The organism is Martelella endophytica, assembly GCF_000960975.1.
GTDB lineage: Bacteria > Pseudomonadota > Alphaproteobacteria > Rhizobiales > Rhizobiaceae > Martelella > Martelella endophytica.
The window spans coordinates 657,501-769,296 of the sequence record NZ_CP010803.1; the positions used below are offsets into that span (position 1 = coordinate 657,501).

At 63.4% G+C, this 111,796-nt stretch carries 113 protein-coding genes (1 of these 113 running past the window's edge); 47 read left to right on the forward strand and 66 right to left on the reverse strand.

Translation table 11 applies throughout. The features are described from left to right. Positions 1–364: 364 nt before the first annotated feature. Positions 365–1,357: a P1 family peptidase gene (locus tag TM49_RS02985; protein WP_045679476.1), complete on the forward strand. Its 993-nt coding sequence runs from the start codon at positions 365–367 to the stop codon at positions 1,355–1,357. Positions 1,358–1,364: 7 nt separating this feature from the next. Here the strand turns inward: TM49_RS02985 and TM49_RS02990 are convergent, their stop codons facing one another. From TM49_RS02990 to TM49_RS03010, 5 genes are all read right to left on the reverse strand, one after another. Continuing rightward, positions 1,365–2,762 carry an efflux transporter outer membrane subunit gene (locus TM49_RS02990; protein ID WP_045679477.1) on the reverse strand — a complete coding sequence of 466 codons (1,398 nt, stop codon included), beginning with the start codon at positions 2,760–2,762 and terminating at the stop codon, positions 1,365–1,367. 97 nt (positions 2,763–2,859) lie between these two features. Next, on the reverse strand, positions 2,860–5,994 hold the full coding sequence (locus TM49_RS02995) for an efflux RND transporter permease subunit (RefSeq protein WP_045679478.1): 3,135 nt from the start codon (positions 5,992–5,994) through the stop codon (positions 2,860–2,862). Between the two features lie 47 nt (positions 5,995–6,041). Then, the gene (locus tag TM49_RS03000; protein ID WP_045679479.1) at positions 6,042–7,283 is read right to left on the reverse strand and encodes an efflux RND transporter periplasmic adaptor subunit; all 1,242 of its coding nucleotides are present in this window, start codon (positions 7,281–7,283) and stop codon (positions 6,042–6,044) included. A gap of 150 nt (positions 7,284–7,433) precedes the next feature. Continuing rightward, the gene (locus TM49_RS03005; protein WP_045679480.1) at positions 7,434–8,039 is read right to left on the reverse strand and encodes a TetR/AcrR family transcriptional regulator; all 606 of its coding nucleotides are present in this window, start codon (positions 8,037–8,039) and stop codon (positions 7,434–7,436) included. Next, positions 8,036–9,001: a phosphoribosylaminoimidazolesuccinocarboxamide synthase gene (locus TM49_RS03010; RefSeq protein WP_045679481.1), complete on the reverse strand. Its 966-nt coding sequence runs from the start codon at positions 8,999–9,001 to the stop codon at positions 8,036–8,038. The genes TM49_RS03005 and TM49_RS03010 overlap by 4 nt, the downstream gene beginning before the upstream one ends. Before the next feature lie 134 nt (positions 9,002–9,135). Here TM49_RS03010 and TM49_RS03015 point away from each other — a divergent pair, with 134 nt between their 5' ends. Genes TM49_RS03015 through brnA form a run of 3 tightly spaced genes read left to right on the forward strand, consistent with a single transcriptional unit; the run spans position 9,136 to position 10,311 of the window. After that, the gene (locus TM49_RS03015; protein ID WP_045679482.1) at positions 9,136–9,786 is read left to right on the forward strand and encodes a LysE family translocator; all 651 of its coding nucleotides are present in this window, start codon (positions 9,136–9,138) and stop codon (positions 9,784–9,786) included. A gap of 58 nt (positions 9,787–9,844) precedes the next feature. Further along, a complete protein-coding gene (locus TM49_RS03020) occupies positions 9,845–10,099 on the forward strand; it encodes a BrnT family toxin (RefSeq protein WP_244464782.1) in 255 nt (84 codons plus the stop codon). Further along, the gene (gene brnA / locus TM49_RS03025) at positions 10,096–10,311 is read left to right on the forward strand and encodes a type II toxin-antitoxin system BrnA family antitoxin (RefSeq protein ID WP_045679483.1); all 216 of its coding nucleotides are present in this window, start codon (positions 10,096–10,098) and stop codon (positions 10,309–10,311) included. Before TM49_RS03020 ends, brnA begins: the two co-directional genes overlap by 4 nt. A 27-nt stretch (positions 10,312–10,338) precedes the next feature. Here the strand turns inward: brnA and rlmN are convergent, their stop codons facing one another. The 4 genes from rlmN to TM49_RS03045 form a co-directional block, all read right to left on the reverse strand. Continuing rightward, entirely contained in the window at positions 10,339–11,562 is a 1,224-nt protein-coding gene (rlmN, locus tag TM49_RS03030) for a dual-specificity RNA methyltransferase RlmN (RefSeq protein ID WP_045684664.1), read from the reverse strand. Positions 11,563–11,778: 216 nt separating this feature from the next. Then, positions 11,779–12,282: an invasion associated locus B family protein gene (locus tag TM49_RS03035; protein WP_045679484.1), complete on the reverse strand. Its 504-nt coding sequence runs from the start codon at positions 12,280–12,282 to the stop codon at positions 11,779–11,781. A gap of 234 nt (positions 12,283–12,516) precedes the next feature. Further along, positions 12,517–12,897 (reverse strand): YkvA family protein, encoded by a 381-nt coding sequence (locus TM49_RS03040; protein WP_045684666.1) that lies wholly within the window; start codon positions 12,895–12,897, stop codon positions 12,517–12,519. Positions 12,898–12,951: 54 nt separating this feature from the next. Next, positions 12,952–13,257: a 4a-hydroxytetrahydrobiopterin dehydratase gene (locus tag TM49_RS03045; RefSeq protein WP_045679485.1), complete on the reverse strand. Its 306-nt coding sequence runs from the start codon at positions 13,255–13,257 to the stop codon at positions 12,952–12,954. A gap of 52 nt (positions 13,258–13,309) precedes the next feature. Here TM49_RS03045 and TM49_RS03050 point away from each other — a divergent pair, with 52 nt between their 5' ends. After that, positions 13,310–13,801: a low molecular weight protein-tyrosine-phosphatase gene (locus tag TM49_RS03050; RefSeq protein ID WP_045679486.1), complete on the forward strand. Its 492-nt coding sequence runs from the start codon at positions 13,310–13,312 to the stop codon at positions 13,799–13,801. Here TM49_RS03050 and thpR read toward each other — a convergent pair. Further along, positions 13,732–14,328 carry an RNA 2',3'-cyclic phosphodiesterase gene (gene thpR, locus TM49_RS03055; RefSeq protein ID WP_045679487.1) on the reverse strand — a complete coding sequence of 199 codons (597 nt, stop codon included), beginning with the start codon at positions 14,326–14,328 and terminating at the stop codon, positions 13,732–13,734. The two genes, TM49_RS03050 and thpR, sit on opposite strands and share 70 nt — an antisense overlap. Before the next feature lie 75 nt (positions 14,329–14,403). After that, positions 14,404–15,042, reverse strand: coding sequence for an arylesterase (locus TM49_RS03060; protein WP_045679488.1), 639 nt, complete (start codon positions 15,040–15,042; stop codon positions 14,404–14,406). Between the two features lie 112 nt (positions 15,043–15,154). Between TM49_RS03060 and TM49_RS03065 the strand changes: the two genes are divergently transcribed. After that, positions 15,155–15,841, forward strand: a complete 687-nt coding sequence (locus TM49_RS03065) for an ABC transporter ATP-binding protein (RefSeq protein ID WP_045679489.1) — start codon at positions 15,155–15,157, stop codon at positions 15,839–15,841. Further along, positions 15,838–18,384, forward strand: coding sequence for an ABC transporter permease (locus tag TM49_RS03070; protein WP_045679490.1), 2,547 nt, complete (start codon positions 15,838–15,840; stop codon positions 18,382–18,384). Before TM49_RS03065 ends, TM49_RS03070 begins: the two co-directional genes overlap by 4 nt. A gap of 10 nt (positions 18,385–18,394) precedes the next feature. Here the strand turns inward: TM49_RS03070 and TM49_RS03075 are convergent, their stop codons facing one another. Continuing rightward, a complete protein-coding gene (locus TM49_RS03075; protein WP_045679491.1) occupies positions 18,395–18,598 on the reverse strand; it encodes a hypothetical protein in 204 nt (67 codons plus the stop codon). 277 nt (positions 18,599–18,875) lie between these two features. On the opposite strand from TM49_RS03075, the gene TM49_RS03080 reads away from it, so the two are divergent. Together TM49_RS03080 and TM49_RS03085 are read left to right on the forward strand one after the other, a co-directional pair. Beyond that, complete coding sequence (locus TM49_RS03080) at positions 18,876–19,631, forward strand: Bax inhibitor-1/YccA family protein (RefSeq protein ID WP_045679492.1); 756 nt, start codon at positions 18,876–18,878, stop codon at positions 19,629–19,631. Positions 19,632–19,705: 74 nt separating this feature from the next. Further along, a complete protein-coding gene (locus tag TM49_RS03085; protein ID WP_045679493.1) occupies positions 19,706–20,245 on the forward strand; it encodes a GNAT family N-acetyltransferase in 540 nt (179 codons plus the stop codon). 9 nt (positions 20,246–20,254) lie between these two features. On the opposite strand, the gene TM49_RS03090 is transcribed toward TM49_RS03085, so the two are convergent. Next, positions 20,255–20,944, reverse strand: coding sequence for a tellurite resistance TerB family protein (locus tag TM49_RS03090; RefSeq protein ID WP_045684669.1), 690 nt, complete (start codon positions 20,942–20,944; stop codon positions 20,255–20,257). 160 nt (positions 20,945–21,104) lie between these two features. Further along, positions 21,105–22,226, reverse strand: coding sequence for a cytochrome c3 family protein (locus tag TM49_RS03095; RefSeq protein WP_244464783.1), 1,122 nt, complete (start codon positions 22,224–22,226; stop codon positions 21,105–21,107). A 185-nt stretch (positions 22,227–22,411) separates the two neighbouring features. On the opposite strand from TM49_RS03095, the gene TM49_RS03100 reads away from it, so the two are divergent. From TM49_RS03100 to TM49_RS03135, 9 genes are read left to right on the forward strand one after another with little or no spacing between them, the layout of a single operon-like run. Next, a complete protein-coding gene (locus TM49_RS03100; protein ID WP_052699688.1) occupies positions 22,412–23,674 on the forward strand; it encodes a Na(+)-translocating NADH-quinone reductase subunit A in 1,263 nt (420 codons plus the stop codon). Continuing rightward, positions 23,671–24,459, forward strand: a complete 789-nt coding sequence (locus TM49_RS03105; RefSeq protein WP_244464784.1) for an RnfABCDGE type electron transport complex subunit D — start codon at positions 23,671–23,673, stop codon at positions 24,457–24,459. The genes TM49_RS03100 and TM49_RS03105 overlap by 4 nt, the downstream gene beginning before the upstream one ends. Further along, complete coding sequence (locus TM49_RS03110) at positions 24,452–25,252, forward strand: FMN-binding protein (RefSeq protein ID WP_045679495.1); 801 nt, start codon at positions 24,452–24,454, stop codon at positions 25,250–25,252. Before TM49_RS03105 ends, TM49_RS03110 begins: the two co-directional genes overlap by 8 nt. A gap of 1 nt (position 25,253) precedes the next feature. Beyond that, a complete protein-coding gene (locus tag TM49_RS03115; protein ID WP_045679496.1) occupies positions 25,254–25,919 on the forward strand; it encodes an NADH:ubiquinone reductase (Na(+)-transporting) subunit D in 666 nt (221 codons plus the stop codon). Further along, on the forward strand, positions 25,916–26,527 hold the full coding sequence (gene nqrE / locus TM49_RS03120) for an NADH:ubiquinone reductase (Na(+)-transporting) subunit E (RefSeq protein WP_045679497.1): 612 nt from the start codon (positions 25,916–25,918) through the stop codon (positions 26,525–26,527). Before TM49_RS03115 ends, nqrE begins: the two co-directional genes overlap by 4 nt. Further along, positions 26,524–27,750, forward strand: coding sequence for an NADH:ubiquinone reductase (Na(+)-transporting) subunit F (gene nqrF, locus TM49_RS03125; protein ID WP_045679498.1), 1,227 nt, complete (start codon positions 26,524–26,526; stop codon positions 27,748–27,750). The genes nqrE and nqrF overlap by 4 nt, the downstream gene beginning before the upstream one ends. Positions 27,751–27,753: 3 nt before the next feature. Next, positions 27,754–28,749, forward strand: a complete 996-nt coding sequence (locus TM49_RS03130) for an FAD:protein FMN transferase (protein WP_045679499.1) — start codon at positions 27,754–27,756, stop codon at positions 28,747–28,749. Positions 28,750–28,768: 19 nt separating this feature from the next. Then, positions 28,769–28,936, forward strand: coding sequence for a (Na+)-NQR maturation NqrM (gene nqrM, locus TM49_RS22900; RefSeq protein WP_082074869.1), 168 nt, complete (start codon positions 28,769–28,771; stop codon positions 28,934–28,936). Continuing rightward, complete coding sequence (locus TM49_RS03135) at positions 28,933–29,325, forward strand: CBS domain-containing protein (RefSeq protein WP_045679500.1); 393 nt, start codon at positions 28,933–28,935, stop codon at positions 29,323–29,325. Before nqrM ends, TM49_RS03135 begins: the two co-directional genes overlap by 4 nt. A 19-nt stretch (positions 29,326–29,344) precedes the next feature. Here the strand turns inward: TM49_RS03135 and TM49_RS03140 are convergent, their stop codons facing one another. The 8 genes from TM49_RS03140 to hutC form a co-directional block, all read right to left on the reverse strand. Next, positions 29,345–30,283, reverse strand: coding sequence for an ABC transporter ATP-binding protein (locus tag TM49_RS03140; RefSeq protein WP_045679501.1), 939 nt, complete (start codon positions 30,281–30,283; stop codon positions 29,345–29,347). A 21-nt stretch (positions 30,284–30,304) separates the two neighbouring features. Further along, positions 30,305–30,940, reverse strand: coding sequence for an ABC transporter permease (locus TM49_RS03145; RefSeq protein WP_045679502.1), 636 nt, complete (start codon positions 30,938–30,940; stop codon positions 30,305–30,307). Continuing rightward, positions 30,937–31,569 (reverse strand): ABC transporter permease, encoded by a 633-nt coding sequence (locus tag TM49_RS03150; RefSeq protein ID WP_045679503.1) that lies wholly within the window; start codon positions 31,567–31,569, stop codon positions 30,937–30,939. The genes TM49_RS03145 and TM49_RS03150 overlap by 4 nt, the downstream gene beginning before the upstream one ends. 34 nt (positions 31,570–31,603) lie before the next feature. After that, the gene (locus tag TM49_RS03155) at positions 31,604–32,404 is read right to left on the reverse strand and encodes a phosphate/phosphite/phosphonate ABC transporter substrate-binding protein (RefSeq protein WP_052699690.1); all 801 of its coding nucleotides are present in this window, start codon (positions 32,402–32,404) and stop codon (positions 31,604–31,606) included. A gap of 9 nt (positions 32,405–32,413) precedes the next feature. After that, positions 32,414–33,418 (reverse strand): ornithine cyclodeaminase family protein, encoded by a 1,005-nt coding sequence (locus TM49_RS03160; RefSeq protein WP_045684674.1) that lies wholly within the window; start codon positions 33,416–33,418, stop codon positions 32,414–32,416. 70 nt (positions 33,419–33,488) lie between these two features. After that, the gene (locus TM49_RS03165) at positions 33,489–34,376 is read right to left on the reverse strand and encodes a glycine betaine ABC transporter substrate-binding protein (protein WP_045679504.1); all 888 of its coding nucleotides are present in this window, start codon (positions 34,374–34,376) and stop codon (positions 33,489–33,491) included. Positions 34,377–34,423: 47 nt separating this feature from the next. Next, positions 34,424–35,929, reverse strand: a complete 1,506-nt coding sequence (locus TM49_RS03170) for an HAL/PAL/TAL family ammonia-lyase (RefSeq protein WP_045679505.1) — start codon at positions 35,927–35,929, stop codon at positions 34,424–34,426. A gap of 132 nt (positions 35,930–36,061) precedes the next feature. Continuing rightward, positions 36,062–36,811 (reverse strand): histidine utilization repressor, encoded by a 750-nt coding sequence (gene hutC, locus TM49_RS03175; RefSeq protein WP_045679506.1) that lies wholly within the window; start codon positions 36,809–36,811, stop codon positions 36,062–36,064. Between the two features lie 110 nt (positions 36,812–36,921). Here hutC and TM49_RS03180 point away from each other — a divergent pair, with 110 nt between their 5' ends. The 3 genes from TM49_RS03180 (at position 36,922) to TM49_RS03190 (ending at position 39,921) form a co-directional block, all read left to right on the forward strand. After that, positions 36,922–37,881 carry a tripartite tricarboxylate transporter substrate binding protein gene (locus TM49_RS03180; RefSeq protein ID WP_045679507.1) on the forward strand — a complete coding sequence of 320 codons (960 nt, stop codon included), beginning with the start codon at positions 36,922–36,924 and terminating at the stop codon, positions 37,879–37,881. Positions 37,882–37,981: 100 nt separating this feature from the next. Next, on the forward strand, positions 37,982–38,416 hold the full coding sequence (locus tag TM49_RS03185; RefSeq protein WP_045679508.1) for a tripartite tricarboxylate transporter TctB family protein: 435 nt from the start codon (positions 37,982–37,984) through the stop codon (positions 38,414–38,416). Beyond that, positions 38,407–39,921 (forward strand): tripartite tricarboxylate transporter permease, encoded by a 1,515-nt coding sequence (locus TM49_RS03190; RefSeq protein ID WP_045679509.1) that lies wholly within the window; start codon positions 38,407–38,409, stop codon positions 39,919–39,921. Before TM49_RS03185 ends, TM49_RS03190 begins: the two co-directional genes overlap by 10 nt. Before the next feature lie 11 nt (positions 39,922–39,932). On the opposite strand, the gene TM49_RS03195 is transcribed toward TM49_RS03190, so the two are convergent. From TM49_RS03195 to TM49_RS03205, 3 genes are all read right to left on the reverse strand, one after another. Then, on the reverse strand, positions 39,933–41,036 hold the full coding sequence (locus TM49_RS03195; RefSeq protein ID WP_244464785.1) for a lytic murein transglycosylase: 1,104 nt from the start codon (positions 41,034–41,036) through the stop codon (positions 39,933–39,935). Positions 41,037–41,238: 202 nt separating this feature from the next. Continuing rightward, entirely contained in the window at positions 41,239–41,835 is a 597-nt protein-coding gene (locus TM49_RS03200; protein WP_244464786.1) for a zinc-binding dehydrogenase, read from the reverse strand. A 195-nt stretch (positions 41,836–42,030) separates the two neighbouring features. Next, the gene (locus tag TM49_RS03205) at positions 42,031–42,486 is read right to left on the reverse strand and encodes a (R)-mandelonitrile lyase (protein ID WP_045679511.1); all 456 of its coding nucleotides are present in this window, start codon (positions 42,484–42,486) and stop codon (positions 42,031–42,033) included. A 449-nt stretch (positions 42,487–42,935) separates the two neighbouring features. Here TM49_RS03205 and TM49_RS03210 point away from each other — a divergent pair, with 449 nt between their 5' ends. The 3 genes from TM49_RS03210 (at position 42,936) to TM49_RS03220 (ending at position 45,595) form a co-directional block, all read left to right on the forward strand. After that, the gene (locus TM49_RS03210; RefSeq protein WP_045684677.1) at positions 42,936–43,289 is read left to right on the forward strand and encodes a cyclophilin-like fold protein; all 354 of its coding nucleotides are present in this window, start codon (positions 42,936–42,938) and stop codon (positions 43,287–43,289) included. A 188-nt stretch (positions 43,290–43,477) separates the two neighbouring features. Continuing rightward, on the forward strand, positions 43,478–44,479 hold the full coding sequence (locus tag TM49_RS03215; RefSeq protein WP_045679512.1) for an NAD-dependent epimerase/dehydratase family protein: 1,002 nt from the start codon (positions 43,478–43,480) through the stop codon (positions 44,477–44,479). A gap of 252 nt (positions 44,480–44,731) precedes the next feature. Beyond that, positions 44,732–45,595: an aldo/keto reductase gene (locus TM49_RS03220; protein WP_045684679.1), complete on the forward strand. Its 864-nt coding sequence runs from the start codon at positions 44,732–44,734 to the stop codon at positions 45,593–45,595. A 308-nt stretch (positions 45,596–45,903) separates the two neighbouring features. Here the strand turns inward: TM49_RS03220 and TM49_RS03225 are convergent, their stop codons facing one another. From TM49_RS03225 to TM49_RS03250, 6 genes are all read right to left on the reverse strand, one after another. Then, complete coding sequence (locus TM49_RS03225; RefSeq protein WP_052699692.1) at positions 45,904–46,500, reverse strand: nucleotidyltransferase family protein; 597 nt, start codon at positions 46,498–46,500, stop codon at positions 45,904–45,906. Then, positions 46,484–47,422 carry an XdhC family protein gene (locus TM49_RS03230; RefSeq protein WP_052699693.1) on the reverse strand — a complete coding sequence of 313 codons (939 nt, stop codon included), beginning with the start codon at positions 47,420–47,422 and terminating at the stop codon, positions 46,484–46,486. Before TM49_RS03230 ends, TM49_RS03225 begins: the two co-directional genes overlap by 17 nt. Before the next feature lie 21 nt (positions 47,423–47,443). After that, a complete protein-coding gene (gene paoC, locus TM49_RS03235) occupies positions 47,444–49,636 on the reverse strand; it encodes an aldehyde oxidoreductase molybdenum-binding subunit PaoC (protein WP_045679513.1) in 2,193 nt (730 codons plus the stop codon). A gap of 3 nt (positions 49,637–49,639) precedes the next feature. Continuing rightward, entirely contained in the window at positions 49,640–50,590 is a 951-nt protein-coding gene (locus TM49_RS03240) for an FAD binding domain-containing protein (protein WP_045679514.1), read from the reverse strand. Then, entirely contained in the window at positions 50,587–51,234 is a 648-nt protein-coding gene (paoA, locus tag TM49_RS03245; RefSeq protein ID WP_045679515.1) for an aldehyde dehydrogenase iron-sulfur subunit PaoA, read from the reverse strand. Before paoA ends, TM49_RS03240 begins: the two co-directional genes overlap by 4 nt. 213 nt (positions 51,235–51,447) lie before the next feature. Then, entirely contained in the window at positions 51,448–52,224 is a 777-nt protein-coding gene (locus tag TM49_RS03250) for an IclR family transcriptional regulator (RefSeq protein ID WP_045679516.1), read from the reverse strand. Between the two features lie 111 nt (positions 52,225–52,335). Here TM49_RS03250 and TM49_RS03255 point away from each other — a divergent pair, with 111 nt between their 5' ends. The 6 genes from TM49_RS03255 to TM49_RS03280 all read left to right on the forward strand — a co-directional run bounded on the left by TM49_RS03255 (position 52,336) and on the right by TM49_RS03280 (position 58,425). After that, a complete protein-coding gene (locus tag TM49_RS03255; RefSeq protein WP_082074602.1) occupies positions 52,336–53,307 on the forward strand; it encodes a mannonate dehydratase in 972 nt (323 codons plus the stop codon). 5 nt (positions 53,308–53,312) lie between these two features. Next, positions 53,313–54,245 carry a carbohydrate ABC transporter permease gene (locus tag TM49_RS03260; RefSeq protein ID WP_144409460.1) on the forward strand — a complete coding sequence of 311 codons (933 nt, stop codon included), beginning with the start codon at positions 53,313–53,315 and terminating at the stop codon, positions 54,243–54,245. 12 nt (positions 54,246–54,257) lie between these two features. Further along, on the forward strand, positions 54,258–55,100 hold the full coding sequence (locus TM49_RS03265) for a carbohydrate ABC transporter permease (RefSeq protein ID WP_045679518.1): 843 nt from the start codon (positions 54,258–54,260) through the stop codon (positions 55,098–55,100). Between the two features lie 34 nt (positions 55,101–55,134). Next, complete coding sequence (locus TM49_RS03270; protein WP_045679519.1) at positions 55,135–56,409, forward strand: ABC transporter substrate-binding protein; 1,275 nt, start codon at positions 55,135–55,137, stop codon at positions 56,407–56,409. Positions 56,410–56,527: 118 nt separating this feature from the next. Then, positions 56,528–57,280: a ribonuclease activity regulator RraA gene (locus TM49_RS03275; protein ID WP_045679520.1), complete on the forward strand. Its 753-nt coding sequence runs from the start codon at positions 56,528–56,530 to the stop codon at positions 57,278–57,280. Positions 57,281–57,318: 38 nt separating this feature from the next. After that, a complete protein-coding gene (locus tag TM49_RS03280) occupies positions 57,319–58,425 on the forward strand; it encodes an ABC transporter ATP-binding protein (protein WP_045679521.1) in 1,107 nt (368 codons plus the stop codon). A gap of 147 nt (positions 58,426–58,572) precedes the next feature. Here the strand turns inward: TM49_RS03280 and TM49_RS03285 are convergent, their stop codons facing one another. The 11 genes from TM49_RS03285 to TM49_RS03335 all read right to left on the reverse strand — a co-directional run bounded on the left by TM49_RS03285 (position 58,573) and on the right by TM49_RS03335 (position 69,678). Continuing rightward, positions 58,573–59,475, reverse strand: a complete 903-nt coding sequence (locus tag TM49_RS03285; RefSeq protein ID WP_045679522.1) for a sugar phosphate isomerase/epimerase family protein — start codon at positions 59,473–59,475, stop codon at positions 58,573–58,575. 41 nt (positions 59,476–59,516) lie between these two features. Beyond that, positions 59,517–60,638: a Gfo/Idh/MocA family protein gene (locus TM49_RS03290; protein WP_045679523.1), complete on the reverse strand. Its 1,122-nt coding sequence runs from the start codon at positions 60,636–60,638 to the stop codon at positions 59,517–59,519. Between the two features lie 5 nt (positions 60,639–60,643). Further along, positions 60,644–61,144 carry an RbsD/FucU domain-containing protein gene (locus TM49_RS03295; protein WP_045679524.1) on the reverse strand — a complete coding sequence of 167 codons (501 nt, stop codon included), beginning with the start codon at positions 61,142–61,144 and terminating at the stop codon, positions 60,644–60,646. A 341-nt stretch (positions 61,145–61,485) separates the two neighbouring features. Further along, complete coding sequence (locus tag TM49_RS03300; protein ID WP_144409462.1) at positions 61,486–62,346, reverse strand: helix-turn-helix transcriptional regulator; 861 nt, start codon at positions 62,344–62,346, stop codon at positions 61,486–61,488. 110 nt (positions 62,347–62,456) lie between these two features. Next, on the reverse strand, positions 62,457–63,374 hold the full coding sequence (locus TM49_RS03305; RefSeq protein WP_045679525.1) for a ribokinase: 918 nt from the start codon (positions 63,372–63,374) through the stop codon (positions 62,457–62,459). An 82-nt stretch (positions 63,375–63,456) separates the two neighbouring features. After that, complete coding sequence (deoC, locus tag TM49_RS03310; protein WP_045679526.1) at positions 63,457–64,158, reverse strand: deoxyribose-phosphate aldolase; 702 nt, start codon at positions 64,156–64,158, stop codon at positions 63,457–63,459. A gap of 231 nt (positions 64,159–64,389) precedes the next feature. Further along, a complete protein-coding gene (locus tag TM49_RS03315; RefSeq protein ID WP_045679527.1) occupies positions 64,390–65,322 on the reverse strand; it encodes a dihydrodipicolinate synthase family protein in 933 nt (310 codons plus the stop codon). Between the two features lie 77 nt (positions 65,323–65,399). Beyond that, a complete protein-coding gene (gene fucO / locus TM49_RS03320) occupies positions 65,400–66,548 on the reverse strand; it encodes a lactaldehyde reductase (RefSeq protein WP_045679528.1) in 1,149 nt (382 codons plus the stop codon). Between the two features lie 21 nt (positions 66,549–66,569). Beyond that, positions 66,570–67,439: an amidohydrolase family protein gene (locus tag TM49_RS03325; RefSeq protein ID WP_052699696.1), complete on the reverse strand. Its 870-nt coding sequence runs from the start codon at positions 67,437–67,439 to the stop codon at positions 66,570–66,572. Positions 67,440–67,451: 12 nt separating this feature from the next. Next, positions 67,452–68,429, reverse strand: a complete 978-nt coding sequence (locus tag TM49_RS03330) for an aldo/keto reductase (RefSeq protein WP_082074603.1) — start codon at positions 68,427–68,429, stop codon at positions 67,452–67,454. A gap of 103 nt (positions 68,430–68,532) precedes the next feature. Then, positions 68,533–69,678 carry a mandelate racemase/muconate lactonizing enzyme family protein gene (locus TM49_RS03335; protein WP_045684692.1) on the reverse strand — a complete coding sequence of 382 codons (1,146 nt, stop codon included), beginning with the start codon at positions 69,676–69,678 and terminating at the stop codon, positions 68,533–68,535. Positions 69,679–70,008: 330 nt separating this feature from the next. Between TM49_RS03335 and TM49_RS03345 the strand changes: the two genes are divergently transcribed. The 3 genes from TM49_RS03345 (at position 70,009) to TM49_RS03355 (ending at position 72,785) form a co-directional block, all read left to right on the forward strand. Next, on the forward strand, positions 70,009–70,761 hold the full coding sequence (locus TM49_RS03345) for a FadR/GntR family transcriptional regulator (protein WP_201777023.1): 753 nt from the start codon (positions 70,009–70,011) through the stop codon (positions 70,759–70,761). 317 nt (positions 70,762–71,078) lie between these two features. After that, the gene (locus TM49_RS03350; protein WP_052699697.1) at positions 71,079–72,374 is read left to right on the forward strand and encodes an MFS transporter; all 1,296 of its coding nucleotides are present in this window, start codon (positions 71,079–71,081) and stop codon (positions 72,372–72,374) included. Positions 72,375–72,431: 57 nt separating this feature from the next. After that, a complete protein-coding gene (locus tag TM49_RS03355; protein WP_045679531.1) occupies positions 72,432–72,785 on the forward strand; it encodes an L-rhamnose mutarotase in 354 nt (117 codons plus the stop codon). Between the two features lie 46 nt (positions 72,786–72,831). Here the strand turns inward: TM49_RS03355 and TM49_RS03360 are convergent, their stop codons facing one another. The 10 genes from TM49_RS03360 to TM49_RS03405 all read right to left on the reverse strand — a co-directional run bounded on the left by TM49_RS03360 (position 72,832) and on the right by TM49_RS03405 (position 84,111). Continuing rightward, positions 72,832–74,073 carry a metal-dependent hydrolase family protein gene (locus TM49_RS03360; protein WP_045679532.1) on the reverse strand — a complete coding sequence of 414 codons (1,242 nt, stop codon included), beginning with the start codon at positions 74,071–74,073 and terminating at the stop codon, positions 72,832–72,834. Between the two features lie 9 nt (positions 74,074–74,082). Next, complete coding sequence (locus TM49_RS03365; RefSeq protein ID WP_045679533.1) at positions 74,083–75,057, reverse strand: ABC transporter ATP-binding protein; 975 nt, start codon at positions 75,055–75,057, stop codon at positions 74,083–74,085. Beyond that, positions 75,047–76,033: an ABC transporter ATP-binding protein gene (locus TM49_RS03370; protein ID WP_045679534.1), complete on the reverse strand. Its 987-nt coding sequence runs from the start codon at positions 76,031–76,033 to the stop codon at positions 75,047–75,049. The genes TM49_RS03365 and TM49_RS03370 overlap by 11 nt, the downstream gene beginning before the upstream one ends. A gap of 110 nt (positions 76,034–76,143) precedes the next feature. Next, complete coding sequence (locus tag TM49_RS03375; RefSeq protein ID WP_045679535.1) at positions 76,144–77,088, reverse strand: succinylglutamate desuccinylase/aspartoacylase family protein; 945 nt, start codon at positions 77,086–77,088, stop codon at positions 76,144–76,146. 25 nt (positions 77,089–77,113) lie between these two features. Then, a complete protein-coding gene (locus tag TM49_RS03380; RefSeq protein ID WP_052700014.1) occupies positions 77,114–77,959 on the reverse strand; it encodes an ABC transporter permease in 846 nt (281 codons plus the stop codon). Between the two features lie 5 nt (positions 77,960–77,964). Beyond that, on the reverse strand, positions 77,965–78,945 hold the full coding sequence (locus TM49_RS03385; protein WP_045679537.1) for an ABC transporter permease: 981 nt from the start codon (positions 78,943–78,945) through the stop codon (positions 77,965–77,967). A 28-nt stretch (positions 78,946–78,973) separates the two neighbouring features. Then, entirely contained in the window at positions 78,974–80,146 is a 1,173-nt protein-coding gene (locus TM49_RS03390; protein ID WP_045679538.1) for a M24 family metallopeptidase, read from the reverse strand. A 10-nt stretch (positions 80,147–80,156) separates the two neighbouring features. Further along, positions 80,157–81,332 carry a M24 family metallopeptidase gene (locus TM49_RS03395; protein ID WP_045679539.1) on the reverse strand — a complete coding sequence of 392 codons (1,176 nt, stop codon included), beginning with the start codon at positions 81,330–81,332 and terminating at the stop codon, positions 80,157–80,159. Between the two features lie 184 nt (positions 81,333–81,516). Then, complete coding sequence (locus TM49_RS03400) at positions 81,517–83,055, reverse strand: ABC transporter substrate-binding protein (RefSeq protein WP_045679540.1); 1,539 nt, start codon at positions 83,053–83,055, stop codon at positions 81,517–81,519. Between the two features lie 30 nt (positions 83,056–83,085). Beyond that, positions 83,086–84,111 (reverse strand): GntR family transcriptional regulator, encoded by a 1,026-nt coding sequence (locus tag TM49_RS03405; RefSeq protein WP_045679541.1) that lies wholly within the window; start codon positions 84,109–84,111, stop codon positions 83,086–83,088. A gap of 217 nt (positions 84,112–84,328) precedes the next feature. Here TM49_RS03405 and TM49_RS03410 point away from each other — a divergent pair, with 217 nt between their 5' ends. Continuing rightward, positions 84,329–85,294 (forward strand): aldo/keto reductase, encoded by a 966-nt coding sequence (locus tag TM49_RS03410; protein WP_045679542.1) that lies wholly within the window; start codon positions 84,329–84,331, stop codon positions 85,292–85,294. Between the two features lie 15 nt (positions 85,295–85,309). Then, positions 85,310–86,482 carry a hypothetical protein gene (locus tag TM49_RS03415; RefSeq protein ID WP_045679543.1) on the forward strand — a complete coding sequence of 391 codons (1,173 nt, stop codon included), beginning with the start codon at positions 85,310–85,312 and terminating at the stop codon, positions 86,480–86,482. Positions 86,483–86,539: 57 nt separating this feature from the next. On the opposite strand, the gene TM49_RS03420 is transcribed toward TM49_RS03415, so the two are convergent. From TM49_RS03420 to TM49_RS03460, 9 genes are all read right to left on the reverse strand, one after another. Further along, positions 86,540–87,610 carry an ABC transporter ATP-binding protein gene (locus tag TM49_RS03420; RefSeq protein ID WP_045679544.1) on the reverse strand — a complete coding sequence of 357 codons (1,071 nt, stop codon included), beginning with the start codon at positions 87,608–87,610 and terminating at the stop codon, positions 86,540–86,542. A 4-nt stretch (positions 87,611–87,614) separates the two neighbouring features. Continuing rightward, positions 87,615–88,835 (reverse strand): AGE family epimerase/isomerase, encoded by a 1,221-nt coding sequence (locus TM49_RS03425; RefSeq protein ID WP_045684694.1) that lies wholly within the window; start codon positions 88,833–88,835, stop codon positions 87,615–87,617. 2 nt (positions 88,836–88,837) lie between these two features. Beyond that, the gene (locus TM49_RS03430; RefSeq protein WP_179945013.1) at positions 88,838–89,719 is read right to left on the reverse strand and encodes a carbohydrate ABC transporter permease; all 882 of its coding nucleotides are present in this window, start codon (positions 89,717–89,719) and stop codon (positions 88,838–88,840) included. After that, positions 89,716–90,603 carry a carbohydrate ABC transporter permease gene (locus TM49_RS03435; RefSeq protein WP_045679545.1) on the reverse strand — a complete coding sequence of 296 codons (888 nt, stop codon included), beginning with the start codon at positions 90,601–90,603 and terminating at the stop codon, positions 89,716–89,718. Before TM49_RS03435 ends, TM49_RS03430 begins: the two co-directional genes overlap by 4 nt. 133 nt (positions 90,604–90,736) lie before the next feature. Next, the gene (locus TM49_RS03440; RefSeq protein WP_045684698.1) at positions 90,737–92,032 is read right to left on the reverse strand and encodes an ABC transporter substrate-binding protein; all 1,296 of its coding nucleotides are present in this window, start codon (positions 92,030–92,032) and stop codon (positions 90,737–90,739) included. 89 nt (positions 92,033–92,121) lie between these two features. Beyond that, positions 92,122–93,396 (reverse strand): neutral/alkaline non-lysosomal ceramidase N-terminal domain-containing protein, encoded by a 1,275-nt coding sequence (locus TM49_RS03445; RefSeq protein ID WP_045679546.1) that lies wholly within the window; start codon positions 93,394–93,396, stop codon positions 92,122–92,124. Next, the gene (locus tag TM49_RS03450; protein ID WP_045679547.1) at positions 93,393–94,538 is read right to left on the reverse strand and encodes an N-acetylglucosamine-6-phosphate deacetylase; all 1,146 of its coding nucleotides are present in this window, start codon (positions 94,536–94,538) and stop codon (positions 93,393–93,395) included. Before TM49_RS03450 ends, TM49_RS03445 begins: the two co-directional genes overlap by 4 nt. Further along, positions 94,535–95,314, reverse strand: a complete 780-nt coding sequence (locus tag TM49_RS03455) for a sugar isomerase domain-containing protein (RefSeq protein WP_082074604.1) — start codon at positions 95,312–95,314, stop codon at positions 94,535–94,537. The genes TM49_RS03450 and TM49_RS03455 overlap by 4 nt, the downstream gene beginning before the upstream one ends. Then, a complete protein-coding gene (locus TM49_RS03460) occupies positions 95,307–96,107 on the reverse strand; it encodes a 6-phosphogluconolactonase (RefSeq protein ID WP_342021317.1) in 801 nt (266 codons plus the stop codon). The genes TM49_RS03455 and TM49_RS03460 overlap by 8 nt, the downstream gene beginning before the upstream one ends. 181 nt (positions 96,108–96,288) lie before the next feature. Here TM49_RS03460 and TM49_RS03465 point away from each other — a divergent pair, with 181 nt between their 5' ends. Then, a complete protein-coding gene (locus tag TM49_RS03465; RefSeq protein ID WP_045679548.1) occupies positions 96,289–97,284 on the forward strand; it encodes a LacI family DNA-binding transcriptional regulator in 996 nt (331 codons plus the stop codon). 149 nt (positions 97,285–97,433) lie between these two features. On the opposite strand, the gene TM49_RS03470 is transcribed toward TM49_RS03465, so the two are convergent. The 4 genes from TM49_RS03470 to TM49_RS03485 all read right to left on the reverse strand — a co-directional run bounded on the left by TM49_RS03470 (position 97,434) and on the right by TM49_RS03485 (position 100,978). Further along, on the reverse strand, positions 97,434–98,678 hold the full coding sequence (locus TM49_RS03470; RefSeq protein ID WP_045679549.1) for a cysteine desulfurase-like protein: 1,245 nt from the start codon (positions 98,676–98,678) through the stop codon (positions 97,434–97,436). 25 nt (positions 98,679–98,703) lie between these two features. Beyond that, positions 98,704–99,447: an amino acid ABC transporter ATP-binding protein gene (locus TM49_RS03475; RefSeq protein ID WP_045679550.1), complete on the reverse strand. Its 744-nt coding sequence runs from the start codon at positions 99,445–99,447 to the stop codon at positions 98,704–98,706. After that, positions 99,447–100,118 (reverse strand): amino acid ABC transporter permease, encoded by a 672-nt coding sequence (locus TM49_RS03480; RefSeq protein ID WP_045679551.1) that lies wholly within the window; start codon positions 100,116–100,118, stop codon positions 99,447–99,449. The genes TM49_RS03475 and TM49_RS03480 overlap by 1 nt, the downstream gene beginning before the upstream one ends. Before the next feature lie 71 nt (positions 100,119–100,189). After that, positions 100,190–100,978: a transporter substrate-binding domain-containing protein gene (locus TM49_RS03485; protein ID WP_045679552.1), complete on the reverse strand. Its 789-nt coding sequence runs from the start codon at positions 100,976–100,978 to the stop codon at positions 100,190–100,192. A 159-nt stretch (positions 100,979–101,137) separates the two neighbouring features. Here TM49_RS03485 and TM49_RS03490 point away from each other — a divergent pair, with 159 nt between their 5' ends. From TM49_RS03490 to TM49_RS03500, 3 genes are read left to right on the forward strand one after another with little or no spacing between them, the layout of a single operon-like run. Next, positions 101,138–101,827, forward strand: coding sequence for a FadR/GntR family transcriptional regulator (locus TM49_RS03490; protein WP_045679553.1), 690 nt, complete (start codon positions 101,138–101,140; stop codon positions 101,825–101,827). A gap of 23 nt (positions 101,828–101,850) precedes the next feature. Then, complete coding sequence (locus tag TM49_RS03495) at positions 101,851–102,264, forward strand: DUF3830 family protein (protein ID WP_045679554.1); 414 nt, start codon at positions 101,851–101,853, stop codon at positions 102,262–102,264. Positions 102,265–102,294: 30 nt separating this feature from the next. Then, on the forward strand, positions 102,295–103,197 hold the full coding sequence (locus tag TM49_RS03500; protein ID WP_045679555.1) for a LysR family transcriptional regulator: 903 nt from the start codon (positions 102,295–102,297) through the stop codon (positions 103,195–103,197). A gap of 117 nt (positions 103,198–103,314) precedes the next feature. On the opposite strand, the gene TM49_RS03505 is transcribed toward TM49_RS03500, so the two are convergent. Next, positions 103,315–104,088, reverse strand: coding sequence for an HpcH/HpaI aldolase family protein (locus TM49_RS03505; protein WP_201777024.1), 774 nt, complete (start codon positions 104,086–104,088; stop codon positions 103,315–103,317). Positions 104,089–104,295: 207 nt separating this feature from the next. Between TM49_RS03505 and TM49_RS03510 the strand changes: the two genes are divergently transcribed. The 8 genes from TM49_RS03510 to TM49_RS03545 all read left to right on the forward strand — a co-directional run. Continuing rightward, positions 104,296–104,865: a TRAP transporter small permease gene (locus tag TM49_RS03510; RefSeq protein WP_052699699.1), complete on the forward strand. Its 570-nt coding sequence runs from the start codon at positions 104,296–104,298 to the stop codon at positions 104,863–104,865. Further along, on the forward strand, positions 104,862–106,142 hold the full coding sequence (locus TM49_RS03515; protein ID WP_045679556.1) for a TRAP transporter large permease: 1,281 nt from the start codon (positions 104,862–104,864) through the stop codon (positions 106,140–106,142). The genes TM49_RS03510 and TM49_RS03515 overlap by 4 nt, the downstream gene beginning before the upstream one ends. 53 nt (positions 106,143–106,195) lie before the next feature. Further along, the gene (locus tag TM49_RS03520; protein ID WP_045679557.1) at positions 106,196–107,167 is read left to right on the forward strand and encodes a TRAP transporter substrate-binding protein; all 972 of its coding nucleotides are present in this window, start codon (positions 106,196–106,198) and stop codon (positions 107,165–107,167) included. Between the two features lie 146 nt (positions 107,168–107,313). Further along, positions 107,314–108,729, forward strand: coding sequence for a dihydropyrimidinase (hydA, locus tag TM49_RS03525; RefSeq protein ID WP_045679558.1), 1,416 nt, complete (start codon positions 107,314–107,316; stop codon positions 108,727–108,729). Between the two features lie 122 nt (positions 108,730–108,851). Continuing rightward, positions 108,852–109,754 (forward strand): LysR family transcriptional regulator, encoded by a 903-nt coding sequence (locus tag TM49_RS03530; RefSeq protein ID WP_045679559.1) that lies wholly within the window; start codon positions 108,852–108,854, stop codon positions 109,752–109,754. Between the two features lie 15 nt (positions 109,755–109,769). Continuing rightward, entirely contained in the window at positions 109,770–110,666 is an 897-nt protein-coding gene (locus TM49_RS03535; protein ID WP_045679560.1) for a LysR family transcriptional regulator, read from the forward strand. Positions 110,667–110,795: 129 nt separating this feature from the next. After that, a complete protein-coding gene (locus TM49_RS03540; protein WP_045679561.1) occupies positions 110,796–111,557 on the forward strand; it encodes a carboxymuconolactone decarboxylase family protein in 762 nt (253 codons plus the stop codon). Positions 111,558–111,693: 136 nt separating this feature from the next. Then, positions 111,694–111,796, forward strand: partial view of an NADPH-dependent F420 reductase gene (locus tag TM49_RS03545; protein ID WP_045679562.1) — the beginning only. 557 nt of this gene lie beyond the right edge of the window; 103 of the gene's 660 nt are visible here — the first part of the coding sequence; it begins with the start codon at positions 111,694–111,696; the stop codon falls past the right edge of the window.

The window sequence follows — 111,796 nt, forward strand, 5'->3', positions numbered from 1 at the left end:
CTCGCCACGTTTCTCTTTCCTCAATATTCAATTGTCCAAATAACTGACGACTGGAACCAATCGTCAAAAACGCGCTTCCCGTGCCAAAACCTTTTGAGTTCAAACACGTCAATCAGCAAAGCTAATCGGCGGAAGTGAGGTCAACGTTGTTGGTCGCGAGAACGACCGTCGACCCCGTCGGTGATGCGCATATAGGGTGAAGCGCCCGGCAAAGTCAACACGCTATTTTCAAAAAACTGTAAAAAAGCGATCGGGCACCGCATTCATTCGGCTCCCCAGATCGTTTGCTGCTATCAAGGTTGAAGCCTGGGCGGCCTGCCCGTCGACCGCCCTCCCCCCGTTTCCGTCGGTCAGGAGAACGACCATGCTGAACCTCATCACCGACGTCGCCGGCCTTGCCGTCGGACATGCTCAGGACCTCGACCTTGCATCGGGCGTCACCGCCATCGTCTTCGATCGTCCGGCGACCGCTTCGGGTCTGTCGCTCGGCGGCGCACCGGGAAGCCGGGACCAGCTTCTCCTTGATCCGGCACGCACCGTCGAGACGGTCGACGCCTTCGTTCTGTCAGGTGGATCGGCCTTCGGGCTCGACGCGCCGGGGGGAGCACAATCGGCGCTTAGAGCCGCCGGGCGCGGCCTCGCCATCGGCCCGGCGCTGATTCCGATCGTCCCCGGCGCGATCCTGATGGACCTGCTCAATGGCGGAGACAAGGACTGGGGCCTGCATGCCCCCTACCGCGATCTTGGCTATGACGCCTGCCGCAACGCCGCACCCGGTCCGTTTGCGCTCGGCACCATCGGCGCCGGAACCGGCGCCACCACCGTCAACCTCAAGGGTGGTCTCGGCTCGGCGAGTGCGACGAGCGTTGCCGGCCATGTCGTCGGATCGCTCGCAGCCGTCAACGCGATGGGGAGCGTGACGATCGGCGACGGTCCGCATTTCTGGGCCGCGCCGCTCGAACGCGACGGCGAGTTCGGCGGCCTCGGAATGCCATCTCCGCTACCCGAGGATTGGGACCGGCTCCGGATCAAGGGCGGGCCGACGACCGCGACCACGATTGCCGTGGTCGCCACCGATGCGCGGCTCACCAAGCAGCAGGCCTACCGGCTGGCGGTGATGGCCCATGACGGTTTTGCCCGTGCCATCCATCCGGCGCACCTGCCCTATGACGGCGATACCGTGCTCTCGGCGGCAACCGGCGTGAAGGATGCGCCGGACGATTTCGCCTTTGCCGAACTCTGCCTGCTTGCGATGACAACCACGGCGCGCGCCATTGCCCGCGGTGTCCATAACGCGAAAGCGCTCCCGCAAAGGGGAGCGCTTCCAAGCTGGAAAGACCGGTTCGAAAAGGGCTGAACGGTCGTTACTGGGCCGAATAGCCGCCGCCAATGGCGACATTGAGGGCCACGAAATCGCTCGCGGTCTGCGCCTGGGCGTCGGCAAGCTGGGCCTCGGCGTCAGACACTGCGCGCTGCGCATCGAGCACGTCGAGCAGTGAGGTGGCACCATCCTTGTAGCTCGAGGTCGAAAGATCGAGCGCATCGCGGTAGGAATTGACGGTGGCGCGCAGCGCGGCGACCGTGCGGCCGTCGCGGGTGGCAACGGCGAGCGCATTCTCGACTTCCTGAACCGCATTCAGCACCGTCTGCTTCCAGACGAGATAGGCCTGACGGGCCTGCGATTCGGACGACGAGACATTCGCCCGCAGCGCTCCGCCGTCAAAGATCGGCAGGTTGATCGCCGGGCCGAACGACCAGGAGGTCGTCCCCACATTGGACGACGAGGTCGAAGCGACACTGGCCCGCAGCGTGCCGGAGAGCGTGATCGACGGATAGAGCTGTGCCTCGGCGACACCGATCGCCGCGGTTGCCGCCGCCAGATTACGCTCGGCCTCGCGGATATCGGGGCGGTTGCGGATCAGATCGGCCGGGATGCCGCTTGCAAGGCTCGCGTGGTAGACCGGGATCGGCTTCACCTTGTTCATCTGGTCGATCAGCGTGGCGGCCGGCAGCCCCATCAGCGTCGACAGCGAGTAGACCGACTGGCGATACGAGGCTTCAAGCGTCGGGATGCTGGAAAGCTGGGCGTTGACGAGGCCTTCGGACTGGACCACATCGAGCCTTGAAGCAGCGCCCGCATCGAGCTGGAACTGGGTCAGGCGCAGCGTCTCGCGGCGGCTCTGCAGGTTGGACTTCGCGATCGCCAGCCTTTCCTGATAGAGGCGTGCCTGGATATAGGCGTTGGTCAGGCTGGAAATCAGCGTCAGCCTTGCGACATCGGCGGAAGCGTAAGCGGCGTCGAGCTGGGCCATGGCGGCTTCGCCGGAACGGCGATAGAGGCCGAAGAGATCCAGGAACCAGGAGACCGGGATCGAGGCCGCAGCCGTGTTCGACGTCTTGCGTGCGTTCGCCGACGAGCGGTCGCCGCCCGCCCCAGCACCGGTATCCGACCCCGTGAGGTCGACCTGCGGAAAGGCGCCGGCCGTCGAGGTCACGACATTGGCCTCGGCCTGGGCGATCGTCTCGAGTGCCTGCAGCACCGACAGGTTCTGCGCCAGACCCTGGTCGACATAGCCGTTCAACTGGCTGTCGTTGAAGCTCTTCCACCACGAAACCTCGGTGACGTCACCAACGCTCTTGGTACCGCCCTCGCTGAATTTGTCGGGAAGCGCCATTTCGGGCGCCTGATAATCGGGCCCGACAACGCAGCCGGACAGGAGCAGCATCAGCAGGGGAACGGGTGTAACGCGGCGCAATAGCATGAGAAATATCCTGTCAACTCGGCGTGTCCGCTTTACGGACCGTGTTGTCTTCATCTAAGCGCCGAGGCGACCCCGGCGCAATATGGTTAACGTGGTTTTAAACCACCTGTTGCTCATCTGCCGCTTTGTCTTCCTTCTTGCCGATGCCCATCAGCCGGCATACGGCGACGAAGAAGGACGGCACGAAGAAGATGCCCAGCGTGGTCGCCGCCAGCATGCCGCCGAAGACGGCGATACCGATGGCATTCTGGGCAGCAGAACCCGCACCGGTCGCAAGCACCAGTGGCGTCACGCCCAGAATGAAGGCGAGCGACGTCATGATGATCGGGCGCAGACGCATGCGGGCGGCGTGAACGGCAGCTTCGAAGAGATCATCTCCCTTCTCAGCCTGTTCGCGGGCGAATTCCACGATCAGGATCGCGTTCTTCGCTGCAAGGCCCATTGTCGTCAGCAGCCCCACCTTGAAGTAGATGTCGTTGTCCTGACCATCGAAGTGCGCCGCCACGACCGCACCGAGAATACCGACCGGAACGGCAAGCAGCACGGCGAACGGAATGCTCCAGCTTTCGTAGAGCGCGGCAAGGCAGAGGAACACGAAAATGATCGAGATCGCATAGAGGTAGGTGACTTCGTTACCCGAAATGACCTGCTGCAGCGACATGTCGGTCCATGCGACGGTGAAGCCACCCGGCGTCGATTCGACCTCGCTCACCAGCTCGTTCATGGCCTCGCCTGAGGAATAGCCAGGCGCCGTGCCGCCGGTGATATCGACGGCGGTGTTGCCGTTATAGTGAGCAAGCGACGGCGCACCAGTGGTCCACTCGAGGTCCGTGAAAGCCGAGAACGGCACCATGTCACCTGCGGTGTTGCGGGCATACCAGCTGTAGATGTCCTGCGGCTGCATTCGGTACGGCGCATCGCCCTGTACGTAGACCTTCTTCACCTTGTCATTCAGGGTGAAGTTGTTGATCTGCGAACCCGCATAGATCGTCGCCAGCATACCCGTCGCATCAGCGATGCTCACGCCATAGGCGCCAGCCTTCTGCTCGTCGATATTGATGCGAAGCTGGGTTTCGGGCGGAAGTGTATCGGTACGAACCTGCGCTGCAATCCCGCCGCCATTCATCTGCTGGATGATGCGCTGCGTGGTCGCGAGCGTTGCCGCCTGGCCCTGGCCGCCACTGTCAACGACATAGCCTGTCCAGCCCGTCGAGGTACCCAGGCCCGGAATGGCCGGCGGTTCGACGACGAAGACCTGCGCGTCGCGGATGTTCATGTAGAAGTACTGGTTGGCGCGCTGGGCAACGGCGGCGGCAGAGAGCGCCTTGGTGGTTCGATCCTCGAACGGCTTCATCTGCACGAAGCTCATCGCGTAATTCTGGCCCTGCCCCGCAAAGGAGAAGCCCAGAACCGAGAAGGTCGAATCAACCGCATCCGATTCCTGAGTGCGGAAATAGCTGGAGACCTGCCGCGTCACGGCATCGGTACGCGCCTGTGTCGCGCCGCTCGGAAGCGTGATGATCGTGAACAGCGAGCCCTGGTCTTCATCCGGCAGGAACGACTCTGGAAGCTGAACGAAGTAGTGGTAGACGCCGAACAGCAGCACGGCGAAGACCGCGAAGACGATGAGCGGAACCTTCAGGAGGAAGGTCACCGCATTCGAATAGCCGTTGGTGACTTTTTCGAAGCCGCGGTTGAACATGCCCGAAAGACCACGATCCTTTTTCGTCGGATCGACCGGCTTCAAAAGCGTGGCGCAAAGCGCCGGCGTGAAGATCATCGCAACCAGCACGGAGAGCACCATCGCCGCAACGATGGAGACCGAGAACTGACGGTAGATGATGCCCGTGGAACCGCCGATGAAGGCCATCGGGATGAACACGGCCGTCAGCACCATGACGATACCGACGAGAGCGCCCTGGATTTCGCCCATGGACTTCTGCGTCGCCTCCTTCGGCGGCAGACCTTCCTCGTGCATGATGCGCTCGACGTTTTCCACCACCACGATCGCGTCGTCGACAAGGAGGCCGATTGCCAGCACCATCGCGAACATCGTCAGCGTGTTGATCGAGAAGCCGGCGAATGCGAGCACACCGAACGCGCCGAGCAGGACGACAGGCACAACAAGTGTTGCGATCAGCGTTGCCCGGAGGTTCTGCAGGAAGACCAGCAGAACGACGAAGACGAGCACGATGGCTTCAACCAGCGTATGCACCACCTGCTCGATCGACAGCTCGACGAATGGCGTGGTGTCGTACGGGTAGATGATATCGACGCCCTGCGGCAGCGACGGCTTGATCGAGTTCATGAAGTCGGTGACCAGACCGGAGGTCTCCACCGCATTCGCGCCATTGGCAAGCTCGACGGCGAAGCCCGCAGCCGGGAGGTCGTTGTAAAAGGTGTAGAACTGATAGTAGCGCTGGCCGAGTTCGACTCGACCGACGTCGGACAACGTCACCGTTGCTCCGTTTTCGGTCGATTTCAGAATGATGTTTTCGAACTGGTCGACATTTTGAAGCTGGGTCGCCGAAACGGCGGTGATCGCCAGTTCCTGCCCCTTGACCGCCGGCGCGTCACCGATATTACCGACCGCGACCTGCTGGTTCTGCGCCTGGATGGCGTTCGAAACGTCAGTGACGGAAAGGTTATACTGGTTGAGCTTGAATGGGTCGAGCCAGATACGCATGGCGTAGGGCGTATAGAAGCCCTGCACGCTGCCCACGCCATTCAGACGCGAAACGCTGTCCGAGATCGAGCTGTCGATGATGTTGCCGAGATCGGCGGCCGAATACTGACCGCTGCTGTCGGTCAGCGCCACGACCATCAGGAAGCTCGAGGAGGAGCGGTTGACGGTAATACCGAGGTTGCGGACGATGTCGGGAAGCTGAGGCTGAACCAGCTGCAGCTTGTTCTGCACCTCGACCTGCGCGATTTCGGGATCGATGCTGGGGCCGAAGATGACCGAGATCTGCGACAGACCGGGACTTGATGTCGAGGTGATGTAGAGCATGTCATCGAAGCCGGAAAGACCGTCCTCGATCACGTTTGTCACCGTCGTTTCAACCGTTCTGGCACTCGCGCCCGGGAAGCTCGCCTGCAGCGAGATCGTCGTCGGAGCGATCTGCGGATACTGCGAGATCGGAAGCTGCGTAATGCCAAGACCGCCGATCAGCATGATCACGATGGCAATCACCCAGGCGAAGATCGGTCGGTTGATGAAGAAATTAGCCATAAAATTTTCCTCGAGCGCTTGGGTCTAGAGCCTGAACACCTTTACGCTCAGCCATTTCCACCTGCAGCCGGCGCTGCAGACGCACCACCGGAGGAACCACCAGACGCGCCGCCGGAAGACTGCGGATCATCGACAACAACACCATCTTCGTTGATGGATGCAGGAACGGGGGTGACGGTTGTCACGCCGCCGATCAGCCGCTGGAAGCCATCCACGATCAGCTTGTCGCCATCCGAAATCTGATCGGTCACCAGCCAGGAATTGTTGGATACCAGCGCATTATTGAACACGCGCGTCTCGACCTTGTTGTCCGAGGTCACGAACTTGGCCGAAACCTTGCCGCCGGCTTCGATCTCGGCTGCCAGCTGCGGAATGAGGTAAGCGTCCTCGTTGGCAAGTGTCAGCGTTGCGCGAACGAACATGCCCGGAAGCAGCGTGTTGTCCGGGTTCTCGAACACGGCGCGAAGATTGACCGAGCCGGTCGACTGATCGACCGTGCGTGAGGACACATCGAGATTGCCGGTCACGTCGTAGGTCGAGCCGTCGTCGAGCATCACATTGACCTTGACGTTCTGAAGGGCTTCTTCGGTATTGAGGTTGGCATATTTGCCGGAGCCGGCCAGCACCTGGGCCGCTGATTCGTACATGTCGACGTAGATCGGATCGAGCTGGTTGAGGCTGACGAGAGGGTCGGTCGAGGACGGCGACGCGAGGTTACCGATCGAAATGTTCGACACACCCAGAACGCCATCGAACGGCGCCACCACTTCGGTGTGGTCCAGATTGATCTGCGCAGACTTCACCGCAGCCTCGCCGGACTTCACGTCCGCCAGAGCCTGTTCGTACTGTGTCTGGGCGTCGGTCAGCTGGATTTCCGTGGCGCCCTGATTGACGATCCGCTTGTAGCGCTCGTAGTTCGCCTGCACGCCCGGCACCGTGGCATTGGCCTTGTCGAGGGTGGCCTGAGCCTGCGCCAGCGCGGCTTCATAGGTGTCCGGCTCGATCTGGTAGAGAAGATCGCCTTCCTTCACCAACTGGCCGTCCTTGAACGCCTTCTTGGTGATGATGCCGGTGACCTGCGGGCGGATCTCGGCGGAACGATAGGCAACGGCCCGCGCCGGCAGCGTGGTCGTGATCGGCACGGACTGCTTCGTCATGGTGATGACGCCGACCTGCGGCGGCGGCGGAGCCTGACCGCCAGCCTGTTGTTTGTCGCCCTCCTTGCTGCAAGCGGCAAGCGCAATAGCGAGGGCTGAAAGAGCGGCGATCGAAAGCTTGCGCGAAAGCATGGGCACCTATCCAGAAAAGAATAAAGTCGAACTCGGCCACTTTCTTAACACAGTCCCGCGACCTCAGGAACCGAGTATGTGGCCGTCCAGAAAAACGGCACGCGAAGCGACCGCAGGACAAAACCAATCAGTGACGTATCCGAGAAACCGTCACTTTGCAACGCGATATTTTAACCCGCCGTCAATCAGTTCCAGGATCAGCTGAGTTTTGTCGGAAAGTGTTGCCGGATCGGCACAACCCATCATCTTCGGATGGAGCACGCTCGCCATCATATCGACGATCAAGGCTGCGTCGAGCGCGGCATCGCCCGCCCGATAAATCCCCATTTCCATGCCCTCGGCGATCAGCCCTGTCAGGGTTTCCTCGACGAGGCGTCGATAGATTCGCCCACCCTTGGCGGGATCTTCCAGCACCAGAGGGATCATCTCGAAGAGGTATTGGTTCTCCGCCTTGTCGCGCATGTGCTCGCGGGCGAGCCGAGAGAGAAACAGAATCAGCTTCTCGTCCGGCGGCGCGGACGAATCGTCGATGCTGCAGCGTTCCGCCAGCCTTCGACCATGACGATAGGCCGTCGCCCGGCCGAGGGTCAGCTTGCTCTTGAAATGCTTGAAGACATTGGCAGGCGACATGTCGAGCTCGGCGGCGATATCGGCGATCGACACAGCAGAGTAGCCGCGCGCGCGAAACAGCCGCTCAGCCGTCTCGAGGATGGCCTCGCGCGTTTCCTCCGCCGATCGCCGCTGCCTGCGCATCATGCCTTCCCCCAAGACGCCTCCGGATAGTAGCGCGCGAGATTGCCCCTCACCCGCGCCTTGACGCTTTCGCCGCTGTCATCGGCAACGAATGCCTCGCCGGTGATCATCTCGAAGGCCTGAGCGTAAACCCCGGAGGCTGCCATGATGACATCGACCGGAATCTCCGGGATCGGATCCTTGTAGGGATCGCAGCGCGCCCCTACCCACGAGCGGATGAAATCCTTGTCGAAGCTTTCCGGTCGCTCGCCCGCTTCAAAACGGGTGGGATAGCTTTCCGCCATCCAGTAGCGGCTCGAATCGGGCGTGTGGATTTCGTCGGCAAGCAGGATATTGCCGTCGGCATCGGTCCCGAATTCATATTTGGTATCGGCGAGGATCAGGCCCCGGCCGGCAGCAATCTCCTGCCCGCTCGCAAAAAGCTTCAGCGCCGTCTCCGAGATCGCGGTCCACTGCGCTTCGCTCAACAGCCCGCGGCCGACGATCTCGTCCGCCGTCAGCGGCTCGTCATGGCCACCGTCGAAGGCCTTGCTGGTGGGGGTGATGATTGCCTGCGGCAGCACCTGATTGTCACGCATGCCGTCGGCGAAATCGATGCCGTAGATCTTGCGCTCGCCGCGCTTGTAGCGGGTCAGGATCGAGGTGTCGGTTGTGCCGGCGAGATAGCCGCGCACGATGACCTCGACCGGCAGAATATCGAGCCGCTTGCCGACGACGACATTCGGGTCGGGATAGGCGACGACATGGTTTGCGGCGATATCGGCCGTGTTCTCGAACCAGAAGCGGGCGATCTGCGTCAGGATCGCGCCCTTGTTCGGGATCGAAGCCAGAACCCGGTCGAAGGCGCTGATCCGGTCGGTGGTGACGATGATCCTGCGGCCATCCGGCAGATCGTAGTTTTCCCGAACCTTGCCACGGTAGTAATTTGGCAGCTCAGGAAAAAAGGCTTCATCGAGAACGCGCAAGAAACAACCCTTTTCTGTTTCGGCCCTGCCCGGTTTATTGCGATATATTGCAAAGCCGCTTCGCCCTCATTACAGATTGTTAACCTCGACGGCAATGACAATGAAGGCCCGCCGTGCCTTCGCGCAGGTGGCCCATGACTTTCATCCCGTCCCTTCCCGTGCTCCTGGCCTTTTCCGCCGCGACGCTGCTTCTGGCGCTCACCCCCGGACCGGACATGACTCTGTCGATCAACAAGGCGCTCAGCGAAGGTCGCGCCGCCGGACTGATGGTGCTGGCCGGCACCAATCTCGGCATCTGCGTGCACACCATGCTGGTCGCCTTCGGCGTTTCGGCCCTGATCATCGCCTCGCCCACCGCCTTCTTCGTGCTGAAAAGCGGCGGCGCGGCCTACCTGCTCTGGATCGCGGTGATGGCGATCCGCAAGGGCAGCAATTTCGTGCTGGAGGCCGAAGCGAAACCCGAGCGGCAGCGCGGCGCGCTGAAGGCAGCGATGCTGAACGGCTTCTGGGTCAATCTGCTGAACCCCAAGGTCATCATCTTCTTCATGACCTTCCTGCCGCAGTTCGTTGCTCCCGGCGATCCGAACGTCACCGGCAAGCTGCTGTTCCTCGGCTTCACCTTCATCGCCGTCGCCATCCTGCCGACCATCGCCATCGTGCTTGCCGCCGACCGGCTTTCCGGCTGGCTTGCGACCCACCGCCGGGTGCTGCGCGGCATCGACTACCTGTTCGCCGGCGTGTTTTCGCTGTTTGCGGTGAAGATCCTGCTCACGCATGCGCGGTGAACAATACAAACGCCCCACACTTAGTTGAATTGGTATAGTTATTATACCATATTTAAGTATGGTGTTTGAATACGACCCAGCCAAGAGCGCCGCGAACCTCACGAAACACGGTATAGACTTCGCGGAGGCCCAGGCTCTTTGGAATGATCCGTGGATGATCGAAGCACCGGCCAAAACAGAAGACGAGCCCCGGTTTCTCTCCGTGGGCTTGATCGGCGACAAGCATTGGGCCGCCATCTGGACACCCACGGGGCGAGGCCGTGCGCCTGATTTCAGTGCGCCGCGCCCGCAAAGAGGAGATCCGCTACTATGAAGGCAAATGAGTTCGACAAGACATTCGACGCCGGCAAGGACGTAAGCGACGCCATCGACTGGTCTCAGGCGCGCCGCCGCAACGACCAGCCCAAGCGCGTAAACGTTGACTTCCCCACCTGGGTCGTCGAGGCGCTAGACAGGGAGGCCCGGCATCTCGGGGTAACCCGGCAATCGCTCATCAAGCTCTGGATCGCCGAGCGTCTCCAGTGAAAGAATGCCAACGCAGCCGGAGAAACATCAATCCCCGTGATTGGCGATCATCATCGCCTCATAGGCCAGGCGCTCGGTCTTGCGCATGCGCTCCGATTCCGACTTGAGCTGGCCGCAGGCGGCGAGGATGTCGCGGCCGCGCGGCGTGCGGATCGGCGAGGCATAGCCGGCCTGATTGATGAAGTCGGCGAAGCGCTCGATCGTCTCCCAGTCGGAACACTGGTAGTTCGAACCCGGCCACGGGTTGAACGGGATCAGGTTGATCTTTGCCGGTACGCCCTTCAGGAGCTTCACCAGATCGCGCGCATCCTCGAGGCTGTCGTTGACGCCCTTCAGCATCACATATTCGAAGGTGATGCGGCGTGCGTTGGAAAGCCCCGGATATTCGCGACAGGCCTTGATCAGTTCTTCCAGCGGATACTTCTTGTTGATCGGCACCAGGAGATCGCGCAGGTCGTCGCGCACCGCATGTAGCGAGATTGCCAGCATGCAGCCGATTTCATCGCCGGTGCGATAGATTTCCGGCACGACGCCGGAGGTCGAGAGCGTGATCCGGCGCTTCGACAGCGACAGGCCATCCTCGGCCGAGGCAATCAGCAGCGCCTTCTTCACGGCGTCGAAATTGTAGAGCGGCTCGCCCATGCCCATCATCACGATATTGGTGACCTTGCGGTCCGATTCCGGGATGAAGGCACCGTTCGGCGCATCGCGATTCGGGAAATCACCAAGCGCGTCGCGGGCGACGAGCAACTGGGCGAGAATTTCCTCAGGCCGCAAATTGCGCACCAGACGCTGCGTGCCGGTGTGACAGAAGGAACAGGTGAGCGTGCAGCCGACCTGGCTTGAGATGCAAAGCGTGCCGCGGTCTTCTTCCGGAATATAGACGGTCTCGATCTCGACCGGCTTGCCGGCGCCATGGGCGGGGAAGCGGATCAGCCATTTGCGGGTGCCGTCCGAGGAAATCTGCTCGGTGACGATTTCGGGCCGGGCAATATCGAAGGCCTCGGCCATTTTCAGGCGCAGATCCTTGGCGACATTGGTCATCTCGGCAAAATCCGAGACGCCGCGCACATAGAGCCAGTTCCAGATCTGGTTGACGCGCATGCGCAGCTGCTTGTCGGCGATCCCGATTTCGGAGAGCGCCGCAGCCATTTCCGGCTTGGAAAGGCCGATCAGCGGGCGCTTGCCGGCCACCGTCTGCGGACGAGGCTTGGCGCGCTGAGCTTCGATATCGATTTCGGCGACGGACATCGTCATCTCCGTAAAACGCAGATTGCGGACCGCCGCCGGCAGCAGCACCGGGAAACGAAAGATCCGCAACGTGGGAAGAGTGGCCGGACAGCCCCGTTCCTGACGAGGCATCCTTCATTGCGCGAGCCTATATCACGGATATCGCCCGCCGTCATCCCTTTCGCGATAACGCAAAAAGCCCGGCCGGAGCCGGGTTTCGAAACGAAGCTCGATCGATCAGCTGCAGGAGCTGATCTTGTTGAGCGCGGCCGTGATGCCGATCAGCGAATAGGTGTGCTTGGTGCGGGTGCCGCGGGCGGAGGTGGCGTCCACTTCCATCGAGCGGCCGGCCTTCAGCGCGTTCACCAGCGTCGGTTCCTGCGCGGCATTTTCGAGCCAGGCGCCCTTTCCCTTGAAATACATCGGGAAGCTCTTGCCGTCGACGATGACATCGACCGTCGTACCCGGCTTCAGGTCGAAGCCCATCATCGCCTGCGGTTCGAGCGAGACGTTCTGGCCCGGATACTTCGTCACGACGAAGAAGTTGTCGCCATGGTCGACATTGGCGGGGTCCTTCTTGGCCGGAACCGAGAGGACATAGCAGACCTTGCCGGAATCGGAATTATAGGAATAGGCGACCCACGCATCGAATTTCTGGATCGGGGTCGGCGTCTGCGCGGCAGCGAGCGAGGCGCCGCTGAACAGAAGTGCCAGTACGAGGACGATTCTTTTTGCAAACATATGGATCCTGCCGATTTTCTGTGCTTGCCGCCGGCCGGCGCCGCCTCGGGCAGCCGGTCCGTTACGATGCGATTTTGTCTTTGATACGCATTCTAGGTTACCAAAATCTCAACGAAGCGCCAATTCGACGACCTCCATCAGGACCTGATGCGCATGAGGTAAACTCTGCGCACAAAAATGCCTTCAATCACGGCGAGAATGCGGCAGCCGGCGCCGACGCGGCAGGAAAGGCGATCACAATTTGCCCAGACCGGTCAGCGCGCTGTCAGCGCGATCATAATGCTCGTCGCTGATGTTGCGGCGGATCATGGTCATTGCCGCCGTCAGCACCGCCAGATCGTCGGTGAAACCGACGAAGGCAAAGATATCCGGAATGAGATCGGCAGGCATCACGAAATAGGCAAGCGCGGAATAGAGCACCACCCTTGCGCCGAGCGGCGTACCCCTGTCGGTGGCGCAGTAATAGGCGGCGACCGCGTCACGGGCGAAGGGGATATGGCTCGCCGTCCGCTTCAGTTTTGCCCAGAATCCGTCGCGCACGATCTTCTCGTTTTCGGCGCGGATATCCTCATCGCCGGGTTCGAGAATGTCGCCATACTTGATGTCATCGGTCATGAAACGCTCCTTCACACGCATCATGGCCCTGATATAGGGCGGCGGACCTGCCGATCAAAGACCGAACCGCCGAGCCGCTTCGTCCATGATCCCGGCAAGCGCGATGTCGCGGGTGCTGACGCCGCCGGCATCATGCGTGGACAGCGAAACGCCGACGCGATTGTAGGAATTGGACCAGTCGGGATGATGATCGAGCCGTTCCGCAGCCAGAGCGCATTCGCTCATGAAGGCGAAGGCCTCGCGGAAATCGGCGAACTTGAAATCCCGGGCAATGGCGGTTTCGTCTTCCGTCACCACCCAGTTTTCGACGGCTTGCAGCGCTTCATTGAGCGCTTCATGTTCCAGACGCGCATCATTCATGGCATTGTCTCCTTCACTCCACCCCAGTTTCGACCGGAAATGCGTAAAACTCATGGCCCACCCGGAAAAATCGTCCGTTCTTTTTGTCTGCACCGGCAATATCTGCCGTTCACCCCTTGCCGAGGGCATCTTCCGCCACCTGGCCGAGACGGCCGGTGTTGCCGATGACTTCGTCATAGCCTCCGCCGGCACCGGCGGCTGGCACGAAGGCGAGGCGCCGGATCCGCGCTCGCGCGCCATCGCGGCGAAACACGGCATCGACATCTCGGCCCAGCGCGCGCGCAAGATCGTGGCTAGCGACTTTCAGCGCTTCGGCCTTGTTCTCGGCATGGACGGCGACAACATGGCCGTACTCAGACGCATGGCGGGCACCAACGCCGCCGCCACGGTCGCACTCTTTTCCGATTACACGCTATCGATCCGCAAGGATGTCCCGGACCCCTATTACGGCGGGGCCGACGGGTTCGACAACGTCTACCACATGCTCTTCACGGGCTGCCAATCATTGCTTTCAAAGCTCCAGGCGTCATCCATCGGATCGTAGAGCTCAAAGGCCTCCTCGACCTTGTAGGGGCCGCCGCCGACGGAATCACGCGACGACAGCAGCACGAACCGGGCCGCGGTGAACGGCAGCGTGTGGAAATTGCCGCGGGCGGAAAGATACTCGACGACATCCTGGACCCGCGAACCGCGCAGCCGCGCCAGCGTCACATGCGGCGAGAACTTGCGAGGATCGGCCTTCAGCCCGAGCCGCTGGCAGATGCGGTCGATTTCGCCCTGCAGCGCAAAAAGATCGGGTGACGGCGATACACCGGCCCAGATGGCATGCGGCTTCTTGCTGCCGAAGGCGCCGGTTCCGGTGAGGTTGAGCTGGAAGGAGGGACGCTCGATCCGGTCGAGCCAGTGGACCACTTCATCGGCGGTGCGAAAGTCGACATCGCCGATGAACCGCAGAGTGATGTGGTAATTCTCCACATCGATCCAGCGGGCCCCGGGCAGGCCGCCGCGCAGAAGCGAAAGACTCAACGCCTGTTCGCGCGGGATTTCGAGGGCGGTGAAAATTCTCGGCATGGCGAGCTCCCCGAATCTGCTACTGACAATTGTCAGCGAATCACTTAACCCGCTTAGGCGCAAGGCCTATTTTTCCTATCCCCCGATCATTTCCACGAAGCCCTCAACCGCGGGCAGTGTGTTTTCGACCATCACGTCGACACCCTCAGCGTTCGGATGCATGCCGTCGGAAAGCTGCAGATCGGGGTGCGTCGTGACCCCGTCGAGGAAGAACGGGTAGAGCGGAACGTCATATTTTTCGGCAAGTTTGCCATAGATGGCGTTAAAGTTCTCGCCGTAGTCGGCGCCCATGTTCGGCGGCGCCATCATCCCCATCAGCATCACCGGAATATCGCGCGCCTTCAGCTTTTCGATGATGGCGGTGAGATTGTCTTCGGTGTTTTGCGGCACGATACCGCGCAACGCGTCATTGGCGCCGAGCTCGAGAATAACGCCGTCCGTGCCGTCGGGCACCGACCAGTCAACCCGCGAAAGCCCGCCGCTTGTCGTATCCCCGGAGACACCGGCATTGGCAATCGTCAAGTCATGACCGGCCGCCTTCAGCGCCGTCTCCAGCTTCGCCGGATAGTCCTCTCCGGGGCCGAGCTCGTAGCCAGCAACCAGGCTGTCGCCGAGAACGACGAGCTGCACCGGTTCGGCAGCGCGGGCGAGCCCGGTAGCGGAAATAAGGGCGAGTGCGGCAAAAACTATTCGTGATGACGCTTTTAATCGCATGATGGGGCTCCTAAATCTTTTCCATTCACGGCTTTCGCCGGTCCACACGCATGACCAGCACGTATTGCCTATATGTGTTCAGCCAATCACGAATTTCAAAGCGGGAACGAATTTGTCGGAAAACCTGATTACGCTTCACGAGGCCCAGCTGACGCTCGGCAAGGGCTCGGCCGCCGTCCATGTGCTGAAGGGCATGTCGCTTGAGATCGGCCGCGGCGAGTCCGTCGGTATTCTCGGGCCTTCCGGTTCCGGCAAATCGACGCTCCTGATGGTGATTGCCGGGCTGGAGCGCCTCGACAGCGGCGAGATCACCATCGACGGCACCCCGCTTTCCGGCCTTTCCGAGGATGCGCTCGCCGCCTTCCGCGGCGAAAATGTCGGCATCGTGTTCCAGTCCTTCCACCTGATCGCCAACATGACGGCGCTCGAAAACGCCGCGATCCCGCTGGAGCTCGCCGGCCGCGCCGATGCCTTCGAGCGGGCCCGCGCCGCTCTTGAGAGCGTCGGTCTCGGCCACCGGCTGACCCATTATCCCGGCCAGCTTTCCGGCGGCGAACAGCAGCGCGTGGCGATTGCCCGTGCGCTTGCCCCTGAACCCGCTGTGCTGATCGCCGACGAGCCGACAGGTAATCTCGATGGCGACACCGGCAGCCAGATCGCCGATCTTCTGTTCGCCCGCCAGCGCGAAATGGGCACGACGCTGGTGCTCGTCACCCACGATCCGTCGCTTGCCGCGCGCTGCGACCGGGAAATCCACGTCCGCTCCGGCGAAATCGTCACGGATGCGCCGGCGCAATGAGAGCAAATCGACTGAACCCAGCGCTGGCCCTGAGATTTGCGCTGCGCGAAATGCGCGGCGGGCTCTCCGGCTTCTACATCTTCCTCGCCTGTATCATGCTCGGCGTCGCCGCGATCGCCGCCGTCAATTCTGTATCCTCGGCGGTCAACACCGCGATCGCAGAGCGCGGCCGCGAAATCCTGGCCGCCGACATCCGCTTCGAGCGCGACAACGAACCGCTGACCGGCGAGGAGCGCAGCTATCTCGATACGCTCGGCACGGTCTCGCAATCGGTCACGCTGCGCTCGATGACGCGGCTTGCCGACGGCTCGGACCAATCGCTCGCCGAAGTGAAGGCGGTCGATGGTCTCTATCCGCTCTATGGCGCCGTAGTCTCCGATCCGGCCATGCCGGTGGCCGATGCGCTCGGCGAGACCGATGGCCGCTTCGGCACGCTGGTGGCGCCGCTGCTTGCCGACCGGCTGCATCTTGCGCCCGGCGACAGCCTGCTGCTCGGCAATGCCGAACTCAGGGTTTCCGGCATTCTGACCGAAGAGCCGGATTCGCTGTCGGAAGGCTTTGCCTTCGCCCCGCGAATCCTGATCAGCGACGCGGCGCTTCAGGCATCCGGCCTGGTCCAGCTCGGCAGCCTCGTCGACTATGCCTATCGTATCCGGCTTGCCGGCCCAGACGCTGACCCGAACGCCGTGAAGACGGCGGCCGAGGAAAAATTCCCGGATGCCGGCTGGTCGGTGCGCACCAGCGACAGGGCGGCCCCCTCGCTTTCCGAAAACGTCGACCGTCTTTCCGAATTCCTGACCCTGGTCGGGCTCGCGACACTGATGACCGGCGGCGTCGGCATTGCCAACGCCGTCAGCGCCTTCCTCGAGAGCCGCCGCCGGGCGATCGCCGCCTTCAAGTGCATGGGCGCGCCTGCCAACATGGTCGTCGCGATCTATTTCTTCCAGATCATGCTGATGGCGCTGATCGGGATCGTCGCCGGCATGGTGCTTGGCGCGGTCATTCCGCTGATCGCGCTGCCGCTCCTCTCCTCGCTGCTCGAAATCGCAATTCCCGCCGCCGTCTTCCCCGGCGCCCTGCTGCTTTCGGCGCTGTTCGGTCTGCTGACGGCCATCGCCTTCGCCATCCTGCCACTCGCCGCAGCCCGCGACGTGCCGGCGACGGCGCTGCTGCGCGAGCATGGCTATGATGAGGGCGGCCGGCCAGCCTGGTCGTTCATCGCCGCTGCCGCCCTCACCTTCGCCATTCTCGGCGGCCTGGCGATTGTCACGGCGGAAGAGCGCTTTGTCGCATCGGTCTTCCTTGCCGCCGTCGCCGGGGCCTTTGTCGTGCTGCGCCTCGTGGCCGTCGCCATCAAGGCGATCGCCCGTCGGGCGCCGCATCCGCGCGCGCCATCGCTCCGGCTTGCCGTCGGCAACATCCACCGCCCCGGCGCGCTCACCGGCTCGGTGGTGCTGTCGCTCGGTCTCGGCCTGACGCTGCTGGTGGCGCTAGCCCTCATCGACGGCAATCTCAACCGCGAGCTCTCACGCTCGCTGCCGGAGCGCGCGCCCGATTTCTTCTTCGTCGACATCCAGAGCAACGAGGTCGACGGTTTCAGGGACCTGATCGAGACCGAGGCGCCGACCGGCGAACTGTCGCTGGTGCCGATGCTGCGCGGCCGGATCATGAGCCTCAACGGCACGCGGGCCAGCGAGTGGGACGCGCCGCCGGACGCCAAATGGGTGCTGCGCGGCGACCGCGGCATCACCTATGACGCGACGCTTCCGGAAAATTCGACGCTGGCCGAGGGCGCGTGGTGGCCCGAGGACTATAGCGGCGAGCCGCTGGTGTCCTTTGCCGCGGAGGAAGGCAAGGAGCTTGGACTGAAGCTTGGCGATACCGTCACCGTCAACGTGCTCGGCCGCGACATCACCGCGAAGATCGCCAGTTTCCGCAATGTCGAGTGGGGATCGCTGTCGATCAATTTCGTCATGGTGTTTTCGCCGAACACCTTTGCCGGTGCCCCGCATGGCTGGCTTGCGACGCTGACCAACCCGGATGGAAGCACCGCGAAGAACGCCGAAATTCTCGGCGCCGTCACCCGCACCTTCCCGACCGTCACCACGATCGAGGTGCGCGCCGCGCTCGAGGTCGCCGGCCAGCTTGTCGACCAGCTTGCGACCGCGATCCGCGCGGCGGCGGCCATCGCGCTTGTCGCCTCCGTTCTGGTGCTTTCGGGCGCACTTGCGGCCGGCAATCGCCGCCGCGGCCACGATGCCATCATCATGAAGACGCTCGGCGCGACACGGCCGGCGCTGATCCGCGCCTTCGTCTACGAATATCTGCTGCTGGGGCTTGCCACCGGCGTCTTCGCGCTGATCGCCGGCTCGGCAGCGGCGTGGTATGCGCTGACGGCGATCATGGAGTTGCCGTTCGCGCTGCTGCCCTCGGTGGCACTCGGCACCATTGCCGGCGCGGTGGTCGTCACGGTCGCCATCGGCCTTTTCGGCACGTGGCACCTGCTCGGCCAGAAGCCCGCGCTTTACTTGCGCGAGCTCTGAATGCCGGGGCTTACTTGTCGCGCCGCAGCGCATCCATCAGTTCGGCGTTGCGGCGGTCGGCGTGAAAGTTCTGCACGGCGAACAGCGCCCACAGCGCCGCAATCGGCCAACCGATCAGGGTGATCTGCAGGATCAGGCAGATGATGCCGGAGATCGGCTTGCCGATGGTGAAGAAGGAAAGCCAGGGCAGAACGACGGCAATGAAATAGCGCATAGGGGTCCTCTTTCAGGGGCGGGCGGATTTGACGCAGCCGCCGGTTCACACGGATAAATGGTGAGCCGCTCCGGTCATTTGCAGTCCCGTTGCGGCATTTCTAACCAAATTGTGAGGATTTCCCTTCGCTTTTCAAACTTATAAGCCTTGTATCGCGGTGGCGTTCCCATCATATTATCCACAGGCTTGCTGGAGCCCCCCAGCGGCGCCTGGGCGTTCGCCGGATGGTGACGTGCCCGACACCGTGAACAACGAGGGGCTTTTTTAGAGGAACTCAATGGCTGATCTTCGTAACTATCAGAACCGCGCGCAGGCGGGAGCGCACGCGAGTGCTGAAATCGATCAGGGTCTGCGCGCCTACATGCTGCGCGTCTACAATCTCATGGCCCTCGGCCTCGTGATCACCGGCGTTGCCGCCTACGGTATCTTTACGGCTTCGGTCACCGGCGATGCCGGCGGCCAGGTCCAGCTCACCCAGTTCGGCCAGGTCATGTATGCCTCGCCGCTGAAGTGGCTGGTGATGTTCGCACCGCTGATCGCCTTCTTCGTGCTGGCGTTCCGCGTCAACAAGATGAGCGTCGGCGCTGCGCAGATGGCCTTCTGGGTCTATGCGGCGCTCACCGGCATTTCGCTGTCGACGATCTTCCTCGTCTATACGGGCGAGAGCGTCGTCCAGACCTTCTTCATCACCGCCGCGTCCTTCGGTGCGCTGTCGCTTTACGGCTACTCCACCAAGCGCGACCTGTCGGCGATGGGCTCGTTCATGGTGATCGGCCTGTTCGGCGTGATCATTGCGATGCTGGTCAACATCTTCCTGCAGTCGAGCGCGCTGAGCTTCGCCATTTCGGTTCTCGGCGTTCTGATCTTCGCTGGCCTGACCGCCTGGGATACGCAGAAGATCAAGGAAATGTATTATGAAGGTGACGGCTACGAAGTGGCCGGCCGCAAGGCGGTGATGGGCGCACTGACGCTCTACCTCGACTTCATCAACATGTTCCTGTTCATGCTGCGTCTGCTCGGCAACCGGAACTGAGATCACGACAGCTCAAGAAATCAAGGCGGCTTTCGAGCCGCCTTTTTCATGTTCATTTCACGCTGGAACGCGCCATGCCGATCGTCCTTCGCCCTGCAACCACCGCCGACGCCCCTTCGATTGCCGCAATCTATTCCGACAGCGTGCTCCATGGCACCGCCAGCTACGAGCTGGAACCGCCCTCGGTCACCGAAATGGAAGGGCGCATCGCCGCCGTGCTTTCCGGCGGCTATCCCTACCTCGCTGCGATTGACGAAGAGAGCGGTGCGGTGCTCGGCTATGCCTATGCCAGCGCCTTCCGCACCCGGCCGGCCTATCGCTGGCTTGTCGAGAACTCCGTCTATCTCGCCGGGGATGCGCGCGGGAAGGGTCTCGGAAAGCGGCTTCTGGCGCTGCTTGTCGCCGAATGCGAACAGCGCGGCTTCCGCCAGATGGTCGCCGTCATCGGCGGGGCGAGCCCCGCCTCGATCGCCCTGCACAAGGCCCTCGGCTTCGCCGAAGCCGGCCGGCTGACCGGCACCGGCTTCAAGCATGGCCATTGGCTCGACACCGTGTTCATGCAGCGCGCTCTCGGCGAGGGCAACACCAGTGACCCTCTGCCGCTCTCTTCTTGAGGCGCCTTATCAGGCGCTACGCCCCGCCTCGGCTTCCTGATCGAGATAACTCCGCAGGCCGCCCGGCATGTCGAGATTGTCGGCAAGCCTGTCGAGGTAAAGCTTCTCTTCCGGCGTATCCGGGTCGATCGCGAGCGCCGACGCGAGATAGAGCTCGGCCTTCTGCTCGCTGTTGCGGGCAAGCGCGGCGATGGCACGGGCATCCGACGGGCTCGCGATATAATCGAAGAGCAGCGCCTTTTCGTCCGCGCCAAGACCGGTTTCGTCGATATGCCGGCGGATGCGCGCATGTTCCGCCTTGTCGATGTGATCATCGGCATTGGCCGCCGAGATCATCGCCCGCATGAGGGCAAGCCGGAAGTCGCTTCCGGACTGGTCTTGGTCATGCTCGACATCGAAGCCACTGTCGGCCGGCGGCTTCGGCAGCGGCTGTGGCTCGGAAGTCGACCGGCTGTTCTGCTGCCAGTCGCGATAGGCCTTGTAGGCGAGCCCACCGACGGCGGCCATGCCGCCATATTTCAGGGCCTTGCCGCCGAGTTTCCGGCCGGTCTTCGTGCCAAGCAGCAGGGCGATTGCACCGCCCGCTGCCGCTCCGCCGGCGAGACCGCCCGGAAGGCCCGAACGCTGCTGCTGCACCTCCCCTTGCGAAGAGGCGCCATTGGTGCCGAGGAAGCCTTCGAGTAGCCTGTTGATGTCCATCGCGATCAGATCTTCTCCGTTGTTGGTCAAATCCAACTGGGAGCCGGCCCTGGCCGTTTCAAGCAAATGCCGCGGCGGACACGGGATTGTGAAGCGGCAGGCATCAACGCGTAACGGCCGCCACGAGGGCGGCCGCAACGTCAGGGATCAGCAGCTGGCGTCAGCGCGCAATCCCAAGCTCAGCCATATCGAGGTTGAGCGGTCCCGCCAGATCCTCGACCGAGTCGTAGAGCAGTTCGAGCGTGTAATGCGGATTGTGGGCAAAGGCGCCCGGATCGGCATTGATGAACTTCCAGTTATAGGCCGCCTTCAGCATCCGCGGCGTCCAGGCATTGTATTTCTGCGGCGCGCCGTCGATCCGGTCGCCGCGCCCATCCTGATCGGCGTCGACGAAGAAATACGGATAGCTGGGTTCGAACACGATCGGCGTACCGGCGACCTTGACCGCATAGTCCTGGATGGTCCGCAACAGCAGCGCCGCATTGGCATCGATATCGGTGCGGATGCCCTTGGAGACATTACCGCTGCCGTCGAAGCTGATCGACGAGATGCGGATCGCATCCGGCGATCCGTTCTCGTGACAGGTGAGACAGATCGCCTCCGATACGTCGAGCGTATGCGGATTGTGACAGGAGACGCAATCATCCAGCGGGCGGGCATGGAAGAACCGGCCAGAATAGGTCTTGCCGGGATATTGGTAGCCGCCGGCCCCGACACTGCCGAGGCGGGTTGCGCCGGCAAGGGCATAATGCGGATTGACGAAGTTGAGCGAATCGTCGGGCGCATCGTCCGCCTTGTCGGCGACAGCCTTGGTGACGCTGGCGCCGGCCTCGCGGCCGATGTGACAGGTCATGCAAGCCGCCTCGACGCCGGGCTTGACCGGATGTTCGATGCCGCTCGGCAGCATGATCGCTGCGATTTCGCCGAGGCCGGGATTATGGCAGGTGTCGCAATCGACGACACCGCCGACCGGAACCGGTCCGTCAACGCCGGGCGCACTGCCATCGAGCCCGTGGAACGAGCGGAAGCCGGCACCGGAGTGACAGCGGGCGCAGGCCACCGGAACCTCGCCTTCGCCATCCCAGTGGGTGAAGGCTTCGGCGGTGGCATCGGCATGGGCCGATCGCGCCCAGGCCGTGATCATGTCCTGCTGGGGGACCGATATCTGGTCCGGGCGGAACGGACCCGATTGCGGCATGACATAGAGCTCGAGCGCCTCGACCGGGTCGTCGCCGGCGGCTGGTTCCTGCGCCTGCGCTCCGTTAGAATTGACAATCGTCAAAATTGCAAATAACGTAAGTGCGAAAACGAAATAAATCCGGCTCATCCCCGATGACATGGCTTTTCACCCCCGTTGAAAACTCATAGTCTGGCGTATGCGCATGCTAATCAATTTGGCGCGTTCCGGCAACCTATAGTCGGTATGACCAAATCTATTGGCGTTCACATATTGAGGGGAGTGAAGCGTTGGCCCGCCTTTCTGCCGCAGGTCTTTCCGTGCCGACCGGCACGCCATTGCCAGACTATTCCAGCATTTCCACAGCCTTGACCGACGAGGCCGGCCTGGTGCCGGCGCCGGGCGAGGAATTGCGGGTCACGCCGCTTGTCAGCGTCGAGGACATCGTGTCGCAGGGCCAGCCGCTGCTGGAGCTCCGCGCCGCGCCTGAAATTCGGCTCGTCGCGCCGATGGCGGGGCGCGTCGCCGCAATCGAACTGAAGCCCGGCCGCAGCCTGACCCAGCTTGTGCTGTTCCGCGAGGAAACCGGCGAACGCCACGTCTTTGCCGGACCAGCCGGCAATGCTGACGATATGAGAGCGCTGCTGCAGGCCTCGGGCCTCTGGCATCGGCTGCGCAGCCGCCCCTTCGGCCACATGCCACGACCGACGGAAACGCCATCCGCCATCGTCATCATGGCAGCCGACAGCCGCCCGGGCGCGCCCGCCCCTACCGAGGCGCTCAAGGGCCGCGAGGCGGCGCTGGCGCGGGGACTTGAAGCGCTCTCTCTTCTCACCGAAGACAAGCTATTCTTCTGCGAGCCGCACAAGGCGCGCATCGGCGTCGATCTGCCGGCCGAGATCATCCGCGTTCCCGTCGGCCGGCTGCATCCGCTCGGCCTTGCCGGGCTGCAGGTCCACCGGCTCTGTCCGGCCTCCATCGAAAAACGCGTCTGGGACATGCATGCCGAGGACGTCGCCGATCTCGGCGAGCTGATCGAGACCGGCATGCTGCCCGAAACCCGGCTGGTGACGGTGACCGGCCCGGCGCTCAACAGCCAGCGCGTGGTGCGCACCCAGCCCGGCGCCGACATGCGCGGCCTCTGTTTCGGCCATGTCCGACCCGGCCCGCATCACGTGATCGCGGGCTCGCATATCGATGGCCATGCCGGCCACTGGCTTGGCCCGCGCGACCGGCAGGTGACGGTGCTGTCGCATGGCGCCGGCCAGCGCCGCGGCCACTGGTTTTCGGCAGCCCTCACCAGGGCCGCCCGCCCGCTTCCGATCATTCCGACATCGGCGCTCGAACAGGCGCTCGGTGGCGATATTCCTGCCGCGGCCCTTGTCCGGGCGCTGTCGTCCGGCGACCAGGAAAGCGCTGTGCGGCTCGGCGCCCTTTCGCTGATCGAGGAGGATCTGGCGCTTGCGGACTACATCACGGCCGCCGAGCCGAGCCTTTCGGCGCAGCTGCGCGGCATCCTGAACCGTATCGAAAAAGAGGAGGTGCCCGCGTGACCCGTGGCCTGACCCATGGATTGTGGGACCGCGAAACGGTTGCCCTCCTGCTTCTGGTGGCGGTGATGCCATTGGCGCTGACCTGGCTCTGGTATGGCGGCTTCGATGCTGCCGGGCGGCTGGCCCTGGCGCTGGTCGTCTCCGGGCTCTGGCATGTGATCTTCATGCTGGTGCGCGCCCAGCCGCCTTCCTTCGCCGGCGCCCTGACGGCGCTTGCCGTCGCGATCCTCGCGCCAGAAGATCTCGGCTTCGTGCCCTTCGTGCTCGGCATCAGTTTCGGCTCGGTGATGGCCGAACTGGTTTTCGGTGGCTGGGGCCGCAATGTCCTGAACCCGGCGACGGTGACGCTCGCCTTTCTCGGCTTCGGCTTCGCCACAGCACCCTGGCCGCATATGGTCCTGCCGGTCGCCTGGGCGGCCATTCCCGCCGCCATCATCGGCATGGTGACGGGCGTGATGCCGGCCCGCGTCATCCTCGGCGCCGTGATCGTGCTCGGCGCGGCCGAACTCGGCGGCCTGCCGCTGGAACCGGTCCTGCCGGCCGTCGGCCTCGTCCTGGTGCTGCTCGTGGCCGATCCCGTGGCCAGCGCCTCCACCCGGCTCGGCGGCTGGCTGAACGGCATCGTCTTTGCCCTCCTCGTCATCATGTTCACGCTCAACTGGGCGGGCGCAGCTCCGGTGCGCATGGCGGTCTCGGCCGCGCTGCTCACCTCGCTGATCGCACCGCTGCTCGATGAAACCGCGATCGCGCTCTGGCTATTCCACAGGAGAAGACGTCATGGCTGACCTGAACCCGATTTCGGCCTGGCGCCGGTTCCTGGCCCTGCCCAACGAAAACCGCACCAAGACGGTGGTCATCGCCTTCCTCGTGTCCGCCATCTGCGCGCTGATGGTCTCCGGCGCCACCGTGGTGCTGCGCCCGATCCAGACGGCAAACCGCGCGGCAGAACAACAGGCCCGGCTCGAAGCGCTGATTGCCGGCATTCCCGGCATGACGCAGCTTCTCGAGCAATCCGGCGGCAAGCTCTCCACCGTGGTGATCAACCTGCCGAAGGGCGCCGCCGCCGAGGATGTCACGCCGGAAAACCTCCCGACAGCGCTCGAAAGCGCCTCGAACTGGAAGACGCTGTCGCCCGGTGAGGACACGGCGGGCCTCGGCCGCAGGCCGGATTTCGTGCAGATCTATCTGTTGCGCAACGACGCCGGCGATATCCAGCTGGCGCTGCTGCCGATCAGCGGCGCCGGCTATATCGGGCCGATCGACGCCATACTGGCACTCGATGGCGACATGAACACGGTGGCGGGGCTTGCGATCACCAACCAGGCGGAAACGCCCGGCCTTGGTGGCCGCATCGAGGAACCGGCCTTCCTGGCGCAATTCCCCGGCACCGAGCTTTACGACGCGGCCGGCAACATCCGCTTCGAGGTCGCCCACGGCAAGGCCGGCAATGACTACGAGGTCGACGGCATCACCGGCGCCACCCGCACCTCGAATGCCTTCACCAGGATCATGCGGTTCTGGCTCGGGCCGGACGGCTACGGTCCACTGATCGCCGCCGTCAAGCGTGGGGAGTTCTGATATGGCCGCCCGCAAGAGCCTGTTCACCACCCTGACCGAGCCGCTGATCGCGCAGAACCCGGTGACGCTGCAGATCCTCGGCATCTGCTCGGCGCTTGCCGTCACCACCTCGGTTGCGACCGCCGTCACCATGGCCGCCTCGCTGACCACCGTGCTGGTGATGTCGGCGCTGCTCGTCAGCCTGATCCGCCGGCACATACCGGATTCGATCCGGTTGATCGTGCAGATCGTCATCGTCGCCTCGCTGGTCATCGTCATCGACCAGTTCCTGCAGGCCTATTTCTTCGACATCAGCAAGCGGCTCTCGGTGTTCGTCAGCCTGATCACCACCAACTGCCTGGTGCTGGGCCGCACCGAATCCTTCTCGCGCAACAATCCGCCGCTTCCCTCGATGGTCGACGCGCTCGGCAACGGGCTCGGCTATTCGCTGGTGCTCGTCGTCATCGGCTCGCTGCGCGAACTCTTCGGCACCGGCAAGCTGCTCGGCAACCAGATATTTGCCACGGTCGAACAGGGCGGCTGGTTCACGCCATTCAACCTGATGCTGCTGGCGCCGAGCGCCTTCTTCCTGATCGGCGGTCTGGTCTGGGCGATCCGCTCGGTGTTCACCGAACAGGCGGAAGCGGCCGAGTTCACGCCGCCGGAAACCGGGGAGGCAGGCAAATGACCGATCTTCCGGGCCTGTTCCTCAAGGCAGCCTTCGTCGAGAACATGGCGCTGACGCTGTTCCTCGGGCTCTGCACCTTCCTGGCGCTGTCGCGGCGCACCGGTTCGGCACTTGGCCTCGGCATCGCCGTCACCGCCGTGATGGGCGTCACCATGCCGCTCAACAACCTGATCTACAATGCGCTGCTGCGCCCCGGCGCCTGGGCCTGGGCCGGCATGCCGGACACCGACCTCTCCTATCTGAAGCTGATCGCCTTCATCGGCGTGATCGCGGCGACCGTGCAGCTCGTCGAAATGGTGCTCGACCGGTTTTTCCCGGCGATCTACGCCTCCTTCGGCGTGTTCCTGCCGCTTCTGACCGTGCATTGCGCGATCCTCGCCGGCAGCCTGTTCATGGTCGAGCGCGATTATGACCTGGCGCAATCGACCGTGTTCGGTCTCGGCGCCGGCTTCGGTTTCGGGGTCGCTGTCGTCATGCTCGGCGCGATCCGCGCGCGCCTTGCCTATGCCGACCTGCCGAAGGGGTTGCGCGGGCTCGGCATCACCTTCACGATCGCCGGCATGATGTCGCTCGGCTTTTCGGCCTTTGCCCAGATGGTGGCACCATGACCGAGATCTTTCTGGGCGCCATCATCGTCGTTGCACTGGTGATCGTTCTGACACTGGCGCTGCTGATCACCCGCAAGCGGCTGATTCCAGCCGAGGCGCTTTCCATCAGCGTCAACGATTCGCTCGTCATCGAGGCCCAGCGCGGCGACCGGCTGCTCGGCGTGCTTCACGGCGCCGGCATCGGCATCCCTGCGGCCTGCGGCGGTTCGGGCACATGCGGCCTCTGCCGCGTGCATGTCGAGGGCGCCGGTGCGGGCGAGCCGCAGGCGACGGAACGCGGCGTGCTGTCGGCCGCCGAACGCCGTTCCCACATGCGGCTTGCCTGCCAGACCGCGCTGCGCGGGCCCTGCTCGGTAACCGTGCCGCAGGATTTCGTCGGCGCCACCGGCTTCACCTGCACCGTCGTTTCGAACACGATGAAGGCGCCGCTGATCCGCGAACTGGTGCTCAAGCTTCCTGAAGGCCAGCCCTTCGACTATCGCGCTGGCGGCTTCATGCAGCTCACCGTGCCGCCCTACAGGCTTGATTTCCACGATATCGAGATCGATGCGCCATTCAGCGAGGCCTGGCGCATGGCCGGCTGGGCGGAGATGACCGGCGCCTCTGATGCCAGGGTGACGCGCGCCTATTCGATCGCCAACCGCCCGGTTGACGCCGCCGAAGGCCGCGCCGTGTTCAACATCCGCCTGGCCGCCCCGCCACCCGGTCGCGAACGCGAAATCCCGCCGGGACTGGTCTCGTCCTACCTGTTCTCGCTGAAGCCCGGCGACACGGTGGAAGCATCCGGCCCGTTCGGCGAATTCCACGTGCAGCCGACGGAGCGCGAAATGGTGTGCATCGGCGGCGGCGTCGGCATGGCGCCGCTGAGGGCCATGATCCACGAACAGATCGGCAAGGGCACAAAGCGGAAGATGCGCTATTTCTACGGCGCCCGCTCCCTGGTCGACCTCTTCTATGTCGAGGAATTCGACGCGATCGCCGCCGCACATGAGAACTTCTCGTGGACGCCGGCGCTGTCGGATCCCGCCCCCGGCGATCGCTGGACCGGTGCGACCGGCTTCATCCACGAGAACGTCCGCGCCGCCCTGCTGCGCCATCCCGCACCCGAGGATTGCGAATACTATCTCTGCGGCCCGCCGGTGATGATCTCGGCGGTGCTGACCACGCTGGCGCGCCTCGGCGTCGAGCCACACTCGATCTTCAACGACGATTTCGGAGTCTGAGCCATGACCGCACATCTGACCCGCCGTCATCTTCTCGCCGCCACCGGCGCTGCCGGCCTTGGCCTTGCCGCCCCCGGCCTGCTCCGCGCGGCCTCCGCGACGCAGCATGTCACCGGCGCGGCCTTCGCCTCCGACTGGAGCGTGACGCTTGCAAACGGCGCCAATGGTGCGGCGCTGAAGCCGCGCTTCGACCAATTGCTGGCCAGCATCGACCGGATGATGTCGCCCTGGCGCGCCGACAGCGAGATTAGCGCCTTCAATCTCACCAGGGGCGAGGCCAGCCGGATTTCGGACGAAACGGCATTCACGGCCGAAGCCGCACTTGCCGTGGCCGCCGAAAGCGACGGCTGGTTCGACCCGACCATCGGCCCGCTCGTCGCCCGTTACGGCTTCGGCCCGATCGAAGGCACGGTCGGCCCGGAGGACGAGGCCGCGCCGCGCTGGCGTTCGCTCGCTGTCGAGGGCGATCGGCTCGTCAAGCGGCAGCCGGGCCTCACCATGGACCTCTGCGGCATTGCCAAGGGCCGGGCGCTGGACCTGATGGCGCTCGAACTTCGGGAAAGCGGGCATGACGACTTCCTGATCGCGATCAGCGGCGAGCTGCTGTCAAAGGGCCGCCATCCGGAAGGCCGGCCGTGGCAGGTGGCGGTGGAAGACCCGCGCCCGGAAACGGACGGCGCTTTTGGTGTTCTCCGGCTCGACAATGCGGCCGTCGCCACCTCAGGGCTGCGCGCGCAGAGCTACGACCTCGGCGGCAGCCGCTACAGCCATATCATCGACCCCTATCATGCCCGCCCGGTCGGAGGCGAAATCGCATCGGTCTCGGTGATCGCGCCGGATGCGATGACGGCGGATGGCTGGGCAACGGCGCTGACGGCGGCCGGTGCTAAGGGCCCGGCGCTGGCGAGGCGCCGTGGTATTGTGTCGCTGTTCCTGTTTCATGATGGTGCCGCGCTCAGAAGCGAAAGCGTGAACGGTTTCGACCGTTTTCTGCTATGATCGGCTTGAGGAGACGATGATGGAAATCGTGCTGGCAATAGCGGTGTTTGCGCTGGTGGCTGCGGGGCTCGGCCTCGGGCTGATGGTCGGCCGCGGCCCGCTGAAGGGATCGTGCGGCGGCATGGCCTGCCTCAAGGACGTCGCCTGCGAGGGCTGCCCGCACCGGGCGGAGAAGGAGGCACAGTGAGCGATACGATCGAAGGGATCACTCGCACCGACGCGCTGACGGTGACGCCGGACATGGCGATCCGCCGCGCCGTGGCGCTGCTGGTGGAAAGCAAGGCCGCCGGCGCGCCGGTCGTCGACGACAGCGGCATGCTCTGCGGCCTTCTCACCCAGAAGGACTGTTTCCGCCCGACGCTGCAGGCGAGCTATTATCAGGAATGGAAGGGCACGGTCGGCGACTACATGACGACCAACGTCATCAGCCTGCCGGCGAGCGCCGACCTGATGACGGCGGCGGAGGCCTTCCTCGAACACCCGCACCGCATCTTCCCCGTGGTCGAGGGCAACCGCCTTGTCGGCCTTTTGCGCCGCTCGGATGTGCTGGCCGCACTGGTGCGGCTCAGCGGATAAGCACTGGCGGCGCCGGGCCTTATTCCTGCGCGGCAAACACCAGATCGCGATCGAGATAGCCGACACGGGCACCCGTCGTATCGACGACATCGATACCCGGAAGGTTGTTGCCGAGGATGATGGCAAGCGCGGTGTGAAGGCTGGTATCCCCCGCCACCGAGGCGCCCGTGGCTTCGGGCCGCGGCGCAGACATCACGGTGTGTGCCTCGATAAGGCTGAGGCGCTTGATGTGGCGGTCCTGACCGAGGAAATCGCGGACGAAATCATTGGCGGGGCGCGCGAGGATTTCGGCGGGCGTATCATATTGCAGGAGCTTGCCATCGCGCATGATGGCGATGCGATCGCCCATCTTGATGGCTTCGTCCAGGTCGTGCGTGACCATCACCACCGTCTTGCTGACCTTTTTCAGGATCGCGCGGAACTCATCCTGCAGGCGCACGCGGGTAATCGGGTCAATAGCGCCGAAGGGCTCATCCATCAGCATGATCCGCGGTTCGGCCGCCAGCGCGCGGGCAAAGCCGACGCGCTGGCGCTGGCCGCCGGAGAGCTCATGCGGCAGACGGTCGCGCATGACGGCAGGATCGAGGCCGACGAGATCGAGCAACTCATCGATGCGGGCATTGGTCTTTGCCTTTTCCCAGCCGAGCAGCCGCGGCACGGTAGCGACGTTGCGGGCGATCGTCATGTGCGGAAACAGGCCCACCTGCTGGATGACATAGCCGATGGAACGACGCAGCTCTTTCGGGTCCGTCTTCGACACATCCTGACCGTTGATCAGGATACGGCCCGAGGTCGGGGTTTCGAGCCGGTTGATCATCCGCATCGTCGTGGTCTTGCCGCAGCCCGACGGGCCGATCAGCGCCACCGTGGTGCCGGTCTCGATGGTGAGGCTGAGATTGTCGACCGCAAGATGGGCGCCGTCATCGTAATTCTTGGAAACATGTTCGATCGTGATCATGGTTTTCTGAGACCTTCCGGGTCAGCGTCTGTTGGTGAGCCGGCGCTCGAGCCAGCCGAAGAAGATTTCGGCGAAGATGGCGAGCATGGCGATGGGAAGAGCGCCGACGAGCAGGCGCGGCATGTTCATCAGCGCAATACCGGCATTGATGAAATCACCAAGGCCGCCACCGCCGATGAAGGAAGCGAGCGCTGCGCCGCCGATCACCTGGATGGCACTGGTGCGGATGCCGGCGATGATCGAGGGCACGGCCAGCGGCAGTTCGATCTGCCAGAGGATATCGCGCTTGCCCATGCCCATGCCGGTGGCTGCATCGAGCACGGACGTGTCGATTTCGCGGATACCGATCACGGTATTGAGCAACAGCGGCGGCACGGCGAGCACGATCAGCGCGATCACCGAGGGCCACAGGCCGATACCGAGGATCGGCATCGCCGCCGCCAGTATGGCAAGGCTCGGAATGGTTCTGAGACCACCGGCGATATTGATCGCAGCAAAGGCCGCACGCGGCGAACGCGCAACCTTGAAGCCGAGCGGCAGCGCAATGACAAGCGCGATGCCGAGCGAGATGAAACACATCAGGAGGTGGCGATCGAAGGCGGAGAAGAAGGCGGACTGGTTTTCGGCAATCCACTGGAAGGCTTCGATGACAATCATTTGCCGCTCCTTCCGCTACGCTGGCGAAGGCGCTTCTCCAGCATTGACAGCAGATAGTCCGCCGACAGTGCAAGCGCCGCGGTCAGAAGACCGCCGACGATGATCTTTTCCGGAAAACGCTGGTCGATTCCCTGGAAGATGATCGCACCAAGGCCGCCGGCATTGATATAGGCGGCGACGGTGGCGATGCCGATGACGGTAACCGTGGCAATGCGCACGCCGCCGACGATATAGGGCATGGCGATCGGGAGCTCGACCTCCCAGAGCCGACGGAAGGCGCCATAGCCCATGCCATGGGCCGCCTCCATCACATCCGCCGGGATCGACTGGAAGCCGAGGCCGATATTGCGGATCAGGATCATCAGTGAGTAAAGCGCAAGCCCGGTGATCGCGGGCGCCGCACCGATGCCGAGCACGGGAATGAACAGCGCAAACAGCGCCAGACTCGGGATGGCGAACAACACGCCGGTGACGATCACCACCGTGGTGAATGTCTTCGGCCGGCGCGCCGACCAGATGCCGACCACCAGCGAAATCACCAGCGCGATGCCGACAGAGACGATAACGAGATAGAGATGCTGCAGCAGCGCCTCGCCCACCGTGTCGAGATGTCGTGGCAGCCATTTCATCGGCAGCCTCCTTTATTCGTATGGTTTTCCGGCCTCACCAGCGTTCTCCCAGCGCGGCATCCGCCTGCGCGGCGCGCGCCGGAAGCCCGGCAACGGCGGCGAGATCGGGAATCGCGAAGCGGGAAAGGCCAAGCGGCGCCAGAGCAGAGATCCCATCGGGGCTCCTGTCAGCAGAAAGAAGCGCCTGCCTGAGCCGCTCCGTCACGCCCGGATCGAGTGCGGCAGAAGATACCAGCATCGGAAACGGCGCAGGCTCGGTGGTCGCCACGACCGAAAGCTCCGCGATCGCCTCGGGCGCGTGCATTTCCAGAAGCTGCCAGGCATAGGCGTCGACCGCCCCGACATCCGCCTTGCCCGTGCGCACCGCTTCGATGACGCCGGCGGGACTGATGACCGGTCCGAAGGTCGCGACCCTGGCACCCGGAAAACGCGCCGCCAGAAATTCGCGCGGCGCGTTATAGCCGGATTGCGAATCGCGCACCGTCCAGGCCCATCGCGCGGACGCGAGCGATGCCGCAGCCAAACCGCTATCGGCCCGGGCGACGATCCGGCTGGCATAGACCGGCTTGTCGTCTGCCCACGACGCGGTGGAGACGGGTGCCGCAAGCGGTACCGGACGGTCTTCTTCCGGCATCACGGCGTAGGGAAAGGAACACATGAACGTGATGCCGAGATCCGCCCGCGCCCACAGATCCGCAAGCGGCGCCGGCGCGGGATAGGCGATGATATCGAGCGCCACGCCCGCCTCGTCGGCAAGCCAGCGAAAGAAATCATCCCACCGCGCCTTCACTGCCGGCGAAACATTGTACATGCGCGAACAGGCGACGGCGGTCATGATGCCCCCTCAGGCGAAGCGCAGGCGCTGGCCGATGCCGAGCTTCCTGGCCTTTTCGACCATGGCGGCGCCAAGCGCGACATCGGTGGTCGACAGGCCGCGATGCCAGAACAGGATGGTCTCGTCATCGCTTTCACGGCCCGGCCTGTCGCCGCAGACGATCTGGCCGATTTCGGCGTGCAGCGTTTCTTCCGTCACCTTGCCCTCGTCGACATGGCGGCGCAGCGCGCCATAGGGTCGGCCCGGACCGCACTGGCCCCAGTCATCGACGACGACCTTGTTCATGATGTCGGTGAGGTTGAATTCGAGGGCGCTCATCGTGCCGTAGGGCACGACGAAGGCACCCTGCTTGACCCATTCGGTCTTGAACAGCGGCGTCGGCTCCGGCAGGCGGCTCGCCTCGATCATGATATCGGCGCCGTCAAGGCAGTCCTGCCAGTTGTCGGTGACGATGATCTTCTTGCCGAGATCCTTTTCCAGCCGTTCGGCGAAAGCGTTGCGGCTTTCGGGGCGGCGCGAGTGGACGCGGATTTCCTCGAAATCGAACAGGTGATCGAGCAGGCGGACATTCCAGTAGGAGGTGCCGCGTGCGCCGACATGGCCCAACACCTTGCTGTCCTTGCGGGCGAGATATTTCGCGCCGATGGCGGTGACAGCGCCGGTGCGCATGTCGGTGATCGCGGTGGCGTCGATAATGGCTTTCGGAATGCCGGTCTCGGGGTCGAAGAGATTGAGCACGGCGAGTTCCGATGGCAACCCTTGCTTGTAGTTATCGACGAAATCGCCGACGACCTTGACGCCGGCAAAGCCGAGCGACTTCACATAGCCGCGCAGCACGTTGAAGTGCCCCTTGTCGGAGCTTTCCGGAACGAGATGAACGCGCGGCTCGATGACCGTTTCGCCGCGCCCCTGATCGGCAAGCGCCTTTTCGACGGCATCGAGTATCTCGCCATCCGTCAGCGCCAGCGCCTTGGCGTCGATCGCATTCAGATAGTCTATCCAGATTTCCTGCATTCTCGTCTCCGGCAGTTCATGATTTTTCGGGCGGAAGCAGGCGCGCGCGCCTGCTTCCATCAACAGGTGATCAGTTCTTGATCAGGCCGATCTCTTCCAGGTAGGCCCTGGCGACATCTTCCGGCTCTTCGTGGTCCTTCTCGACCTCGGCATTCAGCTTGCGCATGACGGCATTGTCGACATGGGGAGCGAGCGAATTCAGCACATCTGCCATGCCCGGATTGGCGTCGAGCACGTCCTTGCGAACGACCGGCGCGACGTAATAGGGCGGGAAGAGGCCCTTGTCGTCATCGAGCGGAACGAGGCCTTCGGCGCCGATCTGCCAGTCGGTGGCATAGCCGTTGGCGACATCGATATCGCCCTGCATCAGCGCGTCATAGCGCAGGCCGAGCTTGGCGAACTGCTTGAATTCCTTGAACTCGGCATCATACACCGCCTTCAGGCCGGGCAGCCCGTCGGCGCGATCGGGAAACTCCGGGCCGCCGCCGAAGACGAGGTCACCGGAGACCTTGCCGAGATCGCTCAGCGTCTTCAGGCCGTATTCGTCGGCGGTATCCTGACGAACGACGATGGCGTAGCCGTTGTTGATACCGGTCGGCTCGAGCCATACGAGGCCGAGTTCGTTGAGATAATAGTCGGACACTTCTTTGTAGACGGCATCGGCGTCGGACGAGACCTCGCCCTTGACGACCGAATTCAGCGCCGTGCCGGTATATTCCGGATAGAGGTCGATTTCGCCGGTGGTCAGTGCCTGGTGGGCGATCAGCGTGCCGCCGAGATTGATCTTGCGGTCGACGTCATAACCGGCATCCTCAAGCAGGATGGCATACATCTCGCCAAGGATGAACTGCTCGGTGAAGTTCTTGGAGCCGACCTTGATCGGATCGGCAGCAGCCGGCGCGGCAAGGCCTGCGACGACGGCCGCGGCGGCGAGGATCGAAGAAATGGTGCGTTTCATGGTTTTCCCTCTGGTTAAGTCTGCTTCATGGTGGCAATGCCAACGCCTCAGCGTCCGGCATCGTTCAGGCGTATGAATTCCGACAGTTTCTGGAAATCCGGCCCCATGGCCCGGTCTTCCGTCAGCGGCGGCACCTGGCCGCGCACTTTTTCGTAGGCGACGGCCGTGCCGGCGCCGAGTTCGCTTTCGACACCGCGCAGCTCGGCCGCCTGGGCCGTGGCAACGAGTTCGATGGCAACGAGATAGCGAAAGCGCTCGATCATGGCCTCGGTCTTGGCGATCACGCTCGGCGCCATCGAGGCGTGATCCTCGACGCCATCGGCGACCGGGATCGGCGCGAAGGCGACGGGATGCGCGAGATGACGGATTTCAGCCTCGAGCGCGGAGACGGTCTTCTGCACGGTCGCAAAACCGGTGCGGCTGCCGCCATGCGCCGTCAGAAAGCGCGGCAGTTCGGAAATACCGGGCGACATGATCTTCATTGTCCGCCAGGCTGTCGCCGAGGCACACTGGGCGATCGCGAGGCCGAGCCGCTCCCAGGAGAGGGCAAAGGCGGTGGTATCGAAATTGCCGTTATGGATCAGCTCGCCTTCATCGGCGAGCACGATCGGATTGTCGCCGGCGCCGGCAAGCTCGATCTCGGTGGCGACGGCGGCCTCCTCGAAGGCGTGGACAAGCGCGCCCCAGATCTGCGGTGCACAGCGATAGCTGAGCGGATCCTGCAGGCGCCGCGCTGCACCCTCCTTCAGAAGCGAACTGCCGGCAAGAAGCGCCGAAAGCCGCTCGCCGGCTTCCTGCTGGCCAAAGGCCGGACGGCGCGCCAGGGCGCGCTGGTCGAGCACGGTAACGCTCGCCCTGAACGCCTCGAAGCTCAGCGCCAGTGAAGCAAAGGACCAGTCGAGAAGACGCCCGAGGTCATCAAGCGCCAGGCAGGCACGGCCGATCGACAGGCTGTTGCCGACCACCAGCGCGTGGCCATCGCGCGGCCCCAGCTTCAGCGGCTCGAGCCCCGCCTTTGAAAGCGCTTCCGCAGCCTCCATGATGTCGCCGTCAAGCGCCACTTCGCCGTGCCCCATCAGCCCGCGCACCATTGCCGAAAGCGGTGACAGATCGGCGGTCCCGATGGAGCCGAGAGCAGGAACGACCGGATGAAAATGGGCATTGAGCGCCGCCGCAAGAGCTTCGGCCACGGAAGGCGAGGCACCGGAACTGGCCGAGGTGAACCCTGCGAGCCGCGCCGCCATCAGCGCGCGCACCGTTTCCGCCGGCAGGGCGGCGCCGACGCCGACGGCGCGCGCCTGGGGCACGCGGTTCTGGAAGGCGACGAGATCCGCAACGTCAAGCCGGGTGTCGACGCCGGCGCCAAGCCCTGTCGTCAGGCCATAGACCGGCTTGTCCTCGGCGATCGCCCGGTCGATCAGCGAACGGCAGTCAGCAAGGGCCTGCAGCAGCTCGGGCGCAAGTGAAACCCTCGCGCCATGACGGGCGACCGCAATGATGTCGGCATGCGAAACCGCGCTTTGGCCGAAAACAAGGTGGGAAGAGACTACCACGAAAGACCCCCGAGAAGTGTAAAGCCGAAGCCAACACAATGTCTGTACCTGTATATACAAACACGCAATATGCCCATCGGCAAGGCAAAAATTGAGGTTGCCCGTAAATTAATCAGCACCCAAAGGAACCGCTCAGAGACTTTCCTCGCGGGCGAATGACTGGGCGCCGCTGGCAAACCCAGTCAGGCCACCCAAGGTGACCTTGTGGCCCGGATGAACGAGCCGCACATAGGTCACCACCATGCGCCCGGTGCGCGAGCGGCGCTCGAGCACGAGACAGGGTTCCGACAGGTCCATGTTGAGATGCTCGGCTTCATCGGGCGACGGCAGACGCGCCTCGATGGTCTGCTCGATCTCGGCAACCGGAAGACGCCCGAGAAGATAGTCACTGGGGGTCTTGTTTCGGAAGTCGAGTTCCAGAAAGTCGGGGGCTGCAGCCGGATTCACGTAGCGGTTCTCGAGCTGGACCGGCTCGCCATCCTCCAGATGAACGATGACCGCATTGAACACGAGAGAGGCCTCATCGACCTCGAGCACCCGCGCGATCCTTGATGAGGCCCGTATCTTTTCCAGCGACAGGAGCCGGCTGCTGTGGGTATGGCCGCGAGCGGCAATTTCCTGCGATATGCTGCGGATTTCAACGATGGTGCCGCGAACCTTGGGGGCAAGAACGAAGGTACCGACCCCGGGGATGCGCGTCAGGCGGCCTTCGGCGGTCAGCTCGCGGATCGCCCGGTTCGCGGTCATCCGCGATACGCCGAAATCCTCCGCAAGCGTCGTTTCCGAGGGGATCCGGTCGTTCGGCGCCCACTCGCCACTCTCGATCCTCTCGCAGACGAAGGTCTTCAAAGCCTCGTAGCGTGGCAATGGCGGCTTGTTCATTTCGGTTTATTGACCTCTTACGGATGCTGTATATACTGCACTATACGGGGCACTGATTAAAATACAAGCACAACCCCGCAACGCGCTCTCCAGAAAACAGGGAACATGACATGAATTTTTCGATTTCAAAACGCATCGGGCTGCTCGCTTTCGCCGCCTTCGCCATGGCGCCCGCGGCCGCCTGGGCCGAGTATCCCGAAAAGCCTGTCCAGATCATCGTTCCCTATGGCGCCGGTGATGCGATCGACGGCACCGCGCGGGTCATCGCCAAGCTGCTGCAGGAACACTTCAAGTCGCCCTTTATCGTCCGCAATGTCGCAGGCGCCGGCGGTGGCGTGGGCACCGCCGAGGCCGCCAAGGCCCCTGCCGACGGATACACCCTGCTGGTCGCCTCCACCGGCGCCCTGACGGCCCGTCCGATCATGGCCGACGCCGGCTACGAGACGGATGATTTCGTCCCACTTGCCGAACTGGTGGAAACGCCGATCGCAGTTGCCGTGGCGGCGGACAGCCCGCTCACATCGATCTCCGACCTGGTGACCGCCGCCAAGGATGGCGAGGTGACCTTCTCCACGCCTGGACCGGGTTCAAGCCAGCATGTCAGCATGTCGGACTTCGTTGACCAGCAGGGCATCGAGCTCACCCATATCAGCGGCGACGGCGGCAAGGGCGCCGTCACCAAGGCGCTGTCCGGCGAGGTCGACTTCTCCTTCGTCGGCGCGCCGGTCTACAAGTCGCTCGCCCAGGCCGGACAGCTCAAGGTCATCGGCGTTGCCGCCGATGAGGAACTCGACTACCTGCCGGGCGCCGAGACCTTCAAGGAGCAGGGCTTCGACTTCACCTCCAGCGTCTGGTTCGGCCTCGTCGTCAAGAAGGGCACGCCCAATGACGTCATCGCGAGCCTCGACGGCGCGCTGAAGGAGATCGCCGCATCGGACGAACTTGCCGAGCTTTACGAAAAGTTCAGCTACAACGACGCGTTCAAGGACTCCGCCGGCTTCGCCGAGGTGATCGACGCCTCCGTCGCGCAGAACAAGAAGGTTCTCGGCGAACTCGGTCTCGCCAAGTAAGCCCAACCTGACCAGCCGCCAGCCGATGCAAGCGCGCCGGCTGGCGGCACACACCCTCCCCGGCAGCCTCCAGGCAGCCGCGCTAGAGACGGAGATCCCGATGCGTGCCGACCGGGCCATTGGCGCAGCGATCCTGCTGTTTGCGCTCGCCACCTTCTACTTTGCGACCCATATCGATGTGCTCGCCACCAGCGGTGCGATCACGCCTCGAAGCCTGCCGATGGCGCTTGCTATTGTGATCGGCGCGGGCGGTCTCTTTCTGCTGATCCGACCGGGCTCGCTGGCGTTGCGCGCCGCGCTCGCCCCGATCGTCAACCGCCACGCCCTCGCCTTCATGGCCTTGCTGCTCATCTATGGCCTCAGCTTCCGCCATGTGGATTTCCGCCTCGGCGTCTGGCTGTTCATGCTGCTCAGCATGGCGCTTCTCGGTGAACGCCGGCCCACCATGCTTGCCATTGTCCCGATCGCGGTGGCGGCGAGCGTCTTCCTCATCTTCCGCTACGGCTTTACCGTCCTGGTGCCCGCATGGATCTGATACCGCTTTCCACCGTCGCCGCCGGCCTCAGTTCGCTCATGCAACCCGACATCCTGCTCTGGTGCCTCGTCGGCGTCATCGTCGGGTTCATTTTCGGCGCCTCGCCGGGCCTGACGGCGACGACCGGTGTCGCGATCGCCACGCCGCTCACCTTCGGTGTCGACTTCAACGCCGCGATGGCACTGCTGCTCGGCATCTACGCCGCCGGCTACTATGCCGGATCCATTCCGGCGATCCTGATCAACACGCCCGGTTCGCCAGGCAATGCGGCAACCGCGTTGCCGGGATACCGGCTCGCCCGCAAGGGTCTTGCGGATTACGCCATCGGCCTTTCCACCATCGGCTCCTCGCTCGGCGGCCTGCTGTCGTTGGCGGTGCTCCTGTTTCTGGCGCCGAAGCTCTCGACCTTCGCGCTGAAATTCACCTCGGTCGAATATTTCTCGCTCGGCATCTTCGGGCTGATGTGCGTTGCGGCCGTTGCCGGCGGATCGATCATCAAGGGCATCATCGCAGCCGCCTTCGGCATGCTGATCAGCACCGTCGGCATCGATCAGGTGGATGGCGTCACCCGCTTTGCCTTCGGCATGCCGGAGCTCCAGGGCGGCATCCCGCTCATACCGGCACTGATCGCCTTTTTCGCCATCGCCGAAATCCTGTCGCAGATCGACCGCAATGCCGGAGACAACAGCCTGCCGGAGCAGAAAGGCGTTGCGATGAAAAGCCTCGTACCGGTGTTCGCACGAAACTGGTGGGTGGTCATCCAGAGCGCCGTCGTCGGCACCTTCATCGGCATCCTGCCGGGCACCGGCCCAACGATCGCATCCTGGATCGCCTATGGCATGACCGGCGCGGGTCGCAGCAAAGGCGCAGCCACAGACGGCGACGCCCGCGAGATCGAGGACGATACCCGCCACCTGATCGCCTCGGAGGTGTCCAACAATGCGGTCACCGGTGGCGCGCTGGTGCCGCTTCTGACGCTTGGAATTCCGGGCGACACCGTCACCGCGGTTCTCGTCGGAGCGTTGCTGATCCAGGGCATCGATCCGGGTCCGTTCTTCATCATGCAGAACGGCGATCTCTTCGTCGTCATCCTCGGCGTGCTGCTGATCTCGGCGATCCTCATCACCGTGCTCGGGCTCGGCGCAAGGCGGCTTCTGCCGAAGATCCTCGCTATCCCCTATCCGGTGTTGACACCAATCGTCGCGATCCTCTGCGTCACCGGCGTCTATGCTGTCAACAACAGCTCCTTCGACGTCATCCTTGCGATCGCGCTCGGCATTCTCGGTTTTGTGCTGTTGAGCTTCCGCTTCCCGATGCCGCCGATCGTCATCGGCCTCGTGCTCGGGCCGATCATCGAGACCAATTTCCGCAACGGTCTCCTCGCCAACCACGGCGATCCGATGGTGTTCATCACCCGGCCGATCAGCGGCGTCCTGCTCGCCATCGTCGCCGCCCTGCTCGTCTGGCAGACCGTGCGACACCTGCGCCGGACTTCGTCTTCGTAAACGCGCCGCTTTCACCCGAGGCGTCGCAGAAGTTCCATCGAGGGTTCGCCGGTTACGGCCAGCCCGTTGGCGCGCTGATAGGCTGCGATCGCGGCACGGGTCTTGTCGCCGAACACACCATCGATGGTGCCGACGTCGTAACCCGCGGACCGAAGCCCCGCCTGCAGCGCCTTGCGCTGATCGGCGGTGAAACCATAACTGTCGGGCGGGAAGCTGCCTTTGATCGGGCCGGCGCCGGCGATCCGGTCGGCGAGATAACCGACCCCGAGCGCGTAGCTGGTGGCGTTGTTATAGCGCTTGATGACGTTGAAATTCGGCCCGACGACAAACACCGGCCCACCGGCATGCGGCTGGATGTGGGTGGTGCCGTAGGCGGCACCGGGTGAGCCCTCCTCGCCACCCCAGGCCTCACCCTTGCGCCAGCCGGAGCGGGAGAGATAGGCCGCTGTGCTGGCCAGCGCATCGGTCGGGTCGTCGCTCCAGATGTCGCGTCGCCCGTCGCCGTTGAAGTCGACGGCATAGGCGATGTAGGAGGTCGGGATGAACTGGGTATGGCCCATTGCACCGGCCCAGCTTCCCGTCATCCGGTCGGCAGCGATGTCGCCGTTCTGGATGATCCTGAGGGCGGCCAAAAGTTGGCTTTCGAAGAAGGAACCGCGCCGGCCGTCATAGGCAAGCGTCGACAGCGCCGAGACGACCGGAATATTGCCGCGCCGCTCGCCATACATCGTCTCAAGCCCCCAGATGGCGACGACGACATTGGCATCGACGCCATAGGTCGCCTCGATCTGAGCCAGAACGTCGCGGTAGCGGGCATAGGCGGCGCGTCCCTTGGCGACCCGCTCGTCGGATGCGGCGATCGCCAGATAGTCTTCCAGTGTGCGGGTGAACTCGGTCTGGCTGCGGTCGAGCGCGATGACCTCCGGCAGATATCCGGCATGGGCAAAGGCCGCCGATAGCGTCGCGTCGGAAATGCCCTTGGCCCTGGCCCGGTCCTTGAAACCGGCCACCCAAGCATCCCAGCCACGGTTCGGCACCGGCCGCATCACCGGATCTGAGACGGAGGAAACGCCACCGACCAGATCGCTCGAACAGGCCGAAAGAAGGGCGGCCATGACCCCAAAAGAAAAGGCCCGTCGCGTCGCACGCATTCTGCTGATCCACCTCCAGGCAGGTCTGAGCATGAGTCTAGACGATTATGTAGGGTGCGGAAAGGCCACGGCAATCGCTGTCCGTCCGCGCCGCACCAAGATGACGAAAATCGTCCGCCTGCGGGGATGAATCAGGAAAATGACGGCGATTGTCGGGCGACAGCGATCAATCGAAGACGATGACCTGTCGGATCGCCTCACCGGCGGCGAGCCGCTCGAAGCCTTCATTGATGTCGTCAAGACCGATTCGGTGGGTCATCAGCTTCTCGATCGGCAGCCTGCCCTGCATCATCATGTCGGCAAAGCGGGGAATGTCGCGCACGGGCACGCAGGAGCCGACATAGGAGCCCTTGAGCGTGCGCTCCTCGGCGGTCAGCAGCACCGGCGAAAGCGACAGACGCGCCGCCGGATTGGGCAGGCCCGCCGTCACGGTGGTGCCGCCGCGGCGGGTGATGTCGAGTGCAAACTGCAGCGCCGGCACGGCACCGGCCAGTTCGACGGCAAGGTCGACGCCACCGCCGGTCCATTCCCTGACCTTTGCCGCAGCGCCATCCTCGGACGGATCGATGGTGTGGGTGGCGTCGAGTTCCAGCAGCAGGTTGGCAACGGCCGCGATCGCAAACACGGCGCCCCAGCCGAAGGCATCGGCAAGGAAGCCCGCAATCGCCCGCAAAACGAGGCTGCCGGTCAAAAGCCTGACGGCAGCGAGCGAGACTGCAAGCGGCGCAAAGCCCGGCGAAAGCGCTGCCGCCGCGAGTGCCACGGCCGAAAGCTCCATTGCTGCCGGGATCAGGCGGTGGCGATCGAGAACATCACCCAGCGGGACAAGAAGCAGAATGCCGATTGCGTAACCGATTTGGTGACTGGGGATGCGGCAGATCCATCAGTGGGACCGCCCTCCAGCTGGGTCGATGCAAACGGCGCAGCCAGTAAAGGCCCGCGCCGATCGGAACGAGGCTCAGCCGCCGAATTCCTCATCAGTCACCTTGGTGCCCCAGTTGACGGCGGAGCCATCGACGGCCTGCTGGACGGCATAGTGGGTCACGGATGTCGTGTCGGTGGCACCGTGCCAGTGTTCGACATCCGGTGGGCACCATACGACATCGCCAGCCTGCATCACCTGCTTCTCCTGGCCGCGCTCCTGAACCCAGCCAGTGCCGGAAGTGACGATGAGCATCTGCCCCGCCGGATGCGTGTGCCAGGCCGAGCGGGCGCCGGGCAGGAAGGTCACTTCGCCGGCGCTGACATCGCCCATTTCCGGCGAGAAAACGGGGGCAACGAAGGCCGTGCCGGTGAAGAAATCCGGGCTGCCGAGGTCACCGCCACGATCGCCATGACGGGTAATCTCCATCGACTGCGCAAAGGCAGCGGGTGCGGCAAGAACAAGTGCAAGCGTAACAAGCGTCCGTTTCATGTCGGGTCGTCTCCTGTTTGTGATGAGGCGGCCTGATGGCACAACCTGGCGTTTTCGTTCGCCAGACAGGAAATTGGGCCTGGTTCTGCCGAGGTTAATGCCCACCAGGCGCAATGCACTGATGAGCAAGGCTCATGAATGGGAAGCCCCTGATATTGCAGGCCGAACGGACCAACGCCTTCATTGCTGTGAAACCTTGGACTGCGATCACGATGGCGTAACAATTTAGGGGTCATTGATGATGTTTGTTCATGATCGATAGTGACGCGCGCGCATTGTCTGCGGCAGGACGCAGTTGTAGTTTTCGGAGCTGAAGCAGCAGGAGCCCGGAACGAATGAACGGATTTGCGCCAGCGAAGGCAATCGCTTCCATCTGCATCGCGCTTATGATTCCGACGTTCGCATCCGCCGAAAACAACAACATGCGCGAGACTGACGGAGGAAGTCAGATGATCAGGATCGAATTCATCATTGGCGACACGGTATTGCCCGCAATGCTGGACGACACCCCCGCGGCCCGCGATTTCGCCCGGCTTCTGCCGCTGGACCTGACCCTTTCGGACTATCACGGCACCGAAATGGTCGCCGATCTCGGACGGAAGCTCGACACCACCGGCGCTCCGGCGAGTTACAAGCCGAAGACCGGCGACATCACCCAGTATTCGCCCTGGTCCAACCTTGCCATCTTCACCAAGCCCTTTGCGGACTCACGCGGCCTGATCCGGCTCGGCGCATTTGACGGGCCGATCGATGCGCTGAACGGCAGCGACAATGTCGAAGTCCGCATTGAGCGGGCCGATTGACACCGCGTGCTTTACGACCTCATTCCGCTGCCCGGGGATCGAAACACCCCCTGTGACGTTCCCCAAGTATCAGCCGCCGTCCAGACGCTCTGAACGCATCCAATCCCCGGGCCTGAAACGTCGCTTCAGGCAGACCGTGAAGGGCATGGGCCCATGGCTGACGATCAACCAATGACGGGAGACGAACTATGGAGAACGGCGAAAAGAAACTCTGCGTCGCCGGCGCAAGCGGTCTTGTCGGGTCGCATATCGTCAAGGCAGCCCTTGCCGCCGGTTATCAGGTCAACGGTACGTTGCGCAATGCGCGCGATGTCGCCAAGGTACCGCATCTGATGGCGCTGCCGGGCGCCAAGCACCGCCTGACGCTGTTTTCGGCCGACATGGCCGAAAGCGACCACTTCGATGCCGCCCTGGCGGGCTGCGATGCCGTGTTCATCGCCTGCCTGACGCCGCTCTACAAGGGCCGCGACGGTACACCGGCGCGGGAGATGGACGACACCCAGGGCTGGGCCGAGATCATCAAGCCGATCGAGGATGGCGCTCTCAACATTATGCGCGCCGCCGACCGGCAGAGTGTCCGTAACGTCATCATCTGCTCCTCGACGAGCAGCACCAATCCGCCGGAACCGGTCGCAATCAAGAACGAGATCGATCACGTTTCCGACCTCGACCAGCAGATCGCCGCGAAGAAATACACCGCTGCCGAGAAAACCGTGATGGAAGCCGCGGCCCGCAGCTTTGCCGAGGCGCACGGCCAGCGACTGGTTATCCTCCTGCCGACGCTGATGCTCGGGCCGACGATCCTGCCGGAACATGCCGAGCGCGCATTTCACAAGGCGCTTGCAGACATGCTCGACGGCAGGAAAGGGCAACACGATGTCGTGCCCGCCGGCTCGATGTCGGTTTCGCATCTCGATGACGTCGCCGCCCTGTTCCTCGCCGGCTACGAAAACCCCGAGGCCTCCGGGCGTTACTTCGCCGTCTACGACAGCTGGCCCTGGCGCGACATCTATGCAGAAATCGCCAGACACGTGCCCGCCGACGGCCTGCCGGCGCCCCTGGACGGCGAACCGGAAACGCCGACCGGCTTCGATTTCACCCGCCGCGACAGCCTCGGCGTCGCCATGCGGGATATTCCGACCACGCTTGGGCAGACGCTCGACTGGCTGAAAACACGGCCTTTCGGCTGACACGCCACGCGCTGTCTGGAGGTGCTCGGCGACGCCGCTCCGGCCCCAAAAGGCCGTTTCATGAAATGGATTCATCAGTCAGATGAGTTTACCCGCGGTTATCGCCCGCCAGGCCCTGCCCTATGTAACAGTCAATCAGACCGGAAAGGCAGGGGAAGCAATGAACCCTTCCCACGAGAACTGCGCCCGAACACGCGTTGATCTTGAGCACCGGCCGGAAACCAACGAAAACCCAAAATGGAGGCAATCACAATGGTCCTCGAAGAAACTTACAAGCTTTCCAATGGCCTGCAGATCCCGAAGCTGGCGCTCGGCACCTGGATGATCGACGACAAGGATGTCGGCAAGGCGGTCAAGGCCGCGATCGACATGGGCTATCGCCACATCGACACCGCGCAGGCCTATGGCAACGAACGCGGCGTCGGCGAAGCCGTCCGCAATGCCGGCATTGCCCGCGAAGAGCTGTTCGTGACCACCAAGCTCGATGCATCGCACAAGAACTATGAGGACGCGAAGGCGGCCATCGACGGCTCGCTGAAGACTCTCGGCCTCGACCATATCGATCTGATGCTCATTCACAGCCCGCAGCCCTGGGGCGACTTTGGCGGCGAGGACCGCTACTTCGAGGGCAACCGCGAAGCCTGGAAGGCGCTGGAAGAGGCCTATAACGACGGCAAGCTCCGCGCCATCGGCGTATCGAACTTCGAGAAGGCCGACCTCGACAATCTCATCGACAACGCCTCCGTCAAGCCGATGATCGACCAGGTCCTCGCCCATATCAGCAACACGCCGTTCGATCTGATCGACTACGCGAAGAGCAAGGGCCTGCTGGTCGAAGCCTATTCGCCGGTCGCCCACGGCAAAATCCTCGACAATGCCGAGATTGCCGCGATGGCGGACAAATACGGCGTCAGCGTTCCGCAGCTGTCGATCCGCTACTGCCTGGAGCTCGGGCTGCTGCCGCTGCCAAAGACCGCCAACCCGGACCACATGCGCACCAATGCCGCCGTCGACTTCTCGATCTCCGAAGCGGACATGGAGACGCTGAAGAACATCGAGCGCATCAAGGATTACGGCGATGCGAGCATGTTCCCGGTCTACGGCGGCAAGATGTAAAAACCGCCCCGTTCTGAGCCGGAACGGCCATTGCACCCGACGACGTGTTTGGCCGGAAGGAAAAATCGGCAACTCAGAAGGCCTGAGACGCATAGCCCTCTGCCATGGGGCGAAGTTTAGCCACGGCTCTGCATCACCGCATGCGGAGCCGTCAGAACGCTGACAAACCCTTGGAGACGCATTCTGATCCCGCCGCAGGCCTCCACACAGGGGTCATGCTGGACTTGGTCCGAGCATCCAGGCGGATTACCGCATTGCATTGCCGAAGACTTATTGCGAGCCCGTGTCGCGTTGCCTGGATCCTCGTGTCAACCACGAGGATGACGCCGCGTTTGAGGAAAAGGCGCCGAGCGCAGCTGATCGCGGTGGTCGATATCGTTGAGCTCCTGCCTGGACCATTCGACGCGAGCCTGCTCGGGAATGCGGGCCAGCAGCGCACCTGCCCCGCGATCTCCCGAAAGCCTGAAGATGTCTTCGAACCAGTCGCGCGGCAGCAGCGCCGGCGGCATGGGGCGGCCTTGAAGCCCGGCGCAGGTCGGCCGCTCCCGCATCGCGATCTCGACAAGCCGGAACGGATCGACAAACGGCATGTCGCCGAGCAGGATCAGCGCGAAGCGGCACGTTGGAGACAAGGCCGCGACCCCGGCCTTGAGACTGTCCGACTGCGCAAGCCCGGGGCCGATCATGACCGGGGTCAGCCCCGCCCCACGGGCGCGTTCCGCCACCGCCTCGCTTGAAACGACGGCAAGTCGCGTCGCAAAGGGCAATTCGGCAGCCCGCGCAAGGGGCGCATCGACCAGCGGCTTGCCGCGAAAGTCCGCAAGCAACTTGTCCCCGCCGGTAAAGCGGCGGGACGCACCCGCCGCCAGAACGATGACGGCGCGTTCCTCAAGCAATGCGGGCATGGTCCATCACCTGCGCCAGAACACCGGCGGCGAGCGAATGCGGATCGCGCGCGCTTGCAACAAGGCCGAACGGTCTTGCCAGCCGGGCAAGCGCTGCGGCGCAAACACCTTCCGCGGCCAGCGCATCCGCCCGCTTCTGCCGCGCCCGCGCGCTGCCCTGGGCGCCGACGAAAAGGGCCGGGCTCTTCAGGGCGTGTTTCAGAAGCGGCGGCTCCCAGTCATGGTCGTGGAAGAACAGCGCCACTGCAGTCCGGTCGTCGATCTCCACACCTACCGGCCATTGGCCCTGATTGAGCGGAAAGGCGTGGTCGATACCCGCGCGCGTTTCGGCATCGGGAGAATAGAGCGTGACATCCTGACCCGCGGCCTTTGCCAGCGCGGCGAAGGTCCTCGGCTCCGGACCTTTACCGAAAACGAGCAACCGCAAGCCCGGAACCAGCCGGACAATCAGATCACCACCTGTCGGCATCTCGCCCAGACGGCCATCCTCGCCGATCGCGACGGCGGCAATCCGGCGACCGGCGAGGCGCGTTGCCGCACGTTCGAGGACGGGACGCGACGGATGCGGGATGAGCGTGATCTCAAGTCCGCCGCCGCATGGCAATTGCAGGTCGATGAACGACGACCCGCGGCCATAAATAAGCCGCTTCGGCGTGTTCGTTTCGATGGCCGCAAGAGCATGCAGTACGACATCGCGCTCGATGCAGCCGGATGACAGGCTTCCTGTCGTCGTACCGTCCGCCGTGATCACCATCGCCGCGCCCGCGGGACGGTAGGACGCACCCTCGACGCGGGTGATCACCGCCAAGCAGGCTCTGTCTGCGGCAAGCGCTGCCCGCAGCGGGAAGTCGGCCTCGCAAACCTGAACCGAGGCACCAGCCGCCGCCCGTTCCCATGTCTGCCTGAAGGGCATCTCGTTCATCGAACTTTCCTTTCTCCAGGGTCAGATCGCCGGAAGGCCACCGATGATCTTGTCGAGCGTGACCGGATAGTCGCGCACCCGCACACCCGTCGCATTATAGACCGCGTTGGCGATCGCGGCGGCCACGCCGCAAAGCCCGAGTTCACCGACGCCCTTCGCCTTCAGCGGCGATGATACCGCGTCGACGGTATCGAGGAAGATCACGTCCTGATGCGGTATGTCGGCGTGAACGGGAACCTCGTATCCCGCCATGTCATGGTTGGCGAAGTAACCCCTGGCCCTGTCAACGGCAATCGCTTCCGACAGCGCCGCGCCGGCACCCATCACCATGCCGCCAATCACCTGGCTGCGGGCACTGATTGGGTTCAGGATTCGCCCCGCATCGCAGGCCGCCAGCATGCGGCGGATGCGGGTCTCGCCCGTTCCTGCGTGCACGGCGACCTCGACGAAATGCGCGGCAAAGGTCGAGACCACGTTTTCGCTGCGGAAATCGCCGAACGCGATACTGTCTTCCGCCACGATCTCGCCCTCGCCGGCGATCTCGGCAAGCGGCCGCGTCTCGCCGTTACCCGCAACCATGCCGTCGGCAAATGTCAGATCTTCGGCGCCGGCCTGCAGCCGTTCGGCGATCTTCGCGCGCAGGGCAATGCAGGCGGCGTAGGTGCCGCCGGTCGAACTTGCCGCTCCCCACTGGCCGCCGGAGCCGGAGGAGACCGGAAAGTCGCTGTCGCCAAGGCGGACTTCGATGGCATCGATCGGCAACCCCATGGTCTCGGCCGCCGTCTGGGCAATGATCGTGTAGGAGCCTGTGCCGATATCGGTCATGTCGGTTTCGACAATCAGCCTGCCGTCCGGCTGCAGCCTGACACGTGCGCCCGATGTGGTCGCCGGCCCGCCCCGGTAGGCGCCGGCCATGCCGTGGCCGATCAGCCAGAAGCCTTCGCGCCGGCCGCCCGGCATCGTGTTCCGATCGGCCCAGCCGAAGGCATCGGCGCCCTGGCGCAGGCATTCGACGAAATGCCGTTCGGAGAACGGGCGATCCGGATCTTCGGGATCGGTTTGCGTATCGTTCACCGCACGGAATTCCACCGGGTCCATGGCTAGCTTTTCGGCCATTTCATCCATGGCGATCTCCAGCGCCATCAGGCCAGCGGCCTCGCCCGGTGCCCGCATGGCGTTCGATTCCGGAAGATGCATTTCGGCCAGATGGCTCACGATCAGTCGATTGTCGCCGGCATAGAAGTGTCGCGTCTGGTCGGTGGCATTCTCGCCGCTTCCGCCGGGAAGCGTGTTCGAAATCGCCTCATGGGCAATCGCGGTGATCCTGCCGTCTCGAGCAGCGCCGATGCGGATGCGCTGGATCGTTGCGGCGCGGTGGGTGGTGTTGTTCATGATCATTTCGCGCGGCAGCGTCAGTTTGACCGGTCGGCCGGCCTTGCGGGCGCCGAGCGCTGCCAGCACCGCATCGGCGCGCAGAAACAGCTTCACCCCGAAGCCGCCGCCGATATAGGGGCTGTCCACCCGCACATCCTCCGGATCGAGGTCGAAGGTGGTGGCCAGCGCCTGACGGTTCCAGTTGATCATCTGGTTCGACGTCCACACCGTCAGCCGGCCTTCCTGCCACGCCGCAATCGTCGCATGCGGCTCCATCATCGTGTGCGACTGGCCGGGTGTGCGGTAGGTCGCGTCAAGCCTGACCTCGGCTGCGGAAAAGGCGGCATCGAAATCGCCGATGCTGCTCGACGGATCGGAGCGGTCCTCGCGGACCTTCTCCCAGGCCGCCTCGAGATCGTAATCGCCTTCGGCAGCGTCATACTCGACCCTGATCATGGCCGCGGCGGCGCGGGCCTGTTCGAAAGTCCGGGCGACGACAACCGCGATCGCCTGATGATAATGCTCGACCTGGTCCCCTCCGAAGAGATTGGCGATATTCGTATCATCCTTGGGCAGCGCATCCATGTCGAGCGTGGTGACGACGGCAACGACACCCGGCGCCTGCTCGGCATGCGCAGTGTCCATCGACAGGATGCGCCCCTTTGCAATTCCGGCGCCAAGCGGATAGCCGACCAGTTGATCATCGACGACATCGTGCCGCTCATAGGCGTATGGCGCCGTGCCGGTGACCTTGAGCGGACCGTCGACGCGGGTTGTCGGCTTGCCGACGACCTTCGCGTTGTCGAACAGGTTCTGTCCTGCAGGTTGATTGAAATCCATCGGTCAGTCCTCCGTCAGCATGGCTGCGAGCGTGCGTTCGGCAAGCGCGATCTTGAACACGTTCTCTTCGGTTGGCCTGGCGCCCTTCAAGAGCTCCGCGATCACGGCGGTTGCGCCGTTCGGCAGCTCGGCATCCGCGGCATCCGAGCGCCACGGCTTCGGTGCCACGCCGCCAAGCGCGACCCGGCCCGAACCATCCGGCTGGCGGATGAGCGCGACCGAGACCAGCGCAAAGGCATAAGAGGCGCGGTCGCGCGTCTTGTGATAGGCGTGGCGGCCGCCGACCGGCGCCGGCAGGGTCACAGCCGTGATCATCTCGCCCGGCGCGAGCACGGTTTCCTTGTCGGGGGTATCGCCCGGCAGAAGATGGAAGTCGGCAAGCGGTATGGTGCGTGTCTCGCCTGTCGGGTTCACCGTCTCGACGACCACATCGAGCGCCCGCATCGCCACCGCCATATCGGACGGATGCGTGGCGATGCAGGCGTCCGACGTGCCGATGATACCGAGTTGGCGCGAGGACGCGCCCACGGCCAGAGCGCCACAGCCAGAACCGGGAACCCGTTTGTTGCAGACCTGCGCCGTATCGTAAAAGTAGGGACAGCGAGTGCGCTGCAGAAGATTGCCGCCGGTCGTCGCCTTGTTGCGGAGCTGGCCTGAAGCACCGGCGACAAGCGCACGTGTCAAAACACCGTAGTCGCGGCGAATGCGGTCATCGGCGGCAAGATCGGTGTTGCGCACAAGCGCCCCGATCCTGAGGCCGCCATCGCCGGTCTCGGTGATCTCATCAAGCCCGAGACCGTTGACGTCGATGAGGTGGGCTGGCGTCTCGACCTCGATCTTCATCAGGTCCAGAAGGTTGGTGCCGCCGGCGATGAACCTGGCGCCTTCGATCTGGCCGGCGCGGGCAGCGGCTGCGGCGGGGTCTGCCGCGCGTTCGTAGGAAAACGGTCTCATGCCTGCTCCTCCGCGACCTGGTTGATGGCCGCAAGAATGTTGGAATAGGCGCCGCAGCGACAGATATTGCCGCTCATGCGCTCGCGGATCTCAGCGTCGGAAAGTGCGATCGGCGCCGTCACATCGCCGGTGACATGAGAGGGAATGCCGGCCTTGATCTCCTCGAGCACGGCCCTGGCGGAACAGATCTGTCCCGGCGTGCAGTAACCGCACTGGAAACCGTCATGCTCGATGAAGGCGGCCTGCATCGGGTCGAGGTTATCGGGCGTGCCGATCCCCTCGATCGTGGTGACCTCGTCGCCCTCGTGCATGACCGCCAGCGACAGACAGGAATTGATCCGTCGACCGTTCACCGAAACGGTGCAGGCGCCACACTGGCCGTGGTCGCAGCCCTTCTTGGTGCCTGTCAGGCGCAGATGTTCACGGAGTGCATCGAGAAGTGTCACGCGATTGTCGACGCTGAGGGTCTGCTGCGTACCGTTGATCGTCATCGTTACGTCGGACACATCGGAACCGAGAGCTGAAGCAGCACCCGCCGCCTCCAGCACCGCTTCCCGTTGGTCAAGCTTGGAGCCGTTTGCTGCAGCCGCGGTTCCGGGCAGCAACGAGCGCCTACGCGGTTCGAAGTCTAAAGGCAGGGTCATGATCTCTCCTGTCGCGTGCGCCACGCGTTCAACGCGGCCGATCCCTTGATCAAGGGTAAATCGCTGACAGGGGTCGATCGTTCCGCAGACAATCGCTTTTCGCCGCAATAGGCCTATCGGCTTCATTCATGAGTGGCGCTCTCGCGCGCATCTTCCGGTGACCGCCCGCCACGGGCGATCGTCTGCCGATGACGCGTCGGACGGCCCTTGCGGTCAGCCTGCGTAATGCTCCAGCAGCCGGGACAGCCGCTCTGCACCGTCGAGGGTTTCCCGGCGCAGACGGTCGCGCAGTTCCTCGTCAGTGGTGGTGAGGAAGGGCACGGAAAGGGCGGCGATGACGACGCCGGTGTTGTCGCGGATCGGTGCGGCGAAGGCACTGACGCTGAGGCTGTACTCGCCCCGGTCCTCAGCCCAGCCCTGGGCGCGCACCGCGGCAAGCTCCTGCCTGAGCCGGTCCCGGTCGGTGATCGTGCGCTCGGTCAGCGCCACCGGGTTCTTGCGCAGCAGCCGCTCGCGCTCGTCCTCCGGCAGGTAGGCCATCAGCACCTTGCTGGTGCCGCCGGCATGCACCGGCAGATATTCGCCGATCTCGTAGCTGAGCGCATGCGGGCGTTTTGCCGTCGCCCCGGCCACCACCATGATCGCCCCATTCTCATAGACCGAGATCTTGCAGGACTGGCCGATATTCGCCGCCAGCGCATCGAGATCGGCCTGAAGATAGCGCGCCAGCGAGAAGAAACGCGAGGTCGGCGTGACGCGTGCGGCAAGCTCAAGGAAGCGATTTCCGAAAACATAGGTTCCCGGCGAGGTTTCGCGCAGCAGCCGCGCGTCCAGCAGCGAATTGAGGATCCGATAGACCGTCGACCGGGCAAGGCCTGTCTCCTCGACAAGCGCGGCCTGGCTGAGGCCGGAGGGCACGCGCTCCAGCGCATTGAGGATGATCACCATCCGCTCGATGGTCGGATTCCCGTTGGCGTTTGAATCGCTCATGGCTTGACTACCTCCCTGTTCAAGCATAGGATTTCTAATAAGAACTTATGAAGTTCATATATGAACCTTTAGGACTTGTCCATAGGTCGTTCGCGCCGGGAGGAAACAAAAGTGAAAATTGCAATGTGTCTCGAGCCCGCCATCTCGCCGAAGTGGCATTATGGCAGGGAAATGTGCGTTGAAGACGCCGTGGCGCTCCGCGACCAGACGCCTGAAGTACCGATTTGGGACCTGCCGACCCTTGCCCGCGCAATGAAGAATTTCGAGGACTTCGGCTACAAGGTGCGCGTTCTCGAAGGCTGGGTGCCGATGGAGAACTTCAAGCTCGGCAAGCCGGAAGGCGAGCAGGAAATGAGCCAGATGCTCGCGACCATCGAGAACATGGGCGCGCTTGGCATCGAAACGCTCTGCTACAGCTGGATGGCGGTCCATGGCTGGATGCGCACCTCGGTCACCGAACGCCTTCCTGGCGGCGCGCTCACCACCAGCTACGATCACTCGATCATCGAAAAGGACCCGCGCTCGCACCAGGGCATCATCGTCAGCGAGGACCAGCTCTGGACAACGCTCGAAGCCTTTCTGAAGCGCGCCGTACCGGTGGCCGAAAAGGCGGGCGTCAAGCTTGCCATGCATCCCGATGACCCGCCGCTTTCGCCGATCCTCGGCGTCAGCCGGATCATGAGCAGCGTCTCCTCCTTCGAACGGCTTCTGAAGCTCAACGACAGCCCGGCGAACGGCATTACCTTCTGCCAAGCCAATTTCGCCGCCATGGATGCCGACGTGCCTGCCGCGATCCGCAACCTCGGCAAGGATGGCCGCATTCACTTTGTCCATTTCCGCGATGTCGAGGGCGATGCCCGAAACTTGCGGGAAACCTTCCACGGCATGGGCAAGACCGACATGTACGAGACCATCAAGGCCTACATGGATATCGGCTTTGAGGGCGTCATGCGGCCGGACCATGCGCCGGTCATGTATGGCGAGACGAATGCGAACCCGGGCTATGAAGGCCTCGGCCGCATCTATGCCATCGGCTACATGCGCGGGCTCATCGAGGCGGCGGCCAAAGAACGGGCACGGTGAGCAAAATGGCATCGAAAACGCTCCCCGAAGGCTTCTCGACGCCTCCGGTGCCGGTGCGGCCACGCCGTCACCGCCCGGACTGGCTGATGGCCTATATCTTTCTGGCGCCCGCCGCCGCGATCTTCGCCGCCTTCATCGCCTATCCGCTGGTCGATGGCGTTTCCACCGCCTTCACCGACCGGATGATCGCCCAGGGTGGCGAATTCAACGGCGTCTCGAACTTCGTGACGCTGTTTTCCGACCCGGGCTTCGGCCGCGCCTCGCTGAACTCGCTGATGCTGACGCTCGGAACGGTCGCCGTGAAGCTCGTGCTCGGGCTGACCTTTGCCGTGCTGCTGTCGCAGAAGATGCCGGCGCGCGGCCTGATCCGGGCGCTTGCCTTTCTGCCCTGGGCCGTGCCCGGCATGATCGCCAGCCTCTCATGGAAGTGGATCTTCGACGAGCAGAGCGGCGTGCTTCAGTATCTGGTGCTGCAGCTCGGCCTGTCGGATCGGCCGATCTACTGGCTTTCCGACCCGTCGGTCGCGCTTTTTTCCGTCGCGATCGCCATGGTCTGGCAGGGGCTTCCCTTCTTCACCATGATGTTTGTCGCAGCGCTCGCCTCCGTGCCGTCGGATCTGAACGAGGCGGCCGCGATCGACGGCGCCGGCATCATCCGCCGGTTCTTCTCGGTGACACTGCCGCAGCTGCGTGGCGTCATCGCCGTCACCGTCATGCTGTCGACGATCTGGACCTTCAACTCCTTCGAGATGGTCTATGTGCTGACCGGCGGCGGGCCCGCCGGCAGAACCCACATCCTGCCGACGCTCGCTTACGAATATGCCATCACCCAGAGCCAGCTCGGCCTCGGTTCGGCAGTTATCGTTTCGGTCATCCCGGTCTTTGTCATTCTCATCTTCCTGCTGACCCAGCGCATGCTGAAGCAGGACGAGGCGTGAGGGGAGGAAATCATGGTCGAACGTCAAAGCACCAAGCTCATCCGCAACATCGTCACCACCATCGGCGTCATCATCGCGCTGTTCTGGTCGATGGCACCGGTCTATTGGGTCGCCGTCACTTCGTTCAAGCGGTCGCGCGAGATCTATGCGATCCCACCGACACTCTGGCCGGAGCAGTTCACGCTCGACAATTATCGTGCGGCGCTGTTTGAATCGCCCTTCCTGCACTACGTGATCAACTCGTTCCTGGTCGCGGTCGGGGTGACCATCGTCTCTGCCGTGGTCGGCGCCATGACCGCCTATCCGATCGCCCGCATGCGCTTCAAGGGACGTACGGTCACCGCGCGCCTGATCGTGACGGCCTATCTGCTGCCGCCGTCGCTGTTGTTCATCCCGCTGTTTCTCGTGCTTCAGCATCTCGGCCTGATCGATACCAAGACCGGCCTGATCGTCGCTTATCTCACCTTCACCGTGCCGTTCTGCACCTGGATGATGATCAGCTACTTCGCGACGATCCCGAAGGAGCTCGACGAGGCTGCGCTGATGGATGGCGCAAGCCGCGCCCAGATCCTGAGACGCGTGGTCCTGCCGATCGCCCGGCCTGGCATTGCGGTGGTCGCGCTGTTCGCCTTCACCCATGCCTGGAACGAGTTTCTCTATGCGCTCGTCTACGCCTACTCCGACGACGCCAAGACGTTCACCGCGGGCCTCGCCGGCCTGGTCATGGGGGACACATTCATCTGGGGCCAGCTGATGGCAAGTTCCGTCATCGCCATCGTCCCGATCCTGATCATCTACATCGTCGCCCAGCGCTACATTGTCGAAGGCCTCGCCGCCGGCAGCGTAAAGGGATGATGGAGCTGACTTCTCAACCAAGTGGAGGAATGACATGACTATCCTGAAACAAACGCTTCTGGCTTCGGCGGTGGTGCTGACCGCCGCCGGCGCTCAGGCGCAGGAACTCAACATCTGGGGCCTTCAGGCCTTCAATCAGCAGGCCGATGCCCTGATCGGCCAGATGGCCGAGGAGTTCGGCGAGGAAAAGGGCATTGACGTCAACTACGTCATCGTGCCGGCCAATGTGCTGACCCAGCGCCTCGCCTCCGCCTTCGAGGGCCAGTCCTCCCCGGACGCCTTCATGCAGCTCGGCCAGAACACCCAGTATTATGCCGCTGCCGGCATGACGCAGCCGATGGATGACGTGCTGGAATCGATGCGCGCCCACGAAGGCGGCATCTACGAGAGCATGGTGCCGCAGGCGATCTATGACGGCGAAGCCCACTCCGTGCCGATCGAGATCGACCTCGTGCCGATGTTCGCGCGCAAGGACCTGATCGAGGAAGCCGGCATGGAAATGCCGACGACCTGGCAGGAACTGCGCGAGGTCTCCAAGGCCATCGTCGAGAAGAACCCGCAATATACCGGCCTCGGCCTGCCGCTCTCAAACGCCAATGATGCCGAATCCGACCTGCGCATCCTGATCTGGTCGTTCGGTGGCGCGATGTTTGCCGACGACAACACCACGGTGACCTGGAACTCCCCAGAGACGATCGCCGCCTACCAGTACATCAAGGACATGTTCGACGAAGGCACGATCCCGCGGTCGGTGCTGACCTGGGACGACGGCGGCAACAACACGGCCTACCAGACCGGCCGCGCCGCCTTCATCATGAACCCGCCAAGCGTCTATTCCTGGATGGTTGAAAACGATCCCGAACTTCTGGAAGACACGGCGATCATCAGCATTCCGGCCGGTGTCGAAGGCCAGGAAAGCGGCTCGACCATGCTCGGCTCGTTCTCCTGGATGATCTCCAGCCAGAGCGAACAGGCCGATCTCGCCAAGGAATGGATCGAGTTCTTCTTTGAGCCGGAACACTATCAGGAACTGATCGAGGTTACCGGCGGGCGCTGGTTCCCGATCTTCCCGGGCATGGCGAAGTCGATGCCGCTGTTCACCGACAACCCGGCCTTTGCGGACTTCGACGACCTCGCCCGCAACGGTCTGACCATCGGTTACGAGGGCGCGCCGACGCCGCTGGCCTCTGAAGTCTATACCTCGAAGATCATCTCGAACTCGGTCCAGCGCATGCTGGTCGACGGTCAGAGCCCGGAAGAAGCCGTGCAGTGGGCAACCGACCAGATCGAGGCGCTGGCTGCCAAGTAACAACCTCTCCCATCACGACAACGCCGGGGGCGGAGCAATCCGGCCCCGGCAGCAGAAAACCACGACATATCCGAGCGCGTGAGAAGCGCGGCCCGCGATTTCCAGACAGGAATACCCTATGCAAATTCCAACCATCGAACGCCCCCCGAAGGAACTCGTGAAGGCTCTCGCGGATATCGGCACCGCGACCATCAGCGGTGAGATGCACAAGCTCGGCATCCGGGATCCGCATATCTGCGGCCCGGTGCCCTTCTGCGGTAACCGCGAGATCCCGACGGTCGCCGGCCCGGCCCTGACGCTGCAGTTTCTGCCCAAGCGGGAAGACGTCTACGACATCGACGAATATGAAAACCCGGAAGCCCAGATGCACCGCCAGGTGCTCTACCAGGTCGAAGAGGGCGACGTCGTCGTCGTCGACGCCCGCGGCGACATGCGCAGCGGTATCTTCGGCGAGATGATGGTGACCTACATGGCCGGCCGCGGTGGCGCCGGCATCGTCGTGGACGGCTGCATCCGCGACAGCCGCAAGGCGCTGGCCACCGGACTGCCGATGTGGGTGCGCGGCACCACGCCGAACTACCACACGCAGACGAGCCTGTTTCCGCATGCCGTCAACGTGCCGATCGCCTGTGGCGGCGTGCTTGTCATGCCCGGCGACATCATCGTCGCCGATGCAGACGGCGCGGTGACCGTGCCCGTCGTGCTGGCGGAAAAGGTCCTGGCGGTGGCGAGCGAACACGCCGAATGGGAAGATTTCTCGCGGCTGCGCCTCTCCGAAGGAGGCGACCTCAGGAAATACTATCCGCTGCACGCATCGGCTCGCACCGAATACGAGGCCTGGCGCGCGTCCCAAGCGCCCAAGCATCGCTGACGCGTACGGGTCGTAACGACCATCAGGAGGAATGATCCATGGCGAGTGTTTCGCTTTCGAAAATCACCAAGTCTTTTGGCTCCGTCGAGGTGCTTCACGGCATCGACCTCGAGATCGAAAAGGGCGAGTTCATCGTGTTTGTCGGGCCGTCGGGCTGCGGCAAGTCGACGATGCTGCGCATCATCGCCGGGCTCGAGGAGATCACCAGCGGGACGCTGAAAATCGACGACGCCGTTTCAAACGGCATTCCGCCCGGTGAACGCGGCATCGCCATGGTCTTCCAGTCCTATGCGCTCTATCCGCATATGACCGTCTATGAAAACATGGCCTTCGGGCTGAAGGTTTCCGGCATGGCCAAGGCGGAGATCGACAAGCGCGTCCGCCGTGCCGCAGAAATGCTGCAGCTGACGGCCTATCTCGACCGGCACCCGCGCAACCTCTCCGGCGGCCAGCGCCAGCGCGTTGCCATCGGTCGTGCGGTGACGCGCGATCCGAAGGTGTTTCTGTTCGACGAGCCGCTTTCCAACCTCGATGCGGCCCTGCGCGTGGCAACCCGCATCGAGATCGCCGACCTGAAGGACAAGATGCCCGATTCGACGATGATCTACGTGACGCATGATCAGGTCGAGGCGATGACGCTCGCCGACCGGATCGTGGTGTTTCGCGATGGTCGTATCGAGCAGATCGGCACGCCGCTCGAACTCTACGACACACCGCAGAACCTGTTTGTCGCCCGCTTCATCGGTTCACCGGAGATGAACATTCTCAAGGGCACGCTCGAAATTTCAGGCGCCTCGGCAGGGCTGAAACTTGCCGAAACCAGCGTCCAGCTCGGGGAAAACACGCCGTTTTCGGCAAGCGACAATGGTCGCACCGTTCAGGTCGGCATCCGGCCGGAGCATCTGTTCCAGGCGGATGCATCGACGTCAAACCTCACCGGCAAGACGCTCTTTGCCGAAAAGCTCGGCGAACTGACCGTGCTGCACATGGAGGTCGATCCCTCCATGGAGCATGCGCTGATCGCCAAGGTTCCGGGCCACCATGACGCCCGGCGCGGCGATGCCGTCCATCTCGGTTTCAAGGCCGAGAACCTTCACTTCTTCGGTGAAGACGGTACCCGGCTGCAGCAAACGCTCGTCGCCTGATCGAGCTCGCGATCCCGCGCTTCCCGGCGTTTCTCGCGAAGCGCCGGGCAAACGTGCGCCCCGGCGCAGATATCGGGCGCCGAGGCGTCAAAAGGGCTATCGGAGCCGGCCGGCCATCAGCCGACCGAACTCTCTCGTACCGTTACTTCATGCGCCGACCGCACGCAGCGTGTCATCGACATACCGCTTGGCACGCGGCACGTCTTCCTCATCGAGGTGCTCGATGATCAGCGGGATGTTCGGGTTCAGCTCGTGCAGGCGCTCGATGTAGAGCGGGTAGTTGAGAATGCCGAGCCCGGCGGCCGGCAGCTCCACGGCGCCGGCGCCACGGAAGGTGTTGGCTTCCGGTCCGTCGATGGCGACGTGCTTTTCGCTCTGGTCCTCAGCCACCTTGCAGTCCTTCGCATGGGCGATCTTGATCCTGTCACCCAGCGCGTTGAACATCCTGTTGATGGTGCCGTCGACATCGTTGATGGTGGTCTCGTCGAAATAATTCGTCGGGTCCATCAGCATGCCGAGGCCGGGATGGCGCAGGTCGGCAAAGAGCCGCAGCACTTCATCCACCGAACCGATGACGTTGTTGACGTAGTTCTCGACCAGGAACACCGCGCCATGGTCATAGGCTTCCTGCGCCAGCTCGGCGATGACCTTCAGCGCTTCCTCGTAACCTTCCTCGGTCTTGTTGCGCGGGTCATGCACCCAGTCGCTTTCGACGTTGTAGGTGCCGGTTTCGGAAATCACGTAAGGCGTGCCGCAATCGCGGGCGTGGCGGATGATCTCCTTCAGATAGCCGACGCGGCGGGCACGCTCCTGCTTGTCCGGGTGGATGATGTTGGTATAGCCCGAGATCGCGCAGATCGGCAGGTTGGCATCGCGGAAAGCGTTGCGCACCGTGTGGCACTTTTCCCTGGTGATGTTGCCGGCGGAAAAGTCCATGTCCTTGAACGACAGGTCGAGCTGCGCCGTCGAGAAGCCGTGCCCCTTCAGCTTGTCGATCACGGTGTTGAGATCATAGGGGAAATATCCGGTGAAAATACCGACAGGAATCATGATGTTTCACTCCCTTTCATCATTGTTCTCTTCACTGGCCCTCAGGCCAGAAACTCCGCCTCGATTTCGGCAAGCGGAACCGTCCGCTCCTCCTCGATGGAGCGGTAGCAGGCTTCAACACAGGCCAGTGTCTTGAGATTGTCGCGGCCCGAAATCTCCGGCTCGCGGCCAGTCTCGACGGCGCGCAGAAGCTGGGCCATGGTTCCGGCGAAGGCATCGGGAAACCAGACGCGACCAAGCGTCGGGGCGATCCAGCCCTTCGGCATATGCGCCGTCGTGAACCGCAGCGTGGAGGGCACCAGAACCGGATACTGGAACCAGCTGATCGTACCCTCGGCGAGCCCTTCCGTGCCGACGACGCGCCACTTGATATAGGGATCGTCCTCGCAGTCGCCGCCGGGGCCAACCCAGACATCGTCGAGGCTGGTCGCCATGAAGTCGTCATCATACTTGAAGGTGTATTGCGAGATGCCGTCCCGGTGCGGGAAGGTCGTGCGCGGATCCTGACGGACAACCGTGGTGATTTTTTCCGGATCGCCGAACAGATAGCGGAAACTGTCGATGTGATGGATCCCCATGTTGAGGATCTCGATACGATCATATTTCCGCAGAAATCCCTGCCAGTCCGGGATCGCCCGCATCTCGATCGTCGCCAGCACCCGCTCGCCGAGGAGACCGCGATCAAGCAGCGTTTTCAGCGCCCGGATCGAAGGGTCGTAGCGCATGTTGGAATTGACCCCGAGCGGTATGCCCGCATCCTCGCAAAGCCTGACGATCTCGCGCGCTTCCACAAGGTTCATCGCAATCGGCTTCTGGCAGAGGATGCCCTTGATATGGCTCTTCTCCTTCACCGCCTCGCGGATGATCGCAAGCTGCTGGTCCGGCGGCACGGCGATGTCGAGAATTTCGACGGCCGGATCGCGCACGACGTCCTGCCAGCTGTCATGGACATTCGGAATGCCGCGCAGCTTCGCCACCTCCTCGCTGTTCTTGCGTTCCAGCGATGTGATCGTGTAGGGCGAAAAACCGGCCTCAGCATAGGCGACGAGATGGCAGTCGCGCATGATGAAGCCCGCGCCGATGCAGCCGATACGGAAATCCTTGCGGGCAGGCAGTTCCGGCGCGATGCCAAGATCGAATGGCAGAAGAGATTTCTGGGACATGATCGTCAGTCCTTCAGTTCGGGAACGACGTTTTCGCGCATCATCCGACGGCGCTCGACATAGGCCGGCAGGATGTCGATGTCGGGCTCGTTGAACCAGGCGAAGGGATCGGTGGCGGCGGTGAGGGCCACATTGGCCCAGGCATTGAAAGAGCCGGAGCGGATGATGACCTTGGCCTTCGGCGCAACGACCTCGACCAGCTCCTCGTGCGGTATGGCGAGGAACGGGGCGCCGGCGCCGGTGTAGATGTCCTGAAACGTCTTGTAGAGATCGGGATGGCGGTCGCGCACGGCCGTGTCGAACCCGATGGCCTCGACGAACATTTCCTTGCGCAGCATCTTCAGGATATCGATGACGTCCGGAAGACCTGCATAAAAGCCGAGATCGATGCGGTTTGCATCTTTCGGGATCGGAAAGCCGGCATCGGTGACCAGCACGATGTCGCCGTGACCAACGGTTGCCATGGCCTGAGCGAGACCGGGATGCAGGATGCGGTTGGGGATCATTTGCTCCTCCTTATGGTTTGAAACGGGTGGACGGAAACACGCCACGGCCGAGGACAGGCCGGCAGCGGCCAATCCGCAAAATCAGGGAAAGGAAAGAATGGCGAACCGGGTGGATGAGCCAGCGCAAGGCTCGACCGGACTTCGCTCGGTAATGCTTCTGAAAGCGGCAAAAGACATGGTTTCCTCCCGAAATCTTTTGTGTCGGGCCGTGACCGAAGAACCTCCATCTCCGGCCATGACCACGGTGACGAATCTAGCAGGGAGGCCTGGAGCTGCCGATGGCGGCATCTCTCAAAAACATGGACAAAATTCTCATCCGCTTCTGCAGGCGAGACCGGGCTTTACCAGCTCTCGCTCGCCCTGAAGGCGCGTGGCGACAGCCCCGCATGCTTCTTGAACTCACGGGAGAAATAGAGCGGATCGGGATAGCCGACGGCGATCGCGATCGATGAGACGGGATCATCGGTTTCGACCAGAAGGCGCTTGGCCTGCGCCATGCGATAGTCGCGCAGCCAGGCAAGCGGCGTCTTGCCGAAGGCGGTCTGGAACAGCCGGAAGAGCTGCGCCTTGCTCACCCGGCAGGCATTGGCGAGCTTGTCGATATCCCAGTGCTCGTTGTAGTGCGCGTGGATCTGCGCCATCAGATCGCCGAGCCCCTTGTGGGTGGCGACCTCCGGCTCCAGAAGGCGGTTCTCGCGGGCCTCCACCAGCGCCTCGACAAGCGCGGAGACATGCCGGTCGCAGGCCGCCTGGATGGCGAGCGACGAGCGGTCGAGGTGATCGAGCAGTTCGATGAGCAGCGTTTCGACATCCTCAGGATGGGCGAAATGAAACACCGGATCATCATGCACGGTCAGCACGGCCATCAGCCGCGAAAGATTGGCGCTGTCGACCCGCAGCCACAGGATTTCCCAGGGATCTTCCCGCACCGGCCGGTGGGCGTGGGGTTCGCGGACCGGCAGCCATGCCATCTCGCCCGCCCGCACGGCATGTGCCCTGCCCCTGACGGTCACCACGCCTTCGCCCCTGATGCAGAACAGGAACTCATGGCCCGGCACATCCTGACGCTCGATCCGGTGATCGGGGCCGGTCTGGATATGCCCGGCGCGCAGCACCTGATAGGCGAAGAGCCCCAGCCATCCCTCATGAACCGGGAAGTAGGAGCGTAGAATGCGGGTCTGGGGCACAGATGCGGGCGCCATGACGCGGGCGGTCTCCGGTTTGTCTTTGAGAAGACTTATCACAGAGTTACCGCCCGTCGGTAAGTTTCGAAACCCCGCGACGGAGGCAAATGCGCCCGCCTGAAATCCGCTCAGGCGGCCTGTTTCAGAAAAGCCTCGACCTCGTCGCGCGTATGATAGGACGGCACGGTTTCCCAGCGCGTGCAGCAGAGTGCGGCGACGGCTGCGGCAAAGCGGGCCGCCTCCTTCAGCGGCTTGCCTTCCGAAAGCCCGACGGCAAGGGCCGCATTGAAACTGTCGCCGGCGCCATTGCTGTCGACGTGATCGACCCTGAAGGCCGGGATGGTGAAGGTCCCCACAGACGTCGCGCCGAACACGCCGTCCTCGCCGAGCGTCATCACCACGGCCCGGCAGCCGGTTTCCATCAGCCGCCGCGCAATCTCCCCATTCGGCGTCGGGTCATCCGGCGCAAGGCCCAGCGCGACGCGGGCTTCCGTCTCGTTCGGCGTCAGAATGTCGACCATCGACAGGTCCTTGCCGACAAGGTTCTGCGCCGGCGCCGGGTTCAGGATGGTCCGCGCACCTCCGGACGCCGCCGCCTTCAGGCCGTAAAGGGCGGTTTCAAGCGGAATTTCGAGCTGGGCAAGGGCGATATCGGCCGGCTTTGTCGCTTCAAGCGCGTGATCGACATCGGCGGGCGAGAACAATTCGTTGGCGCCCATGTCGACGACGATGACATTGCGCGCGGCATTGTCCTTGATGATGAGACCGGCGCCCGTCGGCTTTTCTTCCGTGACCCGGAGACCCGCCGTTCCGATGCCCTCCTCCTTCATCAGCGCCACGAATTCATGGCCGAAGACGTCATCGCCGATCACCCCGGCAAATTCCACCGGGCAGCCGAGCCTTGCGGCCTGCACCGCCATATCCGAGCCTTTGCCGCCGAATGTCTGGCGGAAATCGCGGCCAAGCAGGGTTTCTCCCGCCAGCGGTATTCTGTCGGCGGTCATCACGAGCGCCTTTGCATAACTTCCCAATACAAGAACCGACATGAACTTTCCTCCCTTCGTCCTTTCATTCTCATCAGGGCGGGGGCCAGACGCCTTGCCCCCTGCCCCATCTCACGCAGGCGCGTCAGTAGTCGTTCGGATCGCCTGCGATGCCATCAACGATCGCCGGGCCGGAACTCGTGCCCACCAGCTCGGCACCGGCCTCAAACAGCGACTGCATCTTCTCGCGCGTGTTGACCTTGCCGGACACCTTGACGCGGCAGGGCGCCTTGATGTTGGCCGCCAGGATCTTCACATCCTCCTCCGTGGCGGCGCATCCGCCCTTGCCCCAGCCGCTCGACTGTTTCACCCAGTCGATACCGGCTTCATAGGCAAGCTGTGCGACACGGGCCTTCATCGCATTGTCCGTGATATAGCCGAATTCCAGCATGGCCTTGATCTGCATGCCCTCTTCATGGGCAACGCGGGTCACCTCGTTCAATTCCTCTGCATAGGCGGCTTCGTCGCCACCGAGGATCAGGCCGGGGTTCGGCGGGAAATCGAACTGGTCGCAGCCTTCCTTGGCCAGCAGGCGCACGACGGCGAGCTTCATTTCCAACGTATCGTTGGCCATCGGGAAATTGACGGTCGAAGCCACTTTCACGCCCGTGCCGGCCAGCGCCTCCTTGGAGAGCTTCACCCAGCACGGCGCAATCATGGCGGCATCGAAGCCATATTCGGCACAGACCTTCACATGCGCGAGCAACCCTTCCCTGGTCAGGTCGGGATTGACGTTGGTGTACTGGATCGCCTTTGCGACCTGCTCCCGGTTACTGAAATCGATCATCGTTCTTAACTCCTCAGGGTGACGATGACCGGATTTTAGCGGCCTTCCTGATGCGGCTGGATGGCGTGCTTTCTCAAAAACATGGACAAAGCTCTCATTCTTCCGAATTGCTCACGATTTCAAAAAACTATTATTTTACAGATAGAAAACGTTTCACCGCGACAGACGAAAACAGGCCCGGCTCAAGAGCCGGACCTGCATGCCAGTGGACTGCAGCGACGCGCGATCGCGTCACGCCGAAAGCTTCTGCACCGCCTCCGGTTCGGCCAGAACCCCGGCGGCAACGAGCATGTCGTGCAGGGTCCTGATGCTTTCCGGTGATGCGGGCGCAGCGGGCGGCAGGACGGCGGTCGCATCGGCAAAGCCGACCATTTTGATGCCTTCCTTGACGACGGAATAGAACGGCGCCTCGAGCGCGGTCATGTAGGAGGTGTGCACAAGCTTCTGCTGCCAGGCGACCGCTGCAGCGTGATCACCACGACGATAGGCTTCATAGAGCTCGACCGTCAGCTGCGGCGCGAAATTGGCCGAGGCCGGCACAACACCATCGCCACCCATGATCAGCGTGCCATGCAGGTATTCGTCAAAACCGGCGAACACCAGGAAGTCCGGGCGTTGTGCCTTGATGACATGAATGGCGCGGCGGATGTGGCTCAGCGTATCGACCGTATCCTTGAGGCCGATGATGTTCTTGCAGTCGAGCGCGAGCTTCAGGACAAGCTCGGGGCTCAGATCCTGGCCGGTCACGACCGGGAAGTTGTAGATCATCAGCGGCAGGTCGACATTGTCGGCAATCTCACGGAAATAGCGGTAGAGATTGGCCTCGGAGAGGCGGGCGTAGAACGGGTTGATGGCGACGACGGCATCGGCACCGTGTGCTGCGGCATGCTGGCCGAGCTTGATCGATTCCGTCGTGCTCGGCAGGCCGATACCGATCAGGACCGGCACGCGACCGGCCACATGGGCGATGCAGAACTCGGCAATTTCGAGCCGCATCTCGATCGGCATGTGCTGGGATTCGCCGTTGCTGCCGAGAAAGAAGAGCCCGTGCACGCCGCCTTCGATCATATGGTCGATCAGGCTGGCCTGGCTTTCCCGGTCAAATGCGAGGTCCGGCGTGAAGAGGGTGGAAACGGGCGGGATGACACCATGAAATCTGGGCATTGGAAATCCATTCGGATCGGACCGGTCGCGGCTTGATGTGAAGGGTTGGCCGGGACCGGTCGGTTGGGTTCGGTGTTTCAGAGCAGCGAGCGGTAGAGCGCCTTGACGTCTTCGATCTTCGCTTCGCGCGGATTGCCGCCGGTGCAGACGTCGGCCATGGCGGCTTCTGCGAGCGCATCGACATCTTCCGCCTTCACGCCGACATCGGAGAGCTTGGTCGGGATGTCGACATCGATGGAGAGCTGGCGAACCGCATTGACGGCCGCCTTGCGAACCTCTTCGAGGCTCATTTCGCCAGCGCCCTCGACCTTCATGGCAATGGCGATGTCGCGGAACTTCTCACCGGTGTAATCGGCGTTGTAAGCCATGATCGTTGGCAGCAGGATCGCGTTGGCAACGCCGTGCGGCGTGTCGTAGAAGGCGCCGAGCGGATGGGCCATGCCATGCACGAGGCCGAGACCGACGTTGGAAAAGCCCATGCCCGCCACATACTGGCCGAGCGCCATCTCTTCCACGCCCTTGTCATCGCCGGCGCAGGAGGCCCTCAGCGAGCGGGCGATGATCTCGATCGCCTTCAGATGCAGCGCATCCGTCAGTTCCCAGGCAGCCTTGGTGATATAACCCTCGATGGCATGGGTGAGCGCGTCGATGCCGGTTGCGGCCTTCAGCGATTTCGGCATGGACTTCATCAGGTCACTGTCGATGATCGCGACCTTGGGAATGTCGTGGGGATCGACGCAGACGAATTTCCTCCGCTTTTCCTCATCGGTGATCACATAGTTGATCGTGACTTCGGCCGCCGTGCCGGCGGTTGTGGCGAGGGCGATGATCGGCACGGTCGGATTCTTTGTCGGAGCCACCCCTTCGAGCGAACGGATGTCGGCATATTCGGGGTTGGCAATGACGATGCCGATCGCCTTGCAGGTATCCTGCGGCGAGCCGCCGCCGACGGCGATCAGATAGTCAGCCCCTGCCGCCTTGAACGCCTCGATGCCGGCCTTGACCGCACCGATGGTGGGGTTGGGCATCACCTTGTCGAAAAGAGCGTAGGCAAGCCCCGCCTCATCCAGCATCGCGGTCACCTTGCCGACGACACCGGCAGCAACCAGCGGACCATCGGTGACGATGAGCGCTTTCTTGAAGCCGCGGCGTTCGACCTCACCGACCAGCTCGAATCGCGCCCCCGCCCCGAAATAGGCGGTCTCGTTCAAAATCATGCGGTTCATGACATTTCCTTCCCTGTGGCGTCAGTCGTCGAGCCGATAGGCCCTGGCGGCGTTTTCGCCGAAAAACCTTGCCTGCCACGCCGTGCCTCGCCGGGCGGTGGCCGAGATCAGAAAATCGATCCAGGGGCGTGATGCCGTCCCCAGCCGGTTGACCGGGAAATTCGAGGCGAACATCACCCGGTCGTCACCAAATCTATCCAGAAGCGCATCGATCGCGCCTTGCGTTATCTCAGGTGATGCGTTTTCCGGCAGCGTCATGCCGGAAATTTTGCAGAAAACGTTGCGGCAGGCGGCAAGGCGCTCGATGCCGGCCCACCATTCGTCAAGCCCGGCGAGGCCATCGCGCAGGAAGCCCTCGCCCGGATTGCCGGCGTGATCGAGCACGATCACCGTCTCCGGCGCGGCCTCGGCAGCGCGCGCCAGATCTCCAAGCTCTCCCGGCCGCATGCAGGCATCGAAGGCAAGTCGATGCCTGCCAAGGGCCTGGAGATTGGCGATGAACGCAGGCTCCAGGCAGAGGCCGGCCGGCGACGACGGCATGTGCAGGACCTGCCGTATGCCCGCAAGGCCAGGCTCCGAAAGCCAGGGCACAAGCTGCGCCGTGATATCGCCCTCGGAGAGACTTGCAGCGATCACAGCAGCCCGGACCGGGCTCGCCTCATCGGCCACCATGGAGAACACCGCCCGGTTTTCCTCTGCCCGATCCTGTGGTGCGGCGTCGATTTCGACATAGACGGCGCCGGCAAGCCGGAAGGCGTCGCCTGCTCCCGCATCCTCACGCCATTCGGCGAGGCCGAAACTTCGGTTCAACACCGGCACTTCGGCCACCCATGGCGGCACGATCGTTGCCGGCGACCAGAGGTGAACATGGGAATCGATGATATCCAGCATGACGGCACCCGATCACTTGCCGGCCTTGCCGCCGCTTCCCGGCAGAACATCCCAGCCCGCGCCGATGACCGGCTCCAGCACGGCCTCGACATCCTCCAGAAGATCCGGATCGATGACCTCGCCCGCCCAGCTGATATTGCGCATGACGTTCTCTGCACGCGCCGTGCCGATGACCGTGGTGGCAATATCGAATTCCCGGGCCGTGGAGAGCGCGAACTTGATGGCCAGCTCGGAGATATCGCTACCCCGTGCCTTGCAGAGGCGGGCGGCGGCGTTGGCGAGCTCGATCACCTTCTCATTGCCGGGATGCCAGTCCGGCGCGCCACGCTGCGTCAGCAGCCCCATACCGAGCGGCGAGGCATTCAGCACGCCGATCCCCGCCTCGGACAGCCGCTTGGCAACCGGGCCGAGGCGACGATCCTGCAGCGTGTAGGTGCAATAGGCCATGACGGTATCGACCTGCTGTTCCTTCGCCACGCTTTCCAGCACATCCAGCAGATAGCCGGTGATGCCGATATTGCGGACAACGCCTTCTTCCTTGAGCTTGCGCAGCGTCGGCAGCGCTTCGTGAACGAGCTGCTGGCGGTCGCCATATTCGATGTCGTGGCACTGGATCACATCGATGTAGTCGGTCCCGAGCCGCTTCAGGCTGGCCTCGATCGAGCGGCGGGTGGCATCGGCGGAAAAGTCCCACTCCGCATCGCCATAACGGCCGATCTTGGTGGCGATGTGAAAGGTGTTGCGGTCCATTGCCTTCAGCGCCGCCCCGAGCGCCGTTTCCGCCGTCGTCATGCCGTAATAGGGCGCGACGTCGAAATAGTTGATGCCGTTTTCAAGCGCCACGGCAACCGCCTTGTTGGCTTCGTCCTGCGAGACATCGAAATAGATGCTGCCGAGCGAGGCCGCACCGAAGGCGATCTCCGGCACATCGATGCCGGTCCGTCCAAGCGGATGATATTTCAGGCTAAAGTTCCTCCCATGAAACGACATGGTATTCCTCCCGTTCTGGCAGCTCCGGGTGACGGCCTCCGCCCTGCTCCTGCGCTGCGATACTGATGTTCGAGCAGGCCGGCGACGCCGCCCCGCCTGTGGTTCAAACTTTCGTCTTTGCCCCCGTGCCGAGCCCCGCTCTCGCGGTGCGGACATGCGGCCCTGCCTTGTCGGCCCACACGCCATTCAGCTGGCGCCGCGAGATCGCGACCTCGTCCACCTCGAAGCCGAAGCCCGGCTTGTCGCCCAGAATGATGCCGCCATCGGCGATCTGCTGATCGACGGAAATGCCGAAGGGCGGCGCGATGTTCTGGATTTCGCAGGCAATATGATTGGGAACGGCGGCCGCCGCGTGAGCCACCGGGTTGGCATTGTAGCCGACCGGGCTCACCGGCAGGTCATGCGCATGCGCCCAGTTGGCCACCCGCAGGAAATGCGTGATCCCCCAGCAGCTACCGGCCTGGACGATATCGACGGCGTTCTTGTCGAAGAACGGGCGATACTGCTCGAGACCCGTCAGGTTCTCACCCGTGGCGATCGCGGCGCGACAGGCGCCGGTCAGGACCGCATGGCCATCGGCATCCCAGCGACGCATCGGCTCCTCGATCCAGGTGAGGTCGATCTGATCCTCGATCGCGCGCATGTAGCGGACCGCCTCCTTGCGCGACCAGCTCTCGTTGACATCAAGCATCATTGAGGGCCGGGGCGCATTGACGGAAAGCACATCACGGACGGCCTTCAGACGGATGATGTCGCTCGATGGGTCGCTTCCGCCCTTGATCTTGGCCGACGAGAAGCCGCGCTCGGCCCACTGGCCGTAATAGGCGACCAGCGCCTGATCATCGAGCGCATAGTCGAGGCCCGAGGCATAGCCGGGCACGAACCGGTCGCGCGCGCCGAGAAGCCGCCACAACGGTTCGCCTGCGAGCTTTGCCTTGAGATCCCAGAGCGCCATGTCGGCGACGCCGATGGCGCCGAAGACCGAACCGCAATGACCGGTCTTGAAAACATAGCCCTGCATGCGGTCATAGAGCGCGGTCACCGCCCGCGGGTCCTCGCCTTCCAGCGCCGGAAACACCCGCTCGATATCGCTGTGTCCGCCAAGGCCAATGCCGGAGACGCCCTCATCCGTCTCGATGATCAGGACGGGAACATCCGTCACACCGTTTTCGATGATGCCATTGATATCGCCGACAGGGCGGCCCCAGTCGCAAACCGTCGTCAGGCTCCGGTAACCGGTGATCTTCATCATAGTCCTCATGTCGAACGAGCCGAGGCCCGTCATGCACTGGTTATAATATGTAATACGTAATACAAATTTGAGGATCTTGCCAGCTCTTTCTCGCCCTCATTCGATTTTTCCGGCTGAGTAACCGATCCACCGCCGAATTGAGCGACGGCGAAGCCGCCACATAAGCCAGGTCTTCGGCGAACAGATTGTATCGAAAGCGAAAAGATGGCAGAACGTTTGCACTTCAAACCAGCGGCGCATGTTGCTGAGGCTGAGGCAATGACGGTTGCCGCGCTCGACCATGATGCGCAGTCCGCGGCGCATGCGTTTGACTGAAGGAGGATCCGGGTGAGCGAAGAGACAGGAAACGTGGCGGCTCCCGGAATGCCCGACGCAGCAGCCTTTGCCAAACGCGGTCGCCTTGCCGACGCCGTCATTGAACACCTGACCACCGCAATCGTCACCGGCGCCTATCCGGAAGGCAAGGCGCTTCCGACCGAGACCGCGCTCTGCGACATGTACAAGGTTTCCCGAACCGTCATCCGCGAGGTCTCCACCACGCTCGCCGAAAAGGGCCTGATCGTCTCCCAGCAGGGGCGCGGCACCATCGTGCAGGAGCAATCGAAGTGGAACCTGCTCGACGCCACCGTGCTCTCCGCCCTGTTTCGCCGCGACGACGGCCTTGCCTATCTCGACAGCCTGATCGAGATCCGGCTGCTTCTCGAATGCGCGATGTCATCGCGCGCTGCCGAACGGATCACGCCGGAGGAAGTATCTGAGCTTCAAAGCCTGCTCGAGCGGCTGAAGACCATCTCCTCGGATCCTGTCGCCTACGGTGCCGCCGACCTGGAGTTCCACGACTTCATCATGAAAGTCTCGGGCAACCAGCTCGGCCGCGCCATCATCAACGGCATCCAGGGACAGGCACTGGCAACGCGCGACTATCACGGACACCCGACGGTGACCGATATTGCTGCGACGCACCAGGCCCATGTAGCGATCGTCGACGCCATTTCCCTGCATGATCCGGAAGCCGCGGCCAGGGCGATGCACGACCATATCGAAGGCTCGTGGAAGCACCGCCGCCGTTCTGTCGGTTGATAAAGGCCAGCCTAACTTTCCGACGGCCCGCCTGCGGGAACCACAGCATCAACCGAATACAGCCGTATCAATGCCGCGACCGCTCGGGATCGCCAGACAGTGTCCCGGACAGTGTCATGGTGTCGCACGACGGCCCTGCGCATGGCGCAGCTGTGGGTTTTCTCTGAAAACTAGGTCCACACACCCCGGCACAGGCATCTGTGCCGGCGATTTTTCGTCGCGTGCGGAAAAAGCGCTTGCCTAACGAAGGAGAAAAGATAATACATATTACGTATTACATAGTTTAAGTTTTGCTATCACCATGGGAGGAGCATAGCATGACTGTCGAAGTCACCACCGATATCCCGGCGCAGGACGTCCGGGAGGAACCCGCAGACGGCGCCCATGTCACCGGCAATGCCCGGCGGCGGCTCCTGTTCTCGCTGATGCTCAACAACTTCGTGTTGCTGGCACTTTATTGCGGTGTGCTGGGCGTTCTCCTGCCCAACCAGATCGCGGCGCTCGATCCGGCCAACAAGGCCGCCAATCTCGCGATCCTGTTTGCCATCACCTCCGTCTTCTCGACCCTGACGACACCGATCGCCGGGGCCTTCTCCGACCGCACCCGCTCGCGGTGGGGACGGCGCACGCCGTGGATCGCCGCCGGCGCGCTTGTCGGCGCAGCCTGCCTTTTCGGCGTGTCCTTCATGACGACATTCGTCTCGATCACCGTCATCTGGGTGATGGCCTCGATCGCGCTGAACTCGATGCAGCCGGCGCTGACGACCGTCGTCGCCGACCGCTTCTCGGTCAAGAACCGCGGCATTGCCGGCGGTTTCGTCGGAGCCGGCATGACCGCCGGTGTCGCGGCCGGGCCGTTCATAGCAGGGCGCCTCGCAAACCAGATGGTGCTGGCCTACGGCGTCTTCGCGCTTGCAATCGCCGTCACCTGCGTCGCCTTCGTGCTGGTCAACCGTGAAAAGCCTTCGCTTGACGACGTGCCGCGGGAAAAATTCCGTCTCGGGGAATTCCTGCACGGCTTCTGGGAGCCGCTGAAGAGCCACGACTTCGCCTGGGCCTTTGCCGGACGTTTCGTCATCTACATGGGCTATCAGGGCATCGCCACCTATCTGCTCTACATCCTGATGGACTACATCAAGCTGTCGAACGACGACGCCAACATCATGATCGGCAACCTGGCCTCGGTCACCTTCGTCTTCGTCGTCATCGCCTCGCTCGGCGGCGGGTATCTGTCGGATTGGATGCAGCGTCGCAAACCGTTCGTGTTCATCGCCAGCCTGTTCATGACGGCCGCGATGATCGTGCCGCTGATCATGCCGAACATTCAGGGCATGTATATCTATGCAGCGCTGATCGGCATCGGCTACGGCGCCTTCATGTCCATCGACCTCGCCTTGATGACCCAGGTCCTGCCGAAGACCGAACGCGGCGACAACGGCAAGGACCTTGGCGTCCTGACCACGGCCGTCAACATTCCGCAGATCATCAGCCCACCGATGGCCGCCATCCTGCTCGGCATCTTCAACGGCAACTATCAGGTGCTGTTCATCGCCGCCGTCATCTTCGTCGGCCTCGGTTCCTTCTGCGTCCTGCCGATCCGCACGGTCCGCTAGCAGATGCACCCGCCTCGCCGGCTTGCCGGCGGGGCGTTATCTTTTCGGGAGGCAAGAATGAGTACTGTCCGCAAATGCTTCGCTGTCGATCTCCACGACGATCCGGCGCTCATCGAACGCTACAGGGAATTCCACAAGCCCGGCGGCCCGCCAAAGGCGGTCACCGAAGCCATCCGCGCGGACGACATCCGCGTCCTGGAAATCTACCTCGTCGGCAACCGCATGTTCATGATCATGGAACAGGGCGACGATTTCGATGCCACGGCCAAGGCCGAGCGCGATGCCGAAAACCCGGACGTCACCGCCTGGGACGACATGATGAAAACCACCTACCAGAAACGCCTTCCCTTCGCCCCTGAAGGCTCAACCTGGATCGAGATGGAACGGATCTATTCGCTCGACGAGCAGTGACCCTGCTCTGCCTCTCGGGCTGGCCCGGCAAGGCCCGCCGCATCCGTTACGTCGGCGTCAGCGTGTCCTTTGCCATCCTGCCGCCCATCATGATCACCGGCATATGCTCGCCGTCGCCGGCGAGCAGCGAAATATCCGAAAGCGGATCGCCGTCGATCACCAGCAGGTCGGCGGCGGCGCCTTCGGCGATCACGCCGATCTCGCCTGCCATCTGGCAAAGCTCGGCGCCGATGACGGTGGCCGAGCGGATGATTTCGGCGGGCGTCAGTACACGGGCCAGAATCTCAAATTCCATGCAATGATATTTGCGCAACTCGCCGAGAAGGTCCGAACCGAAGGCCATCTTGAGACCGGCATCGCGCATGATTTCGAGCGAGGCGAGGCCGCCCTGCCGCACCGTCTCGATCTTGGCGAATTCGGCGGCGCCAAGACCGAGCGCCTCGCCTTCAAGCGCCAGCGCCTCATAGGCGACAAGCGTAGGCACGGCGATGCAGCCCTTTTCCGCAGCCTTCCTCGCTGTTTCCGGTGCAATCAGATTGCAGTGCTCGAGCGAGTGGACGCCGAGCTCGACACAGCGCGCGATCGCCCTGTCGGTGTAGAGATGGGCCGAGACGTAAAGGCCGGCGTTTTCCGCCTCCTCGACCATGGCAGCGATCTCGTCGCGGGAATACTGGATCGAATGGATCGGGTCGTTCGGCGAAGAGACGCCACCATTCGCCATCACCTTGATGAACTTGGCGCCCTCCTTGATCATCGTCCGGCAGGCCTCGCGGACATTGTCGACGCCATCGACGATGAGCCCCATCGAGCCGACCCGTTCGGACAGAAGTCCGGGCCGGTTGTCGGCACTCTTCCTGAGGTCGGCATGGCCGCCGGTGACGGTCAGGCCCTTGCCGCAGACGATCAGCCGCGGCCCGTCGATCAGCCCGTCCTCCACCGCGCGGGCGAGGCCGGCATCGGCGCCGCCAAGGTCGCGCAGCGTGGTGAAACCGCGTCCGAGCGCCTCTTCCATGACCTTCGCGGCCCTGAGGGCAGCAAGCGAGGCGGGGGCCGTCATGTTGCCCCAGAGATCGAGCGACCAGGCACCGACATGAACGTGGCAATCGATCAGGCCCGGCATCAGCGTGCGGCCGGAGAGCGGAATTTCGACCGTGCCTTCCGGCGCCGCGATATCGGCACCGACCGCCCTGATCCGGCCGTCGGCAACCAGCACCGAAAGCCCGTCGAGAAGCGTTCCGGAATGCGGATCGAGCACGCGGCCGCCGGTGAAGAGTGTGGGTTGGGTCATGTGACGTCCTCAACGATGGTGGCAGGCGACGCGGTGATCGGCGTCGCCTCGTCGGGTGAGTGCCGGGTCGCTCGTGCGGCAGAGCTCGGTCGCCAGCGGACAGCGCTTGTGAAAGGCGCAGCCTGTCGGCCGGTTCGTGGCGCTCGGAATGTCGTCGCTCGAGGTCGAGAATGTGTGGCGCTTGCGCGGATCGAGCGATGGCGCCGAGCGCATCAAGAGCTCGGTATAGGGATGGAGCGCGCCGGAAAACAGCTGCTCCTTGGTGCCGATCTCGACAATCCGCCCGAGATACATCACCGCCACCCGGCTCGAAATGTGTTCGACGACACCGAGGTCGTGCGACACGGAAAGGTAGGACACGCCGAGATCGCGCTGCAGGTCCATCAGGAGATTGAGGATCTGCGCCTGCACCGAGACGTCAAGCGCCGAGACCGGCTCGTCGCAGACAATCACGTCCGGGTTCAGCGCCAGAGCGCGGGCAATGCCGATCCGCTGGCGCTGCCCGCCGGAAAACTGGTGCGGGTAGTTGTCGGCCTGGTCGGGGCGAAGGCCGACGCGCTGCATCAGCTCGGCAACCCGTGCCTCCCGCTCCGCCGGTGTCCCGACCTTGTGGACATCGAGCGGCGCACGGATGATGTCCTTCACCTTGTGGCGCGGATTGAGCGAGGAGAAGGGATCCTGGAAGACGATCTGCATGCGCCGGCGATACTGTTTGACAGCACCCCTGCTAAAACCTTCGATCTCGCGACCTTCGAAGCGAACGCGCCCGCCGGTCGGCTGCACGAGACCCATCAGCGCAAGGCCGGTGGTCGACTTGCCACAGCCGCTCTCGCCGACGAGGCTGAGGGTTTCGCCGCGTGACAGGGTGAAGGAAACGCCGTCGACCGCCTTCACGGCGCCGACCTGGCGCTTGAACACACCGGCGCGGATCGGGAAATGCACTTCGAGGTCCTGGACCTCCAGCAGCGGGACTTCAGTCGGCATCGTCATGCTCCCAGCAGGCGGCCCAGTGGCCGGGGGCCTTTTCCTCGAATGGCGGACGCTCGTTGAGACAGCGCGCGGAGGCGTTCGGGCAGCGCGGTGCGAAGGCACAGCCCTGCGGCAGGTCGAAGAGCGGCGGCACGGTGCCCGGAATGTCGGTCAGCCGACCGTCGGCGTGTTCCACCGCCCGCGGCATCGCACCCAGCAATCCGCGCGTATAGGGGTGAAGCGGCCGGTCGAAGAGGTCGTAGACGCTCGCCTCCTCGACCTTGCGCCCGGCATACATGACGATCACCTTGTCGGCGACCTCGGCAACCACGCCGAGATCATGGGTGATGAGGATTTGCGCCGTGCCCAGTCGTTTCTGCAATTCTGAAATCAGCCCGAGGATCTGCGCCTGAATGGTAACGTCGAGCGCCGTGGTCGGCTCGTCGGCGATGATGATTTTCGGGTCGCAGGCGACCGCGAGTGCGATCATCGCACGCTGGCGCATACCGCCGGAAAGCTCGTGGGGATACTGTTTCGCCCGGCGTTCCGGGTCCGGCATCTGCACCAGTTTCAGCACCTCGACGGCGCGCCGGAAGGCTGCACGCTTGCCGACGCCGCGATGCTGGCGCACCGCCTCGATGATCTGCTCGCCGACGGTGAGCACCGGGTTCAGCGCGGTCAGCGGTTCCTGGAAGATCATCGCGATCTTCTCGCCGCGCCAGTCTTCCACGGTGCGGCGCGACAGCTTCAGGAAATCGGTTCCGTCGATCTCGATCGTGCCGGAGGAAACCCTTGCCGCCTCCGGCAGAAGCTGCATCAGCGACAGAGCCGTCATCGACTTGCCGCAGCCGCTCTCGCCGACGATGCAGAGCGTCTCGCCGGGAGCGACCGTGAGGTTCATTTCGGAGACAACGGGAAAGCTGCCGCGATCCGAGCGGATCTCGATGTTGAGGTCTTTGACGCTGATGGCCGGCGCTGTCACGGCTTCCATGTGTTTCGTCTCCGTTGGTTCATTTTGCCGGTCGCCCGTCGGGGGAAACGGGCGACCGGCAGTGGCGATTTCCGGACGTTGGGAATTGATCCGGGGACCGCTACACCTTGTCAGTCTGTGGCACCTTCGAGATTGCCGACCATGAAGCCGTAATCGCCGGCCTCGACCAGGTTGCGGGTCAGATGCTGCATGATCATGATGCCGTTCTCGTAGGGGCTCTTGATCTCTTCCAGCACCTCGAAGGTGAACGGGCTGACGACGCGGCCAAGCAGGTCGCCGCCCTTGATGAATTCGCCATTGGCCGGGCAAAGCGGCTCCAGCCAGCCGCCATGCGTCGGGCGAATGCCCGTGAGTTCGGTGACGACCGTCTGCTTTGGTGGGGCAACCGGCTCGCCCTCGATGGCGCCGAGCGTCTTCAGCATGTTGATGAGGCCGTCGACGGTGCGCTTGATGTAGGGACGCTGATCGACGATGCCGCCGCCAAGCTCGATGACGGCGACCGGAATGTTGCGCTCCTGCACGGTAACGGTCGTCGTTGTGCCGCCGAAGACAGTGCCGCTCTTGCCGTGTGTCGGGCGATAGAGCACCTTCGAGCCGAAGGCGCGCGAAAGGTCGTCATTGTTCCAGATGTAGACGTAATCGACGGTGGGGCGGTCCGTGCCCGAATGCAGGTCGATGTGGACATCGATCTTGCGCAGGAACTCGTTGGCGAAGCAGTAGGCGAGCTGCTGGCTGTAGGTGCCCGTCGGCGTACCGGGGAACTGGCGGTTGAGGTCGTTTTCGTCGTTCGGCGCATAGCGATGGTTGACCGCCATGGCATAAGGATTGACGACCGGCACCAGCACGATGCGGCCCTTGAGCTTCACGTCCTTAAGGATCCGGTAGAGTTCGAGGATCGCCTGCGAGCCGGTATTCTCGTTGCCGTGGATGGCGGCGGAGATGCCGATGGTCGGGCCATCCTCCTCGCCGAGAAGCTCGTGCATCAGGATCGAGGCTTCGTTGCCATTGGCGTGGGTGGAAAACACCTTGCGGATCGGGGTGATGGATTTGACCATGCTGTTGCAGTCCTTTTCCTAGTCTTTATTTCGTCTTGCCGCCGCCGCGGGAAAGCTGGCGCGGATCGAGGATGTCTCTCAGCCCGTCGCCGAGCAGGTTGAAGCCAAGCACCGAGATCATGATCGTCGCGCCGGCGATGATCGAAAGCCACGGTTCGTCGCGGATGAAACGGGTGCCATAGGCAAGCGTCCAGCCCCATGTCGGCGTCGGCGGCGGCAGGCCGAAGCCGAGGAAGCTCAGCGCCGATTCCGAGATGATGGCCGTGCCGACGCCAAGCGAGGCGAGCACGATGATCGGCCCCCACGTATTGGGCAGCAATTCGCGGAAGATGATCCGGGCGGGACTGGCGCCGACGGCCTTTGCCGCCTGCACATAGTTCTGTTCGCGCAGCACCAGCGTCGCGGCGCGCACGACGCGGGCATATTCGGTCCAGTTCACCACGATGATCGCAAAGGCGATATTGAGGATGCCGGGGCCCATGACGGCAACGATGGCGAGTGCCAGGATCAGCGGCGGGAAGCCGAGAAACACATCGGTGATGCGCATCAGCACATTGTCGACCCAGCCGCCGAAATAACCCGACACGAGGCCGACGATGGTGCCGACGACGGCGGCGACGGTGACTGAGATTAGCGCGATCGTCATCGACACCCGCGCGCCATAGACGAGACGCGACCAGAGATCGCGGCCGAAGTTGTCTGTGCCGAGGATATGGCCGGAGGACGGCCAGGCGAAGCGGTGCATCATGTCCATCTGCGTCACCTCATGGGTGGCGAGGAAGGGCGCGAAGATTGCCGCGAGCACGATCGAAAGCGAGATCAGGCCGCCGGCGACGAGCGAGGAATTGCGGAGCGGTTTCGGTACCTGCATTGCCATCACCCGAGCCTGATGCGCGGATCGACCGCGGCATAGAGAAGATCGACGATCAGGTTCACAAACGCGAACAGCAGCGCGAAGGTGAGCACAATGCCCTGGATCAGCGGCAGGTCGCGCTGCGAGATCGCCGTGATGGTGAGCTGGCCGAGGCCGGGCCAGGCGAAGATGCTTTCCGTCAGCACCGCCCCGCCAAGGAGCGCCCCGAACCTCAGACCGATGATCGACAATACCGGCAGCAGCGCATTGCGGAGCGCATGGCGGACGACCACGCGCGGCCTTCTGAGGCCCTTGGCATAGGCGGTGCGGACGAAATCCTCGCGCATCACCTCCAGCATCGAGGCGCGAACCAGCCGCGAGATCACGGCGGCGGAATTGGCGGCCAGCGCCAGCGCCGGCAGCGCGATGTGCTTCAGAGAATCCGAAAGCGGCGTCAGATTGCCGGTGAAGGCATCGCCCAGCGAGGGCACGATGCCCTCTCCGCGCCCGACGGCCGGCAGCCAGCCGAGCTGGACGGCAAAGGCGAGCATCAGCAGGAGACCGAGCCAGTAGACCGGCATCGACACGCCGAGCTGGGCGAACAGCATGGCGAAGCTGTCGATCCACGAGCCCTGCCGCATCGCCGCCAGCACGCCAAGCGTCATGCCGATGGCGACGGCGATGATCAGCGAGACGATGGCAAGCTCCAGCGTCGCGGGCAGTCGGTCGGCGATGATTTTCGACACCGGCTCGTTCTGGAAGATCGACATGCCCATGTCGCCGCGAAGAAGATGGGCGAAATAGGAAAGCAGACGCTGATACCAGGGCAGGTCGAGGCCGAGGGCGGAGCGCAGGCTGGCAATACCCTCGGGGCTCGCATCCTGGCCGAGCAGCACGGCGGCAGGATCACCGGGGATCAGCAGCAACAGGCAGAAGGTCACGATCACGGTACCGACCGCCATCGGGATCAGGAGCAGGAGGCGTCGGATCACATAGGCTGGCATGGCTGCCTCCGCTTGGCCGGGATAAGGATCATGACAGCACGATCTCCTCGAAACGGCGGGGGGAATTGGTCAGGGGCTCCGGTCCGTGTTCGGTCACCAGAACCGTATCGGCAAGCCGGAAGCCGCCGACCTCGGGAACGTAGAGCGCGGGTTCGCTGGAGCAGATCATTCCGGCGACAAGCACGGTCTGATCGCCGGCCTCGACCCAGGGCGGCTCATGAAAGGCGACTCCCATGCCGTGGCCGACGCGGTGCTTCAGATAGGGCGTCATGCCCGCCTCGCGGATGAAACTCAGCGCCGCGATGTCGGCGGAAGCGCAGGTTCTGCCGGCGACGAGGCCGGCCGTACCGATCGCCTGCGCCTCGCTGGCAATACGGTAATAGGACTCGTGCTCGATGCTCGGCTCTCCGAGAATGAAGGTTCGCTCGCTCTCGGCGGCGCGCCCGCCGACCCGACAGCCGAGCGACAGAATGAAGCTCTCGCCGGGCGTGATCCGCCGGCTTGAAATGATGCCGTGCGGGTAGGCCGAATTGGGCCCGCCATAGACGAGGCCGCCGGCGAGCGTATTGACGTTCATGATCTCGTCGTGCTCGCTTTCCATGATGTCGAGCGCACTCCGGACCACATGGGCCTCAAGCGTGATTTCACTCGGCAGCGGCTTGCCGGCGCGGAAGAGATCGGTGACCAGATCGACGCCGGCCGTGACCATGGCGTCGGAAATCCGCGCAGCCTCCCGGTGAAGCGCGATCTCTTCGGGATATTTCACCTGGCGCATGCCCGAGACGATGTCGCTCGCCACAACACGGTTGTCCGGAAAGAGCGCGGCAAGCTCGCCGGCGCGGGCGACCGACAGACCGTGGGAATGGGCCACGTCGCCGGACACTCGGCCGAGCGAACGGGCAAGCAAGGAGAAAGCCCGCTCCACGCCCGGAAACTCGAAATAGACCAGCGTTTCTGCGGCAACGGCCTGACGTGCCGCATGCTCGCGCTCCAGCTCCGGCAGCAGCAGGATCGTGTCGCTGGCCGTCAGCGCCAGCGCCACCGGCCGCTCGTTCGGGCGGAAGGAGAAGCCGGTCGTGTAAAGCACGTCATCGGCGGCATCAAGGATAAGGAGACCGATGCCGCGCTCGGCCATCCTGGCGCGGATATCGCGGTGCAATCGCTCGTAGAAGGATGTCGGCAGACGTTGTGAAAAACCCATGTCTCCGACCTCAGGCGATGATCACGTCGGCGAGCGCGCGCGGATAGTGGGTCATGCTGTCCGGGCCATCCGCAGTCACCAGCACCGTGTCGGCGATGCGGTAGCCGGCGAAGCCGGGCACGAAGATGGCCGGTTCCGACGAGGTGATCATGCCCGGCTCGAGGATCGTCTCGTCGCCGGCTTCCACCCATGGCGGCTCGTGGAACATGATGCCCATGCCATGGCCGACGCGGTGCAGCAGATACTCGTTCATGCCGGACTCGCGAATGTAGGCGAGCGCCCGGTTGTCGGCGGAGGCACAGGTATGACCGGCAACAAGCCCGGCGGTGCCAAGGCGCTGCGCCTCGAAGGCGACGGCATAGTGTTCCTGCTGCGTCTTCGTCGGCTCGCCAATGAACAGCGTCCGCTCGCTTTCGGCAGCACGGCCGCCGACGCGACAGCCGAGCGACAGGATGATGCTTTCGCCGCGCTTCACCGGATTGCCTGTCGGCATGCCGTGCGGAAAGGCGGAGCGCGCGCCGGAATAGACGAGCCCGCTGGCAAGCCCCTGCACCAGCATCACGCCTTCGTGCTCCTCATGCATGATCTTCATCGCATGGCGGGAGACATAGGATTCGATCTCGATCTCGCTCGGAAGGACGCCGCCCGATGCCATGGCATCGGCGATCAGCGCCACGCCGGCCTTCACCATTTCGTCGGAGATCCGCGATGCCTCGCGGTGAAGCGCGATTTCTTCCGGATATTTGCGCAGGCGCATCTTCTGGACGATGTCGGTCGGGATATGGCGCGAAGCGTTCGGAAAGGCGCGCTCGATCGGCCCAATGCGGGCAAGCGAGATACCCGCCGAATAGGCGACCGAGCCCGTCACATTCGACAAGGTCCGGCCGAGGACGTCAGACCAGGTGTCGACGCCGGGAAACTCGAAGTAGATGATCGGCTCGGCGGCAATGTTCTGGTGGGCAGCGTGCGCCTCTTCCAGCTTGGGAATCAGCAGAAAGGCGCGATCCCGCGTGATCGCAAACACCACCGGACGCTCGGTCGTATAGTGCGAAAAGCCGGTCGTGTAGATGACGTCGTCATTGGAATCGAGCAGCAGCAGATCAATGCCGGCCGCATCCATTCCGGCGCGGATATCGGCATGCACCCTTGCGTAAAAATCCGGTCCGAGAACCTGTCTGAAAGCCATTATGTCGTGTCCGTAAGATGTTTTCGGAGCTAAAGACTTGCTCCATCAATCTCTCCCATTGAGGGGGGAGATGTCCTTTCATCGGCGTCCGTCTCACTCTCCGGCGTCACCCTCGGGACAAGCCAGAGGATGACGCCCGTGAAGAGGAAGAGCTTTCCGATCACTGCCTATACGGGTCCGCCCTTTACTGCCCGAGCCCGATCAGGCCGCGGAAGGTGCCGCGCGGGTTGGCGACGACATCGAAGGGAATGTCCTTCGAATAGAACAGCTGATAGCCCTGATCGGAGATAATGTAGTAGGGCAGTTCCTCGGCGAGGATCGCCGCCGCCTTCTGGTAGGCTTCGGTGCGCTTCGCCTGATCCAGGCTCGAGCGGCCCTGCTTCAGGAGGTCGTCGACTTCCGGGTTCGAGTAGCCGCCCCAGTTGGTCGAGCCGCCGGTGGTGAGCTGCGCAAAGAGCAGGCGGTCCGGATCGGTGATGTTGAGCCAGCCCAGCAGCGCGATCTGGTGCTCGCCCTTCTGCACGTAATTGGTGGAGAAGGTCGGCCAGTCGGCAATCTTGACCTCGGCGTTCACTCCGGCCTGCTGCATCATCGCCTGGATGAATTCGACCGACTGGATGCGGTTCGGGTCCTCGCTGTGGGTCGAGAGCGTGACGGTCAGCGGCTGTCCGTCCTTGTCGAGGATGCCGTCGCCGTTGCTGTCGCTCCAGCCGAGTGCGTTGAACTTGGCAATCGCGCCTTCGACATCGAAGCTCGGCTGCTTGACGTCCGCGGTATAGGCCCAGGAGGTCGGCATCAGGACCGAGGTCGCGACCTCGTCGACGCCCTGGTAGATCTGGTTCACGATCGTGTCCTGGTCGACCAGCATGGCGAAGGCCTGGCGCATTTCCGGATCGGACAGCAGCGGGTCGGAGACATTGAAGTTCAGGTAGGTGACGCCAAGGCCCGGCATGATGGCATCGCCGAAGCGGTCGTCGGCTTCGAGCCGCTTGATGTCCTGCGGCGATAGCGGCGCCTGGATCGCGTCGAGGTCACCGGCTTCGAGCGCCTGGGCGCGCGAGGTGTTGTCGGCGATGATCTGGATCTTCGCATCCTCGACCTTCGGAGCTGTACCCCAGTAATTTTCATTGACGGAAAGCTCGATGTCGCTGCCGCGGTTCCAGGCTTCAAGCGTCATCGGGCCGGCGCCGAGCGGATCGGTGGCGAGATCGCGGCCGCCCTCGACGGCAGCCTTGGAGACGATGCCCATGTCGAGATAGGACAGCAGCGGCGCATAGGGGGACGAGAGCGTGAACTTCACCGTCTGGGGATCGACGGCCTCGACCTTTTCGATGGGGGTGTAGAGCGTGCGCTGCGGAGCGTTGAAATCGGGATCGAGGATAGTCTCGAAGGTGAAGACCACGTCATCGGCGGTCAGCGGCGAGCCGTCGGAGAACTTCAGGTCCGGACGCAGCTTGAAGACGATGGTGGTCGGGTCCGGGCTTTCCCAGCTTTCGGCCAGCTCCGGCTTCGGCTCGAGCGAGGACGAAAGATCGACGAGGCCGGAATAGATGAGGTTCGCGGTACGCTGGGCCGTGGTGTCGCGGGTCAGCCGCGGATCGAGCGTGCCGGCGTCGACATCCGTGCCGATGACGACGGTTTCCATCTCTGCGGCGAAGCCGGAATGGGCGGCGCCGAGCGCCAGGATGGCGGCAAGGGATGCGGAAAGAAGAAGCGGTTTCATGATTTATTCCCTCTGGTTGGTTTGACGCTGCTATCCTGCGACCTTCTTTGGCGGGTTTCTGGGATCAGCGGTTTCGGATTGGGCGCGCTGGCGGCGAAGCAGAGCAAGCTGCGGCGTCAGCGCGCTTTCGATATGCCCCGGGTCCGGCGCGTGGCGGTACTCGAAACAGGGGATGCCGGGCGCGGCGAGCTCGGCGACCTCATCGGCACCCGAGGCGAAGATCACCGCATCACAGCGCGACAGCGTCTCCCTCAGATCGGGCGCGGAAGACCAGGTGACGGTGATGTCGGACACATGCGGCGCAAACTCACGCACGCTCGGGCGCATGATCGCGATATATTCCTTGAAGTGGGTAACGGCGGCAACGCGCGTGCGCGGGTCGAGGCCTGCGAGGTTCTGACGGGTCATCTGCGACGGGATGAAGTGAAGGCCGAGCACATTGCCGGCCGGCACCAGCGTCCTCACCTCTGCCTCGCGATGGCGGAAGGTCAGGACGAGATCGGCATCCGCACAGCGCTTGCGCCATTCGGCCGATTTCGCCAGCGTGTCGAGCGGCACCAGCCGAATGTGATCACCCTGTAAGAACATCGGCCGCAACTCCTCGACATAGTCGCGCCCCGGCCCTTCGAAGATGCAGACGAAGACGATATCGAGCGCGGCATCGTGGCGCGGCAGGCGCGCCTGCGCATTGATCATCGAGACGAGCGACATGGTGGAGAGCCCACGGGCCTCGGCCTTGTCGATCAGCCGGGCAATATCGTCGCGCAACTCGTCGATCGGCAGGGCCGCGCGGTTCTTCTGGTGAGCGCCCAGCACGGAATAGGCACCGAGCCCCGGACGCATCTCGACCAGGCCGGCATCGCGAAGCTTCTTGTAGACCTCGGCGACCGTCATCGGCGCGATGCCGAGATCGCCGGCGAGATGGCGGACGGAGGGAAGCTTGGTGCCATGAGGAATGTCACCGAAGGCCAGCGCGTAGCTCATCAGCCCGTGCAGCTGGGTGCCGACCGGAACGGGAAGCGACTTGTCGATGGCTGTGGCGTCGATCGGAAACATGTGTTCTTTCCATCTAGTACACCACTAGCGTAGCAAGCATTTTGAAATTGGCAAGAGCGTCTGCCTATTTTTTGAATACAGTTTGCATACGGTTGTTTTTTGTGCATTTATTGTCGTCAAGACGGCTCAAAAGAGCGAATTTTGCCCATTGAGGCCGGCATGCCGCTGGTATCGCCGAGCTGATCTTCAGGGCACATTGCAGTAGAATGGTGTATTAATGGATTATGTCTCCCTTGGAAAAACCGGCCTCAAGATCTCGCGATTGGGACTTGGATGCATGACATTCGGCTCACCCGGATGGGCGCCGTGGGTGCTGGACGAGGCGGGATCGCGGCCGATCGTCGAAAAGTCGCTCGATCTCGGCATCAACTTCTTCGACACGGCCGACATGTATTCCCGCGGCGAGAGCGAGACCGTCATCGGCAGCCTTCTCAAGGACTTGCCGCGCCACAAGCTGGTCATCGCCAGCAAGCTCTACAATCCGATGAGCGACGATCCGAACGATCGAGGCCTGTCGCGCAAGCATGTGTTCGAGGCGGTCGACGGCAGCCTCAAGCGTCTCGGCACGGACTATCTCGACCTGTGGCAACTTCACCGCTTCGACTACGACACCCCGCTTGAAGAGACGCTCGATGCGCTGAACGACGTGGTGCGCTCCGGCAAGGTCCGTTACCTCGGCGCGTCATCGATGTTTGCCTGGCAGTTCATGAAGGCCCTCGGCCTGCAGCGCGCCCATGGCTGGGCGCCGTTCGTCTCGATGCAGCCGCACTACAACCTGATCTATCGCGAGGAAGAGCGCGAAATGCTGCCGCTCTGCCGCTCCGAGGGCATCGGCGTCATTCCGTGGAGCCCGCTCGCCCGCGGCAGGCTCGCCGGTCGCGGCGAGACAACGCGCTCCAGAAGCGATGCGACAGCCGGCGCCCTCTATGACCGCGCCGCCGAAACCGAGACCCGGATCGTCGAAGCGGTGCGCACCGTCGCCGAACGCCATGGCCGGCCGATGGCGCAGATCGCCTATGCCTGGGTTGCGACCCGGCCCGGCATCACCGCGCCGCTGGTCGGCATTTCCAAGCTTCACCAGTTCGATGATGCGGTTGCCGCGCTCGAGGTCGAACTGACCGATGAGGACGTCGCACTGATGGAAGCGCCCTATCAGACCCGGCCGGTCGCCGGGCACGTGTGACACGGGAGATTGACGATGGAACCGGGAAAAGACCTTGCCGAAATTACCGCCGGTCTCGACCGGCTCTATCGGTCGCGCACCAGCGCCGATGGTTTCCTGAACGCCGAGGGCCTGATCCCGGTCGCGGTCGCGCCGGTCGAGGCACGCGCGTTCGACAGCTATGACGCCGTGCGCGCGGCACTTGCCGCGCTCGACGAGCGGGTCGCCGATGCCGACATCGCGCCGCTGAGGCGGGATTACATCCTCGAGATGACAGACTCTCTCTGCGCCCTGATGGACACCTTCGAGGGCCGCCCGATCAGCTTTGCCGACCGGCTTTCCAGGCAGATCCGCATCGCACCCGGCCCTGTCGACGAGGCAATCCTCGATGAATACCGGGTCGTCATGCGCGATGCCCTGGATGAGCTTGGCTATCGCAGCGGCGACCTTGCGGCCGACACGGCTCGCTGGGAGGCCGAGAGACAGGTTCCGCCCGAGCAGGTGATCGAAAGGCTTGCCGACCTCACCCGCGAGGCCCGTGAACGGACGGCGCGTTTCATGTATGACCTTTCCGCGGAGTGGATCGAGCCCGTCGGCGTCACCGACAAGCCGTTTTCGGCCTATTGCGATTATCCCGGCCGCAAGGTGCTGCTCAATCTCGATTTCCCCTACACCATCTACGACCTGAAACACCTTGCCGCCCACGAGGCATTTCCCGGCCATCTCGTCCACCTCGGCCTGCGCGAGATCTACGTTCGCGACGGCGCGATGCCGCTCGACGGTGCGCAGGTGGTGACCTCGTCCGCCTCCAGTGCACTATTTGAAGGCATTGCCGACAATGGCATGGCATTCATCGGCTGGACGGACACGCCGGACGACCAGATGGCGGTCAACCTTCAGCGGCTCAGAAGCGCGCTCCGCTGCAATGCCGCGTGGATGCGCCATGCCGAGGGCCGCACGATGGAAGAAATCGTTCCGGTTATTGCCGCGGCGAGCTTCCAGTCCGAGGAGACCGTCGGCGGCCGCCTCGCCTTTCTGAACCACGCGCTGCGCGCCCCCTTCGTCTATGCCTACTGGGCCGGCGAGCGCGCTGTCGACGCCGTCTGGCAGACCGTCGCGCCGGACGAGCGCGCGCGGTTCTGGGCATCCCTCTACGGCCAGATGCACACGCCCGCAACGATCGCACGCTTCAGGGAGACGCACGGCTGATCAACCTCGCACGTCCCGGCTCCGGGGGACGGCCATCTCGGCCATCCGGCAAAAGGATCAGCGGATGACGGCCTCGGTCGTCGCGTCGAAGAGATGCGCATCGCCGGTGGCATAGCGCAGGCGCAGCGTATCACCGGGCGAGACCCGCACGCGCTCGCGCAGCTGCACGGAGATCTCCTGCTTGCCAAGCCTGCCCTTGATGAAGGTCTCGGAGCCGGTCGGTTCGACGGCGGCCACCGACATTTCGATGCCGTCGGTCTCGCTTTCGGCGAGGAACAGCTTTTCCGGGCGAACGCCGTAACGTACCGCAAGGCCGGCAGCTGGCTTGACGCCTTCGGGCAGTGGCAGCGCGATGCCATCGGCGGTCACCACCGTCGTGCCGTCTGCGCTAACCGTCCCATCGAAGAAATTCATCGCCGGAGAGCCGATGAAGCTCGCGACGAAGACATTGGCCGGATAGTCGTAGATATCGAGCGGCGTGCCGACCTGCTCGATCACCCCGTCGCGCATCACCACGATCTGGTCGGCCATGGTCATCGCCTCGATCTGGTCGTGGGTGACGTAGACCGTGGTGGTGCGGAACCGCGTATGGATGTCCTTCAATTCGGCGCGCATCTGCACGCGGAGCTTGGCATCAAGGTTGGAGAGCGGCTCGTCGAACAGATAGACCTTCGGATCGCGCACGATGGCGCGGCCCATGGCGACGCGCTGGCGCTGGCCGCCGGAAAGCTGCTTGGGATAGCGCTTGAGATAATCCGTCAGGCCGAGAATACGAGCGGCATCGGCGACACGCGTCTCGATCTCCGCTTTAGGCCGCTTGGCGAGCTTCAGCGAGAAGCCCATGTTCTCGGCGATCGTCATGTGCGGATAGAGCGCGTAGTTCTGGAACACCATGGCGATATCGCGGTTCTTCGGCTCGACATCGTTGATGACCTTGCCGCCGATGCGGATCACGCCGCCGGAAATGTCTTCCAGCCCGGCGATCATCCGCAGAAGCGTGGACTTGCCGCAGCCCGACGGGCCAACCAGCACGACGAAGGCACCCTCCGGCACTTCGACGGAAACCCCCTTGATGGTTTCGACATCACCATAGACCTTGCGGACGTTCTGGATAGCAACGGAAGTCATGGTTTCATCCTGCGTGGGCAAAAGTTGAGGTTCCGGCGCGCCCGGCAACGCCGATGGCGGCAAGCAGGCTCAGTCCGGTGTGATAATTGGGATCGAGGTCCGGCGTGGCGGGCACGAAATCCACCGGTCCGTCCACATCCATCGTCTGATAGGCAATCGGCGGGGTGCCGCGCCAGTAATGCGCGATGAAGGCATCATGCGCCTTTTCCCAGACGGCGCGGGTGCGGGCATTGCCCGTGCGCTCGTAAAGCAGGGCCGCGGCGCGGATTGCCTCCGGCAGCGACCACCACGGGCAAAGCGGATTGATCGCCTGCCCGGTTGTCAGCGAGATGGAGAGCGCGAGGCCCGACCCGACAAAGCCCTTTTCGAACGACGACAGAAGGATCGTCTCGAGCGTCTTCAGAAGGTCGGGGGCAATGTCCTTGCCGATCAGATAATCGAGCGCGAAGCCGACGAACTCGATGCCATGGCCGACATTGCAGGCATCCTCGCCCGGCACATTGCGCAACAGTCCGGCGACAGGATCGAAATGGCGTGACAGGACATGGCCGATGAACCGGTCGGCGTAGGAAAGATGCGTCCCATGGCCGAGGCGACCCAGCATTCCCGCGGCGCCTAGCAGGATCATGCGCGGACCGAAATCATCGGCCTGATCGGCGAGGCTTTCTAAGGAGAGCGGGCGCTTCTCGTCCATCTGGAAACGACCTTCCTCGATGGCGGCAATTACCCGGTCAAAGGCTGCAAGCGCGTCCCCGATGTCAGCCGGCGCGTAACGGCTTTTCGCCGCGATCAGGCCCTTGGCGGCAAAGGCATCTGAATAGGTGAAGATATCCGCCGGGCGCTGCTGCTGCTGAAGATCGGCGCCGCGTACCGGCACCATATCGGCGTCGTAGCAGAAATAGATGTGGCCATCGGCCTGACGCAAATCATCGAGCGCAGCCATCAGCGGCCGGGCGGCGGCATCGAGCTTTGCGCCGAGCGGCGGCAGTTCGGTTTCGAACCAGGCGGCATGGGTCGCCAGCGCCTCGAGCCCGCGGCCCTGGATCCAGCCATAGGTAAAGGCCGGACCGCGCAAACCATCGGCGTCACCATAATCGGCAAGCGTGATCGGGTTCATCTTGGTATCGATGAAACCCGGACCGATGGCGGGCCGCGCCAGCATCCAGTAGGCGGTGTGCGCGTTCATTGCCGAATAAAGCGTCGCCGCGCGCTGAAGAAAATCCATCGTCATTCCTTCATCCCGGTGCTCGCCACCCCCTGCACGAAATTGCGACGCAGGATCATGAAGGTGATCACGGAGGGGATCAGCACCGTCGCCGAGGCGGCGGAAAGCTTGCCGAGATCGACGGTATAGCCCGTCTGGAACAGTGCCAGCCCGACCTCAATCGTATAGCTCGACCGGGTCGTCGCGACGATCATCGGCCAGGCAAAGGCCGTCCACGCCTGGAAGAAGGCGAGCACGCCGAGCGCCCCGAGTGCGCCTCTGAGCAGCGGAAAGACGATATGCACGAAGATCCAGAATTCGCTCGCGCCATCAAGCCTTGCAGCCTCCAGAAGCTCGTCGGGAATGGAGTGAATGACGTTCTGGCGGATCAGGAAGATACCGAAGCTCATCACCAGATAGCCGATCAGCAGCCCCCAGACCGAATTCAGCAGACCGAGGCTTTTGACCTGGAAATAGAGCGGGATCATGTAGACCTCGAACGGCACGATGGCGGTTGCGAGGAACAGCGCGAAGATGATGTTGAGGCTGCGATAGTGAAACTTGGCGAAGATGTAGCCGGCAATCGACGATGTGGCGATGATCGCGATCGACGACATCACCGCGAACATGACGCTGTTGAGGATCCAGCGCAGGAGCGGCGTTTCGCCGAGCACGGCCCTGAAATTCTCAAGCGTCGGATCGTGCGGCACGATGGTCGGCGGCCAGGCGAGCATTTCGGCCGGCGTCTTGAACGCGTTGGCGATGAGGAATACCAGCGGCAGCAGCATGGCGATCGAAAACAGCGTCAGGAATATGTCGATCGCTATGTTGACGGCGCGCTTCTTGGCTCTGAGCCGCCGCCCGGAGGCGATTTCCGCTTCTGTGAGTTCGGCGAAATCGGTCATGCCTTGCCCTTCTCCCGCAACAGGGTGAACTGGATGAGCGTCAGCACCAGCACGATGACCAGCAGCACGACAGCTTCGGAGGCGGCGTAGCCGACACGATAGTTGCGGAAGCTGTTTTCCAGCATGTCGAGCACCAGCACGCGCACCTGCCGACCGGGCGCGCCCTGGCTGTCGGAGGCGAGCACGAAGGGCTGGGCATAGACATTGAAGCCGGAGACCAGCGTGACCACCGAGACATAGAGCGTGATCGGCTTCAGCATCGGGATCGACAGATGCCAGAACGATGTCGGCCCCGAGGCCCCGTCGAGCTTCGCCGCCTCATAAAGCGAGACCGGCAGGTTCTTGAAGCCGACGAGATAGATCAGCACCGCATAGCCGAGCGCCTGCCAGGAACACAGGACGATGACGCAGATCACCGACAGCACCGGATCGAACAGCCACGCCTGCGGCTCGATGCCGAAGACCGAGAGGAACGCATTGAGCGGGCCAAGACGGGCGTCGAAGATCCATTTCCACGCCATCGCCGCCGGCACCAGCGAGACGATGTGCGGAATGAACACCGACGTCTCGTAAAAGCCCGACATCCGCGTGCGGGTGCGATGGAAGATCAGCGCGGCGATCACCATGGCGAGCGGGATCGTGATCGCCAGCACACCGAAGGCGATGATCGTCGTGTTCATCAGCGCCGAGAGGAACAGGTGGTCGCCCATCAGCTCCCGGAAATTTTCGAGACCGATGAAGGGCTTGTTCTTCGACAGGATGTTCCAGCGGTGAACGCTGAGCCTGAGGATATCGACGATCGGATACATCCGCACATATGCGAAGATCGCCAGTGTCGGCAGAAGTGCAAGGATCGCGAAAATCCATCGCTTGCGTTTGAGCATGGTGCAAGGCCTATCATGAGAGATCCGGCCGGCGGCAAACCCTGCGACTGCCGGCACGCGCCCGCCGGGCGGGCAATCGTCTCCGGAACCCTGCGGCCCCGGAGACGGCTTTTATATGTGAAACCGAACCGGCTTACTTGGCAAGCAGGCCTTCGCGGTCGAGGATCTTCTCGACTTCGTCATTGGTCTTGGCAAGGACCGCATCGATGGCTTCATCATTGCCGGCAAGCGACGGATCGCCAAAGGCGACGGTGAGCTGGGCCGCAACACGCGTCAGGATTTCCTCGATCGGGCCGATGGAGGGCAGCGTGAAGAACTTGTAGCCCTCTGGATAGTCAACGAAGGCCGCGAAGGCGGGCTGTTCGCCGGTGACCGAAGAGTAGTCGATGCCCGAACGGTTCGGCAGCCAGCCGACATTCTTCAGCAGCCAGACGAGATTTTCCGGATCGTTGGTCGCCTTGGCGAAAGCCCAGCCAAGATCCTGATCGTCGCCCGAAACGTAGAGGTTGGTCGGCAGCGCGATCGAGCCGACCGGCAGCGGGGCGGTGGCATATTTCAGATCCGGCGCCTTGGCGGCGATATCGCCGATAACCCAGGATTCGCGGATGAACATCGCCGTCTGGCCGCGCTCGAAGGCATCGGCGTCGGCCGGCATTTCCGGCGTCACGGTCTTGTTGACGTAGATGTTGTCGAGATACTGGGCGAGCGCCTTGCGGCCGGCTTCATTGGCGAAATCGGTCTTCCACATGCCATCATCGGTCTCGACCAGCAGCGAACCGCCGAACTGGAACAGGTTGATCCAGAATTTCTCGGCAATGCCCTGGCCACCGCCGGAAAGGCGCATGCTCCAGCCAGAGACGACCGGCTTCCCATCGGCATCCCGCTCGGTCAGCTTGTCGGCATAGGTGGTGAAGTCCTCCATGGTCTTCGGCGGCTCGGTGATACCGGCAGCTTCGAACATCTCTGTGTTGTAGAACAGCGCACCCTGGCCGCGGAACAGCGGCATGCCGTAGACCGTACCGTCATAGCTCGCCGTATCAGAGAAGAACGAACCGAAGTTGGCAGGGTCCTTGACGAAGTCGGCGATCGCATCGGGCGCTGCCGGCAACAGGTCGTTTTCCAGATAGCGGGTGGCGGTCGAGCCGGCGAGCTCGATTACCGTCGTGCCCTCGCCGCCCGAGGTGAGGCCGAGCGCCACGCGCTTTTCGTGTTCGCGCAGCGCGATGGCTTCGATATCGACTTCGAGGTCCGGATATTCGGCCTTCATGCCCTCGGCAACGTGCTCGTAGAACGGCGCCATTTCCGGATAGCCGCTCCAGATTGTCAGCGTTTCCGCCGAGGCGGCGTTGCTGAACATCAGCGCGCCGGTGGCAACGCCAAGGCCGAGAAGGCGAACGGAATTCGCATGCTTGGATGATGTGTATTTCATGGTCGGGTTCCCCATTTTGATCTTATCAAACACGTTCTCATGCAACCGGTTGCGTGTCAAGCGACACCAAACCGCACTCCCCCGCCGCGTCAGGCGCTGCGGGAATTCTCACGCGCCGCCGCGACGAGATCCGCGGCGCAGCGCGCCAGCAGCTCGGCCGATCCCGGCGCAAAACTCATGGATTGGCTATAGTAGCGATGAGCCTCGTCAACCTCATAGCCGCCATAGGCATACTCGCTTGCGGGCGGGATATAGCCCGGATTGTCATCTGCGAAGCCGATGACGAAAGCACTTTCACCGACACCCGGCAGGGCGCGGAGCAGGAGCGCCGTTTCAGTGAAGATTTCGCCGGGAAGCGCAATCAGCAGAACACCGCCCCAGTCGAGCACCGTCACCCGCTCGGCAAGCGGGTTCGGGATGTTTTGTGCAACCGTTTGCGCCCAAACTGTCCAGTAGTCGAGCAGGCTGGCGCGTGCCGGGTCCGCCGCTTCGCGCTCCCGCGCCCAGTCTGCAGCAAGCTCGGCGACCGGCGCAACCTCCCGCCGTTCGAAACCGAGCGTAACGCCGGCAGAGGCCGCCGAGATTTCACCATCAACGGCGCGCTCTGCAGACGCCAGCACGCAGGCCGCGATCGACCTGCCGATCCGCTCGGCAGCGGCGAAACTGCGCGCATCGTTATGGGCGAGTGATATCGACGCGGAGGCCGAGTGCCCCGTGTTCACGTCTCCGACGCAGCCGGTCAGAAACAGCGCAACCGCGCCGGGCTCCGCCTCTTCCAGTGCCTGGCGCACGAAATGCGGATAGTCGGCCGTCCAGTGCAGATTGTCAGCGCCGAGCACCACCGGATGGCAGGCATAGGATATCAGCAAGGCGATGGTCCGGCCGTCATCGGCGCCACGCACCCGCAACAGCGGCAAGGCGCGGTCAACCGGGCCACCCGGATGACGGCGGTTGCGGCCGACGTCGGGATCGGCGCCATTGGCGATTTCCAGCAGCGCCGGGCGGCGGGACGAACAGGCACAATCGAGCGCCGCGACGCAAGCGTCCTCCAGCCGTTCCAGAAAGGCCGGATCGGCGGCAATGCTGAGCCTGCCGGCCATAGAGGACGGCCCGCCATGGGTATGAAGCGCGGCGACGACGATATTATCATCCGGAAGGAAAGATCGTGCGCGAATGCGGGCAGACATGGCCGCATCAATGCCGATCACGTCGGCAACAACGACGGCGGTATCGGCGATCACCAGCGCCCGCACCGTCAGACGGTCATGGACATCTTCGGCCGGCCTGCGGCGGGCGGCAAAGCCCGACATGGCAAGCCCTGGCGGCGGCGTGATGTCAAAGACTGCAGCACCGGCCTCGATCATCGGCAAAACACTTTCCGCCCGGAAACCCAGGTCTCGCGGATATCGAGCGCGTCGTCGCCCTGCTTCCAGAAAAAGCGGATGACATCGGCACGAGCGCCCACTTCAAGCGTGCCCCGCCCGCCGACGATTCGACCGGGATTGTTCGTCGCAAGCGGCAGGATGTCGGAGAGCGGCAGGCCGGTCATGGTAATGGCACGGGCAATGTCGGTTGCAAGCGCATGGCCGGCGCCAGCCAGATAGGGCGTTCCGGCAAGGCCGATGCGGCCATCCTCCGAAACGGCGACATCGCCACCGACCGGCTGGTGATAGGTGCCGGCGGGCATGCCGGCAAGCGCCACCGTATCGGACACCAGAAAGGCGCGATCCAGCCCCTTGGCGCGCAACATCGCCTTCAGCGTATCGGCCGGCAGATGGTGACCATCGGCGATCAGGCCGGCGGAAAGGCGGTCATCGGCGAGCTGCGCCCAGATGAAGTTCGGATGCCGCGGCAGGAGCCCGGCAGCGCCATTGCCGAGATGGGTCGAAAGTGTCGCCCCGGCGTCAGCCGCCGCGTGGATTTCTTCCGCTGTCGCGGCGGTATGGCCGATGGCGACGCGGATGCCGCGTGCAACGAGGGTGGAAATATAGGCAAGCGCGCCTTCATGCTCTGGCGCCAGCGTAACCATGGAAACGAGCCCGCCGCAGGCGGCCTGCCAACGCTCGAATTCGTCCAGCGAGGGCGGGCGGACATAGGCCAGAGGATGGGCGCCGCGCGGCCCGTCTACGGTTGAAATCGAAGGACCTTCGACATGGACGCCCGGCACCATGTCGGCCACCAGCCGCTCGGCCTCGCGTGCCGCGGCAATTGCCGCAAGCGCGGCCGTGATCGCAGCCTCCGAAGCCGTGATGATCGTCGGCAGCCAGGTGGTGACGCCAACGGCGGCCAGCGCCTGACAGAGTTTCAGCATCAGTTCTGGCGCCACCGCACCGGCATTGATGTCTAGACCGGCATAGCCGTTGACCTGAAGGTCGATGAGCCCGGCGGCCAGATAGGTATCCGGCGCGCCTGTCGCTTCGCCGATGGCGGCAATGCGTCCGTCGCGGATTTCGAGGGAGAGCGGTCGGCCCGTCAGGGCGTCGATGCCTTCGATGGCCGAATTCAAAGCGCCCTCACCCGATCGCGGAATGCACCGATGAAACGGCTGTTGGCCTCGTCGCCACCCGGCGCATTGCCGGAGCGCCAGACCGGCGGCTCGATGCCGCGCTCGACAAGTTTGGCGACCGTGCGGATCACCAGATTGTTGAGCGTGAAGGCATTGGCGAAGGTGGAGATAGCGGCGATGTTCTCGCCCATGCCCGGCAGGCTGACAACGGCGTCGCCGATCGGCACCTTGCTGTCGATGGCGATATCGACGATGTCGTGCAGGTTCTGTTTGGTGGGATGACGGGCGGGATGCTCCGGCGCTGTGTTTGCGGCATGCTCGCGGGAGGAAACGCCGATCACGAACGTGCCGCGACGCCGGGCCTCGAGTGCCGCATCGATGAGCGCGGCGTTGATGCCATAGGCATTGACGAGGATGAGCAGATCGGTTTCGCCGAGCCCGCGATCGGCAATCACGATCCTGCCGTAGCCCGGTAGCCGCTCGATCGCCATCGAGCGCAGCGCGCCGTTGGAAAGCAGCGTGCCCTCATCGAGGATCGCGCTCATATGCATCAGCCCGCCGGCACGAAAGAACACTTCCTGCGCGGCCAGATTGGAATGGCCGCCGGGCCCGAAGATATGGATCAGCCGGTCCGCGGCCACCTGATCGGCAAGTTTGGCGGCGGCCGCGTCAAGCGCCTCGCGCTCCTCGCTCATCACCCGCGTCATCAGCGTGTGAACGGAGGCGAGATAGTCTTCGCAGATCAGGTCGGCATCAATCCGGGGCGTGTCAGGCATCGGGGTCGGAGTCCCTGTCGAGGTATAGGGTGCAGGCGGAATGGGTGCGCAGAATGCTCGCCGGGCAGGCCGTTTCCACCGGGCCATGGAGCGTTGCGCGCACGGCCTCGCGCTTGGCCGAGCCCGGCACCAGGCAGAACAGCCGGTCGGCGCGCATCAGCCGCGGCACTGTCAGCGTCAGCGCTTTCTGCGGCACCGAATCGAAATCCGGAAAGCAGCCGTCATTGACCTGCTGCATGCGGCAGACATCGTCAAGCACCACGGGCTTGACGTCGACCGGATCGTCGAAATCGGCAACCGGCGGGTCGTTGAAGGCGATATGCCCGTTTTCGCCGATGCCCAGCACGACGAAATCGATCGGCGCCTCGGCCATCTTTTCCGCGTAACGCGCCGCAGCGCCCTCCGGATCATCGCCCGGATCGAGGCGATGGACCGCGGCGAACGGCACTCGGGAAAAGAGATGGGTATCGAGCCAGTTGGCGAAGCCCGACGGATGGTCGGCAGCAAGGCCGATATAGTCGTCCATATGGAAGGCGGTCACCCGCGACCAGTCGATCCCCGGCGCGGCCACGAGTTCGGCCAGAGCCTCGGCCTGGCTGGGCGCCGCGGCGAAAATCATCCGCACCGCGCCGCGATTGGCAATCCGCGCGCTGAGCGCAGCGGCGATATCCGCCGCCGCCGCCGCCGCCATGCTGGCGCGGTCCTCGAAGCTCTTGATCAGAAGCGTTCCGGTCTGGCGCAGCGACAAAGGCTCAAGGCCGGATTTTCTCTGGGGGCGTTCTGCGATCGTCAAGTCGGTCTCCACAACGGCAAGCAGCCTCTTGGATGGCGCTTTAAAGCCGGTTCAGGCATCAATCTTGTTGGCAACATTCCATGCAACCGGTTGCATGTCAAGCAAGCGAGTAGCCGAAACCCTTGCAAATATTCTACAAGGACAGTTCAGGGATCGTTCACCGCCAGAAAGCCGCACCGCCATGATCAAGCGCGACAAGGGTGTCACCATCAGCCAGGTTGCCGCTGAAGCCGGCGTGGCGCGCTCCAGCGTGTCGCGCGCCTTCCGCCATCCCGACATGCTTCTGCCGGAAACCGTCGAACGCATCATGAAGGCGGCCGAAGCGCTCGGCTATGTGCCGAACCATACGGCCCGGGCGCTTTCCACCGGCCGGCACGGCAATATCGCACTGGTGGTGCCGGATATCGCCAACCCGTTCTTTCCGCCGCTGATCGCCGCAACCCAGCTTGAGGCGGACCGTTCCGATTTCTGCGTCTTTCTCGGCAACACGGAAGAAAAGCCGGCACAGGAAGACAAGCTGCTCGGCCGCTTTGCCGGCCAGGTCGAAGGCCTGGTGCTCGCCTCGCCGCGGCTTTCCGACGAGCGCATCCGCGCCCACGCCGCGCAAAGGCCGCTGGTGCTGATCAACCGCGACATCAAGGGCATCCCGCGCGTGCTCATCGATTCCGGCTCCGGCGTGCAGCAGGCGGCGGAACATCTGGCCGCGCTTGGCCACCGCAAGATCGTTTATGTCAACGGCCCGCATACATCCTGGTCGAACCGCGAGCGGCGTGCAGCGCTCAGAAGCGCTGCACGCAAGCTCGGCCTCGAAATCGTGGCGCTGCCGCCGATCGTGCCGACCTACCAGTCCGGGCACCGCACCGTCGACGCCATTCTCGAGACCGGTGCGAGTGCCGCGATCGCCTTTGACGACATCACCGCCCAGGGCATCCTGGCGGGGCTTGCCGAATATAATGTCGCGGTGCCTGGACGGTTCAGCCTGATCGGCTGCGACGACGTGCTCGGCGCGGTCACCTATCCGGCGCTCACCTCGGTCTCGAACCGATCGGCAGAAGCCGGGCGCCTCGCCGTCACCTTGCTGATGGAAGCCCTGCAATCCGGCTCGATCCGCGAGGCGCGTTACGTTCTCGAAACCCACCTCGTCATCCGCAACACCACCGGCCCTGCCCCGAACTGACGACCGCTTTGCGCGTTGTCAGCCAATAGGCCTGCTCGCGCAGCGGCAAGAGGCCCGCTGCAGCCGATGGCAGCAGATCCGCGCGGTCTGCGGACGTCGGCCGGGTCGGATCGATGGCCGTCAACTCAACAGCCCGGCCGCCCGCGGGTTCATGCCACGGCGAGGATTTCGTCCAGCGCCGCGGTCAGGCGGTCGATCTCGGCGGTGGTGTTGTAATGCACCATCGAGACGCGCAGCATTCCGCCGTTGTCGGTCAGATCGAGATACTCCGCCAGCCGCCGCGAATGAAAGTCGCCGTGGCGGATGGCAATGTTGTGCCTGTCGACGGCGCGGCAGATTGCATCGGCATCGCGGCCATCGAAGCGAAAGGCGATGGTCGGTACGCGCACGCTGCCGCTTGCCGTCGAGGCCCCGATGATCCGGCAGTCATTGCGGGCGCGCAGATATGAGAGCAGGCGCTCCGAAAGCGCTTCCTCCTGCGCGGTGATCGCGGCATAGGCGGCCTCGATCCTGGCGCGCACCGAACCGCTCTCACCCGCCTTTTCGCCAAGCGCCGCCAGATAATCGACGATGCCGCAGGTGGCATAGGCGAGTTCGTAGTTCGGATTGCCCGGCTCCAGCTTGCCCGGAATTTTATCCTTGCCGTAGAAGTAGTGATAGAGCGTGTCGAGTTCGGCCAGAAGGTCGTACTTCCCATACATCAGCGCATAATGCGGCCCGAAGACCTTGTAGAGGCTGAATACATAGAAGTCGGCATCGAAGGCCTGGACGTCGACGGCGCGGTGGGGCGCATAGGCAACCGCATCGACACAGATCAGCGCGCCGCGCGCGTGGACGAAGTCGGCGATGGCACGGACATCGTTGATCGAACCCAGGATATTGGAGACATGGGTGACGCAGACGAGCCGGGTGCGGTCGCTCATCAGCGGCGCGAGATCCTCCGTCCTAAGGCTCATCGTTTCCCGGTCGAGCGGCCAGAACTTGACGATGACGCCGATGTCCTTCAGCCGGTCCCACGGGCCGATGTTGGATTCATGGTCGCTCACCGTAACGACGATCTCGTCGCCGGGCCGGAACTGGCTCTGCATGGCCCGCGCCAGGTTCTGCAGGAGAACCGTGGTCGACGGCCCGAAGACGATCTCCTCCGGCCGCGCCGCATTGACGAGATGCATGGCGGCCGTGCGGGCCTCGGCGAGAGCGGCGGCGGCAGACTGCGAGACTGCATAGGAGCCGCCGATCTGGACGTTCTTCTCGAACAGGAAGCCGTTGATGCGCTCGACGGAGCCCTTCAGGATCTGCGATCCGCCGGCATTGTCGAAAAATGCCCAGTCCTGCTTGAGGCCAGGAAACTGGCTGCGCACGAAGTCGATGTCGAGAGAAGGCGATCCGGTCACGGGTGTTACCTCTTTTGTTTGTTGTTCAATGATTGAGAACCGCGCGCAGGAAATCGCGCGTGCGCTGTTCGCGGGGACTGTCGAAGATGTCCGGCGGCGTGCCAGCCTCGACGATCCGCCCGCCATCCATGAAGATGACGCGGTCGGCGACCTGCCGGGCAAAGCCCATTTCGTGGGTCACGACGACCATGGTGACACCGGTCTTTGCCAGATCGCGCATCACATCGAGCACCTCGCCGACCATTTCCGGATCAAGCGCCGAAGTCGGCTCGTCGAACAGCATGACCCGCGGTTCCATGGCAAGGGCGCGGGCGATCGCCACGCGCTGCTGCTGACCGCCGGAAAGCTGGCCGGGATATTTTTCCGCCTGCTCTGCAATCCCCACCCGCTCGAGCAGCTTCAGCGCCTGCACCCGTGCATGGTCGGATGGTGTGCGCCTGACGCGCATCGGCGCGAGCATCACGTTCTTCACCACGGTCATGTGCGGAAACAGGTTGAAGTTCTGGAACACCATCCCGACCTCGGCCCGCACCTGGGCGAGCGACGGACCACGCTCGACGGGCAAGCCATCGATCTCGATGACGCTGTCCTTCGAAAAATCCTCAAGCCGGTTGATGCAGCGAATCAGCGTCGATTTGCCGGAGCCGGACGGGCCGACGACGCAGACGACCTCGCCCTCGGCAATATCCAGGTCGATGCCATGGAGCACCGTGAAGTCGCCGTAAGCCTTGACCAGGCCGCGAACGGAAACAAGCGTGCGGGACGCCATCAGCGCCTCCCTCTGCTGAAGCGTGTCTCAAGCCGCGAAACCACCGCGACCATGGGCCAGAGCAGCACGATATAGATCAGCGCGGCACCGATCAGCGGTGTCGGGTTGGCGGCAAGGGCCTGCGCCTGGGTTGCCTGCTTCAGCAGGTCCGGCATGGCCACGACGGAGGCGAGCGCCGTGTCCTTCAGAACATTGATGCAATTGTTGGTCAATGGCGGGATGACAATCCGGATTGCCTGCGGCAGCACGACATCGACCATGGTGTTGCGCTCGGAAAGCCCGAGTGCAGCCGAGGCCTCGAACTGTCCGCGCGGGATCGCCTCGATGCCGGCGCGAAAGATTTCCGCCGTATAGGCGGCAGAGACCAGCGAAAGGGCGGTGACGGCGGACAGGAAGGCGGAAAGCCGGATGCCGACAAACGGCAGGGCGTAGTAGACGACGATGAGTAGCACCAGCAGCGGTATCGAGCGGAAGATGTCGATATAGCCACGGATGCAGAATGCGATGAACTGCGGCGCATAGAGGCGGGTGACGGCAAGGAGAAGGCCGCCGGCAAGGCCCGCAAGGATGCTGACGATCCCGATTTCGAGCGTCACCAGCAGGCCGCGCAGCAATTGCGGCAGGCTGTCGAGAAACACCCCGACATTCAGGAAGGTATTGATCAGGTCCATGGAAGCTCCGGGGCGGGACCGGTCGCAGCGCTTGCGACCGGCCTGAATGCGGATGGATCGCGGATGCGGCGTTACTTGGCCGCCGGCATATCCAGGACTTCAATGGTCGAGGTGCCGGCCTCCGGCTCCATGCCGAACCAGTTCTCGTAGATTTCGGCGAGCGTGCCGTCTTCCTTCATCGCGGTGATCACGCCGTTGACGTCGGCAGCAAGCGGCGCGTCCTTGGCGAACATGATCGAGTATTTTTCGCCGGTCGGGATGCGTTCGACGACCTTCAGCTCCGGCTTGTCCTTCACGTAGTAAAGCACGGCCGGGATATCCGAGATGTAGCCGTCGATGCGGCCGGCCGCGAGATCGAGCATGGCCGGCGAAAGCCCTTCATAACGGCGAATATCGGAGAAGCCGTACTCGTCCTTGTGTCCTTCCGACCACATGTCACCGGTCGATCCGGTGTCGACACCGACGACCTTGCCATCCATGTCACCAAGCCCGGAAATGCCCGAAGATGTCGTCGCCGACAGCGACTGGTCACTATCGTAATAGGGCTGGGCGAAGGACACGGATTCGAGACGCTTCTCGGTAATCGTGATCGACGAGACCGCCATATCGATGCGGCCCGACTGCACGGCCGGGAACAGGCCGTTGAACGGCGTGTTGACGAATTCGACCGTTTTGTCGAGGCGGTCCGCAATCTCGTTGACCAGATCGACCTCGAAGCCGACGGTCGTGCCGCTGGCGTCCTCGAATTCCCACGGCACGTTGCCGATATTGGCGCCGACGGTCCAGTCGGCGGCTTGCGCGCCGGCAGCGGCAAGCGCCGCCACGGCGGACAGAAGCGTGAGTTTCAGTGCGTATTTCATGTGCTTTCCCCTTGTGTTTATTCGATAACTCCGTCTAGACTGGCTTAACTGGATAAACCGGTCTGACCAGTTAGGCCAATCATGCATGGCTTTTTCCGCTTTGCAAGACGGGCCGCGAAAAAATAGACTGAGGAAACGCAGACCAAGCCCGGGGACCGAATGCTCAACAAGACACTTTTGCCGCAATCGGTCGCACGCCAGCTCCAGGGCATGATACAGTCCGGGCAGCTGGCGGACGGTGAGAAAATCCCCTCCCAGCGCGCGCTCTCGCAGAAATTCGGCATCAGCCGCCCCTCCCTGCGCGAGGCGCTGCTGACGCTCGAAACGCTGGGGCTGGTGAAGACCGAACCCGGCCGCGGCACCTTCGTCACCCGCAACCGCCAGCAGAACGCGGGCGAGGCCGAAGCATGGCGTTATGCCGACAGCTATTCCGTGTTCGACGTGTTCCAGACCCGGATCATGCTCGAAGGCGAAATCGCGCGCCTTTCCGCCGGCCGGCTGACCCACCATCAGCTTGATCTGATGGAGCAGGCGACTGCGACCATGGAGGAGAGCTGGGAGCGGCAGGACCTGATCGCCAATGTCGAGGCCGATCTGGAGTTTCACGGCACCATCGTTTCGGCCTGCGCTAACGCCATGTTGCGGAGCCTCTACGCGGATGTCCGGGACAAGCTGACCGAGACCCAGCGCCAGCCGATCCCGCGCACCGACCCGGAACGCATGAAGGCGTCCGTCGGCGAGCACCGCATCATCATCGCGGCTCTGCGCGCGGGCGATGGCGAGGCCGCCGGCAATGAGATGCAGCAACACATCCGAAACACGGCGCAATGCGCCGGCCTTCGTCCCTGATCCACCGAGACCCCGGACACATCATGAAACTGAAAATCACCGCCGGCCCCTTCGTTTTCGATGCTGTGCTGGAAACCGAAAGCGCCCCCGAAACATGCCGGTCCTTTGCCGCTCACCTGCCCTTCAAGAGCCAGGTCGTGCATGTGCGATGGTCGGGCGAAGGCGTCTGGATACCGCTCGGAACCAAGGATTTCGGCGTCGGTTACGAAAACCACACGAGCTATCCAGCGCCCGGGCAGATCGTTCTCTATCCCGGCGGCATCAGCGAGACGGAAATCCTGCTGGCCTATGGCGGCGTTCATTTTGCCTCGAAGATGGGGCAGCTTGCCGGCAACCACTTCATCACCATCACTTCCAATCTCGACAAACTGGCCGAACTCGGCAAGATGACCCTGTGGGAGGGGGCACAGGACATCGTATTCGAAAGGGCCGGGTGAGGAGACCGGCCTAAAGGAAGCGACCGGACATTGAACCTCAGGCAGCTCGAAATCTTTCACGCGGTGATGGCAAGCGGCACGACCGTGGGCGCGGCAGAAGCGCTCGGCATGTCGCAGCCGGCGGTCAGCAACGCGATCCGGCATCTCGAAAGCGTTGTCGGCTTCGCCCTGTTCGAGCGGATCAGCAACCGGCTGGTGGCGACGGAGGAAGCAAAGCTGCTTTATGCCCGCGCCGAACCGATCTTCCAGCTGCAGCAGACGGTCAACCAGAGCGCGGCCGACATCAAGGCCGGCCATATTGGCCGCATCCGCGTGGTCGCGACGTCGGAAGTGACGGAATCGCTGGTACCGATGGCAATGCGCGAATTCCTGGAGCGTTTCCCGGAGGTCTTCGTGGTGCTCGACACCAAGCCGCTGCACAATGTGCTGGAAGCGGTCGAGGCGGGCATTGCCGATGTCGGCTTCGCCATCGACCCCGGCGAACGGCACTCGCTCATCCTGCAGCCGATCGACGAGTTGCGCACCGTCTGCGTCTGCGCCGCAGACAGTCCGCTTTCAAGCCTGCCCTTCGTCACGCCGCAGGATCTCGCACGTGAGCGGCTGATCTGCCCGCTTTCGGGCACGCGGATCGCCATGCTCCTGGAAGAGGCGTTTCGCAAATCCGCCATTCCCTACGAGCCGAAGGTCGAGGTTCGTTTCCTCAACGCCGCTGCGCGGATCGTACAGGAGGGTTGGGGCGCGGCCCTGCTTGACGAGGTCACCGCTACATCGGGCCATTATTCGGACCTGACAGTCTTGCCGTTCGAGCCGCGCATTCCGCGCCCGCTGACTGCTATCCTGCCGCGCAATCACGCCGTATCGCGGCATTCCCGCGAATTCGTCAAGATTTTCACGCTGACCACCGGGACCCGGATCGCGGAAATCCGCAGCTAGAGCGCCATGCATCCATTCGGATGCACAAAGGACGCTCCAACCTATTGAACCTACGCATCGACCGGAGCGGAGCGAGGATCGATAAGATTATGCGTCTAAAACAAATGAATAGAGCGCTCAGACCTGCTCGGTGATCTGCCGGAAGTCGGCCATCGTGCGCTGCGCGCCCTCGAACAGCAGGTTGATCTCGTTTGTGGCGACAATCATGTCGGCGCCGAAGGCAAGCGCCTGCTCGCGCACACGGTCCGGCGGCAGACCCATGGCGCCGAACGACTTGCCATGGCGCATGGCGGCCGCACCGATCCTGCGGAAGGCCTGCTGCACGACGTCATGGCCGATATCGCCGACATGGCCGATCGCGGCGGCGAGATCGTTGGAGCCGATCATCAGCCCGTCAATGCCGGCAAGCGCGGCGATATCATCCGCCGCATCAAGCCCGCTCCGGCTCTCGATCATGGCGATGACCCTTGTCGTGGCCTCGGCCTTGGCGATCAGTTCGGCCACCGGCACCGGCTCGAACCCGGTCATCGCCAGCGGCCCGGGCAGTGCCCGGCCGCCGGTCGGCAGGAACCGCGTCTTCTCGACAATCGCGCGCGCCTGCTCGAGCGTATCGACATGGGGCACGATCACGCCGATCGCGCCGCAATCGAGCACGCGCGCAATGTCCGGCGAGGACGGCCCTGTGACACGGGCATAGACCGGCAGGCCGGCAAGCAGGCCAGCCACCGAGATATCGGTCAGGCTGTCGAGGCCGATGCGGCCGTGTTCCATGTCCACGACAATGAAATCGAAACCGGTGCGCCGCGCGACCGCGACCGTTTCGACCGTGTTCATGACACAGATGGCGAGACCGATGGCGGCGGCGCGGGACGAAGGGACATTCTGGTGCATGATCTATCCGGTTTTTGACTGCGACTTGGACCCGACGGGTCGGTTTCTTTATCGGCATCGCAGACGCGATAGGCAATGCAAAAACTGCCTATTATTTATGCATGCCTAAATATAATACACCGGCCTCTGGCGACCCTGCCAAACTCCGCTAAGCTGATCCCCATCGACACGACGCCGATTTCGCGGCGGAGCAAAACTGGAACAGACATGCAAACCGAACTTTCCGTTGCGCAAGAAGATGCGCGGGGCGGAGCATCCCGGCTGCGCGCATTGCCGGGCCTCGCTCTGACACTGCTGCGCCACCTCGTCGACATCGTTGCGGCCTGCCTGTTCATCTATATGGCCTTCGCCATTCTAGTGCAGATTCTCGGCCGCTACGTCTTCAACTACTCGATCGCCGGCACGGAAGAAACCGCGACCTTTGCCCAGATCTGGCTGGTGATGCTCGGCGCCGGCATCGCCATGCGCCACCGCCAGCATGTCGGCGTCGATGTGCTGATCGTGCGCTGCCCGGTCTTTCTGCAGAAGCTCGTCGGCGGCCTTTCCTTCCTGCTCGGCCTCTGGTTTCTGGTGGTCGTCATCAATGGCAGTTTCGGCCTTGTCGCGATCGGCATGATGGTGAAGTCGGCAGCTCTGCGTCTGCCACTCGTCATCCCCTATGCCGCAATTCCGGTGGGCATGACCTATTTCGCGCTCGAATTCACGATCGCCACCCTGCCCGACCTTTTGAGCCGCAAGAAAAACACCGCAAGCGCCGAACACGGAGAACTGCTATGAGCCTTGCTTTTGGCGGTTTTGCCCTCCTGATCTTCTCCGGCATGCCGATCGTGCTGGCGCTTGGCGTGGCAGCGTTGGTCACCATCGTTGCCTTCACCGACGTGCCGCTCACCATCATCGCCCAGCGCGTCTATGGCGGCGTCAATTCCTTTCCGCTGATGGCAATCCCGTTCTTCGTGGCCGCAGGCCTGATCATGGAAGCCGGCGGCATTGCGCGCCGCTTCGTCGAGCTTGCCACCGCGCTGGTCGGCTGGATCACCGGCAGCCTGTTCATGGTGGCGATCGTGACCGGCACCGGCCTTGCCGCGATTTCGGGCTCCGGTTCCGCCGATACGGCGGCGATCAGCTCTATCCTCGTGCCGGAGATGAAGAAGCGCCGCTACAATGTCGATATGGCCGTCTCGATCATCGCGGCTTCAGGCTCCATGGCTTCGATCATTCCGCCGAGCATCGTCATGGTGGTGATCGCGATCACCTCGAACCAGTCGATCGGCGCGATGTTTCTCGGCGGTATCGGCCCCGGAATCCTGATTTCCGCCAGCCTGCTGGTCGGCGCATGGCTTTATGCCAGAAACGGCGGCGAAACCTATCGCGATGCCGAACCCTTCTCGCTGAAGCGCCTGTGGACCGTCTTCGTCGATGCCGTGCCTGCGCTTTTCGTACCGATCATCATCGTCGGCGGCATTGTCGGTGGCGTGTTCACCGCCACCGAGGCCGCCTGCATCGCCGTCTTCGTCACGCTCGGCATTTCCTGTTTCATCTACCGCGAGCTGAAACTTTCGGAACTCGGACCGCTGATCCTGCGCACCGTCAGCCTGTCGGCCGCGGTGCTGATCATCGTCTCGACGGCGAGCATCTTCTCCTGGATCATCGCCTCGCTCGGCGTGACCCGGGCCCTTGACGCCTGGCTGCGCGATGTCGCCGCATCTCCGTTTGCCTTCCTCCTGATCGTCAACCTCCTGCTGCTCGTGGTCGGCATGTTCATGGAGAGCATCTCGGCGATCCTGATCCTGCTGCCGGTGCTGATGCCGATCGCCATCGGCTATGGCATCGATCCGGTCCAGTTCGGCGTGCTGACCGCACTCAACCTGTCGATCGGCCTGATCACGCCGCCCTATGGCATCTGCCTCTATGTCGCTTCCATGGTTGCCGGCAGGCGGATCGAACAGGCGGCATCCAAGGTCTGGCTGCCATTGATACCGATGATCATCGTCCTGCTGCTGACGGCCTTCGTCCCGGCCGTGACGCTGTTCCTGCCCAATCTGGTCTACCGCTGACAAGCGACGTCCCGATCACTCCAACCTGCCCAAAAAACAACAAGGGGAATACCATGAAACACATACCGGCCCTCGGGCTCGCAGCCCTCCTGTGCACCACCGCCATGCCGGCCTTCGCCGCCGATTACGTCTTCAAGATTGCCCACACCAACGCCGCCGACGAGGTGCAGGACAAGGGCCTGCAGCTGATGCGGGACCTGCTCGAGAAAAAGACCGATGGGCGCGCCACCATCGAGATCTTCCCGAACGGCGTGCTTGGCGATGAGGCCCAGCTTGTCGAAAGCACCATGCTTGGCACGCTCGACATGGCGATGACAGCGAACTCGACGATCTCCAACTACATCACCGACTACCGCGTCTTCGACCTGCCCTTCCTGTTCACCAGCATCGAGGCGCTGAGCGACAAGCTGGAAGACGAAGAGGTCTATGCCGCCATGGAGACCTCGGCCGAAACCGCCGGCTTCGAACTGATCGGCGTCTTCTCCTCCGGCATCCGCCACATCATGACCAAGGAGCCGGTTGCAAGCATCGAGGATATTCGGAACCTGAAGATCCGCACGATGCAGAACCCGATCCATGTCGACGCCTTCCGTTCCTTCGGCGCCAACCCGACGCCACTTGCCTATTCCGAGCTTTACGGCGCGCTTCAGAGTGGTGTTGTCGATGGCGCGGAAGGGGCCGCCACCAACTATACCGGCCAGAAGCTCTATGAAGTCGCGCCCGATTTCGCCATTCTCGGCTGGCTGAACATGACGGCCGTGCTGTTCATGAACGAGGGCATGTTTGCCGGCCTGCCGGAAGACATCCAGGTGGCACTGAAGGAAAGCGGCGAGGAAGCAGCCGTGTGGCAGCGCCAGTATGTCGACGACCAGGAGAAGCCGCTGCTTGACGCACTGGTCGAAAATGGCGTTACCATCAGCCATCCGGATCCGGCACCATTCCGCGAGGCCGTCATACCGCTTTACAACGAGATGCTGGAAACTGACAGCCAGAAGGCGCTGTTCGCGCTGGCGACTGAGGACTGATTGAAGAGGCGGCGGCCTATGCCGGCCGCCGCCTCGGGCATCCGGCCCGCCTTGAGGAAAAGGCAGCCCGAGAAGCAATGCCATCGAAAGACGCCCGTCTTGCGCCAATAGGCGTCGGACAGAGAGAATGAGACCGAGGAATTCCGATGACCTTCGACACGATCATCAAGGGCGGCACCATCGTCACCGCCGCCGACGCCTTCATGGCCGATATCGGCATCCGCAATGGCCGGATCGCCGCCATCGGCGAGGCGCTTGAGGGGGCGGGGACCGTCATCGACGCCACCGGCCGCCTCGTCATGCCGGGCGGCATCGACAGCCATGTCCACATCGCCCAGCCCGGCGCGCCCGAAGTGGTGATGGCCGAGGATTTTACGAGCGGCACGATCGCCGCCGCCTTCGGCGGCAACACCACCGTCATGCCGTTCTGCCTGCAGCAGCGGGGCCAGTCGCTGCGCGAGGCGCTGAAGGCCTATCACGCCGAGGCCGAAGGTCGCTGCCATGTCGATGTCAGCTTCCACCTCATCCTCACCGACCCGACTCCCGGCGTGCTCGGGCAGGAACTGCCGGCGCTGGTCGAGGAAGGCTATACTTCGCTCAAGGTGTTCATGACCTATGACGACATGGTGCTGAAGGACCGCGAGTTGCTGGAGGTGATGGCCGCAGCCCGGCGCACCGGCGCCTTCGTCATGGTCCATGCCGAGGGCTATGACACGATCCGCTTCCTCGCAGACGCGCTGGAGGCCGAGGGCAAGACGGCGCCCTATTACCACGGTCCCTCGCGTCCCGTCGCCGTCGAGCGCGAGGCAACCCACCGGGCGATTTCCTTCGCCGAGATCACCGATGTGCCGATCATGATCGTGCATGTCTCCAACCGTCAGGCGATGGAGGAGATCGAGCGCGCCCGAAGGCGTGGCCTCAACATCTACGGCGAGACCTGCCCGCAATATCTGGTGCTGACCGAAGAGGACATGGATGGCGCGGCGATGGAGGGGGCCAAATTCGTCTGCAGCCCGCCGCCGCGCACCACCGAGGACCAGGCCGCCTGCTGGGAAGGCCTGCAGCACGGCATCTTCTCCGTGTTCTCCTCAGACCACTGCCCCTATCGCTTTGCCGAGGATGGCAAGCTGACGGCGAAGGCCCATGATGGCTTCCGCTGGGTGCCGAACGGCATTCCGGGCATCGAGACGCGTCTGCCGATCCTGTTTTCCGAAGGCGTGAAGAAGGGCCGCATCAGCCTCAACCAGTTCGTGGCGCTGACCGCGACCAACCACGCCAAGACCTACGGGCTCTACCCGAAGAAGGGTACGATCGCGGTTGGGGCGGATGCCGATATCGTGCTGTGGGACCCGGAGATGACCCGCACCATCGACCAGGCCGACCTGCATCACGGCTGCGACTACACGCCCTATCAGGGTCTTGAGGTCACAGGCTGGCCGGTGATGACCATGCTGCGCGGACGGGTGGTGACCGATGGCGAGACACTGGTGAACGAAGCACCCGGCGGGGAATATCTCGCCCGCGAGCGGTCGCCGCTGGTCGAGGGCCGACAGGCGCTCTGAGATGACCTTGGCCGGAACGACCACCTCGTTTTTATCATCCATGCAATGAAATTCATTCATTCTTGAGAAGCCGAGAATGCGCTATAGTTTCTCTTTTGGCGAAATCGAGTGGGATGCCGGGGATGAAACGCGAGGAACTTGCCGACCTGACCGTCCTTCTTGCCGTGGTCGAGGAGGGCAATTTCACCCGCGCGGCGGTGCGGCTCGGCATTTCGCAGTCGGCGGTCAGCCATACCATCAGGCGGCTTGAGGCGGCGCTTGGCTTCAGGGCACTGAACCGGACCTCGCGCAGCGTCTCGCTGACCGACATGGGGGAGAAGCTGATCGCCTCGCTGCGCCCCGGCCTTGCACAGATCGAGGAGCGGATCGAGGAACTGCGCTCGATCGGCGACAGGCCGAGCGGGCTTGTCCGCATCACCGCGTCCCTGGCTGCCGTCAGGGCGATTTTGTGGCCGGTGATGACGGAGATTTCGCGCGACTACCCCGATATCCAGATCGAGATCAACACCAACAGCCGGCTCTCGGACCTGGCGGAGGGCCGGTTCGATGCCGCCGTCAGGCTTGCGGAAATGGTCGGGCCGGACCTCATCGCCGTACCGGTCGGGCCGGCCGTGGCGATGGCCGCCGTCGCCTCCCCGGACTATCTTGCCGGCCGCGGCGTGCCCGAACATCCAGACGAGCTTGCCCGCCACGACTGTATCGTCATGCGCTTCGGCGCCAACACCGCGCCCTATGACTGGGAATTCGAAGGCCGCGGCGAGGAAATCGTCCGCAAGGTGTCAGGCCCATTCATCTTCAACGAATCCGAACTCTGCATCAGAGCCGCGCTTGAAGGTTTCGGGATTGCCTACATCCCCCTGCCGGAGGTGGAAACGGAGATTGCAGACGGCAGGCTCCAGCGGGTTCTGGCCGACTGGTGCGAGCCGTTCGAGGGGTTTCACCTCTGCTATTCCAGCCGGCGCCAGATGAGCTCGGCGCTGCGCATCGTCATCGACCGCCTGCGCTACCGCATCGCCGGCACATAATCGGAAGGAAACGCCATGCTGCGCGAAAACATCAACGACCTGATCGCGCTTTCCGTCGTCGCCGAGGAGCGCAGTTTCACCCGCGCGGCGGCAAGGCTGAATGTCTCGCAATCCGCGCTCAGCCACACGATCAAGGCGCTCGAGACCCGGCTGGGTCTTCGGCTTCTGACCCGCACGACACGCTCGGTCTCGCCGACGCTTGAGGGCGAGGATCTGCTGGCGACGCTCGATCCGTGCTTCGAAACGATCGAGGCGCGCCTGCAGGCGCTCACCGACACGCAGGGCGAGCCATCGGGTATCGTCCGGATCGTTTCCACCGATTACGCGATCGAAACGCTGTTGTGGCCCAAGCTTGCGCCCGTCTTGAAGAAACACCCGGCGGTCAAGGTCGAGTTCGTCATGGACTATGGCTACACCGACCTGGCCTCCGCCCAGTGCGATGCCGGCGTGCGCTACGGCGAGCAGGTCAGCGAAGGCATGATCGCCACGCGCATCGGACCGGATGAACGCATGGTCTGCGTCGGAGCCCCGGCCTATTTCGCCGAGCGCGGCACGCCGCAGACGCCACAGGAACTGAGCGAGCACGAATGCGTGAACCTCAGGCTTTCCAACCACGGCGCGCTCTATGGCTGGGAGTTCACCGATCGCGACGGCCGCGAGTTCCGGGTCAAGGTCGAGGGCCAGGCCTGCTTCAACACGATCGCGCCCGTGGCCACGGCGGCGCGCGACGGTTTCGGCCTCGCCTTCGTGCCGGAACGGCTTGTTGCCACGGACATCGCCGCTGGTCGGCTCGCCATCTGCCTTGAGGAGTATTCTCCGTTTTTCCCCGGCATGCATTTTTACTATCCGAGCCGGCAACGCTCGTCTTCGGCCTTCCAGGTCGTCCTTGACGCGCTGCGCGAGCGTGCCTGACAGGCCGTTCATGAGCTGAGATCATAAGTGCATTCAAAAATCCCGTCATTAACTCCGGCTCCCCGGGCACCAGATGAGTGGTGCGACAGACATCGCACCGATCACGATTGGCCCCATAGGAGACCAGATATGAAACGTATCCTCGCAGCCTCTGCATTTGCACTTGCTTCCACTGCCGCCGCCGCCCAGGACCTTTCGACGACCGTGCCCGACGCCGTCGGCCAGGTTGCGCCGGCGCTTCAGGCCTATTCCAGCGACGACCTGATCGGCAAGGTCTGGGAAGGTGAAGAGCTTTCGATGCGTGATCGCGCGCTTGTCACCTTCGCCGCGCTGATGACGATGCACCAGATGGAAGACTTCCCGGCCTTCACCGCGCTGGCGCTCGATGCCGGTGTGGAGCCTGCCGAACTCTCCGAGACCATCACCCACCTCGCCTTCTACACCGGCTGGGGCAATGCGACCGCCGCCGCCGAGGCCATGGCGCCGGTCTATGCGGAGCGCGGCATCGGCGCGGACCAGCTGCCTTCGACCGATCCGGAGCTTCTGCCGCTTGACGAGGAAGCCGAAGCGGCACGCCAGGAAAACGTCTCCGGCAATTACGGCAATGTCAGCCAGGGCGTGGTCGACAATACCGAGCAGCTTCTGTTCCTCGACCTCTGGCTTCGCCCGGACCTTGAGCCGCGCGACCGCAGCATGGTCACCGTTGCCGCGCTGATTGCCGCCGGCCAGCCGGAGCAGATGACCTTCCACCTGAACCGCGCCATGGATAACGGCCTGACCCAGGAAGAGGCCGGCGCGATGCTCTCCCACCTCGCCTTCTACACCGGCTGGCCGCGCGTGTTCTCGGCAATGCCGGTGGCAAAACAGGTCTTCGAAGACCGGGCCGGCTGATCCGGCACGATGAATCGGAAAGGGCGGCCGCGCCCTTTCCGGCATGATCGATGAATATGGTTCATTGATGCTAGGAACGGTTCCACCCTTCCCTCATGCGCCCGGAACTCTATCTTGAGCGCCAAGGAGATCGGTCATGAAGATCGCGATACTGGGCTCGGGCAGAATGGGCGCGGCGCTTGGCCAGTGCTGGAGCGCCTGCGGCCACGACGTCGTCTTTTCCTATTCCCGCAGCGACG

Coding starts and splice junctions, on each gene's coding strand:
- TM49_RS02985 (WP_045679476.1), top strand. CDS start 365: ATGCTGAACCTCATCACCGACGTCGCCGGCCTTGCCGTCGGACATGCT.
- TM49_RS02990 (WP_045679477.1), bottom strand. CDS start 2,762: ATGCTATTGCGCCGCGTTACACCCGTTCCCCTGCTGATGCTGCTCCTG.
- TM49_RS02995 (WP_045679478.1), bottom strand. CDS start 5,994: ATGGCTAATTTCTTCATCAACCGACCGATCTTCGCCTGGGTGATTGCC.
- TM49_RS03000 (WP_045679479.1), bottom strand. CDS start 7,283: ATGCTTTCGCGCAAGCTTTCGATCGCCGCTCTTTCAGCCCTCGCTATT.
- TM49_RS03005 (WP_045679480.1), bottom strand. CDS start 8,039: ATGATGCGCAGGCAGCGGCGATCGGCGGAGGAAACGCGCGAGGCCATC.
- TM49_RS03015 (WP_045679482.1), top strand. CDS start 9,136: ATGACTTTCATCCCGTCCCTTCCCGTGCTCCTGGCCTTTTCCGCCGCG.
- TM49_RS03020 (WP_244464782.1), top strand. CDS start 9,845: ATGGTGTTTGAATACGACCCAGCCAAGAGCGCCGCGAACCTCACGAAA.
- brnA (WP_045679483.1), top strand. CDS start 10,096: ATGAAGGCAAATGAGTTCGACAAGACATTCGACGCCGGCAAGGACGTA.
- rlmN (WP_045684664.1), bottom strand. CDS start 11,562: ATGTCCGTCGCCGAAATCGATATCGAAGCTCAGCGCGCCAAGCCTCGT.
- TM49_RS03035 (WP_045679484.1), bottom strand. CDS start 12,282: ATGTTTGCAAAAAGAATCGTCCTCGTACTGGCACTTCTGTTCAGCGGC.
- TM49_RS03040 (WP_045684666.1), bottom strand. CDS start 12,897: ATGACCGATGACATCAAGTATGGCGACATTCTCGAACCCGGCGATGAG.
- TM49_RS03045 (WP_045679485.1), bottom strand. CDS start 13,257: ATGAATGATGCGCGTCTGGAACATGAAGCGCTCAATGAAGCGCTGCAA.
- TM49_RS03050 (WP_045679486.1), top strand. CDS start 13,310: ATGGCCCACCCGGAAAAATCGTCCGTTCTTTTTGTCTGCACCGGCAAT.
- thpR (WP_045679487.1), bottom strand. CDS start 14,328: ATGCCGAGAATTTTCACCGCCCTCGAAATCCCGCGCGAACAGGCGTTG.
- TM49_RS03060 (WP_045679488.1), bottom strand. CDS start 15,042: ATGCGATTAAAAGCGTCATCACGAATAGTTTTTGCCGCACTCGCCCTT.
- TM49_RS03070 (WP_045679490.1), top strand. CDS start 15,838: ATGAGAGCAAATCGACTGAACCCAGCGCTGGCCCTGAGATTTGCGCTG.
- TM49_RS03075 (WP_045679491.1), bottom strand. CDS start 18,598: ATGCGCTATTTCATTGCCGTCGTTCTGCCCTGGCTTTCCTTCTTCACC.
- TM49_RS03080 (WP_045679492.1), top strand. CDS start 18,876: ATGGCTGATCTTCGTAACTATCAGAACCGCGCGCAGGCGGGAGCGCAC.
- TM49_RS03085 (WP_045679493.1), top strand. CDS start 19,706: ATGCCGATCGTCCTTCGCCCTGCAACCACCGCCGACGCCCCTTCGATT.
- TM49_RS03090 (WP_045684669.1), bottom strand. CDS start 20,944: ATGGACATCAACAGGCTACTCGAAGGCTTCCTCGGCACCAATGGCGCC.
- TM49_RS03110 (WP_045679495.1), top strand. CDS start 24,452: ATGGCTGACCTGAACCCGATTTCGGCCTGGCGCCGGTTCCTGGCCCTG.
- TM49_RS03115 (WP_045679496.1), top strand. CDS start 25,254: ATGGCCGCCCGCAAGAGCCTGTTCACCACCCTGACCGAGCCGCTGATC.
- nqrE (WP_045679497.1), top strand. CDS start 25,916: ATGACCGATCTTCCGGGCCTGTTCCTCAAGGCAGCCTTCGTCGAGAAC.
- nqrF (WP_045679498.1), top strand. CDS start 26,524: ATGACCGAGATCTTTCTGGGCGCCATCATCGTCGTTGCACTGGTGATC.
- TM49_RS03130 (WP_045679499.1), top strand. CDS start 27,754: ATGACCGCACATCTGACCCGCCGTCATCTTCTCGCCGCCACCGGCGCT.
- nqrM (WP_082074869.1), top strand. CDS start 28,769: ATGGAAATCGTGCTGGCAATAGCGGTGTTTGCGCTGGTGGCTGCGGGG.
- TM49_RS03140 (WP_045679501.1), bottom strand. CDS start 30,283: ATGATCACGATCGAACATGTTTCCAAGAATTACGATGACGGCGCCCAT.
- TM49_RS03145 (WP_045679502.1), bottom strand. CDS start 30,940: ATGATTGTCATCGAAGCCTTCCAGTGGATTGCCGAAAACCAGTCCGCC.
- TM49_RS03150 (WP_045679503.1), bottom strand. CDS start 31,569: ATGAAATGGCTGCCACGACATCTCGACACGGTGGGCGAGGCGCTGCTG.
- TM49_RS03155 (WP_052699690.1), bottom strand. CDS start 32,404: ATGACCGCCGTCGCCTGTTCGCGCATGTACAATGTTTCGCCGGCAGTG.
- TM49_RS03160 (WP_045684674.1), bottom strand. CDS start 33,418: ATGCAGGAAATCTGGATAGACTATCTGAATGCGATCGACGCCAAGGCG.
- TM49_RS03165 (WP_045679504.1), bottom strand. CDS start 34,376: ATGAAACGCACCATTTCTTCGATCCTCGCCGCCGCGGCCGTCGTCGCA.
- hutC (WP_045679506.1), bottom strand. CDS start 36,811: ATGAACAAGCCGCCATTGCCACGCTACGAGGCTTTGAAGACCTTCGTC.
- TM49_RS03180 (WP_045679507.1), top strand. CDS start 36,922: ATGAATTTTTCGATTTCAAAACGCATCGGGCTGCTCGCTTTCGCCGCC.
- TM49_RS03185 (WP_045679508.1), top strand. CDS start 37,982: ATGCGTGCCGACCGGGCCATTGGCGCAGCGATCCTGCTGTTTGCGCTC.
- TM49_RS03190 (WP_045679509.1), top strand. CDS start 38,407: ATGGATCTGATACCGCTTTCCACCGTCGCCGCCGGCCTCAGTTCGCTC.
- TM49_RS03195 (WP_244464785.1), bottom strand. CDS start 41,036: ATGGCCGCCCTTCTTTCGGCCTGTTCGAGCGATCTGGTCGGTGGCGTT.
- TM49_RS03205 (WP_045679511.1), bottom strand. CDS start 42,486: ATGAAACGGACGCTTGTTACGCTTGCACTTGTTCTTGCCGCACCCGCT.
- TM49_RS03210 (WP_045684677.1), top strand. CDS start 42,936: ATGATCAGGATCGAATTCATCATTGGCGACACGGTATTGCCCGCAATG.
- TM49_RS03215 (WP_045679512.1), top strand. CDS start 43,478: ATGGAGAACGGCGAAAAGAAACTCTGCGTCGCCGGCGCAAGCGGTCTT.
- TM49_RS03220 (WP_045684679.1), top strand. CDS start 44,732: ATGGTCCTCGAAGAAACTTACAAGCTTTCCAATGGCCTGCAGATCCCG.
- TM49_RS03225 (WP_052699692.1), bottom strand. CDS start 46,500: ATGCCCGCATTGCTTGAGGAACGCGCCGTCATCGTTCTGGCGGCGGGT.
- TM49_RS03230 (WP_052699693.1), bottom strand. CDS start 47,422: ATGAACGAGATGCCCTTCAGGCAGACATGGGAACGGGCGGCGGCTGGT.
- paoC (WP_045679513.1), bottom strand. CDS start 49,636: ATGGATTTCAATCAACCTGCAGGACAGAACCTGTTCGACAACGCGAAG.
- TM49_RS03240 (WP_045679514.1), bottom strand. CDS start 50,590: ATGAGACCGTTTTCCTACGAACGCGCGGCAGACCCCGCCGCAGCCGCT.
- paoA (WP_045679515.1), bottom strand. CDS start 51,234: ATGACCCTGCCTTTAGACTTCGAACCGCGTAGGCGCTCGTTGCTGCCC.
- TM49_RS03250 (WP_045679516.1), bottom strand. CDS start 52,224: ATGAGCGATTCAAACGCCAACGGGAATCCGACCATCGAGCGGATGGTG.
- TM49_RS03260 (WP_144409460.1), top strand. CDS start 53,313: ATGGCATCGAAAACGCTCCCCGAAGGCTTCTCGACGCCTCCGGTGCCG.
- TM49_RS03265 (WP_045679518.1), top strand. CDS start 54,258: ATGGTCGAACGTCAAAGCACCAAGCTCATCCGCAACATCGTCACCACC.
- TM49_RS03270 (WP_045679519.1), top strand. CDS start 55,135: ATGACTATCCTGAAACAAACGCTTCTGGCTTCGGCGGTGGTGCTGACC.
- TM49_RS03275 (WP_045679520.1), top strand. CDS start 56,528: ATGCAAATTCCAACCATCGAACGCCCCCCGAAGGAACTCGTGAAGGCT.
- TM49_RS03280 (WP_045679521.1), top strand. CDS start 57,319: ATGGCGAGTGTTTCGCTTTCGAAAATCACCAAGTCTTTTGGCTCCGTC.
- TM49_RS03285 (WP_045679522.1), bottom strand. CDS start 59,475: ATGATTCCTGTCGGTATTTTCACCGGATATTTCCCCTATGATCTCAAC.
- TM49_RS03290 (WP_045679523.1), bottom strand. CDS start 60,638: ATGTCCCAGAAATCTCTTCTGCCATTCGATCTTGGCATCGCGCCGGAA.
- TM49_RS03295 (WP_045679524.1), bottom strand. CDS start 61,144: ATGATCCCCAACCGCATCCTGCATCCCGGTCTCGCTCAGGCCATGGCA.
- TM49_RS03300 (WP_144409462.1), bottom strand. CDS start 62,346: ATGGCGCCCGCATCTGTGCCCCAGACCCGCATTCTACGCTCCTACTTC.
- TM49_RS03305 (WP_045679525.1), bottom strand. CDS start 63,374: ATGTCGGTTCTTGTATTGGGAAGTTATGCAAAGGCGCTCGTGATGACC.
- deoC (WP_045679526.1), bottom strand. CDS start 64,158: ATGATCGATTTCAGTAACCGGGAGCAGGTCGCAAAGGCGATCCAGTAC.
- TM49_RS03315 (WP_045679527.1), bottom strand. CDS start 65,322: ATGCCCAGATTTCATGGTGTCATCCCGCCCGTTTCCACCCTCTTCACG.
- fucO (WP_045679528.1), bottom strand. CDS start 66,548: ATGAACCGCATGATTTTGAACGAGACCGCCTATTTCGGGGCGGGGGCG.
- TM49_RS03325 (WP_052699696.1), bottom strand. CDS start 67,439: ATGCTGGATATCATCGATTCCCATGTTCACCTCTGGTCGCCGGCAACG.
- TM49_RS03330 (WP_082074603.1), bottom strand. CDS start 68,429: ATGTCGTTTCATGGGAGGAACTTTAGCCTGAAATATCATCCGCTTGGA.
- TM49_RS03335 (WP_045684692.1), bottom strand. CDS start 69,678: ATGAAGATCACCGGTTACCGGAGCCTGACGACGGTTTGCGACTGGGGC.
- TM49_RS03350 (WP_052699697.1), top strand. CDS start 71,079: ATGACTGTCGAAGTCACCACCGATATCCCGGCGCAGGACGTCCGGGAG.
- TM49_RS03355 (WP_045679531.1), top strand. CDS start 72,432: ATGAGTACTGTCCGCAAATGCTTCGCTGTCGATCTCCACGACGATCCG.
- TM49_RS03360 (WP_045679532.1), bottom strand. CDS start 74,073: ATGACCCAACCCACACTCTTCACCGGCGGCCGCGTGCTCGATCCGCAT.
- TM49_RS03365 (WP_045679533.1), bottom strand. CDS start 75,057: ATGCCGACTGAAGTCCCGCTGCTGGAGGTCCAGGACCTCGAAGTGCAT.
- TM49_RS03370 (WP_045679534.1), bottom strand. CDS start 76,033: ATGGAAGCCGTGACAGCGCCGGCCATCAGCGTCAAAGACCTCAACATC.
- TM49_RS03375 (WP_045679535.1), bottom strand. CDS start 77,088: ATGGTCAAATCCATCACCCCGATCCGCAAGGTGTTTTCCACCCACGCC.
- TM49_RS03380 (WP_052700014.1), bottom strand. CDS start 77,959: ATGCAGGTACCGAAACCGCTCCGCAATTCCTCGCTCGTCGCCGGCGGC.
- TM49_RS03385 (WP_045679537.1), bottom strand. CDS start 78,945: ATGCCAGCCTATGTGATCCGACGCCTCCTGCTCCTGATCCCGATGGCG.
- TM49_RS03390 (WP_045679538.1), bottom strand. CDS start 80,146: ATGGGTTTTTCACAACGTCTGCCGACATCCTTCTACGAGCGATTGCAC.
- TM49_RS03395 (WP_045679539.1), bottom strand. CDS start 81,332: ATGGCTTTCAGACAGGTTCTCGGACCGGATTTTTACGCAAGGGTGCAT.
- TM49_RS03400 (WP_045679540.1), bottom strand. CDS start 83,055: ATGAAACCGCTTCTTCTTTCCGCATCCCTTGCCGCCATCCTGGCGCTC.
- TM49_RS03405 (WP_045679541.1), bottom strand. CDS start 84,111: ATGTTTCCGATCGACGCCACAGCCATCGACAAGTCGCTTCCCGTTCCG.
- TM49_RS03410 (WP_045679542.1), top strand. CDS start 84,329: ATGGATTATGTCTCCCTTGGAAAAACCGGCCTCAAGATCTCGCGATTG.
- TM49_RS03415 (WP_045679543.1), top strand. CDS start 85,310: ATGGAACCGGGAAAAGACCTTGCCGAAATTACCGCCGGTCTCGACCGG.
- TM49_RS03420 (WP_045679544.1), bottom strand. CDS start 87,610: ATGACTTCCGTTGCTATCCAGAACGTCCGCAAGGTCTATGGTGATGTC.
- TM49_RS03425 (WP_045684694.1), bottom strand. CDS start 88,835: ATGGATTTTCTTCAGCGCGCGGCGACGCTTTATTCGGCAATGAACGCG.
- TM49_RS03430 (WP_179945013.1), bottom strand. CDS start 89,719: ATGACCGATTTCGCCGAACTCACAGAAGCGGAAATCGCCTCCGGGCGG.
- TM49_RS03435 (WP_045679545.1), bottom strand. CDS start 90,603: ATGCTCAAACGCAAGCGATGGATTTTCGCGATCCTTGCACTTCTGCCG.
- TM49_RS03440 (WP_045684698.1), bottom strand. CDS start 92,032: ATGAAATACACATCATCCAAGCATGCGAATTCCGTTCGCCTTCTCGGC.
- TM49_RS03445 (WP_045679546.1), bottom strand. CDS start 93,396: ATGATCGAGGCCGGTGCTGCAGTCTTTGACATCACGCCGCCGCCAGGG.
- TM49_RS03455 (WP_082074604.1), bottom strand. CDS start 95,314: ATGCCTGACACGCCCCGGATTGATGCCGACCTGATCTGCGAAGACTAT.
- TM49_RS03465 (WP_045679548.1), top strand. CDS start 96,289: ATGATCAAGCGCGACAAGGGTGTCACCATCAGCCAGGTTGCCGCTGAA.
- TM49_RS03475 (WP_045679550.1), bottom strand. CDS start 99,447: ATGGCGTCCCGCACGCTTGTTTCCGTTCGCGGCCTGGTCAAGGCTTAC.
- TM49_RS03480 (WP_045679551.1), bottom strand. CDS start 100,118: ATGGACCTGATCAATACCTTCCTGAATGTCGGGGTGTTTCTCGACAGC.
- TM49_RS03485 (WP_045679552.1), bottom strand. CDS start 100,978: ATGAAATACGCACTGAAACTCACGCTTCTGTCCGCCGTGGCGGCGCTT.
- TM49_RS03490 (WP_045679553.1), top strand. CDS start 101,138: ATGCTCAACAAGACACTTTTGCCGCAATCGGTCGCACGCCAGCTCCAG.
- TM49_RS03495 (WP_045679554.1), top strand. CDS start 101,851: ATGAAACTGAAAATCACCGCCGGCCCCTTCGTTTTCGATGCTGTGCTG.
- TM49_RS03505 (WP_201777024.1), bottom strand. CDS start 104,088: ATGCACCAGAATGTCCCTTCGTCCCGCGCCGCCGCCATCGGTCTCGCC.
- TM49_RS03510 (WP_052699699.1), top strand. CDS start 104,296: ATGCAAACCGAACTTTCCGTTGCGCAAGAAGATGCGCGGGGCGGAGCA.
- TM49_RS03515 (WP_045679556.1), top strand. CDS start 104,862: ATGAGCCTTGCTTTTGGCGGTTTTGCCCTCCTGATCTTCTCCGGCATG.
- TM49_RS03520 (WP_045679557.1), top strand. CDS start 106,196: ATGAAACACATACCGGCCCTCGGGCTCGCAGCCCTCCTGTGCACCACC.
- hydA (WP_045679558.1), top strand. CDS start 107,314: ATGACCTTCGACACGATCATCAAGGGCGGCACCATCGTCACCGCCGCC.
- TM49_RS03530 (WP_045679559.1), top strand. CDS start 108,852: ATGAAACGCGAGGAACTTGCCGACCTGACCGTCCTTCTTGCCGTGGTC.
- TM49_RS03535 (WP_045679560.1), top strand. CDS start 109,770: ATGCTGCGCGAAAACATCAACGACCTGATCGCGCTTTCCGTCGTCGCC.
- TM49_RS03540 (WP_045679561.1), top strand. CDS start 110,796: ATGAAACGTATCCTCGCAGCCTCTGCATTTGCACTTGCTTCCACTGCC.